This is a genomic window from Roseburia zhanii, from assembly GCF_014287635.1.
Taxonomy (GTDB): Bacteria; Bacillota; Clostridia; order Lachnospirales; family Lachnospiraceae; genus Roseburia_B; species Roseburia_B zhanii.
This window is the reverse complement of record NZ_JACOPH010000007.1, coordinates 1-115,343: the sequence shown is the minus strand read 5'-3', so window position 1 is coordinate 115,343 and position 115,343 is coordinate 1. Positions and strand designations below refer to the sequence as shown.

92 protein-coding genes, 1 pseudogene and 1 other annotated feature (1 of these 94 running past the window's edge) are annotated in these 115,343 nt (G+C 40.7%); of the genes and pseudogenes, 9 read left to right on the top strand and 84 right to left on the bottom strand.

Features of this window, described 5'->3' with window-relative positions; translation table 11 throughout:
* The 15 genes and pseudogenes from H8S17_RS09640 to tig all read right to left on the bottom strand — a co-directional run.
* A protein-coding gene (locus H8S17_RS09640) for a hypothetical protein (protein ID WP_178051769.1) crosses the window boundary here: on the bottom strand, window positions 1-107 show its 5' portion. 37 nt of this gene lie to the left of the window's left edge; 107 of the gene's 144 nt are visible here — the first part of the coding sequence; the start codon lies at window positions 105-107; the stop codon falls past the left edge of the window.
* A gap of 15 nt (window positions 108-122) precedes the next feature.
* Window positions 123-332 carry a hypothetical protein gene (locus tag H8S17_RS09635; RefSeq protein WP_186867160.1) on the bottom strand — a complete coding sequence of 70 codons (210 nt, stop codon included), beginning with the start codon at window positions 330-332 and terminating at the stop codon, window positions 123-125.
* Complete coding sequence (locus H8S17_RS09630; RefSeq protein ID WP_186867159.1) at window positions 322-693, bottom strand: hypothetical protein; 372 nt, start codon at window positions 691-693, stop codon at window positions 322-324. The genes H8S17_RS09635 and H8S17_RS09630 overlap by 11 nt, the downstream gene beginning before the upstream one ends.
* A gap of 9 nt (window positions 694-702) precedes the next feature.
* On the bottom strand, window positions 703-2,112 hold the full coding sequence (locus H8S17_RS09625; protein ID WP_186867158.1) for a hypothetical protein: 1,410 nt from the start codon (window positions 2,110-2,112) through the stop codon (window positions 703-705).
* Window positions 2,099-3,229, bottom strand: a complete 1,131-nt coding sequence (locus tag H8S17_RS09620) for an ATPase, T2SS/T4P/T4SS family (protein ID WP_186867157.1) — start codon at window positions 3,227-3,229, stop codon at window positions 2,099-2,101. The genes H8S17_RS09625 and H8S17_RS09620 overlap by 14 nt, the downstream gene beginning before the upstream one ends.
* 15 nt (window positions 3,230-3,244) lie before the next feature.
* A complete protein-coding gene (locus H8S17_RS09615; RefSeq protein ID WP_178051764.1) occupies window positions 3,245-3,433 on the bottom strand; it encodes a hypothetical protein in 189 nt (62 codons plus the stop codon).
* The gene (locus H8S17_RS09610) at window positions 3,426-3,983 is read right to left on the bottom strand and encodes a hypothetical protein (protein WP_186867156.1); all 558 of its coding nucleotides are present in this window, start codon (window positions 3,981-3,983) and stop codon (window positions 3,426-3,428) included. Before H8S17_RS09610 ends, H8S17_RS09615 begins: the two co-directional genes overlap by 8 nt.
* Before the next feature lie 412 nt (window positions 3,984-4,395).
* On the bottom strand, window positions 4,396-5,649 hold the full coding sequence (locus H8S17_RS09605; RefSeq protein ID WP_186867155.1) for an ABC transporter permease: 1,254 nt from the start codon (window positions 5,647-5,649) through the stop codon (window positions 4,396-4,398).
* 15 nt (window positions 5,650-5,664) lie between these two features.
* Window positions 5,665-7,557, bottom strand: a complete 1,893-nt coding sequence (locus H8S17_RS09600) for an efflux RND transporter periplasmic adaptor subunit (RefSeq protein WP_186867154.1) — start codon at window positions 7,555-7,557, stop codon at window positions 5,665-5,667.
* Between the two features lie 169 nt (window positions 7,558-7,726).
* Window positions 7,727-8,392 (bottom strand): annotated as a pseudogene (locus tag H8S17_RS09595) (ABC transporter ATP-binding protein); the annotation flags it as partial.
* Entirely contained in the window at window positions 8,389-9,888 is a 1,500-nt protein-coding gene (locus tag H8S17_RS09590; protein ID WP_186867152.1) for an efflux RND transporter periplasmic adaptor subunit, read from the bottom strand. The pseudogene H8S17_RS09595 and the gene H8S17_RS09590, both read right to left, overlap by 4 nt.
* 139 nt (window positions 9,889-10,027) lie before the next feature.
* Window positions 10,028-11,266 (bottom strand): serine hydroxymethyltransferase, encoded by a 1,239-nt coding sequence (gene glyA / locus H8S17_RS09585; RefSeq protein ID WP_178051758.1) that lies wholly within the window; start codon window positions 11,264-11,266, stop codon window positions 10,028-10,030.
* A 330-nt stretch (window positions 11,267-11,596) separates the two neighbouring features.
* Complete coding sequence (locus H8S17_RS09580) at window positions 11,597-11,971, bottom strand: TIGR04086 family membrane protein (RefSeq protein WP_178051757.1); 375 nt, start codon at window positions 11,969-11,971, stop codon at window positions 11,597-11,599.
* A gap of 68 nt (window positions 11,972-12,039) precedes the next feature.
* Window positions 12,040-13,431: an asparagine--tRNA ligase gene (asnS, locus tag H8S17_RS09575; RefSeq protein WP_186867151.1), complete on the bottom strand. Its 1,392-nt coding sequence runs from the start codon at window positions 13,429-13,431 to the stop codon at window positions 12,040-12,042.
* Between the two features lie 97 nt (window positions 13,432-13,528).
* Complete coding sequence (gene tig, locus H8S17_RS09570) at window positions 13,529-14,731, bottom strand: trigger factor (protein ID WP_186867150.1); 1,203 nt, start codon at window positions 14,729-14,731, stop codon at window positions 13,529-13,531.
* A gap of 174 nt (window positions 14,732-14,905) precedes the next feature.
* On the opposite strand from tig, the gene H8S17_RS09565 reads away from it, so the two are divergent.
* Window positions 14,906-15,412 carry a hypothetical protein gene (locus H8S17_RS09565; protein ID WP_178051752.1) on the top strand — a complete coding sequence of 169 codons (507 nt, stop codon included), beginning with the start codon at window positions 14,906-14,908 and terminating at the stop codon, window positions 15,410-15,412.
* A gap of 56 nt (window positions 15,413-15,468) precedes the next feature.
* Here H8S17_RS09565 and H8S17_RS09560 read toward each other — a convergent pair whose 3' ends face one another.
* The 6 genes from H8S17_RS09560 to ispE form a co-directional block, all read right to left on the bottom strand.
* Window positions 15,469-15,921 carry a DUF1934 domain-containing protein gene (locus H8S17_RS09560; protein ID WP_178051751.1) on the bottom strand — a complete coding sequence of 151 codons (453 nt, stop codon included), beginning with the start codon at window positions 15,919-15,921 and terminating at the stop codon, window positions 15,469-15,471.
* 48 nt (window positions 15,922-15,969) lie between these two features.
* Entirely contained in the window at window positions 15,970-16,578 is a 609-nt protein-coding gene (gene spoIIR / locus H8S17_RS09555) for a stage II sporulation protein R (protein WP_186867149.1), read from the bottom strand.
* 78 nt (window positions 16,579-16,656) lie between these two features.
* Complete coding sequence (locus H8S17_RS09550) at window positions 16,657-18,825, bottom strand: GerAB/ArcD/ProY family transporter (RefSeq protein ID WP_186867148.1); 2,169 nt, start codon at window positions 18,823-18,825, stop codon at window positions 16,657-16,659.
* Entirely contained in the window at window positions 18,809-20,299 is a 1,491-nt protein-coding gene (locus H8S17_RS09545) for a spore germination protein (protein WP_178051748.1), read from the bottom strand. Before H8S17_RS09545 ends, H8S17_RS09550 begins: the two co-directional genes overlap by 17 nt.
* Before the next feature lie 101 nt (window positions 20,300-20,400).
* Complete coding sequence (locus tag H8S17_RS09540) at window positions 20,401-21,072, bottom strand: GntR family transcriptional regulator (protein WP_186867147.1); 672 nt, start codon at window positions 21,070-21,072, stop codon at window positions 20,401-20,403.
* A gap of 36 nt (window positions 21,073-21,108) precedes the next feature.
* Window positions 21,109-21,984 (bottom strand): 4-(cytidine 5'-diphospho)-2-C-methyl-D-erythritol kinase, encoded by an 876-nt coding sequence (gene ispE, locus H8S17_RS09535; protein ID WP_186867146.1) that lies wholly within the window; start codon window positions 21,982-21,984, stop codon window positions 21,109-21,111.
* A 279-nt stretch (window positions 21,985-22,263) separates the two neighbouring features.
* Between ispE and H8S17_RS09530 the strand changes: the two genes are divergently transcribed.
* Window positions 22,264-22,890 carry a hypothetical protein gene (locus H8S17_RS09530; protein ID WP_186867145.1) on the top strand — a complete coding sequence of 209 codons (627 nt, stop codon included), beginning with the start codon at window positions 22,264-22,266 and terminating at the stop codon, window positions 22,888-22,890.
* 83 nt (window positions 22,891-22,973) lie between these two features.
* On the opposite strand, the gene H8S17_RS09525 is transcribed toward H8S17_RS09530, so the two are convergent.
* The 22 genes from H8S17_RS09525 to H8S17_RS09420 all read right to left on the bottom strand — a co-directional run bounded on the left by H8S17_RS09525 (window position 22,974) and on the right by H8S17_RS09420 (window position 50,688).
* Window positions 22,974-23,993: a leucine-rich repeat domain-containing protein gene (locus H8S17_RS09525; protein WP_186867144.1), complete on the bottom strand. Its 1,020-nt coding sequence runs from the start codon at window positions 23,991-23,993 to the stop codon at window positions 22,974-22,976.
* Window position 23,994: 1 nt separating this feature from the next.
* Window positions 23,995-24,783, bottom strand: coding sequence for a leucine-rich repeat domain-containing protein (locus tag H8S17_RS09520; RefSeq protein ID WP_186867143.1), 789 nt, complete (start codon window positions 24,781-24,783; stop codon window positions 23,995-23,997).
* 175 nt (window positions 24,784-24,958) lie between these two features.
* Complete coding sequence (locus H8S17_RS09515) at window positions 24,959-25,309, bottom strand: GHKL domain-containing protein (protein WP_186867142.1); 351 nt, start codon at window positions 25,307-25,309, stop codon at window positions 24,959-24,961.
* Window positions 25,310-25,326: 17 nt separating this feature from the next.
* Window positions 25,327-25,512: a response regulator gene (locus H8S17_RS09510; RefSeq protein WP_186867141.1), complete on the bottom strand. Its 186-nt coding sequence runs from the start codon at window positions 25,510-25,512 to the stop codon at window positions 25,327-25,329.
* Window positions 25,513-25,540: 28 nt separating this feature from the next.
* Entirely contained in the window at window positions 25,541-26,203 is a 663-nt protein-coding gene (locus tag H8S17_RS09505) for a GTP pyrophosphokinase (RefSeq protein ID WP_186867140.1), read from the bottom strand.
* Window positions 26,204-26,340: 137 nt separating this feature from the next.
* Entirely contained in the window at window positions 26,341-26,607 is a 267-nt protein-coding gene (locus tag H8S17_RS09500) for a hypothetical protein (RefSeq protein ID WP_186867139.1), read from the bottom strand.
* Between the two features lies 1 nt (window position 26,608).
* Complete coding sequence (locus H8S17_RS09495; RefSeq protein ID WP_186867138.1) at window positions 26,609-27,388, bottom strand: TrmH family RNA methyltransferase; 780 nt, start codon at window positions 27,386-27,388, stop codon at window positions 26,609-26,611.
* Between the two features lie 145 nt (window positions 27,389-27,533).
* The gene (locus tag H8S17_RS09490) at window positions 27,534-33,083 is read right to left on the bottom strand and encodes a beta-L-arabinofuranosidase domain-containing protein (protein ID WP_186867137.1); all 5,550 of its coding nucleotides are present in this window, start codon (window positions 33,081-33,083) and stop codon (window positions 27,534-27,536) included.
* Window positions 33,084-33,485: 402 nt separating this feature from the next.
* Complete coding sequence (locus H8S17_RS09485; protein ID WP_243238037.1) at window positions 33,486-34,211, bottom strand: response regulator transcription factor; 726 nt, start codon at window positions 34,209-34,211, stop codon at window positions 33,486-33,488.
* Window positions 34,198-35,913, bottom strand: a complete 1,716-nt coding sequence (locus tag H8S17_RS09480; RefSeq protein ID WP_186867136.1) for a cache domain-containing sensor histidine kinase — start codon at window positions 35,911-35,913, stop codon at window positions 34,198-34,200. Before H8S17_RS09480 ends, H8S17_RS09485 begins: the two co-directional genes overlap by 14 nt.
* A 15-nt stretch (window positions 35,914-35,928) precedes the next feature.
* Window positions 35,929-37,554 carry an extracellular solute-binding protein gene (locus H8S17_RS09475; RefSeq protein WP_186867135.1) on the bottom strand — a complete coding sequence of 542 codons (1,626 nt, stop codon included), beginning with the start codon at window positions 37,552-37,554 and terminating at the stop codon, window positions 35,929-35,931.
* A gap of 186 nt (window positions 37,555-37,740) precedes the next feature.
* A complete protein-coding gene (pfkA, locus tag H8S17_RS09470) occupies window positions 37,741-38,715 on the bottom strand; it encodes a 6-phosphofructokinase (RefSeq protein ID WP_186867134.1) in 975 nt (324 codons plus the stop codon).
* Between the two features lie 89 nt (window positions 38,716-38,804).
* The gene (locus H8S17_RS09465) at window positions 38,805-42,275 is read right to left on the bottom strand and encodes a DNA polymerase III subunit alpha (protein WP_186867133.1); all 3,471 of its coding nucleotides are present in this window, start codon (window positions 42,273-42,275) and stop codon (window positions 38,805-38,807) included.
* 18 nt (window positions 42,276-42,293) lie between these two features.
* Window positions 42,294-43,031: a tRNA pseudouridine(38-40) synthase TruA gene (gene truA, locus H8S17_RS09460; RefSeq protein WP_178050828.1), complete on the bottom strand. Its 738-nt coding sequence runs from the start codon at window positions 43,029-43,031 to the stop codon at window positions 42,294-42,296.
* Window positions 43,032-43,115: 84 nt separating this feature from the next.
* Window positions 43,116-43,922, bottom strand: a complete 807-nt coding sequence (locus H8S17_RS09455; protein WP_186867132.1) for an energy-coupling factor transporter transmembrane component T family protein — start codon at window positions 43,920-43,922, stop codon at window positions 43,116-43,118.
* Window positions 43,923-43,933: 11 nt separating this feature from the next.
* On the bottom strand, window positions 43,934-44,779 hold the full coding sequence (locus tag H8S17_RS09450) for an energy-coupling factor transporter ATPase (RefSeq protein ID WP_186867131.1): 846 nt from the start codon (window positions 44,777-44,779) through the stop codon (window positions 43,934-43,936).
* Window positions 44,764-45,639 carry an energy-coupling factor transporter ATPase gene (locus H8S17_RS09445; protein ID WP_186867130.1) on the bottom strand — a complete coding sequence of 292 codons (876 nt, stop codon included), beginning with the start codon at window positions 45,637-45,639 and terminating at the stop codon, window positions 44,764-44,766. The genes H8S17_RS09450 and H8S17_RS09445 overlap by 16 nt, the downstream gene beginning before the upstream one ends.
* 12 nt (window positions 45,640-45,651) lie before the next feature.
* A complete protein-coding gene (gene trmL, locus H8S17_RS09440; protein ID WP_186867129.1) occupies window positions 45,652-46,155 on the bottom strand; it encodes a tRNA (uridine(34)/cytosine(34)/5-carboxymethylaminomethyluridine(34)-2'-O)-methyltransferase TrmL in 504 nt (167 codons plus the stop codon).
* Between the two features lie 97 nt (window positions 46,156-46,252).
* Window positions 46,253-47,413 carry a pyridoxal phosphate-dependent aminotransferase gene (locus tag H8S17_RS09435; protein WP_186867128.1) on the bottom strand — a complete coding sequence of 387 codons (1,161 nt, stop codon included), beginning with the start codon at window positions 47,411-47,413 and terminating at the stop codon, window positions 46,253-46,255.
* Complete coding sequence (locus tag H8S17_RS09430; RefSeq protein WP_186867127.1) at window positions 47,410-47,892, bottom strand: Lrp/AsnC family transcriptional regulator; 483 nt, start codon at window positions 47,890-47,892, stop codon at window positions 47,410-47,412. The genes H8S17_RS09435 and H8S17_RS09430 overlap by 4 nt, the downstream gene beginning before the upstream one ends.
* A gap of 31 nt (window positions 47,893-47,923) precedes the next feature.
* Window positions 47,924-48,907 (bottom strand): AIR synthase family protein, encoded by a 984-nt coding sequence (locus H8S17_RS09425; protein WP_186867126.1) that lies wholly within the window; start codon window positions 48,905-48,907, stop codon window positions 47,924-47,926.
* Window positions 48,908-49,062: 155 nt separating this feature from the next.
* The gene (locus tag H8S17_RS09420) at window positions 49,063-50,688 is read right to left on the bottom strand and encodes a VanW family protein (RefSeq protein ID WP_186867125.1); all 1,626 of its coding nucleotides are present in this window, start codon (window positions 50,686-50,688) and stop codon (window positions 49,063-49,065) included.
* 299 nt (window positions 50,689-50,987) lie between these two features.
* On the opposite strand from H8S17_RS09420, the gene H8S17_RS09415 reads away from it, so the two are divergent.
* Entirely contained in the window at window positions 50,988-51,602 is a 615-nt protein-coding gene (locus H8S17_RS09415) for a hypothetical protein (RefSeq protein ID WP_186867124.1), read from the top strand.
* On the opposite strand, the gene H8S17_RS09410 is transcribed toward H8S17_RS09415, so the two are convergent.
* Both H8S17_RS09410 and H8S17_RS09405 read right to left on the bottom strand, forming a co-directional pair.
* Complete coding sequence (locus H8S17_RS09410; RefSeq protein ID WP_186867123.1) at window positions 51,538-52,284, bottom strand: 3'-5' exonuclease; 747 nt, start codon at window positions 52,282-52,284, stop codon at window positions 51,538-51,540. The genes H8S17_RS09415 and H8S17_RS09410 overlap by 65 nt on opposite strands.
* Window positions 52,285-52,291: 7 nt before the next feature.
* The gene (locus tag H8S17_RS09405) at window positions 52,292-53,635 is read right to left on the bottom strand and encodes an SGNH/GDSL hydrolase family protein (protein WP_186867122.1); all 1,344 of its coding nucleotides are present in this window, start codon (window positions 53,633-53,635) and stop codon (window positions 52,292-52,294) included.
* Between the two features lie 205 nt (window positions 53,636-53,840).
* Here H8S17_RS09405 and H8S17_RS09400 point away from each other — a divergent pair, with 205 nt between their 5' ends.
* Window positions 53,841-54,902, top strand: a complete 1,062-nt coding sequence (locus H8S17_RS09400; protein WP_186867121.1) for an acyltransferase family protein — start codon at window positions 53,841-53,843, stop codon at window positions 54,900-54,902.
* A gap of 408 nt (window positions 54,903-55,310) precedes the next feature.
* Here the strand turns inward: H8S17_RS09400 and H8S17_RS09395 are convergent, their stop codons facing one another.
* The 10 genes from H8S17_RS09395 to H8S17_RS09350 all read right to left on the bottom strand — a co-directional run bounded on the left by H8S17_RS09395 (window position 55,311) and on the right by H8S17_RS09350 (window position 66,807).
* Window positions 55,311-56,681 (bottom strand): hypothetical protein, encoded by a 1,371-nt coding sequence (locus H8S17_RS09395; protein WP_186867120.1) that lies wholly within the window; start codon window positions 56,679-56,681, stop codon window positions 55,311-55,313.
* A 9-nt stretch (window positions 56,682-56,690) separates the two neighbouring features.
* Entirely contained in the window at window positions 56,691-57,173 is a 483-nt protein-coding gene (locus H8S17_RS09390) for a hypothetical protein (protein ID WP_186867119.1), read from the bottom strand.
* Between the two features lie 4 nt (window positions 57,174-57,177).
* Window positions 57,178-57,807, bottom strand: coding sequence for an endonuclease III (gene nth / locus H8S17_RS09385; RefSeq protein ID WP_186867118.1), 630 nt, complete (start codon window positions 57,805-57,807; stop codon window positions 57,178-57,180).
* A complete protein-coding gene (locus H8S17_RS09380; protein ID WP_186867117.1) occupies window positions 57,780-59,549 on the bottom strand; it encodes a B12-binding domain-containing radical SAM protein in 1,770 nt (589 codons plus the stop codon). Before H8S17_RS09380 ends, nth begins: the two co-directional genes overlap by 28 nt.
* 13 nt (window positions 59,550-59,562) lie before the next feature.
* Window positions 59,563-60,093 carry a hypothetical protein gene (locus H8S17_RS09375; protein WP_178051537.1) on the bottom strand — a complete coding sequence of 177 codons (531 nt, stop codon included), beginning with the start codon at window positions 60,091-60,093 and terminating at the stop codon, window positions 59,563-59,565.
* A 75-nt stretch (window positions 60,094-60,168) separates the two neighbouring features.
* On the bottom strand, window positions 60,169-60,357 hold the full coding sequence (locus tag H8S17_RS09370) for a MerR family DNA-binding transcriptional regulator (RefSeq protein ID WP_186867116.1): 189 nt from the start codon (window positions 60,355-60,357) through the stop codon (window positions 60,169-60,171).
* Between the two features lie 516 nt (window positions 60,358-60,873).
* Window positions 60,874-63,141: a carboxypeptidase regulatory-like domain-containing protein gene (locus tag H8S17_RS09365; protein WP_186867115.1), complete on the bottom strand. Its 2,268-nt coding sequence runs from the start codon at window positions 63,139-63,141 to the stop codon at window positions 60,874-60,876.
* Between the two features lie 12 nt (window positions 63,142-63,153).
* On the bottom strand, window positions 63,154-63,372 hold the full coding sequence (locus H8S17_RS09360; RefSeq protein ID WP_186867114.1) for a zinc-ribbon domain-containing protein: 219 nt from the start codon (window positions 63,370-63,372) through the stop codon (window positions 63,154-63,156).
* 4 nt (window positions 63,373-63,376) lie between these two features.
* Window positions 63,377-64,615, bottom strand: a complete 1,239-nt coding sequence (locus H8S17_RS09355; protein ID WP_186867113.1) for a hypothetical protein — start codon at window positions 64,613-64,615, stop codon at window positions 63,377-63,379.
* A gap of 470 nt (window positions 64,616-65,085) precedes the next feature.
* A complete protein-coding gene (locus H8S17_RS09350; RefSeq protein WP_186867112.1) occupies window positions 65,086-66,807 on the bottom strand; it encodes a methyl-accepting chemotaxis protein in 1,722 nt (573 codons plus the stop codon).
* A gap of 192 nt (window positions 66,808-66,999) precedes the next feature.
* Between H8S17_RS09350 and H8S17_RS09345 the strand changes: the two genes are divergently transcribed.
* Both H8S17_RS09345 and H8S17_RS09340 read left to right on the top strand, forming a co-directional pair.
* Entirely contained in the window at window positions 67,000-68,451 is a 1,452-nt protein-coding gene (locus H8S17_RS09345) for a transposase (protein ID WP_243238036.1), read from the top strand.
* Window positions 68,452-68,878: 427 nt separating this feature from the next.
* Complete coding sequence (locus H8S17_RS09340; protein ID WP_186867111.1) at window positions 68,879-69,328, top strand: hypothetical protein; 450 nt, start codon at window positions 68,879-68,881, stop codon at window positions 69,326-69,328.
* Between the two features lie 417 nt (window positions 69,329-69,745).
* Here H8S17_RS09340 and H8S17_RS09335 read toward each other — a convergent pair whose 3' ends face one another.
* The 6 genes from H8S17_RS09335 to H8S17_RS09310 all read right to left on the bottom strand — a co-directional run bounded on the left by H8S17_RS09335 (window position 69,746) and on the right by H8S17_RS09310 (window position 76,318).
* Window positions 69,746-70,795 (bottom strand): electron transfer flavoprotein subunit alpha/FixB family protein, encoded by a 1,050-nt coding sequence (locus H8S17_RS09335; RefSeq protein WP_178051799.1) that lies wholly within the window; start codon window positions 70,793-70,795, stop codon window positions 69,746-69,748.
* Between the two features lie 28 nt (window positions 70,796-70,823).
* Complete coding sequence (locus H8S17_RS09330; protein ID WP_178051798.1) at window positions 70,824-71,606, bottom strand: electron transfer flavoprotein subunit beta/FixA family protein; 783 nt, start codon at window positions 71,604-71,606, stop codon at window positions 70,824-70,826.
* Window positions 71,607-71,644: 38 nt separating this feature from the next.
* Entirely contained in the window at window positions 71,645-72,799 is a 1,155-nt protein-coding gene (locus H8S17_RS09325) for an acyl-CoA dehydrogenase (protein WP_186867110.1), read from the bottom strand.
* A gap of 39 nt (window positions 72,800-72,838) precedes the next feature.
* Window positions 72,839-73,711 (bottom strand): 3-hydroxyacyl-CoA dehydrogenase family protein, encoded by an 873-nt coding sequence (locus tag H8S17_RS09320; protein WP_178051796.1) that lies wholly within the window; start codon window positions 73,709-73,711, stop codon window positions 72,839-72,841.
* 85 nt (window positions 73,712-73,796) lie between these two features.
* Complete coding sequence (locus tag H8S17_RS09315; protein WP_178051795.1) at window positions 73,797-74,981, bottom strand: acetyl-CoA C-acetyltransferase; 1,185 nt, start codon at window positions 74,979-74,981, stop codon at window positions 73,797-73,799.
* Window positions 74,982-75,151: 170 nt separating this feature from the next.
* Window positions 75,152-76,318 (bottom strand): cell wall hydrolase, encoded by a 1,167-nt coding sequence (locus tag H8S17_RS09310; RefSeq protein ID WP_186867109.1) that lies wholly within the window; start codon window positions 76,316-76,318, stop codon window positions 75,152-75,154.
* A gap of 151 nt (window positions 76,319-76,469) precedes the next feature.
* On the opposite strand from H8S17_RS09310, the gene H8S17_RS09305 reads away from it, so the two are divergent.
* A complete protein-coding gene (locus H8S17_RS09305; protein WP_186867108.1) occupies window positions 76,470-77,636 on the top strand; it encodes an HD-GYP domain-containing protein in 1,167 nt (388 codons plus the stop codon).
* Window positions 77,637-77,712: 76 nt separating this feature from the next.
* On the opposite strand, the gene carB is transcribed toward H8S17_RS09305, so the two are convergent.
* The 3 genes from carB to H8S17_RS09290 all read right to left on the bottom strand — a co-directional run bounded on the left by carB (window position 77,713) and on the right by H8S17_RS09290 (window position 85,091).
* Window positions 77,713-80,919 carry a carbamoyl-phosphate synthase large subunit gene (gene carB, locus H8S17_RS09300; protein WP_186867107.1) on the bottom strand — a complete coding sequence of 1,069 codons (3,207 nt, stop codon included), beginning with the start codon at window positions 80,917-80,919 and terminating at the stop codon, window positions 77,713-77,715.
* Window positions 80,919-81,989 carry a carbamoyl phosphate synthase small subunit gene (locus H8S17_RS09295; protein ID WP_186867106.1) on the bottom strand — a complete coding sequence of 357 codons (1,071 nt, stop codon included), beginning with the start codon at window positions 81,987-81,989 and terminating at the stop codon, window positions 80,919-80,921. The genes carB and H8S17_RS09295 overlap by 1 nt, the downstream gene beginning before the upstream one ends.
* A gap of 333 nt (window positions 81,990-82,322) precedes the next feature.
* The gene (locus H8S17_RS09290; RefSeq protein ID WP_186867105.1) at window positions 82,323-85,091 is read right to left on the bottom strand and encodes a response regulator; all 2,769 of its coding nucleotides are present in this window, start codon (window positions 85,089-85,091) and stop codon (window positions 82,323-82,325) included.
* A gap of 229 nt (window positions 85,092-85,320) precedes the next feature.
* On the opposite strand from H8S17_RS09290, the gene H8S17_RS09285 reads away from it, so the two are divergent.
* Window positions 85,321-86,643, top strand: coding sequence for an MATE family efflux transporter (locus H8S17_RS09285; RefSeq protein ID WP_186867104.1), 1,323 nt, complete (start codon window positions 85,321-85,323; stop codon window positions 86,641-86,643).
* Here H8S17_RS09285 and H8S17_RS09280 read toward each other — a convergent pair.
* The 7 genes from H8S17_RS09280 to panC form a co-directional block, all read right to left on the bottom strand.
* On the bottom strand, window positions 86,640-87,980 hold the full coding sequence (locus H8S17_RS09280) for an ATP-binding protein (RefSeq protein WP_186867103.1): 1,341 nt from the start codon (window positions 87,978-87,980) through the stop codon (window positions 86,640-86,642). The genes H8S17_RS09285 and H8S17_RS09280 overlap by 4 nt on opposite strands.
* A gap of 236 nt (window positions 87,981-88,216) precedes the next feature.
* Window positions 88,217-89,497, bottom strand: a complete 1,281-nt coding sequence (gene serS, locus H8S17_RS09275) for a serine--tRNA ligase (RefSeq protein WP_186867102.1) — start codon at window positions 89,495-89,497, stop codon at window positions 88,217-88,219.
* A 241-nt stretch (window positions 89,498-89,738) separates the two neighbouring features.
* A complete protein-coding gene (locus tag H8S17_RS09270) occupies window positions 89,739-89,939 on the bottom strand; it encodes a hypothetical protein (protein WP_186867101.1) in 201 nt (66 codons plus the stop codon).
* Between the two features lie 109 nt (window positions 89,940-90,048).
* Complete coding sequence (locus tag H8S17_RS09265) at window positions 90,049-90,657, bottom strand: ECF transporter S component (RefSeq protein ID WP_186867100.1); 609 nt, start codon at window positions 90,655-90,657, stop codon at window positions 90,049-90,051.
* A gap of 30 nt (window positions 90,658-90,687) precedes the next feature.
* Window positions 90,688-91,665 (bottom strand): bile acid:sodium symporter family protein, encoded by a 978-nt coding sequence (locus H8S17_RS09260; protein ID WP_186867099.1) that lies wholly within the window; start codon window positions 91,663-91,665, stop codon window positions 90,688-90,690.
* A gap of 39 nt (window positions 91,666-91,704) precedes the next feature.
* Window positions 91,705-92,100 (bottom strand): aspartate 1-decarboxylase, encoded by a 396-nt coding sequence (panD, locus tag H8S17_RS09255; RefSeq protein WP_186867098.1) that lies wholly within the window; start codon window positions 92,098-92,100, stop codon window positions 91,705-91,707.
* Between the two features lie 15 nt (window positions 92,101-92,115).
* The gene (gene panC / locus H8S17_RS09250; RefSeq protein ID WP_186867097.1) at window positions 92,116-92,955 is read right to left on the bottom strand and encodes a pantoate--beta-alanine ligase; all 840 of its coding nucleotides are present in this window, start codon (window positions 92,953-92,955) and stop codon (window positions 92,116-92,118) included.
* Window positions 92,956-93,399: 444 nt separating this feature from the next.
* On the opposite strand from panC, the gene H8S17_RS09245 reads away from it, so the two are divergent.
* Entirely contained in the window at window positions 93,400-94,851 is a 1,452-nt protein-coding gene (locus tag H8S17_RS09245) for a nicotinate phosphoribosyltransferase (protein ID WP_186867096.1), read from the top strand.
* Between the two features lie 41 nt (window positions 94,852-94,892).
* Here the strand turns inward: H8S17_RS09245 and H8S17_RS09240 are convergent, their stop codons facing one another.
* The 13 genes from H8S17_RS09240 to H8S17_RS09180 form a co-directional block, all read right to left on the bottom strand.
* Window positions 94,893-97,223, bottom strand: coding sequence for a GGDEF domain-containing protein (locus H8S17_RS09240; protein ID WP_186867095.1), 2,331 nt, complete (start codon window positions 97,221-97,223; stop codon window positions 94,893-94,895).
* A 103-nt stretch (window positions 97,224-97,326) separates the two neighbouring features.
* The gene (locus H8S17_RS09235) at window positions 97,327-98,049 is read right to left on the bottom strand and encodes a SigB/SigF/SigG family RNA polymerase sigma factor (protein ID WP_186867094.1); all 723 of its coding nucleotides are present in this window, start codon (window positions 98,047-98,049) and stop codon (window positions 97,327-97,329) included.
* Window position 98,050: 1 nt separating this feature from the next.
* On the bottom strand, window positions 98,051-98,491 hold the full coding sequence (spoIIAB, locus tag H8S17_RS09230; RefSeq protein ID WP_178052026.1) for an anti-sigma F factor: 441 nt from the start codon (window positions 98,489-98,491) through the stop codon (window positions 98,051-98,053).
* A gap of 68 nt (window positions 98,492-98,559) precedes the next feature.
* Window positions 98,560-98,865: an anti-sigma factor antagonist gene (locus H8S17_RS09225; RefSeq protein ID WP_186867093.1), complete on the bottom strand. Its 306-nt coding sequence runs from the start codon at window positions 98,863-98,865 to the stop codon at window positions 98,560-98,562.
* A 195-nt stretch (window positions 98,866-99,060) separates the two neighbouring features.
* Entirely contained in the window at window positions 99,061-100,575 is a 1,515-nt protein-coding gene (locus tag H8S17_RS09220; protein ID WP_186867092.1) for a tetratricopeptide repeat protein, read from the bottom strand.
* 20 nt (window positions 100,576-100,595) lie between these two features.
* Window positions 100,596-100,733, bottom strand: a complete 138-nt coding sequence (locus H8S17_RS09215) for a hypothetical protein (protein ID WP_178052014.1) — start codon at window positions 100,731-100,733, stop codon at window positions 100,596-100,598.
* A 189-nt stretch (window positions 100,734-100,922) separates the two neighbouring features.
* The gene (locus H8S17_RS09210) at window positions 100,923-103,571 is read right to left on the bottom strand and encodes a valine--tRNA ligase (RefSeq protein WP_186867091.1); all 2,649 of its coding nucleotides are present in this window, start codon (window positions 103,569-103,571) and stop codon (window positions 100,923-100,925) included.
* A gap of 51 nt (window positions 103,572-103,622) precedes the next feature.
* Window positions 103,623-103,861, bottom strand: a binding site (T-box leader).
* Between the two features lie 139 nt (window positions 103,862-104,000).
* A complete protein-coding gene (locus H8S17_RS09205) occupies window positions 104,001-104,138 on the bottom strand; it encodes a hypothetical protein (RefSeq protein ID WP_178052012.1) in 138 nt (45 codons plus the stop codon).
* A gap of 138 nt (window positions 104,139-104,276) precedes the next feature.
* Entirely contained in the window at window positions 104,277-104,636 is a 360-nt protein-coding gene (locus tag H8S17_RS09200; protein WP_186867090.1) for an Hpt domain-containing protein, read from the bottom strand.
* 118 nt (window positions 104,637-104,754) lie between these two features.
* Window positions 104,755-107,679, bottom strand: a complete 2,925-nt coding sequence (locus H8S17_RS09195; protein ID WP_186867089.1) for a carbohydrate-binding domain-containing protein — start codon at window positions 107,677-107,679, stop codon at window positions 104,755-104,757.
* A 203-nt stretch (window positions 107,680-107,882) separates the two neighbouring features.
* Window positions 107,883-108,053, bottom strand: a complete 171-nt coding sequence (locus tag H8S17_RS09190) for a hypothetical protein (RefSeq protein ID WP_186867088.1) — start codon at window positions 108,051-108,053, stop codon at window positions 107,883-107,885.
* A 230-nt stretch (window positions 108,054-108,283) separates the two neighbouring features.
* Window positions 108,284-111,034 carry a leucine-rich repeat protein gene (locus H8S17_RS09185; RefSeq protein WP_186867087.1) on the bottom strand — a complete coding sequence of 917 codons (2,751 nt, stop codon included), beginning with the start codon at window positions 111,032-111,034 and terminating at the stop codon, window positions 108,284-108,286.
* A gap of 304 nt (window positions 111,035-111,338) precedes the next feature.
* Window positions 111,339-115,067, bottom strand: a complete 3,729-nt coding sequence (locus H8S17_RS09180) for a M64 family metallopeptidase (protein ID WP_186867086.1) — start codon at window positions 115,065-115,067, stop codon at window positions 111,339-111,341.
* Window positions 115,068-115,343 lie beyond the last annotated feature (276 nt).

The window sequence follows — 115,343 nt, the reverse complement described above, 5'->3', positions numbered from 1 at the left end:
CCCAAAGATTCCCCTACAAAGATCAGCCTGACTGCCAATCCAATGATCAAAAGTCCAAATGGTACTCCGATCAGCATACTTCCATATTCCTCCATAATCTCATTCATATTTTTTCTCCTCTCCTAAAATGCTGATATAACTGCCAATAAATTACCTAATGCTGCAAGCAGCACAGTTCCCATCATGGCATACAAAACTGCCATACCATATTCTTCTATGATATTCTGCATATCCAGTTCTCCTTCTATTGATACATACTTCTCATTACAGCCTGCCATTGCCACTTTGCATATACGTTGCAATGTTCCATTGAAACATCCTTTATCTCGCATATCCCCGCACCTGATGCTCTGTGACTGCATTTAAAAATCCGATACGGTACGGATAGGTCAGTTTCACTTCTGCCATAACCACATCTGTTGTGTCTGATACATTGTCCGTTGTATAGACTGCCGTCTGCTTTTCGGGTGTATATGTCGTGATCTCCACTTCATATCCGCTTTCTTTTGCCTGTCTGATGCAGGCTTCCATGACTTTGGCATTATAATTGCTGTTTTCTAACTCTGCAATTATGTCTGCTTTATAATCCAGGGCATTTGCAACATCTGTCTGTGCCGATAATATCCCAATGCCCAAAAGCAGCATGGAAAGCAGGAAAAATACTCCCATAAAAGATTTTATCACCTGACTCATGCCATCCTCCTATCCATGTATTCCGCCAAAAAAGGCAAATAAGATCAATGTCATATCCACAACCATTTTCAATGCGCCTAATAATGCAGGAAGTAAAAACAAAAGATACATCTTCCCTAATTTATCCTTATTTGCCATTTCTTCCGCATCTTTTTTCCATTGTGCATTTCTTGTCAGTATTTCTTCAATCTGTACTCCTGCATCGGAACCGCCGCCGTCGGATAATGAATAGAGCATTCCCATTGCCGATGCGGTTTCCGGTATGCTAAACTCCTGCAAGAACTCCGAATATGGCAGGTTTGATTCGGGTGTAACTGCAATACGTTCCACTAAAAGTTCTAATTCACTTTTTAAGATCAACGGAGCATAAGGAATACTTTTTTGAATGGAATTAGCCACATTTTCTGTCTGCAAAAGCAGGGACACTTCCATCAGCCAGTCCGGAAATACTTTACGGATCTCACGTATCACCGATCTTTTTGCTAATGCATAATCGATACGATGCTGAAATAACAGGAATATCCCAATCGGTATCAATATCAGTGCCATCCCCCACATATCTAAGATCATACAGATACCTGAAGCTGCCAGTACCGGTGCTGCCCATAGAAAACTTTTTCTTCGTGCTTTTTTGAAATCATAATTTACGACTTTCTGGTATGTTTTCACTGCACCGATCTCCTGTCCTTTTTCATCATCTGACAGCCAGTCCCTTGTAAAATAAGTTTCTGTATATAGATAGATCCCCATGACTGCTAACAGCATCAGCATCGTAGTAATCTGGTATATCAGTTGTTCTGTTACGCTGATCTGCTGCAGGGAAGTCTGACAAAGCAGGGGAGTCATCAGACAGAGTGATGCGGACAACATGATCGCTGCCGTAATATTTCTTTTCTGCATCTGACAATGTCTGCGGTAAGATAAGGTTTCTTTTTCCCACATATCCCTGTCTTTTAACAGAATACGGATAGATGCCTCGCAACTGCCCCCTATCTGCTCTGCTTTTAACATCAGTCTGTGCGCCGAAACCATCCGTCGTGTGGGATATTCTGTTTCAATGATTGTAAGTGCTTTTTCTGTGATTTTTTCTCCATCATACGTTTCCTGGATATAACCTGCCGCTTCATGTATGGTTTCCCCCATGCTGCCTGTCGGGAACAGTTTTTCCACATCTAATAATGCCGATAGGATCTTTCCGGATTTTCGGAATGAATACAGCATCTGTTCCAAATAAATATTGACATCTGAAAACCTTTTTTCCTCTGTTTTCTGTCTTTGCTTTCCCCTAAGCCACTTTGGAAATATAAAAAGTTCTGTTAAGATCAATATGAGTGCAAACGGAAGCTGCAGCCGGTACAAATATGCCAAAAGCACGCCCAGACCCAACAGCCCCATGCCATACAGGCTATTCTGTTTCATTGCCACCCCACCTCTCCTTCTCTTTGTTCCCCAACCGGTACTCTTTCTTTTTTGAATCAGACAGTCTGCCTAAAATCTTACACTCCATCGGCTGCATGATCCCTTCCCTGTAAAAACGGTCCACGATCTCCTCGGGTAAGGCAGCCTGCTGCAGTACTCCATCCTTTGCGATCAGTGCGATCCGGTTATCCATTTTTTTCCTATAGAAAAAACAGATCTGATCGATATAACGCCGGATCGTCCCATCTTTTAAATTCTCTTTCTTCCGAAGCAGGATACCTACATCTACATACGAATAAATATCATTGACCAACCGCTCTGCATCCATCTGATGTTCCATCATATTTAAAAGGCGGTCTGGGATTTTTCGTACATCATCGGTATGAAGTGTTGTAAATCCCTTGATTCCGGTAGACCAGCATTCAATCAATGACTTTGCCTCTTTTGACCGGACTTCGGATAACATCAGCCAGTTCGGATTTAATCTCAAGCAGGTCTTGATCGCTTTGGAATAATCTAATCTGGAATTTATTTTTAATTCGACACAGTCTTTTCCGGGATTGATCTGTCTGTAATGCCATTCGGGATTATCCTCGATCGTGATTACTTTCTCATTTGCCGGTATAAACTGTGAAAAAAATTTTGCACATTCTGTTTTTCCCGCTGCCGGTTCTCCACAAAAGACAAAATTCATTTTTGCTAAAACGCAATTTACCAGCAGCCCTAACATTTCCGCTGAACAATATTCTGCCGCCACCGCTTCATCCGGTGAAAAACGGACTGCCGGAAGGGATTTCCGTATCGAAAAAGATCTTCCAGAAACTGCAACTGACTCATGTACCATTGTGATCCTTAAGTTTTCCGTTTCTGCTTCTAAGACATTTTCCATCTGGTTAAAACTTCTGCTTACTTCATTTGCAACCCTTCCGCAAAACTGTTCTAAAAAAGATGTACTGATACTCTCTTTTGCCGTATCGATCTTACGCCGCCTGTTGTCTGTGGTAACGATCCAGAGATCTGTGCCGTTATAGTCCACATCTGTGATCTCCGGATTTACAATATATGGGTACAGTGGTCCAAATGCTTCTGCACTCAGCCTGATTCCCGTCTGTTCCAATCATATCTCCCCTTTCTATGGTGTTACCGTAAATCCTGCCGTCGTATTTGCCCTGTCATAGAAGTTCGTGATCAGCTCTGTAAATTTCTGATAGACAATACTGTTGCTGTCATTTCCAATGACTAAGGTAATAATGCCGATCACTGCTATGATTGCTAATACGGTAATAATTGTTGAACCATACTGTTTAAAAATTTCATCCATAATAAATTTCTCCTTTTCTGCTTGTACAGGTACATACTGCCTGTATCATCTGTTGTAGACATGCTGTAAATTCTACAGCTTCTAAACTTGTCTGTTTACCTTGCTGTTCCCTTACATACTGTAAGATTGTTTCATTTTCATATGCTTTTTGAAATCTTGGGCTGTAAGGAATGGTACAGATCCTTTCCTCTGCAATACGGTATGTCCTTGCTAATTTTGTTTTGTCATAAAATTTGTCCTGATAATATTTTCCGATTAGAAAAATGATGTTCTTTTGAACCATGGAATGTCTGAAATAGACAGTTTCTAATTCCTGATATGGAATTAACAGATTATAGACTAACAGATCACTTTTTCCGATGATTTCTTCTGCGTGTCTATTGTTTGTGCAGTCAGTAAATACCAGTTCTTCCGAAAATACAAAATCAGATTCTTCATCTTCTGTGATTTTTACATAACGATTCTGATATTGTAAAAAACCTGCTGCAACCGCTTTCATATTTGCACTTGTACCAACTTCAGGTGCAATGCCATAGAACGCTATATGCAACCACATTCCCCCTTTTATGCTGTTATAATGTTTGTATGTCTGGAATTTGTCTGAATAAAATAATTTGATAAAAAGATTTAAAAGATATATTTATAATACACTATAAATGTTTGATTGTAAAGACTTTTTTTAATTTTTATGCATTCGGTGTAACAGTTCGTTATTGTTCAGACGCAAGCTTGACACTGCGCTGTCAAGCTATGTGCCATAGTGTTAATTATTGTGTAATTACAGCCCTGCCTCGTAGAGGCATTTTTAATGGGCTGTAATCGTTGCTGGCCACACCGTTAGGTGTGAACAGTAACAACAGTTCAGACATAACCTGTATGACATATCAATCATGCATAAATATGTCCATACAGGTGATAAGCTAAATGCCATTTTATACGTAATATAAGCTGTAAACCACTTCTTATTCTCTCCGCAATGCTTCGATTGGATCTAAATTTGCTGCTTTATAAGACGGTAACATACCAAATACGATTCCAATGATCATGGAAAAGGCAACGGCTCCGATCGCTGCCGGAATACTGATTGCTACCGGTGTTTCACTAAATTTTGAGATCAATTCCGCTAAACCGATTCCGGATGCGACGCCTAATATTCCACCCATACTCGTGAGGACGGATGCTTCTGTTAAAAACTGTCCTAAAATATTAGACTTTTTCGCTCCGATAGCTTTCTTTAAACCAATTTCCTGTGTACGTTCTGTAACAGATACCAGCATAATGTTCATAACCCCGATACCACCTACGATCAGGGAAATACCGGCGATCCAGATCAACATATTGTTCGTAGATTCTCCTAGCTGTTGTATCTGTTTTGCCTGTTCTAATAAGTCTTCTGCTTTGTATTTGATCGTTTCGTCACTAACATTCAGGTAAGTATTTAAAATATTTGCACTTTCTTTTCCGGCATTTGTCATATCATCAGTACTTGTCACCTGGATAACTAAATTCTGCGGTTCATCATACTGATATACGATCGGCCATGTAGAATCCGGTATATAGATCTTTCCGGCACTATCCTGTGCATAGGTGTAATAATCATCGATACTATTAATGACCGGCTCAAATTCCTTGGATTTTGTTACTATTCCGATCACTGTATATGGCTCTTTATGGATCTCAATCGTCTTTCCTAACGGATCTTCTCCCTGAAACAATACATCTGCGGAATCAGAATCTAACAACGCTACTTTATGGTAGTCTTTGTAATCTTTTTCTGTAAATCCACGACCTTTCCGGATCATATAATTACAGGTATTAAAATAGTTCTGATCCACACCGATCACATAGCCGCCGGATAATGCTGTATTCAGATAATAAACACCGTCATAATCCTGTCTGGACAAATATAAGGATGCATTTTCCACATGATCGATATCTTTGATCTGACTTAACACATTCTGACTGATGACAGGAACACCATCCGGTACACCTTCATAACCCATTTCATATGTCCAGTCGCCCTGATACAAAGCTATCTCAACGGTATTATCACCTGAACCGATCAGATTTTCTTTGATCTGCTCATTTGTTCCCTTAATTGTTGAAACAATTGCAATAATTGCTGCAATACCAATAATGATACCAAGCATCGTTAAAAAGGAACGCATTTTATGAGACCAGATACCCTTAAACGATAATCGAATATTCTCTAACATTATATTCCTCCGCTGTTAATTTTCATCGGAATCTACTGCTTTGACACCTTCTTTAGCAGTTTTTCCATAAGGAAATGCAATCCTGTCATCATCTTTTAGTCCTGCCTTGATCTCAACCGCAGAACCATAGATCGTTTTGCCAGTCTGTACATACTGTTTTACCAGTCTGTCATCTTCTCCTGCTTTTAACACATAGGATTTGCCATTTTCTGTTCTGACATACGCTTTTTCTATATATAACGAATTTGCACTTTCCTCAGAATCTACCGGCATGATTGAAAGATCCACATAATCTCCATTGCTAAGTCCCGTGGATTCTTCCATATATGCAGTAAATGAATAATAGGAAACATTCGGATTGCCCTCACCATAATATCCGCCGCTGTTATCAGATGGATATTCAGAAATTTCCGTGATCTTTGCCGGATAAGTCTGTCCGTCACTCCATGAATTTGCAGAGATTTCCTGTCCGACTTCAATCTGGTCTAATAAAAGTTCACTGACCGCACCTTTGATATACAACCCCTCTGCACCTGAAATTTCCATAAAAGCAGATCCATCGGTCGGTGGGTTTTCTAAATCACCGATTGTAGTGACCACACCGTTGATCGTTGCAAGGATCGTTGCCTGATCTTTGGCTTTCTGAAGTTTTTCAAGTTCTAATTCCGCTGATTTCTTATCAATCTGAAGTTCTTTTAAATCGCTTTCCTTTTCAGCAAGATCTTTTTTCAATTCATCGACAGTCTTACCATCATCATCGTCATCATCCTGACTGCTGCCCGCCCCAGAACTGTTCGAACTTGAACTGCCTGAACTTCCCGAATTATCAGAATCGTCATCGTCGTCAGTATCACTATCGTCATCTTCATCCTCGGCTGCTACTTCGGTCGTGATCTGCTGCTGTGTTGCCACTTTCCATTTAGAATCTTCTGCAACTGTACTTCTTTCAGTTCCGTTGACTGTCCAACAGCTTAACAGTGTACCTTCATCCACACTGTTTCCACTCCAGATCTCAAATGCTGCTACCTGCTCATTTTTGACAAGCTGATTCAAATAAGAACCTAACACATAACATTCCTGTGTACAAAGAAACCGGTATGGTTTTTCCGGTGTTCCTTTTCCTTCATATGGTTCTGCATTTTTATCTATATAGTTATAAGCATCTCCATCACGCTGTTCTACTTCCATGATGATCACACTAGATCCTGCTGATGTAGTTGTCGTAGATGCTCCTTTTGCATTTGCCAGATGAAAATCATCTGTGCTGCTGATTGCACTGATGCCTTTTGCGGAATTGCTGCTTAAACTGCTCCCTTTCGTACTGCTTCCACTTCCACTACTGCCATTCGTGCCACTTCCGCTTGTTCCACTCGTACCGCTTCCGTTCGTTCCATTCGTACCGCTTCCACTGCTGCCATTCGTACCGCTTCCGCTTGTTCCACTCGTACCGCTTCCGCTCGTTCCGTTTCCTTGTGACTGGTTATTAGTCGTTGTTGAACTTCCGGGAATCCTTTTTTTTAATTCTGTAATATCCTTCTCTGCGATCTTAATGTCATTTTCTACTTTTTGCAGCTCCAGATTCTTCATATCAATCTGTAACTGCTCTTCTGTCGTGTCTAATACCAGCAGAGGATCTCCGATCTTTACTTTTGTACCCTCTTCTACCTTGACTTCTACAACTGACTTATCCTCTAAATAGACAGACTGCTCATAGTCATTTGTCACGTAGCCGGCACTTGTCATGGCATCACTCGAATATCCATAACTTAAGTTAGAAACATAAAACACCTGTGTCTGCGTATTTTCTTTCTGATAGGACTGGTATGCGTATGCACCACCGGCTGCTGCACCACCGATCAGCAGGAGTACTAACAGCACAACAAAAAATTTTTTAAGTTTCTTTTTCATCTGATGCCTCCTCTATTGTATCATCCTGATCATCTGTTTTTTTCTCTGCTTCTGCCTCTCCCACAGTTTTCTTTTCTAACGTCACTTTTTCTGTCTTGATTTCTTTTTCTTTGGTCTGCTCCATATTTTCATCGGTCTGTTCCATATTTTCATCGGTCTGTTCATTTCCATCTTTTGAGATCTCACCATCGATGATATGATAAACCTGCTTTGCATGTGCCGCAATATTCTTATCGTGTGTGATCATAACAATCGTCACACCCTCATCGTTTAACTTCTGGAACAGTTCCATGATCTGGGCACCGGACTTAGAATCTAAGGCACCGGTCGGTTCATCTGCTAATAGGATCTTCGGATTATTCACCATTGCCCTTGCGATCGCAACCCTCTGTTTCTGTCCACCGGATAACTGCGTTGGCATAAATAAGGCACGCTCCTCTAAACCGACTCTTGCTAATGCCTTTAAGGCACGTTCCTTACGTTCTTTCTTTTTGATACCTGCATAACTTAGCGGCAGAGAAACATTTTCCAATGCTGACTCTCTTGGCATCAGATGGAAACTCTGAAATACAAACCCGATGCTGTTTAAACGAACATCTGAAAGTTCCCTGTCTTTTAACTTTAACACATCTGTTCCAGCTAAATAAAACTCACCAGATGTTGGTCTGTCTAAACAACCGATAATATTCATCAGTGTTGTTTTACCGGAACCGGAAGGTCCCATGATCGCTACATATTCTCCTTCTTCTACCTGAAGGCTGATATCTTTTAATACCGGCACTACCAGCTTGTCCTGATTATAGTCCTTAAAAATATTTCTTAAATCCAGTATCATTCAGACACCTCCGCACCTGATAGATCTTCTACGCCAGCTTCTCTTGTATCCGGGATCACATCACTCATCATGCCCTCATCCGTCATGCCTTCGGTATCCCACATATATTCGGTATCATCCCACATAGACTCGGAATTGTCCCACATGGCTTCTGTGTCACCATCCTGATTATATAGATCAGAAGAATAATCTACTTCATCCATATCTGTAACAGTGATAATTCCTTCGTATAATCCTTCCATCGGCCATGCGATCAGATCATCTTCTGTCAGACCGGAAAGTATCTCATATTCATCTAGATCTGCATCATATGCACCTAATGTCACTGCACGTTTCTCTAACCTGCCATTGCCATTATCCGCCCATACAAATGCATTCTGCGCCGTTCCTGTTTCTGTACCTTCGGTCAGATCTTCCATTCCATAGGTTTCTGTACTCTCGGCAAGATCCTCAAAGGTACTCTCTGTACCTTCCATTAAATCTTCCATGCCGGCCGCTGTTTCTCCATCTTCCATCACGATATAGCTGCTGTAGAGCCAGATACCCTCTTTTTCTTCCATCTGACCATTATCTAATTCGATCAGGACATGCTGTCCTAACATCAGGCCATCTGCATTTTCTAACGTTACATAAAATGGATACCTGCTTGAAACAGCAGAAGAATCCTCAGAAGAATCTCCCGTATCTCCACTGTCAGAAGAACTTGATGGCTCTCCTGTTTCTATTTTATCGATCGTACCTTTCCATGTGATATTTTCATCAACTCTTGAACGAACGATTACATCCTCGCCAGCTGAGATCATACCTATGTTCTGTTCATTGACTGTTCCCTGTATACGGTATTCTCCTGTTGATAAAATGGTCATAAATACAGAAGATGAGGAGGTATCTCCTGCTTCCTGTGACTGTCCATCGTTAATACTTTTTACTACACCTGCAGCGGTACTTGTTACCTGTGAACTATCAATCTTTTTCTGGATCTTGTCCATTTCTAACTGTTTGCTGGACTTTTCAAATTCTGCCTGTTTGATCTGTGTCTGAATAGACTGGATCTGGGTTGTATATTCAAATTTATCTGCTTCTGCGGCATCTTTTTTCTCTTTTTCTAATTCTGAGATCTGCGTCTTATAATTAGAGATCTCGATATCCTGATTCTCTAATTCTAACTTTGCCTGTGAAAGATCCATATTCAGATCATCTGTATCATAATTAAATAATGGAGTTCCTTCTTCTACAGTATCTCCTACTTTAACTAAAACTTCTTTTACAGTACGATCGGAATCTGCATTGATTTCGACCGATTTCTGTGGTTGTACCACACCGGAATAGCGGTTTTGTGCACCGGTAGCCGTTCCCATGATCACCGATACTTTTTCGACATATACACGATCCTTGCTGTCATGTCTTCCATCTCCAAAAAAATACCAGATCACTGCGGCTGCAACTGCTGCGACCACGATCGCTCCAAATATAATCGCAAATTTCTTCTTATTCATTCCATCCTCCTAATTTATATATGCACCATCTCAACTCAATAAAAGATGGTTACGAATCACTAAAATATCCGTAACCATCTTATCACTAACTTTCTATAAATACAAATCTAATTTCTTAAATTTTTCTTAAACTATCCCATTATTTCAAAGGATACTTCTCTGTCAGGCTCTGAACGATTGCCTTTGCTTCTGTGGCTTTTGCTTCGCCCTCTTTGATCATCATTGCGATCGCTTCTGCGATCTGATCCATGTCCTCTGTATTTAACCCTCTTGAAGTAACTGCCGGCGTTCCGATACGGATACCGCTTGTTACAAACGGAGATTTCGGATCATTCGGGATCGTATTCTTATTACAGGTGATATTGACAGAATCTAACAGTTTTTCCACTTCTTTACCAGTCAGGTCATATGGTGTCAGATCCACTAACATCAGATGGTTATCTGTTCCATCTGATACGATCTTGATCCCTCTGTTCTGTAGACCTTTACATAATGCCTGTGCATTGGCAATGATGTTCTTCTGGTATTCTTTGAACTCAGGCTGTAATGCTTCTTTGAAGCAGACTGCTTTTGCTGCGATCACATGCATTAAAGGTCCACCCTGAATACCCGGGAAGATTGCTTTGTTGAAATTATATTTCTCAGCAGCTTCTTTATTACATAAGATCATACCACCTCTTGGTCCTCTAAGAGTCTTATGTGTCGTTGTCGTTACCACATCTGCATATGGGATTGGGCTTGGATGAAGACCTGCTGCAACTAAACCTGCAATATGTGCCATATCTACCATTAAAACTGCTCCACATGCATCTGCAATCTCACGGAATTTCTTGAAATCGATCGTTCTTGCATATGCACTTGCTCCTGCAATGATCATCTTTGGCTTACACTCCATTGCAATTTCCATTACTTTATCGTAATCGATATATCCTTCATCATTTACTCCGTAAGGTACGATATTAAAATAAGTACCGGAGAAATTCACAGGACTTCCATGTGTTAAATGTCCGCCATGATCTAAATTCATACCCATAACAGTATCACCCGGTTTTAAAATAGCAAACTGGACTGCCATATTTGCCTGTGCACCGGAATGTGGCTGTACATTTGCATAATCACATCCAAATAATTCTTTTGCACGTTCTCTTGCTAAATCTTCTACGACATCTACACATTCACATCCGCCATAATAACGTTTGCCCGGATATCCCTCTGCATATTTATTCGTCATAACACTTCCCATTGCAGACATAACTGCCGGACTTACCCAGTTTTCTGATGCGATCAGCTCAATGTGACTGCTCTGTCTGTCAAATTCTGCGGTGATCGCATCTGCAACTTCACGATCCACTGCCTGAATATCTTCTAACGTATACATATCCTATCGTCCTCCATTTGTTCCTCTATCGTTCTTTTATGTACTGCCGAAATTTTCTATACAAAGAATTTCGAGATAGATTTTTGATATACAATGACATTTTCGCAGTGCGTACACGGTGTGTACGACGAGAAAATGGAAGCAGTATATCGGAAATCCAGCCGAAATGATCTGTTTTAAGAAGATTTCGAGAATACATCTTTGACTCTGCGTCAATGCCTTTATTATAAATGACTTGTGTTTTCTTTTCAATGGATATTGCATAATTATTTTTCCTGTAACGTTCTGAACAGTAACTCTGTCATAGCAACGTTATCTGAACTGTTACCTCTAACTCACCATACCACCTGCCGTCGCTGATGCCGTGCAAAGTACAAATGTCGTAAACATATGCATTCCATCCCCTGTGATCCCTCTATGCAGGATGACCGATACGATAAATAAAATTGCAAAATAGACCACACCCATAAAAAATCCCCACAAGAATTTTTTGTTCTTTGTCCTCTTTCCGATCAAAAATCCACCAAGCAGTCCACTGATGATATAGACTGCGATCAGCCAGACTTTACAAACAATCTCTGATGTTTCCATTTTAAACAGGACAAATGCCAATAACAGCAGTAAAATGAATGTCACAAAATACATTAAAAATAAAATTTTTACAAAATCCATGATGATCGTACGTTGTTGTTTTATATCCGGCATAAAAAATACCCCCTCTGAAATCACTATATGATTTCGAGGGGGTAGATATGAATTCATTTTGTAATCAATTACAATTCACAATTACCAACAGTTCTTGGGAACGGAACAACATCACGGATATTTGACATACCCGTCAGATACATAACGCAGCGTTCAAATCCCAGTCCAAATCCTGCATGTCTTGCAGAACCATATTTACGGAGATCTAAGTAGAACTTATAATCTTCTTCATTCAGTCCGAGTTCTTTGATACGCTCTAACAGTTTATCATAATCATCTTCACGCTGGCTGCCGCCGATGATCTCACCGATTCCCGGTACTAAACAGTCAACTGCTGCAACGGTCTTGCCGTCTTCATTTAATTTCATGTAGAATGCTTTGATCTCCTTTGGATAATCGGTAACAAATACCGGACGTTTAAAGATTTCTTCGGTCAGATAACGTTCATGCTCTGTCTGTAGATCAGCGCCCCATGAAACTTTATAATCAAATTTATCATTATGCTTCTCTAAGATCTCGATCGCTTCTGTATAAGTCACGCGTGCAAATTCTGATTCTGCAACATGTGTCAGACGATCGATCAGTCCCTTATCTACAAAATTATTAAAGAACTGCATTTCTTCCGGTGCATTCTCTAATACATAGCGGATAATATATTTCAACATGCTCTCTGCTAAGATCATATCGTCATTTAGATCTGCAAATGCGATCTCCGGCTCGATCATCCAGAACTCTGCCGCATGGCGTGTCGTGTTGGAATTTTCAGCTCTGAATGTCGGACCGAATGTATAGATATTTTTAAATGCCATGGCATATGTTTCACCATTCAACTGTCCGCTTACGGTAAGGTTTGTGGATTTTCCGAAGAAATCTTTGGAAAAATCAACCTTTCCCTCTTCCGTTCTTGGCAGGTTGTCCATATCTAAGGTTGTTACCCTAAACATTTCTCCGGCACCTTCACAGTCACTTCCTGTGATCAGTGGGGTATGCACATATACGAAATCTCTCTCCTGAAAGAATTTGTGGATTGCATAAGCGATCAGGGAACGTACGCGGAATACTGCTTCAAATGTGTTCGTTCTCGGACGTAAATGGGAGATCGTACGCAGATATTCAAATGTATGACGTTTTTTCTGCAACGGATAATCCGGTGCGGATTCTCCCTCGATCACAACTTCTTCTGCCTGGATCTCAAACGGCTGTTTTGCCTGCGGAGTTGCAACTAATTTACCGGTTACGATCACTGCTGCACCAACATTTAATTTTTCTACGGCTGCAAAATTCTCTAATGCATCGTGGTACACGATCTGCAGCGGCTCAAAAAATGTTCCGTCATTTACAACAATGAATCCAAAATTTTTAGAGCTTCTGATGCTTCTTACCCATCCCCCGATGGTAACTGTCTGCTCTAAATACTGTTCTTTGTTTCGGTATAAATCCCGAATGTTTACAAGTTCCATTTTTCTAATCTCCTTTATATATACATCTTTATAAATTATGTTCTCACATACCCAAACAGTAAATGTTCAGATATAATGTACACAGTCATATCCACTCTTATGATGCTTCTGTGTCAGCGACAGTTTCAGTTTCTGTTTCATACGTTACATCTGCCTGATCTGCGATCTTTGAGCAGGCTTCTGACTGCAGATAAATCTTCTGTAAATATGCTTTTCCTGCTTCTTTGTCCGTTCCATAGGTTTCATATAATGTATCTTCGGAATCAAAACCACCATTCTTAACGATCATGGAAATATAATCATTAAATTTGTCCTCATCAAACTGGATATTTTCTTTATTGACGATCGCTTCAAATACTAATTCCTGTTTTAAATTATCTTCCATATAAGTTCTGCACTGTTTACGGAAATCATCTTCGGTCGTATTATAATTCTGCTGTAAATAATCAGCTAATGTGATACCATTTGTGCAGTTCTGTTTTGTAAATCCATCTATATATTCTTCTAATCTTGCATCTAACAGTCCGTCCGGCAGTTCCACACTGCATTTATCCATCACTGCATCAACGACCTTAGAACGGATATCGGTTTCTTTGCCGCTTTCTGCCTGCTGGTTTAAAACGGTACGGATATCAGAATAAAAATCATCTACGCTGTCAGAATCAAAATTATCCTTTACATATGAATCATCGATCATATCTCTTGTAACTTTCCGGTCGATCGCATTGATCGTAAATGTAAATGTTACTGTCTGTCCCTTCAGATCTTCATTGGAATAGTCATCCGGAAATGTTACTTCATGGTCAACAGTATCGCCAACAGATGCACCGATCAATCCTTCTGAAAATCCTTCGATATAACCATTTCCGGAAGTTGCATCACAATTTCCGGCAACATCGATGACCTGTCCTTCAGCACTTCCACCGGCAAAAGCTTCACCATCTTTTTTACCTACATAATCGACATCTACAAAATCATCTGCTTCTACGACAGTATGGGAATCATCCGGCAGAAATGGTTTATAATATGCGATCATCTGGTCTGCATAATTATTGACATCATCATCTGTCACCTGATAATCGGCTTCATTTAAAGTAACTGCAACGTCCATATAGTCGCCTAATTTCACGTAATCATCCACATTATAAGCAATATCAGCACTTGCTGTCACAGAGCCACTCTCTGTTCCTGCTTCTACTGATTCTGTAGCATCTGTGCTGTTCTTTTTCGAATTTCCACAGCCTGCTGCTAATGCGGTTATCATACATATTGTCAAAAGTGCGGTCGTTTTTCTTTTCATAAGAATCCTCTTTCCAAAAAATTTCCTGCTGACAGTTACAGATAGCTATAGCTGACAACAAGCTCTCGTCCCTTTACAATACCACATTTTCATAGAAAATAAAAGGTTTTATTGATTTTTCCCAGAATCAATGTTACAATATTGCTACTGTTTGTGATAAGGAGGATTTTTATTGTGTCAACAGTCACTATTGTTTTACTGGTTATTGCTTTAATTTTACTTGCTGCCGTAGTCGTCTTATATTTCCTTGGAAAACGTGCACAAAAAAAGCAGGAAGAACAGCAGGCACAGATTGCCGCCGCTTCCCAGTCCGTTTCCATGCTGATTATTGATAAAAAGAAAATGAAGCTGAAAGATGCCGGGCTGCCGGCTGCTGTATTAGCACAGACGCCAAAGCTGATGCGTGGTTCCAAAGTTCCGATCGTCAAAGCCAAAGTCGGTCCTAAGGTAATGACCATGCTCTGCGATGCAAATGTCTTTGAGATCATTCCTGTCAAAAAAGAAGTCAAAGCCACTGTCAGCGGACTTTACATCACAGGTGTCAAAGGACTTCATGGTGCCATTACCCAGACAGCACCGGTCAAGAAAAGTTTCCGTGCAAAATTGCAGCAGAAATATAATGAAGCAAGCGCACAGTTAAAAAATGAAGAAGCTGCTTCAAAATCCAAAAAGAAAAAATAAGGATCAAAAAGGTGCAAAAACCTCATCATGCGGCTTTTGCACCTTTTTTATATTACTTATGAACAGATATGGAATCCGCTTCCCTCTTTGGACTGGATCGCCATTTTGACCGTACAGTCTGCAATATGCTCATAATTTAATTCCAATGCATATTCCACATTGACCGAGATATCATGTTCATCCTCTTTGATACTGATATTTTTTGCATCGATCCCAAGCATCAGATTTCCAAACGGAGTCTGATAGCAGGTGATATTTTTCTTATTCTTCTCAAATACCATATGTACATTCGTAATGCCTCTTTTGGTAATGTCTACGCAATCTTCCTGCAGCTTGATGATATTCTTCGTTGTACCGTCAAAGCCTTCCGTCACTTCATCATAGATCACATAATGTTTGTTATTTTTTTTATAATAATCTCCTGCGGTGATCACTTCTACCGGTTCAGAATCTTCTGCCATACTCATGATCTGCAATCCGCTGATCGTCACTAATACATCTTTTGTCATAATGTAAATCTCCTTCGTTTATCTTTTGCTATTCTATACGTTTTTGTGCTATTTTGCAAGCCCCTCAAAGTATTTGAACCTGACTCTTATCTTCCCTGCCGCCATGATCTCCTCATAATCTTCCTTTGTTAAAATTGTCTGCAGTTCCTCTTTGGAGTTTTCATCAATGACTTCATATACACTGTTGGCAAAACAGAGATTTGGATACATGACACACCACCAGTTCGCACCTGCACCGTCCCCGATCACAACTTTCAGTGCCCGGTAAGTTCCTTTTGGAAATGTATATGCACCATACGTTTTTACCGGAAACTCTGCATCTGTGATCTGTGCGCTGACTGTTTCTGTATGTCCTTCTTTTGCTATGACCTCTCTGGCACAGTTTTCAATCTCTGCCAGATGGTCATTTACAATCGCTTCACATGTGTCAAGATCGCCGGCTTCTTCTAATTCCCTGCTTAAATATGCTCCGATCTCATCTCTGACTTTTAATTTTAATTCCTGATCCTCTTTTGAATCACTGTTTGCGATCACATGGAACCGCAGGATCTTTCCTGCAATATCTTCCTGTATCCTATGACTGCGGTATGCATATGCTCCTGTAAAAATGATACATGCCCCTGCTGCGGCACAGAGATAACGATATATTTTTTTCATGGCAAGACTCTCCTATCCTAACTATTTTTCTGTTACTTTTTATTTTTGATAACAAGAGTCTTTCCAGTTTCCGGTAAATTATACCGTCCTGTGTTCATTTAATAAGATCACATGCACTTCAAATGTATAACCCATTTTTTTGATATACTGTGGAAGTGTCTTATACCTCTGATATTTTTCCCTGTCATACATTCCCAGTTTATAAAAACTGTTCGTCATATCAATGCCCTGTTCTTCTAACAGCTTTCTGCTGTTTTCCACTAACTGTGCCACAAAGAGCCTTCGTATCCTGTTCTCAAGCTGTATTTCTTCACTCTCGCTTAATTCTCCCTGTTCTGCGGCTGCTTCTAATGTGATCTTACTATGGTATACCGTATCTTCTCCCCGTGAAAAACTGCCATGTGTACTGATCTTTTTTACTAAAATGGCGGTATGGTCATCTAACGTAAATGACAGCTTTTTCAATTTTCCCTGCACAAGATAGGAAAGCATTGCCTCATTGATCGTCACCTCTCCTTTTAATTCTCCGCCGGAAATCGCATAATAACTGCTTATCACCGGAAGTCCGCCTTTTTCGGAAAGAACAGGGATCAGCAATAACTGTTCTTTATTTGCCCTGTCATTATAAAGATCTCCTAGTGTTACTGTATCTTTTAACTTATAATCTTCCCTGCTTTCGATCATTTCCTCTAAATAACTTCCGACTGCAGTGTCTAAATTTTCATCTAATGCAAGGATTTCTGCTGCATCATCTGCAAAAAATAAGATCGTATTTCTCGCAAGCAGTTCTTCTTTTCCACAAACTGCCAAAAATTCTTTAAAAGCATCCACATCACTGATAAATTCTTTGGATAACACCAGTACTTTCAGATGGTTATAATCTAAGATCTTATTCGTATCATTTGCATATTTTGAGATTCCCGTAAAAAAATCATTTTCTTTGATATAAAAATCCGTACTGCCGGATGCCTTTGCATTTTCATCTGCGATCGCAGATAAATTCTGGAACTTATATGTGATCAGACAGTCATCTTCCCGTTTATCCACACCCATTGCCAACGGGAAATTCCGGTTCTCAAGTTCCATCGTACTGCACCCTGAAAACAAGAAGGCACTATAGGAGATAAACAGAATAGACATCAGACACTTTCCCCCTTTTTTCCACTGCATACAGCATATTGCGAGTAATGGAACGGTAACGATAAACGGTGTTCCTACACATATGAATACCTTCTGCAGAAGTCTGCTAAATTCTGCAAAACGGTAACAGCCCACGCCAATACACCAAAAACAGAGTGCTGCCGCACCTGTCACGATCGTATCTGATTTATGATGCAGCAGATCTTTGACTGTTTCCGTCACATAGAACAGGCTGCTTCCCAGCAGTGCAAATACCGTAAAAAACCAGATTGCAACCATCAATGCGTCCTGCCTTTCAAAAAATCCTCCGGGGATCTGTATCATGCTCATCAATGTGACTGCCGGATATTTTAAGGCTGCTGTTTCTTTTACCCCGAATATCCCCTGTAAAATGGCATATAAGACAAGTAATACCCCTCCACTAAAAAGAACTGCTTTGATACCGGCCTTTTTGATTGCTTTCTGTTCGGCTGCAAAAGGCACTAAAAATAAAGCAAGTCCGCCTAATGAAAATATCCCAAAGCTGTCATATCCGCTTAAAAGCCAGTGATGTACTTCTCTTTTGTTCACAGGATATAGCGGAAACAGGCGGAATACTTCGATATCCCTTGCCGCTAAGACCAGCATGATAAACAATGGGATCATCAGAAACCAGAACAGAATCTCATAAACTCTCGCCCTGCCTTCAATGCCCTGTGCGATTGCATAGACACACAAACCTAAAATTCCTGCGACGATCCAGTAAAAGGACTCCTCTTTTAACAGATCGGTGATCATCAGATCCCCGAAAATATAAGCCGTATAGCCGCCTAAACACAGATAATACAGCACATAGCATATTAAAATGACTGTTCCAGACACGTTTCCGAAGCAGCGTTTTAAAAATTTCTGGTAACTTTCTTCCTGATCCAGATAACGGATCACGACTCCCATCAGACAGAAAAATAAGATTCCGCCTATGATCCCTAGCAGAAGTGCTGCCATGCCGTTTTTTGCCGTTTTTCCTGCGAGCAGTGATGGGAGCAGCAAGGTTCCGACTCCTAAAATATCATATGTCAATAATCTGAATATCTGCCTTGTTGAAATTTTGTTATTTTTTGAATACATGGTCATCCTTCCTTTTTAATCGTATTCGCTGGCTGCGTTTCGCATAGATCGGACGGCGTTTCATGCAAAAGAGCGGCTGACGCAAAAGAGAATCCCTCTCATCCTCATAATCATTGAGATCTGCCCCGACAAAAGGTGTAAGGTACGGAATCCCGAAACTCTTTAAATGGGATAAATGGATCAGCACAAATAACATTCCATATAAAAATCCATAAAATCCCAGCCATGAACATAAGAACAGGAATAAAAATTTGAACAGCCGGAATGCCGTTGCAAATTCCTCATTTGGAATGGCAAACGAACAGAGTGCCGTAAATGCCACTACAATGACAACGATCGGACTGACAATATTTGCCTCAACTGCCGCCTGTCCGATGATCAGACCGCCGACAATGCCGATCGTATTGCCCATTGCACCGGGCAGCCGTACTCCAGCCTCCCGCAGCAGTTCAAAGGCAATCTCCATCAAAAGCACTTCGATCACTGCCGGAAATGGCACGCCCTGTCTGGCTGCTGCAAACGATAATAGAAGTGTCGTCGGCAAGATCTGTGTATGGAAATTTGTCACCGCTAAATACAGTCCCGGCATCGTCATTGCAAAAAAAGCTGCAAGATACCGGATCAGCCTTGCAAAAGATGCAATCTCCCACCTGCTGTAATAATCATCACTTGTCTTGATAAACGAATTGTAATCGGTCGGCAGGATCAGTCCTGAAGGAGAATTATCGGACAGCACCACAATACGTCCCTCTAAGATTGCCATTGCCGCACGGTCAGGTCTTTGTGTCGTCTGAAACTGTGGAAATGGGGAATACCATTTTTCCTCTGACAACTGTTCTACCATGCCACTGTCTAAGATCCCATCAATCTCATAACGGTTTAATCTTCTCTCCACTTCTTCTAACAGTGACGGATAGACCAGGTCTTCCATATAAACGATATCTACATTGGTATGGCTCCTTGTTCCCATCTTGACTTCTTTCACCTTTAGTTTTGGTGTCCTAAGCCGCTTACGGATCAATGCCGTATTGACCTTGATGGAGTCTGCAAATCCTTCCCTCGATCCGCGGATCACTTTTTCCGAATCCGGCTCTGTGACAGACATTGCCGGATATCCTTTGTCTGGAATTTTAACTGCTTTATCAAACCCATCGACAAATAAGATCACATCTCCGGTAAACAAGGCATCTGCTGCTTCCTCTACCGTTTCAAATAATGTCATATCGGAAATACCAAGTGCATTTTTTTCTAAACTTTCACAGATCTCACCTTTTGACATATTGCAGAACTGGTTTAATATTTTTCCAACAACTGAATTTTCAAACAGAAAATTTCCTCCTGTTATTTCTACATATGCTAAAAAACATCCTACGTCCTTTTTTAATCCGAGGTACATCGTTTTCTTCTTTATATCTGCTGATTCCCCTAACAGGGCTAAAAAGGTTTCTCTGTTATGATAAAGTTCCTTTTCCATATTCTAACTTCCTATCAACTCAAAAAAAGTAGGAACAGCATGATCTGTTCCTACTCTAGTATTTTCATTCTATTTTATTTTTATACGTAACGATTTATTTCCTACTCCTGCTGGCGGATGATATTCCGCACTGCAACTGCCTGATTGTCCATATGCTTTTTCGTCATTTCCACAACATACTGTTCATTGCGTTCTTTTAGTCCCTGCATGATCTGTCTGTGTTCTTCGATCAGACGCGGATAATTTTTTTCATCTTTTAAATATTCCACCCGATAACGGTAGATCTGCTCCCGCAGGTTATTCAGCAACACCACTAATCTTGGATTCTCCGCTGCCGTATAGATCAGATCATGAAAATCAATGTCAGACTGGGCGATCTGTTTGACTTCTGCTGTTTCAACCGCCTGTTCAAATGCTTTTAATCTTTCTTCTAATTCTGCAATCTGTTCTTTTGTGATCTTTTCACTGGCAAGCTGTACTGCTAAGATCTCTAATGCCTCACGGACTTGCAAGACATCCTCCATGTCCTTTTCCGTCATGGCTGCCACTTCTGCGCCTCTCCTTGGGATCGTCACTGCAAGCCCTTCCTGCTGCAGCATCCGTATCGCCTCACGGATCGGTGTACGGCTCACCCCTAGTTTTGCTGCTAACTGCAATTCCATCAACCGCTCTCCGGGTTTTAGATCTCCTCTTAAAATAGCCTCCCGCAAGGTTTTAAAAACCACATCCCTCAATGGCAGATACTCATTGGCATCCAATTTTAAATTCTCCATAGTTCCTCCATTCTTCCTCCATGTACATCTTAAGCATTATGCCCTGCGATTATTATAGATACTTGTCAGATACACCTGTTTTGCAAGACCGGTTTCCCGCATGGTCTCTAATGCCTTTTTTGCGATACCTTCATCTTCAAATAACCCAAATACCGTTGGCCCGCTGCCACTCATCATTGCATTGATGGCTCCGTTCTCTAACATACACCGTTTGATCTCATCGATCACCGGATATGCCGGAATCGTCACGGTTTCTAACAGATTTCCCATATGGGCGGCAACACCCTTTAAATCCCCTTTACTTAATGCCGCAAGCTGTGCATCAATATCGGGATGAACCGTATTTTCATCTAATTTCAGATGTTCATACACAAATTTTGTAGATACGCTGACTGCCGGTTTTGCGATCAGCACCGGACATTTCGGCATCGGAGGAAGACTCTTTAGCTGTTCTCCGATTCCTTCTGCCAATGCTGTTCCACGCATCAGACAATACGGTACATCTGCCCCAATGGAAACACCTAGTTCCATCAATTTTTTTCTTTTTAGTTTCAGAGCAAACAATTCATTCATTCCGTATAAAACTGCTGCCGCATCCGTACTGCCGCCTGCCATTCCGGCTGCTACCGGAATATGCTTCTGCAGATTGACATCTACGCCCTGTTCTAAACGATAAGTATCCTGCATCAGTTTTGCAGCTTTATAGATAAGATTATTTTCATCTGTAGGGAGAAAATCCAGATTCGCAGTAATATGGATTCCCGGTTCATTTGTCTTTTTTATCTCCAGCTGGTCATATAAATGGATCGTCTGCATGATCATCCGTACATCATGGTAACCATCTTCTCTTTTTCTTAAGATATCCAGACCCAAATTCACTTTTGCCAGTGCTTTTACTTTGATTTCATTCATTCCAATCCTCCACAGGTTATCGTTCACAGCTTATCTGAAAACAGTAACCTTCATAGCCTCTCATCTGGCTGTATTGGTGTATTTTGTATACAAACAGATTCTAACATCAATTAAAAAAAAGGTCAATTCCACTTTATTTTTTCTTTCTCAATACCGATATATTTATTGAGAAAATGAAAAATTTCCTATTCTCAAATCGATATAACCTGTCAATATAAAATGTATGGAAACGTATAACTGAAAAAGTTACCATTTATTATGCCAAGGAGGGTACGAATTATGAGTATTAGCGCACTTAACAATGTAACTGCTGCTGCAGCAGTAAACACATATGATAAGACAACAGATAAAACCACAAAAGAATCCACAAAGGCAGCAGAAGCAAAAGATAACAAACAGGATTCTTCAAAAATATCAAGTGGTGTTGTATATGAAAGAGCTTCATCCACTGTCAATACCGACTATGTAAAGAAAAATTCGGCACTGATCCAGCAGTTAAAAACTGATTCCGATGCAAGAATTTCACAGTTAAAAGGCATTGTAGAACAGATGATGAAAAAACAGGGTGCCACGATTGGAAAAGCTGATGATATGTGGCATTTCCTTGCAAGCGGAGATTTTACTGTTTCTGCTGATGTGAAGGCACAGGCACAGGCTGATATCGCTGATGACGGTTACTGGGGTGTAGAACAGACCTCTGACCGTATCGTAGATTTTGCAAAAGCCTTAAGCGGCGGTGATCCTGCTAAAGCTGATACAATGTTAGAAGCTTTTAAAAAGGGATTTAAAGCAGCTACAAAATCATGGGGAAAAGAACTTCCTGATATTTCCCAGAGGACTTACGATGCTGTTCTTAAAAAGATGGATGCATGGAAAAATGGCACAGAAGATGCAACGGAAGAATAGAATGTTTTAATATGATGATTAAAAGCCGGCTGGTTCAGATGAACGTGCCGGCTTTTATTTATTAAAGAATTATCATTTTTTCTTTATCTTATGATCATCGTAGCCTTGTACCATAGCTGTTTTTTTAATTTCTTTTCATAAGAAGTCTTATACTTTTTCGGTGTATAAAATACCGTTTCTTTATGTATTTCACTGAATGCGCTTTTCTTAATTTTAGGAACTTTCCCCTGAAATGTAACCTTCCTTAAGTTATGATCCAAATAGAACGCAAGCCCGCCTATCTTTTTTACTTTCTTTGGAATCGTAATCTCAGTCAGTGTTTCACAGCCAGAAAAAGCACTTGCCTTAATTTCTTCTAACTGGGAATTTTTTGCAAATTCTACTTTTTCTAAATTCTTACACCAAAAAAAAGACATACTCCCAAGTTTTCTCACACTAGACGGAATTTTTATTTCCGTCAGTCCCCAACAAGCTGCAAAAGCTCTTTCACCAATCATTTCCAATCTGCAATTTTTCGCAAAGATAACGCGTTTCAATCCGGTACAATTATCGAATGCACTCTCACCTATAACAATTACATTTTTCGGTATTTTAATTTTCGCTAGACTTTTGCAGTATGAAAATGCACCATTTGAAATTATACGCAGACTTTTTGGCAATGTTATCTCCCTCAAATTATCACAGCCAAAAAATGCATCTGTTTCTAACTCCAATACACTTTCTGATAGTTCTACCTTTTTGAGTCTGTCACACTGATAAAATGCACCTTCCTTTATCACTTTTACAGTTCTAGGAACTTTGATCTCTTTTAAACTTGCATTACCGGAAAATGCAAATTCCACATCTTCTTCATTTACAAATGACTGGCTGCCAAGTACTGTTACCGGTAATCCCTCTATGGTTTCCGGTATCGTCACTTTCTTACCTGACCCATGGTATTTGACAATCTCAATTCCATTGTACTCTTCGTTGTATTGGTATTCATAGTCCCCACAGACTTTTACTTCTGCCAAAACCGGCTGTGGATGCAGGAAAATGATACTTGATAAAAACAGTGCAATAAATCCCGTTTCTAAAATCCTTTTTTTAATACACCCTTTCATTTTATTTTCTCCCCTTTCCTGCCCGTACGCTCATCGTTGACTGATACCATGCTTTCGTCTTAAGTTTTTTCTGATAGCTTGATTTATACTTCTTTGGCACCTGAAATACAGCCTTATCATAAATTTTTTGAAAAACAGCTTTTTCTATTCTGGGGATGTCACCCTGAAAGGTAATCTTCTTTAACTTACTGCATTCATAAAATGCGTAGGATTGTATCGTAACTACCTTTTTTGGAATTATGATACCGGATAATGACTGACACCCCGAAAAACAATAGGAACCAATTCCTCTTAAATTAGAATTATTTGCAAATTCTACTTTTTTTAATTTTGAACAATATTCAAACGCACAGGATTCTAAAACTTTCAAGCTGGCTGGAAACTTTACTTCAGTAAGATTACTACAGCCTTGAAATGCATTTTTTCCTATTTTTATAATCTGCGCATTTTTTTGAAATGTAATCTTTTTTAGTTTTGGGCAATATTCAAAAGCACCCTCACCTATCTCCTGCAATCCCTCTGGAAGTACTATCGTTTTCATTTTTCTACAATAGCTAAAAGCATTTTCTTTGATCACTGTTACCGGAAACCCTTCAATGGATTCCGGTATAGTTACTTTCTTATCTTCTCCACTATATTTGACAATCTCAATTCCATTGTACTCTTCGTTGTATTGGTATTCATAGTCCCCACAGATTTTTGTTTCTGCAAAAGTACATTGTGGAAACCAAAATACAATACCCAATAAAAACATCAGTATGATACCTGTTTTACAGATTCTCTTTCTCATACACTCCCTCAACTCCTTATTTTTTAATGGGGGACAATTATGCGGTTTAAATGCTTCTGTTACTAGATAAGTTCTTTATGTGCAGAACTTCACCCACCTTTCAACATTACATTAGCACAGCATACTATGAATTTCTACATTAACATGACAAACGGTCATTTTCCTTGACGAATGGTCAACTATATGGCAACAAAAGTATCGCCGTTACTTCTGTTCCATCCCCAGTCAATTCAAAACTTCCTCCATTCTTTTCTGCTGTTTCTATGATATTTCCTATTCCAATCCCATGATTCTTTTTATCTTTTTTCACAGTCGTTAGATCTTTTTCCTTTTTATCCCAGAGCAATTTTGAACTATTTTTTACGGTAATGGAAAGATATTGATTTCCCTGTTTTATCTTTACCTTAATATATTTCTTTTTCTCCTGCTGCCGCTTAACTTCTTCCACTGCATTCTGTATCATATTAGAAAAAACTGTACAAAATTCCACTTCACTAAGCACAGGCTTTTTCGTACACTGTCCCATAACAGATATCTCCCCTCTTATGCCATCCCCGGCATTTCCACATCTAATAACAAAACATCTGATGAAGAATCCCGCAGTAATTCTTCACCAGATGCATATTCTGCCACCTGACAATCTATTTGAAATTCCGCTGCAAATCTGCCGCAGCATGTCTTTAATACCTCTCTTGCACTTTTATCATCATCACAAATTGCAATCTTCATAACCTCTCCCCTAAGTTTTCGGCAAATATCAAGTGTGCTTCTCTTTCTCCTGCTCCTCTTTTGCCTTGATGATCGCCTCGTTTAAACTCAACATCTTATCATCTAACATCGATACGATCCCTGAACACTCCCGCAGATCCCTGCTGATATACTCCGGTGCATTTCCTTCAAATTTATAATAGATCTTATGCTCTAAACTTGCCCAGAAATCCATTGCCATTGTACGGATCTGAATCTCCACTTTTGTATCAACAACACGATCGGATAAAAAGATCGGAACTGTTACTAACATATGATAACTCTTATAACCGCTTTCCTTCGGATGCTTTATGTAATCCTTGACAGATACTACCGTTAAGTCATTCTGTCTGCCGATCATCTCTGCCATCCGGTAAATATCTGATGTAAAAGAACATACAATACGGATACCTGCGATATCATTGATATGCTCGACCATATTCTGGATCGTACTCTCGTACCCGTTTCGTTTTAACTTCTGTACAATACTCTCCGGTGTCTTGATTCTCGATTTGATATATTCGATCGGATTGTACTGATGTACATGTAAAAATTCATCATTTAATATATCAAGTTTCGTGCCCACTTCCTTAAGTGCACTGTTGTAAATAAACATCATCGTTTTCCAACTATCGACATCTTCCCCAAGAAGTGAATTATTATTCTGTGCCATATGCAAAACCTCCATTGCCTTCATTCCCAGATCTGCGGTATTTCCGCATTCCATAATTTCATTATAGCATACTCCACATCTGTTTTGTTAATATTTTAACAAATTTCATAAAAAGTTAATAGCCTTTTCATAATCATCTAATCTTCTTCGATCACCTGAATTTCTAAATAATCGAATGCGATCTGCTCTACAAAATTATCTTGTGTAAACCTTGTCTTGGCATGACGTTTAAACTCTCTGATATTGGCATCTAGCCAGATCGGTTTTCCTAGGTCAAATGCATAGCATACATCATCTAATGCTTGAAATATCTTATGTGTTCTCGTATCTTCTTTTTCATTTTCCACTGTCATATCACACAGCATCCGGTTATCTGAAAATTCTTTTGCCCATAATCGAAACATATCATCGTCCTCTTCTCTGTCTGTTTACTTCATACATCAATATCGTCGCAGCGATCGCAGCATTTAAAGATTCCACATTGCCTTCCATTGGAATTTTGATATAGGCATCTGCCGCATCTGCTGTTTTCTCTGTTAAACCGTTGCCTTCATTTCCGATCAGAAACGCACATGCTCCCTGATAATCAAATGCATCATACATCTGACTTTCTTTTAAATGGGCGGCATAAAATTTTACACCTTTTTTCTGCATATCTGTGATCTTCCCATAAAAGTCCTCTGCTACGATAAATGGCACCCGGTAGATGCTGCCCATCGTCGAACGGACTGTTTTCGGATTGTACAGATCTACTGTCGTCTGATTGGCAATGACTGCTGTGATCCCTGCACCCTCTCCGGTTCGTAACATGGTGCCCAAATTACCGGGGTCTTGTATGCTCTCTAAAAATAAATAGCATCCATTTTCCTTTACAAGTACTTCTGTTTCGTTCCATTCCGGCATGGAAACTACTGTTAAGATTCCCTGCGGTGTCTGTGTATCACTGACTACTTTAAATACACTATCGGAAAGCACTTCGTATTCTATTCCGTCTAGCAGATGTTTATGCATTTCCTCCTGCAGAAAAGATTCTGCCACATATACTTTTTGTATCCATGCTCTCGGTGCTTCTTCAAACATTTTTCTGCCTTCAACGATAAAAACTCCTTCTTCTTTTCTCGCCTTGGCTTTTTTCATCAATAAAACCAGATGCTTGATCTGGGAATTTGCTGTGCTTGTGATCATAATGCCTCCATAACATTTCATATAACTGATTCTATTTATTATAACAAGTACGATATTTTTTTCAATAAAAAGCGGTCACTGCCAACCAAAAATCCGGTTCGCGATGACCACTCTCTAAATAAACTTCCGTATCAATACGATCGTATTACTTTTTCACTGTTACTTTTATTCTCTTATATACACCATTCTGTGCATATGCGTAAATATAACAGCTTCCTTTCTTCTTTGCTTTGATCACACCTTTACGGTTTACTGTTGCGATCTTCGTATTGCTTGATTCAAATAATACTTTACGATAGCTGTATGGCTTTTTGCCTTTCTTTACGATCGTTGCTGTTAATTTCACAGACTTGCCTTTCTTAAGGCTTACTTTTTTCTTATTTAATTTTATAGAACCTGCATTACCATATTTGCCGCCTGTTGTTGCAGAATACATGGTCTTTGATGTTGCAAGGATTTCTGCCTTGCCATCTACCATCTTGTATGCCTGAACAATGTATTTGTAATAAGTTCCCTTCTTTAAGTTCTTATGTGTATAAGAGGTTGTTGTATTCTTTTCAATGATCTCTAATACCTGATAGCTGTATTTCCTGCTCTTGGTATTGCACAGTGCGCCAAATACAACATAGCCATCGGCATTTTTCATCTTACTCCATTTGATCTTATTAGACTTCTTGCCTGCTGCTACTGCACTTGCTTTTAAGATGCTGTATTTCGCATTCTTAGCTTCTTCTGATTTCTTAGAAGGAATTGCAGAATTATCTGCCATGATACTTTCTGCTGTCGGTGCTGTTGCTGCCAGTGTTACAGTCGTATCGGAAGTACTGCCGCCTGTTCCGGTTCCTGTTCCTGTGCTGCCTCCACCTGTACCCGGGTTAGATGGCTGATCTGTCGTTCCACCATTTCCACCGTTTCCATTATTTCCGCCATTGCCTCCGTTACCTGTGCCGGCTGCTTTCTTGATCGTCAAGGTATATGCTGCACTTGTGGTATGGTCTTCTGCATAAACTAAAAGATCTACAACGGTTTCATCGGAGCTGATACTGATTGCTTTTGCTTTTGTATCATCGGTTAATATTTTATTGATATATAACAGACCAAATTTATCTGCAAGTGTTGTCTTTAACTGTACCTGTCTTGTATCTGCCGGTACTTCTAATGTATATGCATTTTCAGAAGCCTTTGTAATGGTTCCGATATCTGATGTGATCGCTGTAATACCTGCATTATCATCATAATTTGTGCTGGTATAAACAGATACATTTAATGCCGGAGATGCTGCATCATCACTTCCACTAAAGGAAATACGGATTACTTTTTTGGTTCCTGCTTCTCCTGTGGTTTCATCGGTATATGCATAATCTTCTGCGGTTGCGATGGCTTCTTTCGGGATCTCATACTGTACGGTATAGATCTTGTCATCCCCGCTGTAATCTAAAGTATCTTTTGCCACAACGGTATCACCAACTTTGATCACCATGGTCTTGCCATTATCTGCTTTTGCATACTGGCAGTTGATATAGTTCGTCTTATCCGGATCGATCTTAAAGAGATAAGAGAAACTGCCGCCTGCTTTTGCATAACGTGTCAGAATACTCATATCACCAACAGAACCTTCGCCTGTTTCTTGCATATGTGGATAATATTTTTCATTTCCTTCTGTCTGTGTTCCGTAACCAACACCAACGCCTTCTAAGTAAACATTTGCATCTCTTCCGGCTTTCTTTGCCTCTAAGATACGTGCCTGTACTTCTGCAGGATCTGATCCTGCGAACAGCCAGTAAATACCATAACGCTGATCGTTAATACGGTAATATGGAACAAATACCAAATCTTCATCTCCGCCCCAGTCGGTACCTGTCAATGTAAATTTCAGTTCTTTTTCATCTTTGACTAAGTAGTTTTCAATATTTTCAAGAAATTCTGCTACAGAAATATCATCTGTCATATTCAGTGTTTCCGAGCTTAAGGTTCCCTGATTGGAAGTAGAACCGTAGCCATTCGTAGCTGTTCTTTCCTGACCGTTTACAATCTTTGTCTTGCAGACATCACACTGTACACCGATCTGGTAAGTGCCCATCTTATCATCTCTGCCAAGTTCTGCTGCTAAAACAATCGGTCCATACTTAAATCCATATACTTTTCCTGCATTATCAGGAAGTGTGTATGCTTTAATCTCCATAGGAAGTGTGACATCTACAGTATCCCCGTCTTTCCATGTTCTGTTAATGGAGAGATATCCGTTGCTTGCTGTCACATTTACGGCTGTTCCATTTACTTTGACAGTAGGTGCCGCTGCTGCCCAGTCAGGAACTCTTAAGCGAAGATCCATGTCTGCACTGCCTGCTCCATTTAACAGTTTTACCGTAAATTTTGTCTGTTCACTGTCTGGAATATCACTATCTTGTACTAACATGATATTCTTCGCATTCCATGTTACTTTTGAGCTTGTATACTGGTTTACGATCAGTTTATCTCTTGAATAGAAGTAGAAACTGTCACCAAGTTTTGTAAAGTTCTCAAGACCTGTTCCGGTACAGCACCAGAAATAGTTTTTCTCAAGGTCTGCATTACAGTATACTTTAAAGAATCCAGTTGCCATCGGCTGGAAATACGTAGTCATACCGGTATCTTCATTGACAGATGCCATGATCGCATTGATAAATGTAGTTTCATAGTAGTCTGCATATTTCTTATCACCGGTAATACGGTATAACTCTCTGGTCAGTTTTAACATATTATGTGTATTACAGGTTTCACAGTTACAGTGGGAACGCTCTGCATCTAAGACATTATCTGCACCGAAAAATTCACATTCGCTGTTTCCACCAGTAATATAGGTATGTTTGCTGATCAATAAATTCCAGAAGCTCTCTGCATACGCAAGATATTTATCTACATCTTCTTCTCCGTTTAATGCACGGTATCTGTTTAAAGCTCCGATAAATTTCGGAATCGTACAGTTTGCATGGCGTCCGTTTAATACATTGCTCTTGCCGGATAACACCAGTTCAAAGAGTCTATCTTCATCAAACCAGTGTGCTGCTGCTGCAAAATGATCTGTATTTGCATAACCTGTATTCTTTGCACATTTGTAAAGTTCATATAAGCAGTCATTCATACCGCCATACTCGACACCTAATACTCTTGACTGGATCGTACTGTTCCATTTCGAAGTCCGGTTATATATCCATTCTCCAAGCTTCTCTGCAACTTCTAAAGCTGTTTGATTATCGGTATATTTATAGGTTTCTACCAAACCATTCATGATCTTATGCATTGTATACCATGGTACCCATGTATCTCTGGTATCGCCTGCTTCTAAGAGATTAAACTGACGTTCCGGATCACTCTGGCTTGCTAAGGTTGCACCAAAGATAAATCCGCTGCCTAATTTATCCTGACAATCCTGTAATTCATCGATCAGATAATTCAATCTTTCATCGATCGTCTTGCCATCTTCACCTTCTACATCACCATATCCATTTGCAGATGCCTGTGCAACTGCTGCTAAATAATGTCCTAACGTATGTCCACCTATACGGCTGTTCTCCCATCCGTTATAGGATGCTTTTGCATAAACACCATCTTTATTGAAATCAAATCTTCCATCTGCGATCTGTGCTGCCGTATAACCTGCTGTCAGACGGAAATTGTAAAGCAGACGGTCTGGATCGAATTTATTTAAAAATTCTACATCCTTCTCTGTTACCTGAACATAATAATCATCTGTTAATTCAATATCAGAAAGTGCAAACTCATTTAATTCTGTAATATCACTTTCTGCAAGAACAGTTACTTCAAATTTCTTTGACTGTGAATATCCACCATAAGATACAGTTGCTGTCAAAGTTACGTTTGTATCTTTTTCTCCGGCTTTCGGTCTTGTTACTTTTCCTGTATGGGATAATAATGTTTCATTTGATGACTCCCATGTGATCGTTGTTTCATTGGCTCCCTCTGTTGCCAATTCCAGATCAGAAGTGACATCTGTATTTTCTAATGTCAGTGCTGCATAATCATTTGCAACACGTTTTTTTGCATCTGCTTCTGCTTCTTCCGGTGTCAGTTCTTTGTACTGACGGATTAAGATATAAGCTAAGTTGATTGCTTTGTTATCATCTCCTGTTGCACGTACATCAACTGTCAGTTCTCCATTTTTCACTTCATATACAGTCTTTGCAATTTCTGTTGCAGATGCATTTAAGGCTTCTTTTACAGTTACCTGTTTATCAGTTCCATAATTTAAGTATACATTTGGTGTTTTTGAACAGCCCCATGGATCTGTACAACATACATACACTTCATATTTACCATCTTCTAATTGGAATTTGTACTGTAAGAAACGCTCATTAATTCCTTTTTCCCAGAAGTTTTTCGTATAACGGTTTGAAGTCGTTTTTTCATAATCGGTATTTGCTGTATTCTGCTCATATGCCCATGTATTGGCAGTAAATACACCCTTACCGGATGGAGCAGTTCCATTTTTTCTTGATCCATTTCCAACTAATTCTTCACCATCTACGATACCCCATTTATAACCGGTCACTTCATCTTCTCCGTAAACCTGATCGGTCACACTGTTATGGGTTCCAAACTGATCGCCTTTGCTGACAGTACTTACTATATAGTCACCGCAGTCAACAAAATATACGATACGGTTGTCATCTCTGTCTACCGGTGCTGGGACTTTTTCGGCAATGACTTCTACCTCAAATTCTGCTGTATCACTAACTTCTCCTGAAGTGATCGTTGCTGTCAGGGTAACTTTTACGTTTTTGCCATCTGTCGGTCTTGTTACTTTTCCTGCAGATGAGATCACTGCATCATTAGAACTTCTCCATGTAATACTGCTGCCATTCTCACCGGTCGTTGGTAATGTGATATCTTCCTTGACAGATTCTGCTAAAGTTAATGCTTCTTTATCTTTTCTGACCTTCTTTTCATCTTCTGTTTCACCTGTTTTTACGGATTTGATCAGAATAGAAGATACACAGGCACACAGGTTATCAGCTCCTGTTCCACGTACATCTAATGTAAGTTCTGCATCTTCTGTTAATGTCACAGTTCCTGTGGCACTTGCTGTTCCACCATCCGGTACACTAAAGCCCTCCCGTAAAACTGTCTTTGTTCCGGAAACTTCGGTTGTGATCACCGGAGAATCTGCACACCTCCAGACATTGCTACATCCGACTGTAATCTCATAGCTGCCTGCTTCTAATTCGAATGCATAATCTACATAACGTTCTTCAATTCCTTTTTCCGAAAAATTCTTAGAATAACGGAAGGTGTTTTCTGCAGGATAATCTTTATTAGCATCGCCTAACTGTTCCATTGCCCATGTATTTGCTGTTGCAATACCCTTTCCTTCCGGAGCAGTTCCATTTTTTCTTGATCCATTTCCAACTAATTCTTCCTCAACATCGACAATCCCCCACTGATAACCGGTAGTCGGATCTTCTCCGTACACCTGATCGGTCACACTGTTATGGGTTCCCAACTGCTCCCCATCATTGACGGTACCTACTACATAATCTCCGCAATCCACGAAATATACGATGGATGCATCTTCACGTTCTGCTGCCACACCTTTTGCCCATACTGCTTCAAGACCTGCACTTGGCAGGGAAGTGATGCACATGGCTGCTGTAAGGCTTGCTGCAAACGCTCTTTGTAATACTTTTTTTCGCTGCATTTTTGCTTATCTCCCTTTCTCCTTTTTGATCCTGTGGTATAGCTGCTTTTGCTGTACAGATATACGGAAAAATGCATAGTAAAAACCTCTATCACACAGTTATTTGTCATATAGCATATATTATAGAGGTTGTTTTTGTAAAAACATATGTATTATTTTTCTTTTTTTGGTACTATTTTTTGCCAGGCTTACGCTTCACAGCTAATTTGAAGCATTGTGTCTGCCTCGTCGTGCTTGCACGTAAGAGTCAGATACAATGCTTTAAATTGTACTGCGAAGCAGTAACTTCCCACTAATGAGCAATCCGCTTGCGTAGCAAGCTTTGAAGCACGAAGTGCGGGATTGCGAATGTATGGGAAGTTAGCTGTGAAGTACAACGTATAGAAAGTCAACTTTAAATCATCACATCTTCCTATATTTGCTCGGCGAAACACCCGCCACTTTTTTAAACACCTTCGTAAAATAAAAATAATCTTTGTACCCGACCATTCCGGCAATCTGTTCAATAGAAAGCGTATCATCTCCTAACAATTCCTTTGCCCTCTGGATGCGTCTGGCTGCGATATATTCTGAAAATGACAACTTTAACTCCCGCTTGATCAGGTTACTTAAATGTCCTGTACTGATCTTATAGGTTTCTGCTAATTCAGTCAGTGTGATATTTTCCGTATAACGTTCCTGTATCTCGCTGATGATCTGCTGCATGACTGTTAAACTTACTTCTTCTTCCTCATCTCTTTCGATATCTCCACCCAATTCTTCATGGATTCTGCTTAATACCTGATTGAGTTTTTCCTGTTTGACCGGTTTTAAGAGATAATCATAGGCATGTAATTCAACGGCTTTCTGTGCATATTCAAATTCTGCATAGCCGCTGATAAATACGACTTTTGCCAAAATCCCTCTTTTCTGCATCTCCTCAAGCAGTCCAAGACCGTTATAACCAGGCATACGGATATCGGAAAAAAGGACATCCGGCTTTTTCTTTTCCATTTCTTCTAATGCTGTTACACCATTACAGGCTTCGCCGACTACTTTAAATGGCAGTTCAGATTTTTCGATCAGTTTCTTCATTCCAACAATGATCCATGCTTCATCATCTGCAATAAATACCTTATGCATGCTCATGTCCTACCTCCTTCACATTATCCGGTATAATGATCGTGATCCTTGTACCTTCTCCGACTTTACTCTCGATCTCAAACTTGACATCTTCTTCATAAAACAGCTTTAACCGCTGGTAGATATTTGAAATACCAATCCCCTTACGGTTTAAATTTGTGCCTAAGGTATTTCTAAGCCAGACAACTTTTGCCGGTTCAATCCCACAGCCATTATCCTCGATCACAAATAACATATGGGATACACCTGTCCTCCGGATCGATACGTCGACTTCGCCTTCTTCGATCTTTTGCTCTAACCCATGGAAAACTGCATTTTCCACTAAAGGCTGTAACATCAGTTTGATCACCGGTTTTTTTAAAACTTCTTCCTCTGCATCGATATGGACTTCAATCTTTCCCATAAAACGGTAATCTATGATCTTTGCATACTCTCTCATATAGTTGATCTCGTCTTCAACGGTAACGATATTTTCTGCTTTTACTGCAAACCGGAACACATTAGATAATGCCATCGTGATCTCTGCAATATCCTCTACATCATAATATAATGCCATCGAGCGGATACATTCAAATGTATTATACAAAAAATGCGGATTGATCTGATTCTGGTGCGCCATGATCTGTACCTGACGTTTGGAGATCTCCATCTCGTACATTTTTGTCTGCGAAGTTAAGATCTCCTGATTCATCTTCTCACGTTCATCTAACATCCGGTTTAAGTTATGGACAACTTTTCCGATTTCATCGTTTCCTTCTTCCTGCATCCTTAATTCCGGTTCTTCTGCGATCTGGCTGATAAACCGGTCTACCTTATGTATCCTGTTAAGAATATGAAAATAACAAAAACCGATCAGAAACGCTAACAACAGTATTGCTAAGATATATGCATAGTTCGTCACTTTCATATTATCTTTTAATTCCTGCTTCATCTCATCTTCCGGTATCCTGCTGACCACCCGCCAGCCCGTCATTTTTACGTCAGATGTTCTAACCTGATAGGTATTGCTGTTACGCATCATATCTGCCGGAAGTTCTGTCAATTCCTGTTCACTGATATTTCCTAAGATCTGGTTCTTTGCATCGATCAGATAGACTTCTGTATGCGGTGTTGCCTGTGTATCTTCTAGCAATTTTTGTAGTCCATCTGTTTTCATCAAAAATAAACATGTGCCGATCTGTTTTCCATACTCCGTATATTCAATATCATATACCGGAAAACTGATGAGATAATATGGAATCCCAAGCTGATTTAAGTAAAATGCATTTCCATACCGGATATCTTCACTGATGCCGGCATTGATTCCTTCATCTCCAATATCCTTACCGACTTCTGCGATTTTTTCCATGGACATATCATAAAGGTAAATACCGGAAATACTTTCCTCTAACAACAGTGCATTAGAAAATACGGCTGCTACTTCTTCACGTTCCATGATCCTGCCTTTTTCGTCCTGCCGGTAATAATCTTTTACCGTCGGCGAATACGTTACTGTCATAGCGATCGACCGCATGGAATTATAATATTCTTCAAGATTACTTTCCATCTGAAGCATCAATTTATCGTTCAGGTTTAAAGTATTACTGCGTAATGTATCTTTGATATATAAACCTGTGACTAACAGTCCGATACATAAGATCAATATCAGTCCTGCCGCTAATCCGATCAGTTGCAGGAACAGACTGCTTTTGACCTTTTCTCCTATCATCTTTTTTCCTTTCTGCTAATTTACCTTTTGTATGGAAGTCTGATAATCTTCACAATTTTTCTGATATGCTTCATTCTTTAATGCATCAATATCCTCTATTCCACGCTCATATAAGCCGTCGATCAGTTTTTTATATTCCATTTCAAACTGCTCATCGGTTTCTGCTAAGACCGTGACTAAGATCTGCTTTTCTTTAAATGTCTTGATCTCCTGCTCGATCTTCCCTTCTTCACTGTCTGCTGCGATCAGGTCAGCCGGAAACATGAGTAATGACAGATCATAGCGGATGGTTCTAGGATCACTTCCGTATGCCAGCTGGATATTTCCATATTCTTCATCTGCCGGTGAAACGCTTCTTCTCCATGCAAGATTTTCAAACAGCCACCATGCCCCGATTCCGGTACTGCTGTAATTTGCTTCTGCATCTTTGCGTTTTTCTGTCCGGTGGATCATGCCTTTTTCATCGATCGTATAATCTTCTCCTTCATGTCCGAAAAAACACAACTGCATTCCTTCTTCACTTGTCATATAATCGATCCAGTCTGCTATTTTCCTCGGACTCTTACAGTCTTTTGATATCAAGATCTGCATCCAGCCTGTAGAAGCCTCCATCTCGATTCCAAGTACCGGTGTCTTATTTTCCGAAGATATGATCGCACCGGTCGAAAACCAGTCCTCTTCACTTGCTGATGTATTTGCAGCATTACCGATAAAACACAGCAGCCTTCCACTCGCGATCAGTTCTTTGACCTGCATATTTTCCAAGGTCAGGCTGTCGGCAGTCAGATACCCCTTCTGCAGTGCGGTATGGATAAATTTTAGGGCTTCTTTCGTTTCCGGTTGTAAGATGATGTCTTTATAATTGCCATTTTCATCTACCCATTCTGCGCCAAATGTCCCCTCTAAATATTTTAAGGAAGGATCCTGATAGGCTTTTCCATCTAAGATCAGCGGTATGATGTCTTTTCCATCGACTGTGATCCCGCTGTTTTTTGCTTTCTCAAAAGCAGCTAATACACCTTCTTCGGTATCTAATTCTTCTTCTCTGATCCCTAACTGTCCTAACAGATGTTTATTCCAGATGATCGTATTGTTATCACTGTATTCTGCCACATCATTCCAGTAGTCGATGCATGGTTTCCAGATATTCCTCGCATCTTTGGAATTGATATGGCTCGGCAGTACATACCATGCCCCATCCCTTTTTATCAGTTCCTTTTTCACATCTTCCGGAAACTGCTTTAGAATATGTGAATCTGGTTTATAAGTTTCAAAAAATTCATCCATGCGAAAGACTTTACCGGAAGTGATCAGCTGGTTGATCGTTGTTTCATCGGTAACCGCCATGACATCCGGCAGTTCATCATCAATGATCTTTAGTTTTAAACGGGTATCTGCCTCCTGTGTCGGCACTTCCACATCTACTGTCACACCTGTTTTTGCTGAAATATCTCCGGTGACCGTTCCTTCTGTTGTATCCCAGAGTGGCGGTTCCCAGAAACTGACATCTGAATATAAGGTAATCTTTGTATAATCTGCCTTTGCATAGCCCGAATAGCTTTCTGATGTTTTCCCACAGGCACTGCATAGTACTGCTGCAAGCAGACAGATGAATATCAGGCTGCATTTCTTTTTTCCCATATCTTCTCCCTTGGTCATTGCCATGATTTACAAAAATAGAGCTGCCAGTGACAGCTCTATGAACATCTCTATATATTCTATCTGGTTAATATTATTCGCAGTATCATGTAAAACATTACTTCTGCCTCTTACGTGCAAGCACGACGAGTCAGACGCAATGCTTTACATTAGCTGTAAATAATAATATTAGATAGAAAGATTCTTACAAACCTCAAACTGATATTCAGAAATATCCTTTTTCATTGCAAGTGCTTCATCAATATCAAAATCTACAAATTCCCCGCCACGGTATGCCACAACGCGGTTTGTAGCTCCTTTGCAAAGAAGGTCAACTGCATAGGCACCCATGATAGATGCATAAACACGGTCTTTACAGGTCGGGCTTCCACCACGCTGCATATGTCCTAAGATCGTTGCTCTTGTTTCGATTCCGGTTGCAGCTTCAATTCTTTTTGCCATACTAGAAGAATGTCCGATACCTTCTGCGTTGATGATGATATGGTGCTGTTTACCGCGTTTTCTGTTCTCGATGATATGGTTGACTAATTTCTGCTCGTCATAATCATATCTCTCTGGAAGAAGGATATCTTCCGCTCCGTTTGCAATGCCTGTCCACAGAGCAATATAACCTGCTCCACGTCCCATGACTTCGATGATACTGCATCTCTCATGTGATGTAGAAGTATCACGTACTTTATCAATCGCCTCCATGGCTGTATTAACGGCTGTATCAAATCCGATCGTGTAATCTGTACATGCAATATCAAGATCGATCGTTCCCGGAAGTCCGATCGTATTGATGCCAAGTCCTGCTAACTTCTGTGCACCCCGGAAAGAACCGTCCCCACCAATAACGATCACACCATCAATGCCATGTTTTCTACAGATCTCTGCACCTTTCTGCTGGCCTTCTGCTGTTGTAAATTCTTTACAGCGTGCTGTCTGTAAGATCGTACCACCCCGCTGGATCGTATCGGATACGCTTCTTACTTCCATATCAACGATCTCTTCCTGTAAAAGACCCGCATATCCTCTCTTGATTCCTTTTACTTTTAAACCCTTTCCCAATGCTTCACGAACAACTGCACGGATCGCAGCGTTCATACCTGGTGCATCACCACCACTGGTTAATACACCGATCGTTTTGATTTCCTTTGCCATTTCAAAATTCCTCCTCTATTTATCCCGAATTGTAACTATTCAGTAACTCAAACCACTTTTTCCTAATCTATTTTATTTTAATATCTTTATTATCTGTTTTCAATAGCCTTTTCTACAACTTTTACGTTTTTTTCACCAAAATTCTTCGTCAAAGTGTTTAACAGACCTTCCTCAATACATACTGTTTTGCTCGGTGGCAGGCGTTTCATTGCTTTTTCGGCAGAAAGATAGATCACGACCTGGTCTCCTCCGTCCGAATCTGCGATCAGATGATACAATTCGTCCTCTTTTTCCTCAAATGCCTGCTTGTCTGAAAACTGTATCCACAGTTCTCTTTTTGCCGCATCAAATGCATAGACTCTTTCACAGATCAGTTTGCCGTTTTTTTCTTCCTCGACATTTGCCCTGCCCCGGATAAATACTTTTGCATCTTCCTGCAGCAGTGCCTGATTTTTTTCAAAGTCACGCGGGAATATGATAACTTCTACCGTACCAAGCAGATCTTCGACCGTGATAAATGCCATTGCCTGATTTGTCTTGGTATATTTGATCGTTTTTTCAGTGATCATACCGCCGATCATTACGGTTGCACCGTCTTTGATCTTTGCCGCTTTGGTTTCTTCATCTAACAGGAAATCTGCAGTCGTTGCTGTGATGTTCTTTCTCCACTTTTCTTCATATTTTTCTAATGGATGTCCACTGACATAGATCCCTAAAACTTCTTTTTCATAGCCAAGCAATGTTTCTTTATCATATTCTTCGATATCCGGCATGGTGATCTCAAATTCTTTTTTATCTTCTTCTGCCGCAATATCAAATAATGTCATCTGACCTGCCATGGAATTTTTCTTTTCCTGATGGATACTGTCTAAAATCGAAGCATATACCATCATCTTCTGTCTGCGGTTACCATCTAAACCGTCAAGTGCCCCTGCCTTGATAAAATTTTCAACTGTACGCTTATTGACTTCACCGCCACTCATTCTCGTCAGGAAATCTTTCAGGGACGTAAAAGCTCCCCTCTGCTTTCTTTCTTCTAAGATTGCATCGATCACTGGTTTTCCGACGCTCTTGATCGCAGAAAGTCCATAACGGATCTGTTTATCGGTTGCTAAAAATCCTCCTTCACCTTCGTTGATATCCGGTGGAAGGATCGTAATTCCCATTCTCCGGCAGGTTAAGATATACTCGGAAACTTTTGTCGTATTATCCTGTACAGAAGTCATCAGTGCAGCCATATATTCTACCGGATAATAATATTTCAGATATGCAGTCTGGTAAGATACGACTGCATAGGCTGCCGCATGGGACTTGTTAAATGCATATTTTGCAAAATCGATCATTTCGTCATAGATCTTATTTGCAACTGCCTCATCGATCCCGTTTGCAACACAGCCCGGTACGCCTTCCGCTTCATTTCCATAGACGAAATTCTTACGCTCCTGCTCCATGACTGCCTGTTTTTTCTTAGACATCGCACGACGTACAAGGTCACTCCGTCCCCATGTATAGCCTGCAAGATCACGAACGATCTGCATAACCTGTTCCTGATAGACGATACAGCCATATGTCGGTGCTAAGATCGGCTCTAACTGCGGGCAGTCATATACGATCTGACCTGTGCTGTTCTTGCCGCGGATATAAGCCGGGATAAAATCCATAGGTCCCGGACGGTATAAAGAGATCCCCGCGATCACATCTTCTAAATTCTGCGGTTTTAACTCTTTCATAAAGTTTTTCATACCGGCACTTTCTAACTGGAACACGCCTTCTGTCTTTCCGGTTCCTAAAGAAGCAAGGACAGCTTTATCATCAAAATCAATCTGGTCAATGTCGATCGTAACGCCATAATTCCGCTCTGCCATTTTTACCGCATTCTGGATCACAGTCAGCGTCCTAAGACCTAAAAAGTCCATTTTTAACAGTCCTAATTCTTCGATCGTCGTCATCGTAAACTGCGTCGTGATCATTCCGTCAGAACCGCGCGATAGCGGTACATATTCGTCCATCGGCTTCTGTGAGATCACGACTCCGGCAGCGTGCATCGATGTATGTCTTGGCAGACCTTCTAATCGTTTCGACATATCGATCAGACGCTTGACACTTTCATCTGTTTCATACAATTTCCGCAGTTCGGGATTCATTTTTAATGCTTTTTCAATCGTGATACCGAGTTCATTCGGAATATTCTTTGCGATCATATCGACAAAAGAATAGGGAAGATCCATCACACGGCCGACATCACGGATCACACCTTTTGCGGCTAACGTACCAAACGTTACGATCTGTGTCACACAGTCTTTTCCGTATTTCTGAATAACATAATCAATCACTTCCTGCCTGCGTTCAAAGCAGAAATCCACGTCGATATCGGGCATGGATACTCGTTCCGGATTTAAAAAACGCTCAAAGATCAGATGATAACGGATCGGATCGATATTTGTGATACCTGTTGTATAGGAAACTAAACTTCCGGCAGCACTTCCTCGTCCGGGACCTACCATAATGCCCTGTTCCCTTGCAAAATGGATATAATCCCATACGATCAGGAAATATTCCACATATCCCATATCCTTGATGACTTTTAACTCATATTCTAATCGTTCCCTTAAAGTATCCGCTTTATCCCCATAACGTTCATTTAATCCGTCATAGCAGAGTTTTTCTAAATAACCGTAGGTCGTATAGCCTTCCGGCACCGCAAAATCCGGCAGTTTTGTCTTACCAAATTCAATCTCAACATGACAGCGGTCAGCGATCTTCTGCGTATTTTCTAATGCTTCCAGCGCATAGGGAAATAACTGCTTCATTTCTTCTTCTGATTTGACATAATACTGCCCGCCCTCATAACGCATACGGTTCTCGTCACTTAACTTCTTACCGGTCTGTAAACAGAGTAAGATATCATGCGGTTCTGCATCTTCTTCATAGGTATAGTGCACGTCGTTTGTTGCAACTAACTCAATGCCGGTTTCTTTTGACATACGCAAAAGCTGCTGGTTTACGACCTGCTGTTTATCAATTCCATGATCCTGCAGTTCTAAGAAAAAATTGCCTTTTCCGAAACAGTTCTGGTATTTATAAGCCGTCTGCTTTGCTTCTTCATAGAGTCCGCGCACCAGATACCGCTGGACTTCTCCGGCAAGGCAGGCACTTAATGCTATGATGCCCTCATGGTACGTTTCTAATACTTCCATATCTACACGCGGCTTATAATAATATCCATCCACAAATCCTTTTGACACGATCTTGATCAGATTGCTGTAGCCGGTATTATTTTCTGCTAAGAGTACAAGATGGTAATACCGGTCTTCCCCATGCGTCGTTTCCCGGTCAAAACGCGAATTTGGTGCAACATACACTTCACAGCCTAAGATCGGGTTGATACCGGCTGCTCTTGCTGCTTTATAAAAATCGATCACACCATACATTACCCCATGATCGGTGATTGCTGCCGAATCCATACCTAATTCTTTTACTCTTGCAACGTATTCTGTTATTTTATTCGAGCCGTCTAACAGACTGTACTCTGTATGCACATGTAAATGGGTAAACGCCATAATAAAAACTCCATTCGTCTAATCTAAAAACGTGATCCCGATCATCGTAAGACCACATGCCGGTGCTGTCGGTCCTGCCATGCTCCTATCTTTTGCTTCTAAAATTTCTTTTACATCTTCCGGTTCTATCATGCCACATCCTGCCTGTATCAGTGTTCCGGCTATGATCCGTACCATATTATACAAAAATCCGTTTCCGGTGATCCGGATACCGATCACATCATGTTCTCTTTCCACGTCGATCGCATAAATCGTCCGTACCGTTGTTTCCACAACTGCATGTATCGAACAGAAACTCTTAAAATCATGTTCTCCGACAAGATACTGTGCCGCCTTTTTCATACGGTCGATATCTATGTTATGATGATAAAAATAAGTATCTAACCGCTTTGTCGGATCACGGAAGGTACGGTTTAAGATCCGGTACTCATATGTTTTTCTGCTGTTACAATGTCTTGGGTGAAAAGAAGAAGGTACTTCTTTTGACTCCTGCACGACAATATCCTCCGGCAGCCGCTGGTTTAAGGCATAAGAGATCTTTTCTGCCGGAATCTTAGTATCTGTATCAAAAACTGCCACATTTCCTAAAGAATGTACCCCGGCATCTGTCCGGCTTGCACCGGTAACGGTGATTTCTTCCTTTAATAAATCAGAAAGAGCCTGATTTAACACAGACTCTATCGTAATCGCATTTGGCTGCACCTGCCAGCCATGATAATTTGTCCCATCATAAGCAACGGTAAGGCATACCCGCATAGCTGCATCCTCCTTCTTTTTGCACTCCATCTGATCCTGATCTGCCACTAAGATCCCTATGCACAGACAGCTGGTATCTGCCGGCTAAGCTAAAAATATCCGCAGTAAAATGATCCCTGCAAAATATACGATCAGAAACAGGTATGCAAGATAATCCCTGCTCTGGTAGTGTAACGGTTTCATCTTCGTTCTGCCTTCTCCGCCAATGTAACATCTTGCTTCCATTGCCATGGCAAGATCATCTGCCCGCCGGAATGCACTGACAAATAATGGCACTAATAACGGCACCATATTTTTGGCACGTTTTATGATATTTCCATTTTCAAAATCAGCACCTCTTGCCATCTGTGCTTTCATAATAATATCTGTTTCTTCTATTAAAATAGGTATAAAACGCAGTGCGATCGACATCATCATTGCGATCGCATGTACCGGCACTTTTAATTTAGACAATGGCATCAATGCTTTTTCTAACCCGTCTGTCAGCTGGTTCGGTGTCGTAGTCAGCGTCATGACGGAAGTTCCTACGATCAGATAGATCAGACGTACTAACATAAATACAGCATTTTTCAGACCTTCCATAGTGATCGTTAATTTCCAGAAGTGTACTAATACTTCTTCGCCCGGTGTTAAAAACAGATTGAATACAGCCGTGATCGCCATTAAGATAATGACTGTCTTTAAACCCTTTACCATATAGGAAAATGGCACTTTTGATAAGCGTATCACAACGATCATAAATACCGTTGCTAACATAAATCCGGCTGCCCCGCGAAAAGTAAATAATGACATGATATAGACAAGTGTCGCCATCAGTTTCACCCGCGGATCTAATTTATGGATAACGGAATCTGCCGGATAATACTGACCTAATGTAATATCTCTTAACATAGTTCTTCCTTCTACTTAAATGCCTTAAGAATACTATTCTTTGCTTCTTCTACTGTAGTTGCATTCAGATCGACCGGTATGCCCTTCTCACTTAGTCCATGCATCAGATATGTTACCTGTGGAGCTGCAAGTCCGACCTGCTCTAATTCTTTGTAATGTAAAAAGACTTCGCCCGGTGTCCCATCAAACATCACAGAGCCATCATTCATTACAATAATACGCTCCACATATTTTGCTACGTCTTCCATGCTGTGGGATACTAAGATCACTGTGATCTTCCGTTCCTTATGCATCTTTGCGATCAGATCTAAGATCTCATCCCTGCCTTTTGGATCTAAGCCCGCTGTCGGCTCATCTAAGATCAGCACTTCCGGCTTCATTGCAAGCACTCCTGCGATCGCCACACGGCGTTTCTGTCCACCGGAGAGATCAAATGGTGACTGATAATACAGGTCTTCCGGCATTCCGACACTTCTTAATGCTTCAAATGCCCGAAGTCCTGCTTTATTTTTGTCTAACCCCTGATTCATCGGTCCAAAGCAGACATCATCAAAGATTGTTGTTTCAAAAAGCTGATGTTCCGGATACTGAAAAACCAGTCCGACTTTGGTACGGAGTTCTTTCATATCATAATCGTTTTCATAGATATCCCTGCCATTAAAATAAATCGCACCGGAAGTTGCCTTCATCAGTCCATTCAAATGCTGGATCAATGTAGACTTACCGGAACCCGTATGACCGATGATCCCGATAAACTGTCCATCTTCGATCTTTAAGCTGATATCATTTAGTGCCTTGATCTCATAAGCTGTATTTGGACTATAGATGTAATTGACCTTATCTAAAATGATTGACATGCTTTTCTCCTATATAACTCTACTAACTCGGCATCTAATTCTTCTCTTGTTAAAATTCCCTTCGGAAGCGGAAGTCCTGCTTTTCGTAATTCGTCTGCTAACAGCGTGATCTGCGGTACATCTAACCGGTGTTCCTTCAGGGTATCTACCTGTGAAAAGATCTCTCTTGGTGTTCCCTGCATGACCACACTTCCTTTATCCATGACATAGACATAATCTGCGTCTACCACTTCTTCCATATAGTGTGTGATCAAAACGATCGTAACACCTTTCTTTTTATTTAAGGTATGGACTGCCTGCAATACTTCTTTTCGTCCTACCGGATCGAGCATGGCAGTCGGTTCATCTAAAATGATGCATTTTGGCTCCATCGCCATCACGCCTGCGATCGCTACACGCTGTTTCTGTCCACCGGAAAGCTTGTTCGGGGAATGATTCCGGTATTTTAACATTCCTACGGATTTTAAGCTTTCTTCTACCCGCTGCCAGATCTCTTTTGTAGGAACACCCATATTTTCAGGACCAAATCCTACATCTTCCTCTACGACGCTTGCAATGATCTGATTATCGGGATTCTGGAAAACCATGCCTGCGGCACGTCTGATATCATACAGATACTTTAAATCCTTTGTATCTTTTCCATCTACGAACAATGTCCCTTCACTTGGTTCAAGCAGCGCATTGATATGTTTTGCAAGTGTAGACTTTCCAGAGCCGTTATGACCTAAAACAGCTACAAAATCTCCTGCCTTGATATCAAGATCAACTGCATTTAATGCGGTCTGGATCGATTCTACATTTCCTTCTTCATCCCGACGGATATATTCATGTACTAATTTACAGGCTTTAATGATTCCCATGTTTTTTGTCCTCTATTCCTTCCAGTGCAGATGGTGCAGTTCTCCTTCAAGTTTCATATGGTCAAACTGGTTCTGACGCAATGCTTCATATAAGACAATAGCTACGGAATTCGAAAGATTTAAGGAACGTGTTTCCCCGATCATCGGGATACGGATACACTCTTCTGGGTGTTCGATCAAAATCTCCTCCGGTATTCCTGCACTCTCTTTTCCAAACATGATATAACAGTCCGGTTCATAAGACACTTCTGTATACACATGCTTTCCTTTTGTAGTTGCCATATAGATCTTCGCATCCGGATTTTTTTCTAAGAAATCTTCCCAGTTGATATATCTTGTCACATCAAGATCCTGCCAGTAGTCCATGCCTGCACGACGAATCTCTTTTTCATTTAAACGGAAACCTAACGGTTCGATCAGATGCAGCCTTGTTCCGGTTGCCACACAGGTTCTTCCGATATTTCCCGTATTTGCCGGAATTTCCGGCTCAAATAATACAATGTTCAGCTTAGCCATATGATATCTCTTTCTTACGGTCAGAAACTTACAGATCATAAAAACTGCTTACATACATGAAGTAACCATTTTTATAATTCCAAGGGCTTCTGGATAATTACAAAGTTACAATAAATTTCTCGATTCTTTCTAATGCTTTCTTTAGATCATCTAAAGAATATGCATAAGAAATACGGACAAAGCCTTCTCCGCTTGCTCCAAATGCAGTTCCCGGTACAACGGCAACTTTTTCTGCTTCTAAGAGCTTTGTTGCAAATTCTTCTGATGTCATGCCGAATTTTCGGATCGATGGAAACATATAAAATGCACCATACGGTTCAAAACATTCCAATCCCATCTCTTTAAAACGGTGTAACAGATATCTTCTTCTGCCATCGTATTCTTCCTTCATCTGTGCCACATCTTCGTCCCCGTTCCGCAATGCCTCAACTGCTGCATACTGGCTTGTTGTCGGAGCACACATGATCGCAAACTGATGGATCTTTAACATCTGTTCAATAATGACTCTGGGACCGCAGGCATAACCTAAACGCCAGCCTGTCATTGCATAGGATTTTGAAAATCCGTTGATCGTGATCGTTCTCTCCCACATCCCCGGTAAAGAAGCGATCGATACATGTTCTTCCTCTCCATAAGTCAGTTCGGAATAAATCTCATCACTCAATACAAACAGGTCATGCTCAAGAATGACTTTAGCGATCGCTTCAAGGTCACTTCTTCGCATAATGGAACCTGTTGGGTTATTCGGGAATGGCAGTACTAATAATTTCGTCTTTGGTGTGATCGCAGCTTCTAATTCTTCTGCTGTCAGCCGGAACTCATTTTCTGCCTTCAGCTCTATGATCGAAGGGATTCCATTTGCAAGAACGGCACAAGGTACATAGGAAACATAACTCGGCTGTGGGATCAGCACTTCATCTCCCGGATCTAACATGGCGCGCATTGCAATGTCGATTGCTTCACTTCCACCGACTGTGACCATGATCTCATGCTCATAATCATACGTAAGGTCAAATCTGCGGTTCATGTATTTTGCGATCTCAACCTTTAATTCTTTTAATCCTGCATTGGAAGTATAAAATGTTCTTCCTTTTTCTAAGGAATAAATACCCTCATCCCTGATATGCCATGGGGTATCAAAATCCGGTTCTCCGACACCGAGGGAAATTGCATCCTCCATTTCATTGACAACATCAAAGAATTTACGGATACCGGACGGTTCTATCTCTACAATTCTTTTTGACAACGGATTTCTCATGGTGCGATCTTCATCCTTTCATCTTTAGTCGGTTCTGCCATGATCGTGCCATGATCTTTATATTTCTTTAAAATAAAGTTTGTTTTCGTGGATAATACAGAATCTAATGTAGATAATTTATCAGATACGAACTGGGAAACTTCCCGTAATGTTTTTCCTTCTAAAGTTACTAAGAAATCAAATCCACCGGAGATCAGATAAACAGATTCTACTTCCGGATAGTTATAAATACGTTCTGCCACTTTATCAAATCCCATGCCACGCTGCGGTGTTACACGTACTTCGATCATTGCAGTTACTTTTTCAATTCCTGTCTTTTCCCAGTTGATCAGTGTATGATATCCACAGATGATATGTTCATTTTCCATTTCTTCTAACTCATTCATGACTGCTGCTTCATCTACTCCTAAGACGATCGCTAATTCTTTTACATCGATCCTGCTGTTTTTTTCTATAAAAGTCAATATTTTTTCTCGCATTTTCCCTGCTCCTTTATGTCATAATTCATTTTCAGATCACTTTATACAATTCATCTGATTTCGGTGGTTCTAAAAATCTGCGTTCCCCATCATTCAGCAGAACCCTGTCATTTCCTTCTGTGGCTTTTCCGATCACACATGCCGATATATTCTCTTTTGCAAGTTCCATCACCAGACGGTTGCCGTCTTTTGCTGCCATTAACATGACACCGCTTGAGATCAGTTCATATGGATTGATGCCGAAAAATTCACAGATTTCCACAGTTTCCTGTTTTAACGGGATCTTCTTTAATTCAATTTCCAGTCCGACGCCAGATGCTTCTGCCAACTCCCAGAGTGCCCCAAAAATACCGCCCTCTGTGACATCATGCATTGCACCAACGCCAGACTTAACGGCGGTGGCAGCCTCCGGTATTACGGATAGCATCTGGTCAAACTTCTGTGCCCGAAAAATAAAATTCTCTGAAAACCGGTTTAAAAGTTCTTCCCGCTTTTCTTTTGCCAAAATGGCGGTTCCTTCTAAACCAGCCCATTTACTCATCACGATATCCATGCCCGGTTTCGCACCTGATGTACGTACCATCGCATCTTTTTTGACCTTTCCGACTCCGGTCACTGTGATCACCGGTACATTGACTGCCTTTGTCACTTCCGTGTGACCGCCAATGATCTCTACATTTGACCTCTCACAGGCATTTTCCGCCTGCTGCATCATCTGCCGTATCTGCTGTTCTGTGATATCTTCCGGAAGCAGGGCGGTAAGCATCACACCAACCGGCTCCGCTCCTGCACTTGCAAGATCATTCAACGTTACCGCAATAGAAAGACTTCCGATATCGATCGCAGTTCCGGTGATCGGATCTGTGGATAATACCAGCATTTCATCTTCCGCTAAGCAAATGGCGGCACAGTCTTCTCCGACTGCTGCCCCCTGACAGACTTCCGGTCGTTTTGTATGAATTTGTTTTAAAACGGAACGCTTTAATACGTTTTCCGGTAATTTTCCAACTTTCATCGAAACCTCTTTTATCGTCTTTGGATTCTGCAACACAAGGCTGTCTGTAACAGACAGCCTTTTTCCATTTTATTCCATAACTGCGCAGTTTCGTTACTGCCACACTGCTTTGTAGCTTGCACCTGCATAGTTATATGTTTGTTCTATTTTTACGCTTACTGGTTAGCCGCATCCTGTGCTGCCTGTGCCGCCGCTGCATCTGCTGCCGCCTGCGCTTCTGCTGCTGCCTGCGCCTCTGCAGCTGCCTTTGCCTCGGCTGCTGCCTGTGCTTCGGCTGCCGCCTGTGCAGCCGCTGCTGCCTGTGCTTCTAACTGTGCCTGTGCAGCTGCCGCTGCCGCCGCATCACCGGAATACTGGGCTGCTACAGCACGTACGGTCGCTTCATCACCACTTGCGATCGCTGCATTGATCTGTGCTGCTGCATCCGGATTGTCTGTTGCCACGCCAACTGCAAGGATCTTGCTTGATGCATTATAACGGCTGCTGTTGAACTCTGTCCGGCTTTCTTCCACACCATTTACGGTTACAACTTTCCATAATTTCGCTGTATATCCGGTATGTGCACTCTGTACCTGTGCCACATAACCTACCGGATGGGAACCGTCTGCCCTTAAGGATACTCCCGGATTTGTCTGGCTGATCGTTTCACTGACATAACTTACCTTGCGGTCCGATGGTCTTGTTTCCTCACCAAAGATATTAAAGTAAAGCATTCCACCGCTTGTATATCCTTCAATATAGACCGGTGCATCTGTATTATTTGTAAATTTAAGATCTTTTGAAGTTCCTGCGATTGCAGCATCCATAGATGGTTTTACATAATTCACGATCATGGAATGATTGAACCGCTCATCGATCTGTAATTCTGCTAAAATAACAGCATTGTATAACGTGGTAGATACCTGACAGATACCGCCGCCATAGGTCTGTACGGTTGTACCGTTTTCATAAGAACCGGCTAATTCATAACCGTTTTCTGCATCAAACGGGCTGACTGCTTTATATACGGAGAACTGCTCGCCCGGATATAAAACCGTTCCATTGATCTTCTCACATCCATTCTGTACATTTTTGTAACGTCCGGATGCAGAAGAACTGAAATCCGTCTTAAAAGATCCTAACAAGTCTTTTACCTTTGCTAATTCTTCCGGTGTACCCTGTGGCTTTGTCACATCTGTTTCAAGTGCGATCGTTGCATTTGCACCGTCCCACTCATCACTGATATATGCCTCAATGCTTTTTACAGACTCTTCCACATTAACAGCGACCCCATCAGAACCTTCGATAATACTAAACGAACCATTTTCACGTTTCAATCCGCTGTTGACAGCTTCCTGATCCAGATTATCGGCATTGACACCTAATAGCGTTTCTACTTTATCCTCATCCACACCATAAAGGATATCAAACTGTTTCGGCTCTTTTTCAAGATCCTTCTTATCCTTATAACGTGTAATCAGATTGCCTGTTTTACCAAGATTTAATGCTTCTTCCACGACTTCTGTATTTGCAACGCAGACACCTAAATCTTCTGCGGATACCTGTATATTCTTTGTTCCGGCAGATAATGTAAATGTTGTATTCTGCAATGTGTTCACATAAGCATCTAAGGCATCTTCTGCTTCTTCCTTTGTCATACCACTTACATCAATATCACCGATATATACGGTATCCGGAATTGTACCATTTTCACCTGCATCTACAGTTGTAAATGAATATCCGATAAATCCGGCTGTAAATACAAAGATCAATATGGGCAGCAGTTTGATATATTTCTTCATTCTATCTTCCTCTCTGTTCTATTTATAAATATCCTCATACATATTTGTCATTTTAAATCATTTACCATCTTTTTTTCAAGATGCATATCCACGAATATATTTGACATAAATCCGGCATTTCTGTATATTTGTAACAGAAGCACTAGCTAAGTACGGATACAAGACCTGTTACTAACATAGATACGACTAACAGTCCTGCGATCACACCTGCTATGATGCGTTTTCTTTTTGGATTGAAAAAGTTATACATATGATCACCTCATTTTTATATTATAATTTTTAAGAAAGGACACACTACAATGAGAGTTCCTATTTTTTTAATTGCTTTTATTCTATTCACAGCACTGCTTGCCGTCAAGCGGAAAAAAAGTACTGAGGCACAGGAGAATGCCAATGAAGCATTTCTCGAGCGGGAACGTATGGCAAATGCTACCCGTAAAAAAGATATCTCTGCCCTGCCTTATCTGTCATTTTCCACAGATACACTTCCGGTTGGAGAGTTTGCGGACGATGAACTTTATTCCTGTGAGACTGTTCTACAAAACCTTACGGATCAAAAGATCATCAATCTGTCCATGTATACAAATACGGACTTAAAGCTGATGTATGGTCCTGCGAACTTAGCCGATCTTAGTTCCTATGATGAGAACTATCATCTGCTCACTACCACACTGTTGGCTTATGCAAGACGTGAAGTAGAACTTGACCGTATTGATGCTGCGGTCACCATCTTAGAATATGCGATGTCACTTGCACTGGATGTCAGTCAGATCTATCTGCTGCTTGCAGAGTTATATCAAAAACAGAACACACCGGAAAAGATCCGGGACATTACCGATGCACTTTTTGTCATGGACGAATCGTTTTCTTCCCTGGTACTGCCGAAACTTCCGGTTTCCCATACTGTGCAATGATCTTATCTGTCAGTCTTGAAGCTTCACTGCGGCTTAATCGTTCCACCGGAACATCAAGTACTATTCTATGATATTCTGTCAGATCCTTCAAGTAATTTTTTTGCCGGGCAGTTGCCGGTGTCTGTCTTTTCAGACGGCACTGCAATTCCCTTGACCGGAACAGTCCGGGTTCTTTCTTCGAAAACTCCCTCTCTAAGATCTCATATAAAACCTGCGTTGCAGCCGCATCTTCATATGCCCTGTGTATGGCTGTCTGTTCGATCCCATAATATTGACGCAAGACTTCCAGAGATTTTTTCATTTCTTTTGGAAGGCATTTCCTTGCGATCTTTAATGTATCGACTGCATAACAGTTTCTCTTGATCCGGTGATTCACTTCCCACTGTTTGATGAAGCTGTAATCAAAAATGATATTGTGTCCCACCCATGGAAGATCCTCTGCAAATTCTAAAAACGCACTGACTGCTCTATCGGCATCCTGTCCGTCTGCTGTCATTTCATCTGTGATCCCTGTCAGTTCCACGACTTGCTCCGGGATTGGTGTATCCTGTCTAAGCAGTACTGAAAATGTATCTACGATCTGTTTTTCCCTTACTTTGACCGCCCCGATCTCTAATATATGATCTGTCTTTGGGTGCAGACCTGTCATTTCTAAATCTACCACAACATAATCATCTAACATGACTGTTTTATGAAGCCTTTCTCTTTGCAGCTACTGTTTTCGCCAGATTCTTTCCTGCTGTCTTTGCACCGGAAGTATTCGGATGCAGACCATCGGTATAAGATAACCGCCACGAAGACGTTTCGATCACAGTACACCATTTCTTATATGGAGCCGCCGCTTTCCGGATCTCGTCTGCATGGATCTGTGTAAATGGTATGATCACCATGACTTTTGCCTTCGGATGTGCTTTATGTGCCATCTGCAAAGCTTTTTTGTATTCATTGATAAATATATCTCCATAAGTATGTACATCATTCGTACCATGTTCAAATACGATCACATCTGCATCATAAGATGAAGCTTTCCTGCCCATGGAAAACGAGGATATCGCATTATGTAAACTGTTAAAACATCCTGCTTCTGCGATTCCCGAGCCGCCATAACCTGCAAAATACGGCACCATATTCAGTTTATCCGCACAATACCATGCATAACTGTGGGTAGCACTTGTACCGGATGGTGCCAATGCCATATTCAAGGCACGGACGCCCTGTGTGATACTGTCACCATAAAAAGCGATCGTATCGTTCTGCGGTGTAATCGCCGTTACAGCTCCTGATGATGTCACCGGTTTGATACTCTTGATTCCGACACCCGCTTCTCCCCAGCGGTTTTCATTTTCCGATATTGCATCAATGACCAGGCGGACATAATGTGTCTTAGTATTGCCAACACTGATCTTTTTGTTGCTGATCAGCTGACGTTTCATGTTGCCACCATCTACAGAATAGGCAAAATACGGTGTCTGTGCTGAAATCTTTGAAACGAAATTGACATTCACATATTTACTGCCTGTCACTTTAAAATATACTGCACTTCCGTCTGTATTCGTAAAATAATACTTTCCACCGGAAATACTTTTTTTAAACCATCGTCCGGTATGTCCGAAACTGCCCTCTGTATCTTTATATTTCATTCCATCGGAAGTCTTATGCGTTCCATAGGTAACATTGGCGGTACAGGTATATTCTTTACTCTTATATGTGGCTGTGATCGTTGCTGTTCCCCGTGCTTTCGCAGTTACTTTACCGGAACTTTTTACCGTTGCAGTCTTCTTGCTGCTGCTTGACCACTTGATCTTCGACTTTGAAGAAGCTCCATGCAGTTTTAACGTCTTTGTCGTTGCCGGATACATCGTCACTTCCGTCTGTTCCATGTACACTTTCGGTTTCTTCTGCGTAACTGCCGCATCTGCTGCGTTGGCCGCTAAAACCCTCTGTCCCCCTGCAATGACTGCAACAGCCATAAGCAGCAGACTCATCACATACCGCCATGATTTCTGTTTTCCTTTTACCTGCATCTGCTCCATAACCCATCTCCTGTGCTTTGTATTTTTATAACTGTGATCATCCCGATATCTTTCTATACGAAGTTTCTGTAATCGCCATAATTATTTCCATTATAGCATAAAAAGTCTGTTTGTCGAAAGTTTTTCAATATTTTAAAGAAAAATTAAAAAAAATGTGCTACAATGAAACCCTATTAAATGATCTATTCAAAGGAGTCTTGTTTTTATGAGAAAAGAAAGAATTGACAGTTTCGATTTTATGCGAAGTGTAACTGCATGGATCATTGTCATATATCACTTCGCATGTATCTGCAATACGACACCACAGTATGCAGACCTTCCGTTTCTTTACCAGCATGCAAATGGTGTCTGGGGGGAAAATACCAGCGTGAACATCTTTTTTATGCTCTCCGGTGCATCTTTATTTTACAATCACCCTGACATTGATATCCATTCCCTCAAACGTTATTATTTTGACCGTTTCAAAGGCATCTTCCCGATGTTTTATATGCTCTGGCTGTTTTTATATTACCAGAAAGCAACCACACTCGGTCATCTGTTCTATAACGGCAGTCCGAAAACGATGCTTTTAAGCCTTGCCGGAATGGATGGGTACTTATCTTACCGTTATCCGCAGAACTACTATTTCATCGGTGAATGGTTTCTCGGTGCACTGGTCTGCCTGTACCTGATCTATCCACTACTTACTTTATGCATGAAATACTGTAAGATACTTACAACTTTACTACTAGGTGCCGGCACATTGGCTTTCCACTGGAATCTTCCATTTTTCCAGATCCAGAGAGAACGTAACCTGATCGTCTGTCTGTTTGCCTTCTGGCTTGGAATGCTCTTTATCCGGTATCGGGAAAAATTAAGTGCCCTTTGGATCACTGTTATTTTCGGTGGTATCGCACTGTTTTTACTCTTTGTAAAAGTGCCGGTGGACGGTTTCTTATGTACGCAGGTGATTCCGGTCGGACTTTTCCTGCTGTTTTACCAAATTGGAAATTATGTGATGAAGGTCGGTTTCTTAAAGCCATTTTTCAGCTATACCGGAAAGATTTCTTATGCGATCTTTTTATTACAGCACGTTGTCATGGGACAGGTGCTCGGATTATTCGGACGTTACAATCCAAACCTGCCGCAGATCCTTTTGATCCTTGTACTGACTTTCATTATAATCTATATCTTTGCTGATGTACTGACAAGGTTAAATAAATTGCTGGTAAAAAGTGGGTGGTTTATGACATTGCAGAGTTTTGTATACGGTTCTGATAAATCCTAATACCGTTTAATTTATGAAGCTTTGAGCGTCAAAAGATGGCTTCAAGTTTTCTGATTGGCAGATTGCACAAAGCCGAGTCTGTTTTTGTTCCGTTGTACGAAAATAAGAAAATCTAAATCTGCCTGAAATAGGTTACGACAAAGTGACGTGTACGTCTTAAACGCCCCGTCCATGGGGCGTTAAGACTTTTGCTGCCGTCCATGGCAGCAAAACACTGTACATGAACAGGCAGACTAAGATTTACTAATTTTCTCCCAAAGTCACAAAAATAGACTCGACTTTGTGCAATTTGCCAGTCGCTAAGCTATGAACCATCTTTTGACACCCGAATCTTTATCAAAAAATCCGCCAGATGAGAGTTTCCTCTAAAAACTCCATCTGACGGATTTTTTTGTGTAACTTTTCTTTTTACACATTTCCGACCTCTGCAAAATTGACAAGTACTCCGAGTACCACGATAAATGCTCCCGATATTTTCAATCCCTCAAAGGCTTTCTTTTTCGACTGTAACAGATCAAGATTCTGTATCAGCAGATAGACTCCACTGATTCCGAGCAGCATATATAAATAGAAAAATGTCCGTTCCTGTGACACATAGATCGTCGGTGTAAATCCCATGATCACTCTTGTTGCAAGGGCAAGTCCTAGCAGGATTCCCTGTCCGAACAGTTCAAAATAGCTCCCGCAGACAACGGTCATTGATAACAGCATACAGCCGATCAAAACCAGATAAATGATCGTTGGTATATAATTTGCTGCAAAATGATAGTTTCTTCCATCAATAAATGCATTCTTCTCAAGCAGGTTTGCCAAAGAAGGATATTTATCTTCGATCACATCAAAAAATACGGTAAACCATACCGTGATTCCCACCGGAAGGATCGATGCGATCCGGTACATCAATTTTTCTGTCTTGAAAAAGACTAAGACTGCAAGAAGGATCACATAGCACAGATACAATACATTCCCCGATGTGATCAGATGATGCATCGTATCGACAAATCCCATACTGATCTTATCTATCAGATTATATGTGCCAAAATTCGGCATCCAGTTGATTGTTTCCTGTGCCTTTCTGGCTGCATTTCCAGGACATGTCATAATGAAGATGAATTCGCCCGCCGCGATCAGCGCCCCAATGATGGCACTTCCATACAGCCTCACCGGATTTTTTTCTATGATAAAATAAATGACTGCACATACATTGACTGCTAAAAGTACTGCTGACATCTGCTCCATGTTTGCACCATATAATGCTGCAAGTGCATAGAATATCCACATCCATACCGGGGATTTTTCCCCATAAAAGGCTTTTGCTGTCCCATGTAAGGAAAATACTCCCAATGCCAAAGGCCATGAATAATTTGCACTCGTTGCGATCCAGCCAGCCGTTCTAAGATCCCACATCGGATAAACCAGCAAAAATCCTACAACAATATATGCCGCAATGCCTCTTTTTTCCTTCGGGAACAATGCCGTAAGTGCCCATGCCAAAAATACCCAGAAGATCCAGTCGATCACTTTCCAGAGCATAACATGTCTTGATATGTATACCAACACCGCTTCAATAAAAATACGGGACGCCCATGTCTGATAGCGGATCGTCAGATAATCTTTTAAACTGTAAGTGTCTAACTGTTTACAGAAAAACCACATCGCATCTGAATTTTCCGGTTCCTGCATCAACATGTGATAAATCAGCTGGATCAGTGCAAACAGCAGAAGCGGTAAGAATTCTTTTTTTAATATTTTTTTTGCAAAACACTGTAACTTTTCCATCATCTTCTCCTAATAATATAAAACTTCCTCTGTCGGTATCAGCACATTCTCTCCATTTCCCCGATACCAGATGCACGCCCTGCAGCCGCCCGGGATCTTCTTGCTGCGCACCACAGACTGAAATTCTGCATAATCATAATTAAATCCATCATCTGCATTTTTAGAGAGCTTGGTTTTTTTCACATTTTCCGTCGGCAGTTCATAGTAACTATCCGTTGTCGGATCATGTGCTAACAATACAGTATCCGCTGTATCTACGCTGATTCCTTGCCGATATGCATAGCCGGAGATCTTAATGTAATTTCGTTTGTATTCGATCTTTTCAATCTTATACTGCATCGTTGTTTCATCTGCAATTTCACAGTCTGATACATCTACAATTTTCACTCTCTGGTTCAGTCCATATAAAACGGTCAGATAGGAAACCGCACACACCAGAAATATCCCCAAAACAATTTTACTTACTTTTCCTTTATCATATTGATCTTTCACACCGCTACCTCTTATCCTTCGACTTGCAGATATCCTCTAAAAAACACTCCGAACATTTCGGATTTCTTGCAAAACAGATACTCCGCCCAAATGTAATGATCTGTATATTATATAAAATCCAGTGGTCTTTTGGAAGTACTTTCATCAGATCTGATTCCACTTTATATGGATCATCATTTTTCGTAAATCCTAACCGTTTTGAGATCCGCTTTACATGCGTGTCTACCACAATACTTGGTTCATTGTAAATATTTCCGCGGATCACATTTGCCGTTTTCCGTCCCACGCCTGCGAGTGATGTTAATTCTTCTAACGTTCTCGGTACTTCTCCATGATATTCTTCCACTAATGTTTTTGCACATGCAATGATATTCTTGGCTTTATTATGATAAAATCCTATTGAACGGATATCCTGTTCTAATTCGCTAAGATTGGCATTTGCAAACTTTTCTAAAGTGTCATACTTTTGAAACAGATCTTTTGTCACAATATTTACCCTTGCATCTGTACACTGGGCACTTAAAATGACTGCGATCAAAAGCTGCCATGGTGTTTCATGGTTTAAATAACAGATATATTCCTTGCCATAAGCTTCATCAAACCGTCTTAAAATCTCCTCTGTGCGTTTTCCCATGCTGCTTCTGCCTCCTGTTTTGTAATCTCAGTCGTTTTTGCCTGATGGTCTAATGCATCACGCTTTTCATATTCAAACAGTACATAGATCCCTTCTTCTAATCGCTCTGGCAGTTTGCCGACCGTTTTCTGCGATTTATCCGGAAAATGATAGGAAAAAGGTTCAATATGTGACAGTTTTCCATTTTTGCAGTACGTCTTTGTGATCTTTGAAAACTCTGAAATATTTCCTGCCCAGTACGGACGGCTTTTCATATTTTCCCTGTAATACAGATCATAGAGCAATGCTTCTTCCATAAGTTCTATGGATACCTGTTTTTCCTGCTTTAAAAATTCCAATAAGATCTCGCATCTGCGGATCCTCGAATGGTTCATTCCAAGATACCCCATATCTTCATAGAACTGCCCTAACCGCAGAAAGAATCCAAAACTGTCAGGATAGACAACATCAATTAACTTCATCGTAACCTCAAACTGTCCACTGTTATAATAGACTTCTAACATTTCCTCGACCAGTTTGATCAAAAGTACTTCATCATAACTAAGCCATTTCGTCTGCATGATCTCATATGGCGGCTTGCTGCGGTAGATCATGCCATATTCGTCTTTGTGTTCAAAAATATAAGAACCTTTTAATACCTTTAAAAATCCAAGCTGTAACTGGTTTGGTTTTAATGCATAAATATCCCGGAATGACTGCCCAAACCGCTCATAATTTTCATATGGGAGTCCGGCGATCAGATCTAAATGCTCATGGATATTACCTGCTGTTTGTATAAAACGTACCGAAGATTCCACGTCCGACAACTGCATCTTCCGGTGGATCTCCTCGATCGTCTGCAGATTCGTAGACTGCACACCGATCTCAAGCTGTACGAGCCCCGGACGAAATGTCGATAGCAATTTCGTTTCTTCTTCTGTCAGAAGATCCGCTGCAATCTCAAAATGAAAATTCGTTATGCCGATATCTTTTTCCTGAATAAATTTCCAGATCTCCATTGCATGAGTGTGGTTGCAGTTAAACGTACGGTCTACAAATTTTACCTGTGGCACTTTTTTGTCAATAAAAAACTGTAATTCTTTTTTGACCAGTTCTGTATTCCGGAAACGCAGTTTCTTATCAATCGAAGAAAGACAATAACTGCAGGAAAATGGGCAGCCTCTGCTCGATTCATAATAGATGATCCTGTTTTCAAAATCTGTCATATCCTCATAGCAGAATGGAATGGAACTCAAGTCGATCGGTGCCCTTGGTTTGGTACGAGTGATCGCTGGTGATCCCTCTTTTCGCTCATCGTACTTTTCCACGTCACGGTATGCGATCCCTGCAATATCCGAAAGCGATCCCTTTTTCCCATTGCAGTAATACGCACACAATTCGGAAAATGTAGCTTCTCCTTCTCCGATCACAACTCCATAGAATGACGGATTCTCTACAAACATCCGCTCAATCTCATAAGATACTTCCGGACCGCCTACCCAGATCGGTACTTCCGGTCTTAATTTGTGAAATTCCGATGCAACTTCCTTCACATATTCATAATTCCAGATATAGCAGGAAAAGCAGAGCACATCCGGCTTTCTCTTATAGATCTCCTGCAAAATATATTCACTTCTATGATTGATCGTATACTCTGCTAATTCCACAGAATCCCGATATTCTTTTGCATATGCCCGCAAATCATAAACTGCAAGATTTGAATGGATATATTTTGCATTGATCGCAGTCAGAAGTATCTTCATCTATTTGTTCTCCTCAGGCTTTTTTGTTAAAAATGGAATAGTCATCCATATTTTTCATTTCAAATGTCCGGTCTTTATCATTGTGTGGAAACAATAATTCCATATACAAAGTTCCAAGCAGTTGTTTGACACAGTCTACATTTAAGTCCTGCATATCTAACTCTTTCCGCTCCATGCTCTTTAAGCGGTCTAATATAAGGTCGATATCAACAGACTTATCCTGCTTTTTATCTTTGCTATGTTTTTCTTTCTCATGCTTTGCTTTAATAGATGTCTGTGCCCTTTTCGCATCCGTATCTGATTTAAGCGGCATACTGCTTGAGGCTTTTTCTGCCGGCATTTGTTTCTGCTGTGATTCTGACTTTTCTTCCGGCTTCTCATGGATCAGCGCCTTTGCCTCCGGTACATTGTATGCCAGATTGTGACAGGTTTTCTCAAAACACTCCGGATCATATTTTGCCAAAAATGCCAGATCATCCATTGTCAGTGGACATTTATTATAGATTTTAATATAGATATTTGCAAGCCGTACATTTTTCCCCATATGATCTCCCCCTCGTATTGGTTACCGTTCACAAGTTCCTTGTAAACGGTAACTTTTGCAGGCTCATTGAAATGTCTATGTGTTACTTGTATTGATGGTTCTAGTATAACGGATTTTGGGGGAAATTACAAATGCTGCTTCATCATACAGCCGGTATCCCGCTTTGCTTTTCTCAGTCGGACAAAATAGTCCTATTTCATCATAATATCTAAGTGTTCGTGCACTAACACCTGTCAATTCTGACATTTGTTTAATCGTCATCATTTCTATTTGCCTCCTGTTTCCTGATGCCAATACCATAAGGCTTTACGTCGCGTTAAGGTCAATAGGTATTTTTAATTTTTTTATGATTGCTTTTATGTTATGACAAAACGGTGGCTTTCGCAAATATATAATTCTGTAGATTTCTGTTTTTACTGACATTCCCAATAAAAGAAACGGCAGAAAGCTTTTGTACTTTCTACCGCATCCCTGTTACCTTAGAACATATTTATCTTTTTTCAGCCCTATAAAATTCCTCATAAGTCAACCGCTTTTTTCTAAACTAATAATCAAGCATTTCCTTTATGCTTAAAAGCAGTTTTAACGATATCTGCTTTTATCGCAGTAATACTTTCTGGAAATTCTCCACACTGACATCATACAATTGATTCAATCGGACTACTTTTTTAATTGCAACATTTTGTCAAACTACTCTCCGCTCTTTTCACATTCATATTAACGCAAAGTGTATAGTCTATATTTTTGTATTTTCCTAGATTGTTTTGAAATTTAACATTCCTATGATTTACAATATTGTTTATCTAGCCAAGTTATCATATCTTTCTTATTCTTGTAATCTACGTGCCAAAAAGATATTGCCCTTGAAAAATCAAATACCTTATTTATTTCCTCATTATACTCGCTTTCCGACACTTCCACTTGATCTAGAGACCAGGTATATTTATCGTATTCACCCTCAATAAGTTCTCCCGCACCTTCTTTAATCTTTTTCACTTCCGTATTATCCAATGTATAAATAATATCATATCGATAAAAACAATTCTGATTAGAAACGCATATCAAGTTTTCTTTCTCAATATAAAACTCTTCAACAGAACCACCGCCACCTCCTAGCATACATTCTTCATAAGTAACTTTATTATTATAAGTCTGCGATTCTACAGCCATTTCAGCCATACCAGTACTATCGTTAAATACTACCAATTTTATACTCATAAGATAAGCATCATATATTACAAGTTCTGGTATTTCATCATTATTAAGATATACCAATGCAAAATTATCGTCTGCGCCTTCATCATACTTTTCTAGATATTCTCTATATCCCACATATACCTCTGATAATTTTTTCTTTACACTCTTATCCTCACTCCACCAGTTATTTCCATCCAGATTGGCATAACTGTTCTGCAACGTCACTACCTTTCCATTCTTGATCTCAAATACTTCCCAGATCACTCCCCGAAGATTACGTGGAATGGTATAGACAGCTACAATGCCATTTTTATCATAGACCGTAACCCGGATATCATATGTCAGCATATCTGTTGCCGTATAGTTTCCATTTAAGCAGTTATTGTAATCGGAAACATAGTATTTATAGGTACCATTGATTCTGTTTGCTATGGTAATGACTTCTGCTGTCTGTCCATCCTTACTGTCGGCTGTAAGGATATTTCCATAGTCATCTGTACTGTTTACTGCATTGATCCGTGCCATGTCCCCGCTCTCTGCTTTGTGCGGCGTAAACAGACATGAATCCAGATCTGCATCTCCATTCCAGGACAATACAACCTTTATCTGGTCACCAGTTATCTCCTGTACGAGTGGAATGTCTACTGTTTTATCACCATCTACGATCAGTGTCTCATAGTTCCTGCTATAACCATCGATACTGATTTCTAACGTATACACACCAGCTGACAGTTCTAAGTTTACACTTCCGGCATCATCACTGGTGGATTCTGCCATACTATCCCCACTGGTATTACGGATTCCTTCCCTCACAATCACTGATGCACCTGCAATTCCATTTCTTATGACAGCTGCATTATCATCATAAGAGACTGTATCTCCATCATAAATATTCAGCCAGACGGAATGTTCTGTAGTTTCTTCTGCTACTAAACATACATTTTCCAGCCATGTGGTTACATTTTTCGCATTTACTGACACATCATAAATAGTAACGGCTTTATACCCTTCACAGGAAACCTCCACTCTGTATCCACCTTCATATAAAGAGATTCCTGTTTCGTAATACCCGTTTTCATCAGTTGTAATACTTCCCACAGGCTCTGTTCCTGCAAAAAATGTGATATTGGCATTCTGCAGCGGCACATGGTCTGCATCGGACACATATCCTTTCACGTTTCCATAGTCAGCACTCTTTTCCACGGCAGCATATGTATTATAAGCTGCATTTAACATCTGTATTTCTTTCGCATCATATTCATTTTGCTTATCCTGCCCTGCATCATTATACACATACTTTGCCTGTGCACTGCTCTGCTCATCTATCACTAAGGAAAGTTCTTCTACCTGCAGTGGAACATTGATCCATCTCCATTTCACCAGTGTATCATTATTAAAATAGAACCTTTCCCCTGTTTTATCTGGCGTTGCATAGGTTGGTGTATAGATACTGTCCGTCCTCTGATAGATAAAGTTCGGTTGTCCGTTATCAAGATAATAATAATCCGTAAGCAGCAGGCTGTCTCCCTGATGCTCAATGGAAACGATCTTATTCATTTTTCCTGTTTCCGGGTTCGTGTAGATTTCATATTCGATCTGATTTCCATTGACTCCGTTTAATAACTCTTTTTTAAAAACATCATATTTTTCGATCTGTCCATCTGTATCTTCAGCAGTAACGTCCTCTAATGTATAAAATAAGCTCTTATCCCATACAAGGGAAAAATCCCTGGCATTAGGCTGGCGGTTTTCTGCATAAACATCAATCGTATCCTGCGTCACATCATACAGCTGTGGACCTGCCTCTTCACTCGTCTCTGTTTCTATTCCTGTGCTCATCACTGCATCCATGATCTTACCGTCCTATCTGTCAGACCATGAGATGATAAAGATCAGTATTATGCATAGGATAACTGCCACTCCCACTACAGCACCAATGATGATCTTATTTTTGTGATCTTTCCATATGTTGTTATTTTCATTTGTAATCTCTGCCTGTCGTTCATTGCCTGTTTTATTTCCACACTTCGAACAAAACATGGCATTATCTGGTAATTCGTTTCCACATTTTTTACAAAACATCTCTCTACCCCACTAATGAATGTGCAAAATACTCATCGTTCGTCATTGAATCATGATGCAGGTATAACCACTCTGCTGCCTCATAAAGTTCCATTGGATCTCTTTTGGTTCCAGACTCTACAACCTGCCCCTGAAAGAAATACGCATACTCACCATTTACTTCTACATAAATAGGTTCTCCATCTATTGTATAAATCATTTTTGATTCTCCTCTAGTAGCGACGTTATTTTCCTGTATATACACAATCGTCCTGCCATTTTCCATGTCCTTATAGTAATAATGAACTCTTGCGCCACCTCCGGATCTCGCATAATTCTCAAATCCCTGATTTGCAATTGGGATAGATGTAAGTACAGCATTTTTGGTACGAATATTTTCAATTACATCTTTCAGTTCCACTAACTGTGGTTTGATCAACGGATTACATTCTTCCATATGAAGTTCTAATGTCTGTCCATATTTTTTGAACAAATTATCAATACTTACAAGATTTGATTCAAGATCTGACACATATTCCCGATTGCTTGTGCTATCTGTCAGAACAAATTCATACATATCGCATACAGACTTCAATGTATAGTAATAATTATCCAATTTCTTAAACAACTCCTGCCGATTTTCATCTAACAGTGAATTGTCAATCGGTTTCTTGGCTGTGATTTCCTGCAACACCTGTAGATTAGAAAACTGCTCAGTGAGATCCTGTGTATCCCAGAAGGAAGTATACATATCCACCTGTGCATTCATAGCATCTACAATATGATTAATATCTGACACCGCATACAGCATTTGTAATTCTGCTGCTTTATTTACCGAAACCATAATATCTACATTTGCTTCATTCTGTTCCTGCGAACTGACATCAAATACCCAGGTAAATACATTTGGAAGAATTGATGATAATGATTTCGATATTGCAGACTGTTTTGCATCTTTATCTGTTAATTCTTTATCAAAATTATATGTCAGCGGCTTCACAGAAAAATCCAACAGATCCTCATTATCCTTACGCACCTGCTCCACCTGTTTCCGATATACATCCAGTTCCGACAAAATATCTTCATAACGCTGTGCTTCAGATTCTTTTTCCTTTTGTGCGGTTTCATCCACCTGTTCTAAATCTGTCATCGCCTGTTTATAACTCTTATACTTGACATATCCCCGGAAAATACTTCCACCTGCAACACTTGTAAATATCCCCACGTATAAAATACATACTATAATAACAACATACAATATCATAATTATTTTGCTTATATATCTCGGTCGCAAAATACTTCCTGAAAGAATGGGAGCCGATAGGCTCCTCATATCCGAGATAATCCACGACTTTCTTGAGATATTTCTGTACCTGGCGCTCACCCACAGAAAACATCTTCTGATCAGGAGCAATGTTTCGGTCATCACAGTATAATTGCTGATTTAGTTTTTTTAGATAAAACAAGTTACATGTATGTCTGCACTTTATTACTCGCTTAATATAGTACTATTATAACATACGAACATCACCAAAATCGCCATAAATCGAGGGATTTTCATTACTTTTCAGATTTTCCACGTATTGCACAAAAGCACTATGTTCACATAGTACATGTTTACTAGATTTAAAAAGTAACCCTCTAACGCACCACAACAAAAAGCCTCACAGCATATCAATAATGCTTGTGGGGCTTTTTTTAAAAAGTTTTTCTAAACTCGTATGTACAATTTTTCTATTTCTTTTCCAATATAAATTTGCTAATCAGCGTGTTCATTGTCTCCGCCTGTGCTGAAAGCTCCTCACTTGTTGCTGATGTTTCCTCTGCACTTGCTGAGTTTGACTGTACAACATCTGATATCTGATTAATGCCAGCCTCTGCCTGCTCCATAGCCTTTGCCTGCTCCTCTGCAATCTCGCTGAGTTTTTGAGAAGAATCTGCAACTTCCTTCATACCATTGATAACCTTTTCAATAGAAGTACTTACGCGCTCTGCAGCTTCATTACCCTCGTTAGATACCGCAATGGCACTCTCTATAAGCTGACGTGTGTCAACTGCAGCCTTGGCACTCTGCTCTGAAAGACTTCTGATTTGTCCCGCAACAACTGCGAATCCTTTACCTGACTCACCTGCACGCGCTGCCTCGATAGCTGCATTGAGTGAAAGAAGGTTTGTCTGACTGGCAATATCCTCAATCTCAGAAATGATATTCTCAATCTGCTTAGATGTATCATTGATGCGTCCGATAACATCAATCATGCCCTGCATCTCTATATGGCTGTGATCTGCTTCCTCAGCATACTCCTGTGCAATCCTGTATGTATCATTGAGCTTCTCAGATGATTTCTCAACACCGTCTGTGATATCTGCAAATGTAGCCTGAAGCTCCTCAATGGCTGCTGCCTGGTTCGTAGCACCTTCTGCAATTTCCTGTGATGCCTGAGCAAGATTGTTAGAACCTGCTGTAACAAGTGATGATATCTCATTGATATGTGACATAACATCATTCATCTGTGTCTTCATCTGACGCATTGCCATGAGAAGTCCAATAAAATCTCCGGTATATTTATCTTCCATGTCTGATGAAACTGTATAATCTCCTTCTGCCATCTTTCCAAGAAGCTTGTCAGAGTCAGATATGATAGTCTTAAGGTCTGCTGCCATGTTTTTCGCAACCCCTACCATATCAGCAATTTCATCTTGTGAATCAACTGCCGGGAATGGAGCCTCAAGATCACCCTGTGCAAATGTACGTAATCTCTGTTTTAACTCATCGAGTGGTTTAGAAATACCAACTGCAACTTCGTCCCCGATTTTCATCGAGATAAAATATGAACCGACAATGATAACAATAACAATACCAAATACGACATATGATACTAATGATAATGTCTTGCTTAAATTATCTCCATCTGTTACCTTTATTTTCATAAGGGCAACAAGCTGCTGATATATCTCATCATATGCAGGTGCAAGCTCTGCTACTGCTCTCTCCTCGGCCTCCTTCTGTGTCTCAGGATCTGTAGCATTCTCACCTAACTGTCCAATCTCATCATCGAGACTCCAGTATGAGTCGAGCTTACTGTTTATATCATCATATATAGCCTGCTCCTCACCTGTCTTTATAGAGCTTTGCAGCTCTCCCCAGGATTTTTGAAATGATTCCTTTTTAGAATCATGTGTATCAGACATCTTACTTAATGTGTCAGAAGCTGTATAACCGATAAGAGCTCGTGTAGCACTTCGTGTCTCTGAGAAGGTTACCATAACCTTTCCTATATCTCCCTGTGAAAATCCGTAAAAGGTTAGTGCGCTGGAATATCTCATTGATACAATAATCATAAGAATACCCGCGATAACCCCCGATGCCGATGCTACAAACGTAGTCAGTTTGAATCCTTTCTTTAAACGACTTTTGATGCTAAGTGTTTTCAACTTTGACTTGTCTAATTTCATAATGTTTCCTCCCTATGAATAATATAATCTCTCGTAATCTCTAAGCCAGTAAATATAAGGCTTTCCGATTCCATTTTTATTAAAATCCCCCACTTTTTTCACTAAAAACACTTGACATATGTCTCCAAAAATGTGGCGCTTCGCGCCTATTTAATCAAGAAGCATATTGTTCCGGCACAGCCGGTAAGTTTTTTGATTGGAGGCGATTTTTTGTTACCTGTTAACTGCGGCAGTCATTCCGACTACCAAAACTTTGTTGTTGAAAATCTTCGCAAATATTATCCGAATCCTGATGCCATTTCCCGTGACACTTGGGATATTATCGATCGTTTTTGGAATCTCGATCTTTCCTACACAGATGAAATGATGATGAGCAAATATTCCAAGTATGGACCTGCTCCCAGAAATCCTTCCTGTATGCAGCGTTCCTACCTGCTTTCCATTGATTTTAAAGTTACTTCTGTAACTGAATGGGCTGCACAGCTTAAAATTAATCCTTTGTATGCTATTGTCAGCGGCTTTGAAGTTGGTGATACACCTGGTGTTGGCACCTTTTACGATTTCTTTTCCAGGCTTTGGGATTCTGAAAATAAGAATCTTAATCCCCATCTTCACAAACTTAAAATTCCCGTGAAAAAGCCTAAGAAAAAAGGTTATAAAGCACAGCCTACTGGAAAAGTAACGGTTGACCAATTATTTAAAAACCTTGAAAAACAATCTTTTTCCATTGATGAGCAACCCTACGCTTCACTGTTTGACCTCTATACAAAAGAGTTCCTTCGTAAATCTCTTGAAAAAGGGCTTATTAATAATACTCATCTTTCCATTGCCGGTGACGGGACACCTGTTGTTACTTCTGCCAGAGAAAGAAAGCACCGCATTTGTGACTGTGCCTCAAAAGGCATCCATGACTGCGACTGTGAACGCTATTTTTCACAGCCGGACTGTGATGTAGGATGGGATTCCTCCAGAGGATATTTTTATCATGGATATGATCTTTACATGCTGGTTGCCTCTGATTCAGAAAGTGACCTTCCTGTTTTTCCACTGCTTCATCCTGCTTCCATGCATGATTCACATGGATTCCTTAATGCCTTTTTTCGTATGAGGAGCTTTCTTCCAGATTTTCATGTAGAAAAACTTCTTCTTGATTCTGCTCATGATGCAATGCCTTATTACCAGTATTGCAGACGGAATGGAATCACTCCATTTATTGATTTAAATGAAAAGCGGGGCATCAAAGAAAAATACAAAGATGACTTTACCATCGATGAAGATGGCATTCCTGTCTGTAAAGCGGGAAGGAAAATGAATCATGATGGCGTTGAAATTTTAAAAGCACGGATAAAATTCCGGTGTCCTCTTGCCAGCAGAAAACACGGGTGCTCCTGTGAATCCCCATGCTCTGATTCAAAATATGGAAGAACTGTCCATCTTGCAATGAAAGACAATCCGCATCTTATAAATATCCCTCCGCGTGACAGCGAGCAGTGGAAAAGTGAGTACAATGCAAGAACGTCTGCTGAACGCTCAAACAAGCGTGAGAAAATAGACTTCAAATTAGGAAGTGGCAGACACCGCTCTACTAAGATGTGGTACTGCCGCCTCTATCACATCCTGATGTTACAGCATCTGGATGCATAGGATTTGCCATCTGAATCAACCCTGAAAAAAATGATTTTGGATGTAGCATAATCCTGTAGATTATTATATCTCTAGCGACAGTTATGTTTATTTCTTGCGTTCATTTTACGTTCAAGAATAATATTTACTTTTCAAAGTTCAATGCCAGAGTTTTGCTGGCATGATCACTCAAGATTCCGAGAGATCATTCTTTTGTATTTTTTTCTATAATATTTTTTTATATTATCACATTCAGTATTTGTTTTCAACTTTTAGTGCTGTCATAGAATACCGTATGTGTCCTATCTCAAATTACAATAATATCATTAGGAGCTTCCTGTATACTTTAAAGAGTAAAAGGAATTGACCAAAAAGAATACCTCAAGTAAATTTAGATTATTACTGACCTGCCAGTTGGTAAAATCTAAAAACACAAGAGGTATTCAAGATGAATGTTAAAGCAACAAGAACAAAAAAGCAAGTAAATGTAGAAAATCAGGCAATAAAGCTTCTGTCAAAAGAAGAATTGGGCATAAAAATAGAGGTGATTAAAAAAGAACTGAGATCCTATACCTGGCGAGACTTGGAAACAAATGGTAAGTTTGCTAAGAACGATAAACTCTCCTTCATTACGGATGACATGCTTATAGCAGGATGCGATATAGGCAGTGAGACTCATTATATTAGGGCAATCGATGTCAGAGGAAGAGAGCTAAGCAGCGGGGCATTCGAGTTTAGCAATACTTCAGAAGGCTTTGCGAATGCCAAGGCATGGGTGCTGGCACTTGCAGCAAAAAATGATAAGAAACAGAAAACAATAGCCAGCTCAAACTTCTTTAAAAAAATAACTTCGTCGTTGTTCGCAGTATACCATAATTTATTTTTACACCTCTCGTAACTTTTCGGAATTTTACATTTTTTATTATTTTTTTCAACAACTGAAATCTCCTGTGTCGTTCACGTATTAAATAAATTGTCCGAATATCCGCATACAAACTGCCATTTTTATCAACCAGCTTTCGTGTGCTTCTTAGCAGGTGCTGGCAAATGTGTAAAAGTTGTCTCACTGTCTGAGCAGTGTAATGTAACACTACCTCTGTTGATATAGCGAGTTTGAGACAACTTTTGAAATAAACACATCTGTCAGTACCTGCTTAGAAACACTAGAAAGCCGGGTACGAAAATGGCAGTTTGTATGCGGATATTCGGACAATTTAACACAACTGTATACCGACACAGGTTCATAACACAGATAACAAAAAGCGGTCAGATTTCTCTAACCGCTTTTCATTCCAATATATGATCCTATATTGATTTATTTAGCCTGCATCTCAGCCTTTAAAGCTGCTGTTAAAGCAGGAACAATCTTATTCAAATCTCCAACTAAACCGTAATCAGCAACATCGAAGATAGGAGCATCTTCATCTTTGTTGATTGCTACGATAAGGTCAGAGTCTTCCATACCAGCTACGTGCTGGATTGCTCCGGAAATACCGATTGCGAAGTAGATCTGAGGACGAACTGTTTTACCTGTCTGTCCTACCTGTAAATCAACTGGTAACCAGCCATTTTCTACTACGGCACGAGAACAGCTTACTGTTCCACCAAGTACTTCTGCTAAATCCTCTAATAACTTGAAGTTCTCTTTAGAACCTACTCCACGTCCACCGGATACAAGGATCTTAGCATCCATGATATTTGCTGTGTTCTTAACAGCTTTTACGATATTTAAGATCTCAACATATCTGTTGTTTGGTGTGAATCCCGGATTGAACTCTACGATGTTTGCTTTTGCACCAGCGATCGGAGCAATTTTCTGCATAACACCAGGACGAACTGTTGCCATCTGTGGACGGTTATCCGGGCAAGCGATTGTTGCGATCGTGTTACCACCGAATGCAGGACGAGTCATCAGTAACTGTTTGTGTTTCTGATCTGCTTCTTTTCCCGGAACTGCTACTAATGGGAAATCACCGATCTCAAGAACTGTACAGTCTGCTGTCAGACCTGTTTTTACTCTTGCAGATACAGTTGGTCCAAGGTCACGTCCGATGGCTGTAGCACCAACTAACATGATCTCTGGTTTGTATTCATTGATAACAGATGCTAATGCATGTGCATATGGTTCTGTTCTGTAATCTTTTAATTCAGGATCGTCTACAACGATAACTCTGTCAGCACCATACTCAGCTAACTGATCTGCAAGACCTTTGATACCAGATCCGATCAATACTGCTGTTACGTCTGTGTCTAAATCTTTTGCTAAGTCTTTACCTTTTCCAAGTAATTCAAAAGCAACGCCATCTAATACGTTATCTACCTGCTGTGCAAAGACAAATACTCCTTTATATTCTTCTAAAGCCATTCTTATTCACCACTTTTCCTTATTTTTGTTAGATAATATGTTTCTCTTTGAATTTTCCGATCAGATATTCAACGGATTCTGCCGGATCAAGATTTACTTTTTCGCCGGCTCCCTTTGGTACTTTATCAGATGCTTTTGCGATCTTTGTCGGTGAACCCTTTAATCCAAGATCTGAATCATCTACATCTTTAAGGTCAGCTCTGCCCCATACAGTAACTTCTTTGTCACAAGCATCGAAGATTCCGCCCGGTGTCATGTAACGCGGCTCGTTTAATTCAGATAATGCTGTGATCAGACAAGGCATTTTTGCTTTTACTTCATGGTATCTGTCTTCGTACTGACGTTTTACGATAACAGAATCTCCTTCTACTTTGATATCCTCTGCATAAGAGATTACCGGAAGAGAAAGATGCTCTGCGATCTGTGGTCCAACCTGAGCTGTATCACCATCGATAGCCTGACGGCCTGTGATGATCAGGTCATAATCTAAGTTACGAAGTGCTCCGGCGATTGTTGTAGATGTTGCCCATGTATCAGCTCCACCTAATACTCTGTCTGTTACAAGTACTGCTTCGTCTGCACCCATAGCCATTGCTTCACGAAGAACTGCATCTGCCTTTGGAAGTCCCATGGTAAGTACTGTAACTTTTGCGCCTGTTGCATCTTTAATTCTAAGTGCTGCTTCAAGACCAGCTTTATCATCTGGATTCATGATTGCAAGCATTGCTGCTCTATCAAGAGTTCCGTCCGGGTTAAATTTTACGCCGCCCTTTGTATCAGGAACCTGTTTAATACATACTACGATATTCATGTATTTTTCACTCCTTATGATTATTGTTTGTTTGATTATTACCGAAGTAATGCGCCAGAGATTACCATTCTCTGTACTTCAGATGTTCCTTCGTAGATCTCAGTGATCTTAGCATCACGCATCATACGCTCTACGTCATATTCTCTGATATATCCGTATCCACCGAATAACTGGACTACTTCTGTTGTAACTGCCATAGCTGTTTCTGCTGCAAATAATTTTGCTTTTGCTGCTTCTACAGAATATACTTTCTGTGTAGCTTTTGCCATAGCTGCTTTGTAAACTAACATCTGAGCTGCTTCTACTCTTGTAGCCATATCTGCAAGCTTAAACTGTGTATTCTGCTGCTGTGCGATAGAACGACCGAACTGTTTTCTCTCTTTTGTATAAGCAATTGCACGGTCAAGAGCACCTTCTGCGATACCAAGTGCCTGTGCTGCAATACCGATACGTCCACCGTCTAATGTATGCATAGCGATCGGGAATCCTTTTCCAAGAGGTCCTAAAAGGTTCTCTTTCGGGATTCTGCAGTCTTCAAAGATAAGTTCATATGTAGATGAACCACGGATACCCATTTTCTTTTCTTTTGTTCCGAAGGAGAATCCAGGAGCTCCCTTATCTACGATAAATGCAGAGAAGTTCTTTTTCTTTCTTCCTCTCTTATCTTCTGTTACGCTTGTGATTGCGATCACGATATAAACGTCTGCAACTTTACCATTTGTGATAAAGCATTTAGAACCATTTAATACCCATTCGTCACCATCTAAAACAGCTTTTGTCTGTGCTCCCTGTGCGTCTGTACCTGCACCCGGTTCTGTTAATGCGAAAGCACCAAGTTTCTCGCCTGTAGCAAGAGCTTTTACATATTTCTGTTTCTGATCTTCTGTTCCGTATGTCATGATCGGATCGATGCAGAGAGATGTATGTGCAGAAACAACAACACCTGTAGTAGCACAAACTTTAGAAAGTTCTTCTACACACATAACATATGTAAGAGGATCACATCCCTGTCCGCCGTACTCCTTTGGTACCGGAATACCCATAAATCCTAATTTCTGCATTTTCTTAACTGTTTCCATTGGAAACTCTTCTGTCTCGTCTACTTCCTGAGCCAGAGGTTTTACTTCATTTTCAGCGAAATCTCTAAATAATGATCTCGCCATTTCATGTTTCTTATCTAAACCGAAATCCATGTTTTTTATTCCTCCATGTCTTATATTTTATAAAGCCGATTACTGTGCATCTACCGGTGTTTTTGTACGGTCTGCATTGTATACATAGAATCCTTTTCCGGTCTTAGCTCCAAGGTTACCGCCACGAACCATTTTACGGATCAATGGGCAGGCACGATATTTGCTGTCACCAGTTTCATTATAAAGAACATCCATGATTGCAAGGCAGATATCAAGACCAATGAAATCTCCTAACTCAAGTGGTCCCATTGGATGGTTTGCACCAAGTTTCATAGCTGCATCAATACCAGCGATATCGGAAACACCTTCCATTTTGATGAATGCTGCTTCGTTGATCATTGGGATCAAGATACGGTTTACAACAAATCCTGCTGCTTCGTTTACCTGTACAGGTGTCTTACCGATCTCTTCAGAAATCTTCTTGATCGCATCAACTGTTTCAGCCGGAGTATTTACACCAGCGATCACTTCTACTAATTTCATACGGTCTGCCGGATTAAAGAAATGCATACCGATCATTGGACGTGTTAAGCCATTTCCGATTTCTGTAATAGAAAGGCTGGATGTATTAGAAGCGAAGATACACTCTGGTTTTGCGATCTTGTCTAATTCTGCAAAAGTTGTTTTCTTAACTTCCATATTTTCAAATGCTGCTTCTACGATCAGATCGCAGTCTGCACAAAGATCTTCTTTTAAGCCCGGTGTGATCTTAGCAAGGATAGCATCTACAGCTTCTTTTGTCATTTTTCCTTTTTCTACTAATCTGCCATATCCTTTTTCGATCTTAGCTTTTCCATTGTCAGCCCACTCCTGTTTGATATCACAGAGTGCTACTTCATATCCGTCAACCTGGGCAAATGCTTTTGCAATACCCTGTCCCATTGTTCCTGCGCCAATAACTCCTACTTTCATTGTAGTTCCTCCTTAAATTGATTATAAGTTAAATAGCCAATAGCCGGAAAGGATCCTGCTTTCCGGCTATTAAATTATGTATTGACTAATCTCTTTCAACGATGGTTGAACAACCCATTCCACCACCGATACACAGTGTAGCAAGACCTTTCTTAGCATCTCTCTTCTGCATCTCGTGTAATAATGTAACTAAGATACGGCATCCTGATGCTCCAACCGGATGTCCGAGTGCGATCGCACCACCGTTTACATTTACTTTAGACATATCGAATTTCAGATCTCTTGCAACTGCGATAGACTGTGCTGCAAATGCTTCGTTTGCTTCGATCAGATCCATATCATCGATTGTTAAGCCTGTTCTCTCAAAAACTTTTCTTGTAGAAGCAACCGGTCCAACACCCATGATCTCCGGCTCTACTCCGCCAAGTGCTCCGGCAACCCATGTAGCCATTGGTTTTACACCAAGCTCTTTTGCTTTTTCTTCACTCATAACTACGATTGCTGCTGCACCGTCGTTGATACCGGAAGCGTTACCTGCTGTCACAAGTCCGCCTTCTTTTCCTGAACAGCATCTTAATTTGCTTAAGGATTCAGCAGTTGTTCCAGGACGTGGTCCTTCGTCTTTTACGAAATCAACGATCTCTTTCTTAACTTTAACAGGTACTGGTACGATCTCATCATCGAACTTACCTTCTGCGATTGCTTTTTCACATTTCTGCTGGCTGTTTGCTGAGAACTCGTCTAATTCTTCTCTTGTAATGCCATATTTATCACATACGTTCTCTGCTGTGATCATCATGTGGTAGTGATTAAATGCATCTGTTAATGCATCATTTACCATGGTATCGATGATCGTTGCATTGTTCATACGATATCCAAAACGAGCTTTTGTCATAGCGTATGGAGCCATGGACATATTTTCCATACCACCGGCAACAACGATGTCTGCCTGACCTGACATGATTAAGCTGGCAGCTTCGTTTACACATTTCAGACCTGATCCACATACTACGTTTAATGTAAATGCCGGAACTTCGATCGGTAAACCTGCTTTGATGGATGCCTGACGTGCAACGTTCTGTCCCTGTGCAGCCTGGATAACACATCCCATCATTACTTCGTCAACCTGTTCTGGTTTTACGCCTGCTCTGTTTAATGCTTCTTTGATTACGATAGCACCTAAATCAGCGGCTGGGGTGTTGCTTAATGCTCCGCCCATTTTTCCGATTGCTGTACGGCATGCGCCAGCTAAAACTACTTTCTTTGCCATTTTCTCGTCTCCTTATCCATTTTTGGTATTGAAAAGCTGTTAATTTTTTAACAATCTTTTTCAAAAAAATAATAGTTAGCCCTATCGTATTTCCCAACTAACTTTCACTCGTTCATCATAGCATATTCTTAACTCTAATGCAACAATTAAATTGTTAAAAAATTGTCAAATCAGTAGAATACATGATTTCCGATCACAGTGCCTGAAACACCGGAAGATGCCTGACAGAAATACAGGCTGCTCACATTTGTATTTCCTGATAATGCGGCATTTGCTGCCTGTGTACAGCTTCCTGCTGCCCCTTTTGCCAAAACCATCGCAAATCGTCCGCTTGCCACCGGTGAAAACTGTCCGCCCTGATAAATGACACCGGAAACTGTATTTGGAAATGCCCCGCTTTTGACACGGTTTACAACAACGCTTGCGACCGCTAACTGCCCGTCATAGCTTTCGCCGCCGGCTTCGCACTCAACTAAGGCTGCAAGCATGGCAAGATCACCGGCATTTGCTGTGACGGTTCCGCCTCCGCCTTTTGCTGCGGCTTCTTTTTTCTTCTGCTCTGCTGCTGACTTTTTGGCTTCTTCGGCTTTTTTCCGCTCTAATTCTGCTTCATATGCTTTCATCTTTTCAATCTGTGCTCCATACTCATCTACTGTACTCTGGGCATCGGAAATCTCCTGCTGTTTGCTCGTAAGACTGCTCTGTGTCTTTGCAATCAGTGAATTGACTTCCTGTTCTTTATCTTCCATTTCTCCCTGCATGGCGGTCAGTTCTGCCTGCTCTGTTTCGATCGCTTTTTCTTTTTCCGTGATCTGCACACAGGTATTTTCATATTCAGAAAGCATCTTCCTGTCGTATTTATTGACCTCCTCCACATATTCTGCCCGGCTTAAAAAGTCTGACATGGAACTGCTGCCAAGCAGCACTTCTATCATATTTGCATTCCCATTTTCATACACGAACCGGATACGCAGTTTCATGCTCTCATACTGCTGCTGTTTTGTCCGCTCAGCTGCCTGTAAGTCTTCCTTGGTCTGCACAAGTTCTGCCTGTTTATCTGCGATCTTTACTTCTAATTCATTGATCTTTGCAGATACATCGGATAACTGTGTATTTAAGCCGGCAAGCTCCCCTTTCAAACCGCTTTCCTGCTCTTTTAGATTGCCGACGTTTTCTTCTGCCGCAGCCTTTTTCTGTTCTAATTCGTCAATCTCTTTTCCTGCTTTTTTTAATTTATTTCCGGTCTGTGATGCATAGGTTGTCAAAGATGCCATCAAAAGCATACTGACCACTGCCGCACATGCCATTTTCCATAAATACTGATATCTGTGTTTCATATCTGTTATTTTCCTCATTTTTACCATTTTTCTACAGTATACCCGATTGTTTTCCACGCTTCAATATGTTATATTTATAATAATTGGAAATTTCATTATAGAATTATGAAACAATCTGCCAAACAACAACTGGGTAAAAGGAGAATAAATTATGCAATTCGTAGAGAGTAATGATCTAAAACCCGGAATGCGTCTTGCGAAGCCTGTATACAATAAAATGGGTGTATTGTTATACGACCGCAACAGCTATCTGACTGCTTCCGGTATTAAAAGTATTGAGAATTTCGGTCTGATCGGGCTTTTTATATTAGAGCCGGCAGAACCGCTACCGCCAATTTCACAGGAAGATATTCAATTTGAACAGTTCCAGACGATCTATATGTTCCGTATCAAAGAGATCATGGATCATCTGCAGAACGATCAGGCACCGGATACTTTATCTGACCTTACAAATAATATCTTAAGCCATTATGGTTCTCTTGACCATAAGATGAACTTCACGCAGGTCCTTAGAAGTTCGGCTGATTTTGTATACAAACATGCGATCAGTACTGCGATCTTATCTGCCATGATCGCAAACACGATGAATTTTACGAATACGGAGAAAACCCATCTGATCACTACCGCCCTGTTATACGATCTGGGTTATCTGTATGTTCCCCGTGACCTGTTAGACAAACGGGAACCATTAACGCCTGATGATCTGCGTGTGATTCAGGAATGCAGGAAAAAAGGTTTCCAGCTATTATATCCGGAAACCAATAAATACCTTCTTAGTTCCGAAGTGTTAAGGATTATCCAGCAGACGCATACACTTTTAGCTGCACAGTCAAAAGAGGATCTAAAGGGCATACTGTTCTCCCCTTTGGCATATGTCGTTGCCGTTGCAGACATGTTTGATCATCTGACTGCCATGAACCTGCACCATGCACCGATCTCTGAGATCGCAGCGATCCGCCAGTTACGGAAATCGCCGGATCTCTACGATACTAAGACCGTTTCTGCATTAGCAAGATCTATCCGTATCCTGCCTTCAGGATGTAGTATCGATCTTTCTACCGGTGATAAGGGTATTGTACTGATGGAAAATCCTGATAATTTCATGGCGCCTGTCATCTTAAACTTCCGTGACAACCAGATCTACGATCTGAATGATCCGAAGATTGCTAAGAAGATGCAGATCGCTGACATTATGAAAACCATGGATAACCGTATTGTCATTGATGAAGAGACCTTAAAACAGTTTACATCAGATGACAGATTAAAAGATACACTCGACCGCTATCATAAGGCGATGCAGAAAAAGAAGGGCAAATAACATTTACCGGTCTGCATAATGATCTTGAACGTAAAGATCCCCACAAGATGTTTTCGTACATCCTGTGGGGATCCTTTTAGATATTTTTCACTGTTGCGATATCAACCGGTGTCAATGTCTTATTTGTTGTTTCTAAGCTTCGTGCCAATGCATTTGCCGTATCCATTGCTGTGATACAGTACACACCTGTTTCGATCGCATTTCGACGGATCAAAAATCCATCTCTGCTCTTATCTCCATTTCCCTGTGTCGGTGTATCGATGACAAGGTCGATCTTATGTCCTAAGATCAGATCCATGACATTCGGGGATTCCTGTGTGATCTTATTAACACGTAAGGCATCTACACCATGCTCCTGTAAATATTTTGCGGTACTTCTTGTCGCATAGATCTTATAACCTAATGCAGCAAAACGTTTTGCAACACCAACTGCTTCCGGCTTATCTGCATCTTTTACCGTCATGATCATCTGCTTGTACTTCGGTAATGTCACTCCTGCTCCAAGGAATGCTTTGTATAATGCTTCGTCAAAGTTCTTTGCGATTCCTAAACACTCTCCGGTTGATTTCATTTCCGGTCCAAGGCTGATCTCTGCTCCACGCAGTTTTTCAAAGGAGAATACCGGCATCTTGATCGCAATATAATCTGCCTCAGGTGCAAGTCCGGTCGGATAACCCATTCCTTTTAAGGTATTTCCGATGATCACTTTTGTTGCAAGATCTACGATCGGAATACCGGTTACTTTACTGATATATGGTACGGTTCTCGAAGAACGCGGATTTACTTCGATTACATAAACTTCGCCATCCATCACGATAAACTGGATATTGATCAGTCCGATGACATGAAGTGCCTGCGCTAACCGTTTTGTGTATTCAACTAATGTTTCCTTTACTTCTTTGCTGATCGTCGGTGCCGGATATACGGAAATACTGTCACCGGAATGTACACCGGTACGTTCAATATGTTCCATGATACCCGGAATCAAAATATCGGTACCATCACATACGGCATCGACTTCAATCTCTTTACCCTGTAAATATTTATCTACAAGGATCGGATGATCCTGTGCGATCCGGTTGATGATATCAATAAATTCTTCGATCTCATCATCATTATAGGCGATCTTCATACCCTGACCACCTAATACATAAGATGGACGTACAAGTACCGGATAACCCAAACGGTTTGCAACTTCTTTTGCCTCTTCTGCGGTAAATACCGTTCCTCCGGCTGCTCTTGGTATCTTAGTCTGCTCTAAGATCTGGTCGAACAATTCCCTGTCTTCTGCTGCATCTACATCTTCTGCTTTTGTACCGTAGATCTTGACACCCATTTTCATTAAGCTCTCTGTCAGCTTGATCGCTGTCTGTCCACCAAACTGTACAACAGCTCCGTCTGGTTTTTCAATATTGACGATGCTTTCCACATCTTCCGGTGTCAATGGTTCAAAATAAAGTTTATCTGCGATATCAAAATCGGTAGATACGGTTTCCGGATTGTTATTGATGATGATCGTTTCAAATCCTTCTTTTTTGAATGCCCATGTACTGTGTACGGAACAGTAATCAAATTCGATACCCTGGCCGATACGGATAGGACCGGAACCTAATACTAATACTTTCTTCTGCGGATTGGTTTCTGCTGCTTCATTTTCTCCACCGAATACAGAATAGTAATATGGTGTTGCTGCTTTAAATTCTGCTGCACAGGTATCTACCATCTTATAAACTGCAGTGATTCCATTTGCGTAACGCATCTGTTTGATCTCGTCTTCTGTTTTGCCTGTCAGTTCTGCGATCACTTTATCCGGGAACTCGATCCGTTTTGCCTCTTTTAATAAGTCTACGGTAAGTTCCTGTGTCTTTAATGCCTGCTCCATCTCGACGATGATCGCAAGTTTATCGATAAACCAGAGATCGATCTGGGTAATCTCATGGATATGTTCATAGCTGATACCACGACGTAATGCTTCTGCGATACAAAAAATCCTTCTGTCATCAACGATCTTTAATTCGTCTTCTAATTCCTTGTCTGTCAGTTTATCAAAATCATACGCCATCAGACTGTCTACATGCTGTTCAAGAGAACGGATTGCTTTCATCAGGGCACCCTCAAAGTTATTGCAGATACTCATAACTTCTCCGGTTGCTTTCATCTGTGTCGTTAAAGTTCTCTTTGCTGTAATAAACTTATCAAATGGAAGTCTTGGGATCTTGACTACACAGTAATCTAACATCGGTTCAAAACTTGCATAAGTCTTTCCGGTAATTGCATTTTTAATCTCATCTAAGGTATATCCTAATGCGATCTTCGCTGCTACTTTTGCGATCGGATATCCGGTGGCTTTCGATGCTAATGCAGAAGAACGGGATACACGCGGATTTACCTCGATCACACAGTATTCAAAGCTGTCCGGCTTTAATGCATACTGTACGTTACATCCACCTGTGATATTTAATTCAGAAATAATATTTAATGCAGATGTACGAAGCATCTGATATTCTTTATCACCTAATGTCTGGGACGGTGCTACTACGATACTGTCACCGGTATGCACACCGACCGGATCGATATTTTCCATGTTACAAACTGTAATACAGTTACCGTTTGCATCACGCATCACTTCGTATTCGATCTCTTTCCAACCTGCGATACAACGCTCTACTAAAACTTCTCCGACACGGCTTAAACGAAGTCCGTTTGTTAAAATGTCAATGAGTTCCTGTTCATTATGAGCGATTCCACCGCCGCTTCCACCTAATGTATAAGCCGGACGCAGTACAACCGGATAACCGATCGTATTGGTAAATTTGATACCGTCTTCTACATTATGTACAACCTGTGAAGCTGCACATGGCTCTCCGATCTTCTCCATGGTATCTTTAAATGCCTGACGGTCTTCTGCTTTGAAAATAGTTTCCGCAGTCGTTCCGATCAGCTTTACATTATGTTTCTCTAAAAATCCTGATTCGGCTAACTCCATACCAAGGTTTAAGCCTGCCTGTCCACCTAAGGTCGGAAGGACACTGTCCGGTTTTTCTTTTAAAATGATCTGCTCTAATACAGACGCTGTCAATGGCTCGATATAAACTTCATCTGCAATTTCTTTATCTGTCATGATCGTTGCCGGATTGGAGTTTACTAAAACTACTTCTACGCCTTCTTCTTTCAAAGAGCGGCATGCCTGCGTTCCGGCATAATCAAATTCTGCTGCCTGACCGATGACGATAGGACCGGAACCAATTACTAATACTTTTTTGATATCTTTATTCTTTGGCATTATTTTATTCCTCCCATCATTTCGATAAATCTGTCAAACAAATATGCACTGTCCTGTGGTCCCGGACACGCTTCCGGATGGAACTGTACGGTGAAGATATTTTTTCCGACATATTCAAGTCCTTCATTTGTACCGTCATTGACATTGACAAATGCCGGTTTTGCGATCTTCTCATCTAAAGTATCGGTATCTACCACATATCCATGATTCTGCGAAGAAATATAGACGCGGCCGGTCTTTAGATCTTTCACCGGGTGGTTTCCTCCACGATGTCCGTATTTCATCTTATGGGTATCTGCACCATTTGCAAGTGCCATTAACTGATGTCCTAAGCAGATTGCAAAGATCGGTGTATCAGAAGCATACAGCTTTTTGATCTCCTCGATGATCGCTGTACATTCTTTTGGATCTCCCGGTCCGTTGCTTAACATGATCCCATCTGGTTTTGCTGCTAAAATTTCTTCTGCCGGAGTATGTGCCGGATAAATCGTCACCTGACATCCCCGTTTATTTAATGACTGGGCAATATTGTTCTTTGCACCTAAATCTAATAATGCAACTTTTTTTCCTTTGCCTTCTAATACTCTGACTGTATCACAGGTCACTTTATCTACAACATTTCCTGTGGTATATGCTTGTAATCTGGGAATGATTTCTTCTATATTATAATTTTCATCCGTCGTGATCATACCATTCATGGTACCCTTCTCACGAAGAATCTTCGTCAATGCTCTTGTATCAATTCCTGCGATTCCCGGAATATCATACTTTTTCAAAAAGTCCTGAATACTTCCCTCACAACGGAAATTACTCGGCATTCTGGATAATTCACGAACGATATATCCATCCGGCCATGGACGTTTTGACTCCATATCCGGCGTGATACCATAATTTCCAATGAGTGGATATGTCATAACAACTGCCTGTCCCGCATAAGACGGATCTGTCAGTACCTCTAAATATCCTGTCATGGATGTATTAAATACGATCTCGCTGATGACTTCTCTTTCTGCACCAATGCTGCTTCCCTCAAATACATTCCCATCTTCGAGTATTAAAAATGCTTTCATGGTTTTGCCCTGTCCTTTCGTGGTTTTCTTAACTGCCCAAAAGAAGTGGTTTGCCGTAAAAAAATTCGAATATTTGTTCTGTGTTGGCAAAAAAAAAAGACTTCGCTTTTTTCCTTCTTCGGTTTCTTATATTCTGTTCTGCTGTACTTAAATCTAAAAAATTCTACCATACTATAAGAAGTTTTTCAACCGAAAATGTAAACAAAATAAATGTAAATTTATTCCTTAAGGTAGAAAATATATACATGGATCAGAGCAGCCGCCTGATCTCTGCTAATAATTTATCTTTCACAGGCGGCTTCATAAGATACCCTGCCGGATGCAGATTTTTGATTACCTCCCTGTCCTTTCTTCCTCTTTTAATATCACAAAATTCTTTAATTTATTTTTGTAACTTCTCCATTCTTCTAAAAATGCAGGCGTTAGTGTGCGAATTTTCTCAACATTATGTTCTTTTGCTGCAAATTCCAAAATTTTTGCCATTCCGGCTAATGGGACTGCACCGATCAGTGCCGCCGAACTTTTCATGCCATGTGCTTTCACACGATATGCCGCAAGTCCGTCATCTTCATCGATCTTCTGATATAAATTTTCTAATTCTTCTGCCGATTCTTCGATCATCAGATAAAATTCCCCGACCGTATATTCTAACAATTCCATATCTGACAAATGCAGCCATGTATAATTCCAGTCAATGCCATCTACAACCGGAAGATCCTCTAGCTCTGAACGCCCTAATTCTTCTTCCCATGATATATCTTCTTCCGGCAACGTATCCTGCAGCAATTCCTCTGGCAGCCATGTAAAGATCATATTTTCCAGCTTGCCCGGTATGACCGGTTTTGAAAGGAAATCATCAAATCCTTCTTTCAGATAATTTTCTTTTGCTCCTGCAACTGCATTTGCAGTCAGTACGATCACCGGTGTATATTTACATGGATAGTCGTCTGTATTCCTCATACGGTGTAATGTTTCGACTCCGTCCATTTCCGGCATCATATGATCTAAAAAGATCAGGTCGAAAGACTGTTGTCTGACCATATCCAGACATTCCTGACCGCTTTCTGCCTCAAATACTTGTACCCGATTTTGTTTGAGCAGATTATGGATCACTTTCCTATTGATTTCATTATCATCTACGATCAGAACCTTTGCATCCGGTGCATAAAATCCGGCTTCATGCACATGATCACGGATCTGTTCGACACGCTCCTTGAAATTACCGACAACGTTCTCGTTTACCACCTGCTGACGCAGGTCAAAGGAAAACTTTGAGCCTTTTGCATAAACGCTCTCCACGCAAAGCCGGCTGCCCATCATATGTAAAAGCTGCGTCGTGATATTCATTCCAAGCCCTGTACCCTCAATGCTCCGGTTCCTTTTTTCCTCAATCCGTTCAAATTCTTCAAACAGCTTCGGAATATCTTCTTTCTTAATTCCGATTCCGGTATCTACTACTTCAAAATGCAGGATCACATCTTCTGCGTCCCGCACACCACTTACGGATAAATGCACACTTCCTTCATTGGTATATTTCACTGCATTTGTCAAAAGATTCGACAAAATCTGACGCAGACGTACATCATCCCCTCTCAATCCCGATGGGAGATCTGCCTCCACAGATACGCTAAACTCCAAGCCTTTTTCCTGTGCCCGCATAAAGATCATATTGACAAGGTCATGGATCACACTACAGAGATCATAATCTGCCATGACAAGTTCCATCTTCCCTGACTCGATCTTAGAGAAATCTAAGATATCATTCACAAGTGACAACAGTGTCTGTCCTGCACTGTAAATATCGGCTGCATATTCCCGTATAAAAGGTTCACCGCTTTCCCGTAAGATCATCTCATCCATGCCGAGTACCGCATGGATCGGTGTACGGATCTCATGTGACATATGTGCTAAAAATCTGCCTTTTGCGGCTGCCCGTTCTTCCACACTGGACGCATAATTTTTAGAAAGTGCAACGATATGGACGATCACCATAGTGATCGAGAAAATGGCTGTTGCCATCCTTCCGTACTTACCCATATCCCCGACTTTAAACAGATAACTCCGTATAATATCCATGATACTGCCTGCGATCATGCAGAATAACGCAAATATCTCTAAACGCAGCCTGACTCCATTCGTCTTCTTCGATGCCTCTAAAAAGCTGGCAACGATAAAAACGCTTGTCAGAAATACCAGCACATGTGAAACGGACACCATTTCCATAAAATCAAAGATATCAAATGCCTGTAAGATAAGCTGTATAAAAATATTTGCACAGATGACCATCAGCAAAAGCTGGTAACGGCGGTTATATTCTCCCATGCGGCTCCGTTCATAATACAGCATCAGAAATAATGGCATTAACATCAGACACATGAATACCAGCATGGAATACAAGGTCTGGTTGCCATAAAAAATACTTAAGATCTTTGTTTCTATAAAATAATAAAATGCCGCATCCAGACAGTACAGACTTAAATAGACCAGCCCCTGCGTACCCTGTCCGGAAATTTTTTCAACGACTGCAAGCAGGATCAAGATGATCGCTGATATCAGTATCAGCACGCAGAATACAATATTCAGCAGATTACTTTTAAGAAGTCCCATGATCGCAATATCTCTGTCTGCGATCGTCATTTTTGTGACCACAGCTGCATAATCTGCATATGGCGATACCATTTCGATCCTGATATTCCCCTGTTTCATATCTGTCGGAATGTCGATAAAATTGACAATACTTCCCGGTGTATGTCCGAACAGCCGCTTGTCTGTCATCCCAAATTCATATACTTCCCTGTCATCGATCCATACCCGCAGCTGTTTATCTGCTGATAAAAAATAAAGTGTCTGGCCTTTATACTCTTGCGGAATCGTATTTTCTAATACGACAGTTTCTCCCGCTTTGCTCTTTCCTATATATGGTAAGGTATGCAGATCCTCTCTCGTGCCATCTTCACGCATCATCACCCAGCCATCATCAAATGCATCCTGTGTTCCCTTTGACAGCGTCATATCTTCAATTTGAAATGCCCATAATTCGAGTACCAGCATAATGATCTGTATCGCTAAGATCAGCCATGCTGCCCGTTGAAAATATTTCATCCTGTTAATAGAATACACCTCTTTCGTACCCTCATCTAGATAGTGCTATATTACCATTTTTCCCGGATATACGTCAATATGTGGTATTGCCATATTCGCTTAATGAGTATATGATGTTACTGTTCACGCAGTTCCCGGCACTTGCTGCTTGGAGTATGCCAGAACGTGATCTTAGGATTTTCAGGATTATTTTACCCCCCTGATACCAAACGAAATGAGGTTAGATTTTATGTATCGTGACTTAACAAAGGGAAACATTTCATGTTCCCTTCTTTTATTTGCCCTCCCGATGATCGCAGGAAATCTGCTGCAGCAGTGCTACAATCTTGCAGATACTTTGATCGTTGGAAGGATATTAGGAAAAGATGCCCTTGCCGCTGTCGGCTCCGCATATACATTGATGACGTTTCTCTGTTCCATTTTTCTTGGTCTTTGCATGGGAGCAGGGGCAGTCATTTCTATTTATCATGGAAAAAAAGATGACACAGCTAAAAAGTTTGCCATCTGTCATGCATTTCTTCTGATCTTTGCTGTCACATTGATCTTAAATATCCTTGTATACATCGGCATCGATCTGATCCTTGCATTTCTGAGGGTGCCTTCTGCGATCTTACAGCCTATGAAAGAGTATTTATTGATCATTTTTGCCGGGATCATTGCAACTTCGCTCTACAACTTTTTTTCCTGTCTGCTGCGTGCACTTGGAAATTCCGTTGTTCCTCTGGTCTTTCTTGCTGTTTCTACTGTATTAAATATCAGCTTAGACCTGCTGTTTATTGCAGTTTTTCCATGGGGGATCAAAGGTGCCGCTGTTGCTACCGTTTTGGCACAATATGTATCTGCTATCGGTATTTTGTTATATACCATTTTCCGCTGTAAAAACCTTCTGCCGTCTAAAAAAGAACTGCATTACGACAAACAGATACTAAAAGAGATCCTCAACCTGTCCTCGCTGACCTGTATCCAGCAGTCAGTGATGAACTTTGGTATTTTAATGGTGCAGGGACTTGTCAACAGCTTTGGACCTGCCATCATGGCTGCCTTTGCTGCCGCAGTCAAGATCGATACGATTGCCTATCTTCCGGCACAGGATTTTGGCAACGCCTATTCTACTTTCATTGCCCAGAATTATGGTGCAAAGCAGTATGACCGGATCAAAAAGGGAACCCGTCAGGCATTTGCTATCAGTATTTCGTTCTGCATCTGTATTTCGATCGTTGTCTTTTTCTTTGCAAAAAATCTGATGCATATTTTTGTTTTACCGGAAGAAACCGAAGTGATTGCTGCCGGCATTTCTTATCTGCGTATCGAAGGTGCTTTTTACTGTGGTATCGGCTGTCTGTTTTTGCTGTATGGTTATTATCGTGCGGTCTGCATGGCAGAAATGTCTGTGATCTTAACAGTCATTTCTCTCGGCATCCGGGTACTGCTTGCCTATCTGTTGGCTGCTTTGATGCATTCTGAGATCGGGATCTGGATGTCTATTCCGATCGGGTGGGTGCTTGCGGATATTACAGGGCTGGTTTATATGAAAAAATCCATGGCAGGTTAGCCTTGTAAATTTTCTAATGCCAGTCCGATCAACCTGTCTGTCTGATCTGCCATAAATAATGGAATATTTAGCAGATCGTTGTCTAACTTTAGATTGTCTAACGAAAATCTCACACGAAGTTTGACTTTATCTGGAAAAAGTTCCTTGAATTTCTTAAGACTTTTACTTGATGTATTTGCTTCCGATTTCACCTCAATAGGAAAAATATCATTTTCCCGCTGGATCAGGAAATCCACCTCATATGGAGGATTGCTCTTAGACCAGTATCTCGGAACTACTTCAAACTGTGTGATCAATGTCTGTAACACAAAATTCTCAGTCAGTGCACCTTTAAACTCCGTAAACAAACGATTCCCTTCTCCAAAAGCTGTAGGTGCTAATTGTGCCAAACGACGCAAAATCCCGACATCAACAAGATAAATCTTAAATGCCAGAAGATCATCATAAGCTGCGATTGGCAGATTAGGAGCTGAACTTCGATAGATTTTATGCACAAGACGGGCATCGACTAACCACTGTAGCGCATCTTCATATTCACGTGCCCTTGCCCCCTCCTTAACAACCTTGTATATAAATTTCTTATTTTCTTTTGCTAACTGGGACGGAATTGACTTCCAGATCATTGAGATCTTCGAAAATTCACTAATATTCGGATGTTTTGCGAAGTCACGCTCATAGGCATCAATAATACCGGACAATGCTTCCTGCATGGCAGGGACATCTCGTGCTTCTGTCCACATCAGCACAGGTTCCGGCATGCCGCCGGTAACATAATACATTTTCAGTTTTTCGTATAGCGGATTAAAAAAAGCATCCGGAATCGGTTCGATAACATTTACGCTCTCTAAATACTGGGCTAAGTTCTGATCTCCGTTCGCAATTAAAAATTCCGAAAAAGTCATCGGATCGATCTGCATAAAATTCACCTTGCCCACCGGAAAAGAGGACGGCTTTGCTAATGTTATTCCAAGCAGGGAGCCGGCACAGGCAATATGATACTGGGGTGCATTTTCACAAAAATACTTCATAGAATTGATAACATTTGGGCAATCCTGCACCTCATCAAAGATAATGAGTGTCTTTTCCGGTACGATCTTCTGTCCGCTCGCAAGCATCAGATTTTGCAGGATACGATCTACATCTTTTGTTGTTTCAAAAAACTGTTTATATTCTTCATTTTCATCAAAGTTAAAATAAGCGGTATTTTCATAGTAACGTGTACCAAATTCTTTTAAAATCCATGTCTTTCCTACCTGCCGCACACCCTTTAGTATCAATGGTTTGCGGTATGATGAATTTTTCCAGTCCAACAATTTTTTCAGAATAAATCGTTCCATAAAATCAGTCCTCACATTTTTATAGTAATTTTAGCATAAAGAAATCACATTATTATTTGTAAATGTGTGTTTAATAATCACATTTTTATTATATTCTAAAATAAAAAAAATACAATCCTAATCTTAAAATCACAGCGATTTTCCTATGGCATATGACAATTTCACAAACAGGGCTTTGTACCATCTCTGCACAAAGCCCTGTCCTTATCTCTAATTATAACTTATTTACTTCTTCTTTACTCAATCTTGGTCTTTCCACCCATATATGGCTGTAATGCCTTTGGAATGTTAACACTTCCATCTGCATTTAAATTGTTCTCTAAAAATGCGATCAGCATACGTGGCGGTGCAACTACTGTATTATTTAATGTATGCGCAAAATACTTATTGCCGTCTTTATCTTTTACGCGGATCTTCAGACGTCTTGCCTGTGCATCTCCTAAATTAGAACAGCTTCCAACCTCGAAATACTTCTTCTGTCTTGGTGACCATGCTTCTACATCACAGGATTTTACTTTCAGATCTGCAAGATCTCCGGAACAGCACTCTAATGTACGAACCGGAATATCTAAGCTGCGGAACAGATCAACGGTATTCTTCCATAAAACATCATACCATTTTTTAGATTCCTCCGGCTTACATACAACGATCATTTCCTGTTTTTCAAACTGATGGATACGGTAAACACCACGTTCTTCAATACCATGGGCACCTTTTTCTTTTCTGAAACATGGAGAATAACTTGTGAGTGTATATGGCAGTTTTTCTTCTTCATGGATCGTATCGATAAATTTACCGATCATGGAATGTTCGGAAGTTCCGATCAGATAAAGATCTTCTCCCTCGATCTTATACATCATGGCATCCATTTCATCAAAACTCATAACACCGGTTACTACGTTGCTTCGGATCATATAAGGCGGAATACAGTAAGTAAAGCCCCTGTCGATCATAAAATCTCTGGCATAGGAAATAACGGCTGAATGTAATCTTGCAATATCTCCCATCAGGTAATAGAAACCATTACCTGCTACTTTTCCGGCTGCATCAAGGTCGATACCGTTAAAACGTTCCATGATCTCTGTATGATATGGGATTTCAAAATCCGGTACCACAGGTTCACCAAATTTCTCGATTTCCACATTACAGCTGTCATCTTTACCAATCGGTACAGATGGGTCGATGATATTTGGAATGGTCATCATGATCTTTGTCACTTTTTCCTGTAACTCTTTTTCCTGTGCTTCTAATTCAGCTAAACGTGTGGCATCTTTCTGTACCTGCTCTTTTAATGCCATGGCTTCGTCTTTTTTGCCCTGTCCCATTAAGGCTCCGATCTGTTTGGAAACGACATTTCTGTTTGCACGAAGCGCATCTGCTTCCTGTTTTGCCTTTCTCGACTGTTCGTCTAACTCGATCACTTCGTCTACTAATGGCAGTTTCTGTTCCTGAAATTTATTTTTGATATTCTGTCTTACGATTTCAGGATTCTCTCTTAAAAATTTCAAATCGATCATTTGTATGTCCCTCATCTTTCTTAAAAATCTGTTTTGTAAATAAAAAAATCCTTTCATCCCACACTTTTTGTGCATGGGACGAAAGGTTATTTCCGCGTTGCCACCCATATTGCCGGTTACACCAGCCTCTTCATTTGGTACGGTAAAGAGTACCAGTCTGTGACTTTCATCACTGGCTCAAAAAGTGGAAAGATTCTTAAACAGTCCGGTTCTCACCATCCACCGGCTCTCTGGTCTGTCGCTAAATCGCAGCTTTTATCATCGCCAATCTGTTGCTATTATACAATGAAACATATCCAGATTCAATCTTTTTATACAAAAAAATATTTCTGATTTCTAAAATATCCAAAACAGCGGTCGTTAAAGAATTTCGTTCTCCCTCCGTTTTCCCTTCTGCTCTGCCTGCCTCAAACTCCTCCTGCATCAATTCTTCGATCATCATAAAGCGTTCCTCCATTTGGTGGGCAGGCTCACCATTTCCTAAAACAATCCCAAACTTTCACTCATCAAAGCCCAGCAATCCATCAGCCTGCCACTAAGCCCCATCTCTCTTACCGGTTCTTAAGTGCCACCTGTAATGCCTTAGAAACTGCACTTCCTAAGATAAAGCATACGATTGCTTCAACAAGTCCGTTCACTCCTACAAATGCTATCACAAATGCAAATGCATTTTTTGCACCCAAAGAAGTTACGATTCCCTGAATGTACTCTGTATTGTAGAAAAAGAGCACTAATGTAGTCATAAAGAAAAATGTATTTAAAAATGGTCCGATCAGACTTGCAAGAAATACAGAAATCTTACGGATTGGCTGTACTTTCTTAAGCCCCTGATAGATCAGTCCTGTCAGAAAACCCATCAAAATACGTGCTGCTACACAGACAACAAATGTTCCAGCCGGATTGATGCTTAAAAGCATTGCACCAAATGCACTCATTCCAAAACACTGGATAAAGCTGGTGATTCCAAATACTGCCCCTAAAACCGCTCCTGCTGCCGGTCCTAATGTGATCGCGCCAACAGTCACCGGAACAACGATCAGAGTGATCTCTAATCCAAATGTCTTGATGTAACCGATCGGTGTAAATGCCATCAATAAGATGATCGCTACTAACAGTGCCATTTCTACAAATTTTGTGGTCGAAAACTTTTTCTTTTCCATGCTCTTTTCCTCTTTCCTTTTCTTTATATTTTATACAGCTTCTGTTGCTGTTTCTGCACCTGTCTGTTCTGCTTTTACTGTCTGTTTCCGATTCCGCAGTCCTGCATAAAGGGTACCGGAAATATTATGCCAGACAGAAAAAATTGCTCCCGGCAGTGTTGCAAGCGGATTTGCTGCAAAATTTGCCGCCGCTAAAGAGATTGCAAGTCCGCTGTTCTGCATGCCAACTTCGATCCCGATAGCCGTCACTTTTGGTTCTTCTAATTTTAACAGTTTTGCCGCAAATGTACCTAGTGCAAGCCCAATGCCATTGTGGATCGCAACAACGATCATCACCAATGCCCCACAGGTGATGATTTTTTCTGCATTACTTCCTACGATTCCGGATATGATCATCACAATCGAGATCACTGATACCATCGGCAGGAAATCGCGGATCGCATCTACCTGTTTCGGGAAAATATGGTATAACAGGATGCCGCCTAAAACCGGCACCAATACTACTTTTACCACAGACAGCATCATGGCTGCAAGTGATACTTCCACCCATGAGCCGCCTAACAGGTACACCAAAAATGGGGTGCATATCGGTGCTAAGATCGTAGATACCATAGTCATTCCAACGGATAACGGTACATCTCCGCCTGCGATATAAGTGATCACATTACTCGCTGTACCTCCCGGACAACAGCCTACTAAGATCACGCCTAATGCCAGATCCGTTGGCAGATGAAAGATTTTTGCCAGTGCAAATGCTGCAAGCGGCATGATCGTATACTGTAACAGACATCCGATGAACAAATCTTTCGGACGCATAAAAACAATCTTAAAGTCTTCTGCTTTGATCGTCAAGCCCATTCCAAACATGGCAACGCCTAAAAAGATCGTCGTATAATTCGTTGCCCATGAAAATCCCTTTGGATAAAAGAATGCGATCACAGAAAAGATAATAATAAATACTGCGATATTAGAGGATAAAAAACTACATAGTTTTTTAATCTGATTCATCTTTATTTTCCTTTTCCTTTCAAAATTTCACGCAGATGATCACGCCTCCATCTGCATCAATACACCATGTTTTTCATAGCGTGTAACCGATGTGATCTGATTATTTTCATCTACAAATACAACTTTTGGCGGATTTTCTTTCACTTCCTGCGGCTGCATCTGTGCATAACTCATAATGATCACTTTATCTCCTGTGGATACCATACGTGCGGCTGCTCCGTTTAAACAGATAATACCGCTTCCTGCTTCTCCTGCGATCACATATGTTTCAAAACGTGCTCCGTTATCCACATCTGCAATCTGTACTTTTTCATATTCTATGATTCCGGCAGCCTCCATCAGGCTTTCATCTATCGTGATACTTCCGACATAATTTAATTCTGCCTGTGTTACGGTTGCACGGTGGATCTTGCTTTTTAACATTTCTAACGTCATATCTATTTTTACCTCTTATACTATAAAGTTATCGATCAATCGTGTCTTTCCGATATAAACAGCCATGGCTACAAGTACCCGTCCTTTGACTTCTTCGACCGTTTCGATACTGTCAGCATCTACCATTTCTACATAATCGATCTTTGCTAACGGTTCTGCTTCAATGATCTGCTTCATCTCCGTCAAGATCACATCTGACTTCTTCTCTCCGTTTTTAACCATTTCTTCTCCATGGAAAATTGCCTTTGAAAGTACTAAGGCTGCCTTTCTTTCCTCTGGACTTAGATAAGTATTTCTGGAACTTTTCGCCAAGCCATCTGCTTCTCTTATAATCGGACAGCCGATGATCTCAATATCCATGTTCAGATCGCGTACCATACGACGGATGACCGCTAACTGCTGCGCATCTTTTTGTCCAAAATATGCCTTATCCGGTGCTACAATGTTGAATAATTTGCTGACTACAGTACAGACACCTCTAAAATGTGTTGGTCTTGTTTTTCCACAAAGTCCTGCGCTGACATGCTCTGTTTCCACATAAGTAGAAAAATCCGGTGCATACATTTCTTCCGGCTCCGGATGAAAGATCAGAGCTGCACCTGCTGCCTCACACAGCTTTTTATCTGCTTCAATATCTCTTGGATAAGTAGAAAGATCTTCATTGACTCCAAACTGGATCGGATTGACAAAATCACTGACAACGACTTTATCATTTTCCAAAACGGCTCTGTCGATCAGACTCTTATGTCCTTCATGCAGATATCCCATCGTTGGCACAAGACCAACGGTAAGTCCCTGTTTTCTCCATTCTTTTACCTGTGCTCTTACTTCTTTGATTGAACCTGTAATTTCCATTTTCGTTTCCTTTCTGGTAAATTCATTTTCCTGATAGACGCAAAGGAACTGATACAAGAGAAAATTGCAACGAATTTTCCAATAAAAAACCCAGACAGGCTGTCTGGGTATATAAAAAACACTGTCATAAAATTGCAGTACAATCGTATGACAATCCATGTTTTGGTACATGATAAGTAAAAATCCCTGCCTTGTATGTGCCGCCCATCCGGTGAGGCCATTGTACATGGATCTTTATTCATTTACTTGTATGTAATACACCAGTACAGTTCCTTTGGATACTGTCCGTCGTTATACTACCATAGGCATTTTAGAATTGCAAGTGATTTGTTGTCTTGACGATTCCGCATCTTGTTTGTATCATAAGGATAAAAATCATCACCGTTCATACACTATCTATGAACCCTGACAAAAAAACAGTCATAGTAAACGAAAGGAGTCCCTATGAGTACATTAAACCTGACTCTGCTGACAGATCTGTATGAACTGACCATGATGCAGGGTTATTATAAAAGCAACTGCAAAGAAGTCGTTGTTTTTGATGCTTTTTACCGGAACAACCCATGTAATGGCGGATATGCCATCTGTGCCGGTTTAGAGCAGATCATCGACTATATCAAAAATCTGCATTTTTCCGAAGATGATATCGAATACTTAAGAAGTCTTCAGATCTTTGAAGAAGATTTTCTCGATCATCTGCGTGATTTTCATTTTACCGGTGACATCTATGCCATTCCGGAAGGCAGTATCATCTTCCCAAGAGAACCTCTTTTAAAGGTGATCGCACCGATCATGGAGGCACAGCTTATCGAAACGGCTGTCTTAAATATCTTAAACCACCAGAGTCTGATCGCAACAAAAGCTGCCCGTGTCTGTTATGCCGCAAATGGAGACGGTGTGATGGAATTCGGACTCCGTCGTGCACAGGGTCCGGATTCCGGTGTTTACGGTGCAAGAGCCGCAGTTATCGGCGGCTGTAAGGGAACTTCAAATGTACTGACCGGTAAATTATTTGATGTTCCTGTCCTTGGCACCCATGCCCACAGCTGGATCATGAGTTTTCCGGATGAATATACTGCATTTAAAACCTATGCTTCTCTCTATCCGTCTGCCTGTATCCTGTTAGTTGACACCTATGATACGTTAAAATCCGGTATTTTGAATGCCATCCGGGTATTTACAGAGATGCGTAATGCCGGTATTCCGCTGACTTACTATGGTATCCGCATGGACAGCGGTGATCTTGCTTATTTGTCTAAGATTGCAAGAAAAATGTTAGATGATGCAGGATTTTCTGATGCTGTGATCTCTGCTTCAAACGATCTCGATGAATATCTGATCGAAAATTTAAAATCGCAGGGTGCAAAGATCAATTCATGGGGTGTCGGTACAAACCTGATCACTGCAAAAGACAATCCTGCTTTTGGCGGTGTATACAAACTTGCTGCCATAAAAAGTGAAGACGGTACATTTCTGCCGAAGATCAAGCTCTCCGAAAATACTGAGAAAGTTACGAATCCGGGGAATAAAACCGTCTACCGTATCTATGATAAGGCAACCGGAAAAATCCGTGCTGATTATATCTGCCTTGCCACAGAAACATTTGATACCGGCAAAGACCTTGTACTTTTCGATCCGAACGAGCCGTGGAAGAAAACACGCTTAACGGGTGGCAGTTATACCATGCGTGAAATGCTCGTTCCGGTATTTAAAAACGGAACGTGTATCTATCCTTCTTATACTGTGATGGAATTACAGGAAATCTGTACAAAAGAAAAAAATACGATCTGGGACGAGAATAAGCGTTTTGTAAATCCGTCTAAGATCTATGTCGACCTTTCAGACAAACTATACCAGATGAAACAGGATCTGCTTCGTGAAATGAGTGTTGTATAATCATCGTTATAAAATATAAAAAACGGCCGCAGAAGCATCTGTTATTTACAGATTGTCCTGCGGCGGTTCTTTTTCGCTTCATATAATAATTCATCTGATTTGTTCATCAGTTCATTGATATCTGTCTGCGGTTCGCAGTAAAATTCCCAGATCCCGGTAGAGATCTCCACATAATATGGAATCTGTCCGTTACTGTTAAATCTCTCTGCCGCCTGTTCAAGCTGTAGTAAAAGTGCATCTTTAAACCCCGGCAGATCAGACAATACCAGTGACACAAATTCATCTCCGCCGATACGTGCAGTGATTGCATCTTTTGGAAGTACCTGTTTTAAACGCTTTGCTGCGCTCTCAATTGCAAAATCACCTGCGGTATGCCCGAAGCTGTCATTGATCTCTTTTAAGTGGTCTAAGTCACAGAAGATCAGATAGGCTTTCCTTCCGTCATTCTGTTCTAAGCATGTCAGTATCCGTTCCATAAATCCCCTGCGGTTTAACAGTCCACTCAGTTCATCATATTCAGAGATAAAACTTAAGATATTATTTTTCTCACTAATCACTTTTAATGATTTCTGTAATTCCTGATAGGACTCCTGTTCCACCCAGTTCAGATCAAGATACCGGAATAACGCACCTAACTGCATACCACAGATCTGCAAAAAGGACATATCTTCCTGTTCCACATCACATAGAAGAATCCCATACTGTTTATCTCCTGAAAACAGGATAAAAGATGTCAGTATCGCCGGATCTGCTGCCTCCGGCAGAAAAGAAGTAAAACCGTTTTTTGCTGTGATATACGGACTTACCTCACTGCTGTAGCAGGCCATCTTCTCCGGCGTGTAATAAGCTGCTAAATACATTTTTTCCGGCAGACGGAATAATGCCTGTTCATCATGCACGACCGGCTTTGCAAACAGATACACATAACAGCTTTTGACTTTCATCATACGGAAACGTTCTAATACCGGACGCATCACTTCCCTTAGATCCCCTCTGCTGCCTTTGCGGTTTAGATCTCTGGTAAAACTCGGCACAAACCATGCTTTCCGGTTCAGCTCTAACATTTCTTTTTCCATTGTCTTATTGATGGAATTATAGATAAACTGCTGGGTTGCACTGATAATATATAAAAGCAGTTCTTTTGCCTTACTATCCGTGACATTCGCTGCTAATACCTGCACAACTTCTGTCACATGCATCAGCAGTCCCTGTCTTGAAATATGCGGATATCCAACAAATTCCTGCAGAACCCCAAGCAGGTCATCCATCACGAAATCTTCCGAAGTTTCTTTTAATACATGTTTTGAAATATAAGCAAAATACCTCTCTAACAAAGCGCAAAAGTGCTCTTTATCTTTCTTATACGGAAGCCCCGAAAATAAAATGGATTCCAAATTTTTGACAGATTTTTCTATGTATGCATCTAAATCTGTTTGTGCTGACAACCCGCCATTCTGAAGGTCTCCGATATGGCATCCACAAGAACCGCGTTTTACGAGCAGTGTCTTTGCTTTTTCCGATCCTACCTGTTCACCTTTATATAAAGCGATTGCCTTTCGCAATGCGGTATAACTAAAATGAAAGCTCCGCTGAGACACACTTGTCAACGGTGGCTGCATCTTTTTTGCCAGATCCACATCATCATAACCGGTTATCGCAATATCCCTTCCTACAACCATGTGACGCTCTTTGCAGACTTTATAACAGCCTTTTGCCATATTATCATTCGCACAGGCGATCGCTTCTAAATCCGGGTTCTCATCTAAGAGTCTGCGGACATGTGTTTCAACTAATTCTGTAAAATTGCCATAGGCGATCATCTTCTCATCTACCATATAGCCGTTTTCCTGCATGACATCTAAATATGCCCGCAGACGCTCCTGTGCCTCAATATTCACTTTCGGTCCGCTTAAGAATGCGATTTTCTTATAACCATGATCTTTGACTAAATGTTCCATACAGGAACGCATTCCGACATAATTATCTGAGATCAGATACGGTACTTTTTCTGTATCGGAAGTATCCTGTATCAGAATATATGGAACTTTGGCATGGCTCTCTAAAAAGGCTTTTTTATCATAATTATGATAATAATAAGAAAGCGACCCTGTTGCGATGATCAGTACATCAAACTGCATATAATGTACATAATCATAGATCGTATCAAACTGATAGTTATAATCTCCATCTAAATTATATGCAAGGATATCTGCGCAATACTGCGGAATCTGAGGTCCAAGCAAAAAAACAATATTCACATTTTCTTCCCGTGCACAGGAATAGAATCCCCTTACTAATTCTACGGTATAATCAGATTCCACATCACCCAGCATGATCCCTATGGTCGGACGGTTTCCTCTTCCTTTTTTCATTGCAAAAATCCCCTTTAAAGACTTTTTCCTATGTTTTCATTATACACACCTGTCCTCTTAATTACAAGAAATGTTTCGAAAGTGATCATATTGTACTACATACTTATTTTTCGCTTGCCTGCCGCATACGAAGCAGGATTTTCCGCTCCATTCTCGATACCTGTACCTGACTGATCCCGAGCCGCCCTGCAATCTGCGTCTGCGTCATATCCTGAAAATACCGCAGTTCGATCAGCTCTTTTTCGGTTTCATCTAATTCCCCTAAAAGCTGTTCGATCAGAAGATGATCCACAAGTTCCTCTGTTTTCTGCACTCCGCTGTCTGATACCTGATCAACTAAATAGAGTTCACTGTCATCAGACTGATATACCGGCTGATAGATGGAAGTTACTTCCCCATTCGCCTCGATCGCTTCAACAATATCTTCCACACTCAGTCCGACTTCCGCAGAGATTTCCTGTAAGGTCGCATCCCTCCCATATTTTTGTGAAAGCATATCCGATGCTTTCTGTATCTTCCATCCATTTTCTTTTAAGGATCTTGACACCTTCATCATACTGCCATCACGCAGGAAACGTTTGATCTCGCCCATGATCATTGGGACTGCATATGTCGAAAACTTCACCTCATAGGCAGTCTCAAACTTATCGATCGCTTTTATCAGACCTATACAGCCAATCTGAAACAGCTCTTCCCTTTCGTGTCCCCGATGCTCAAATCTTCTGACAATGCTCCACACAAGTCCCATGTTGTCGGAGATCAGCTTTTCCCTTGCATCTTTATCCCCCGCGTGTGCCTGCTTAATGAGAGCTGTCACCGCATCCATTCTAATCTACATCTTCCTTTGCTCCAATTTTCTTTTTCATGGTCACTTTTGTCCCGCTGCCAAGGACAGATTCCACTTCCATGTCATCCATAAATGCCTCCATAAAGGCAAATCCCATACCGGAACGTTCTAAATCCGGCTTTGTTGTATAAAAAGGCTGCAATGCCTGCTTGACATCACGCATACCAACGCCCTTATCTTCTACTATGATCGTTGCCGTATCTCCACTGATCTCACAGCTTAGGTATACTTGTCCTTCCCGGTCTTCATATCCATGGATAATGGCATTTGTAACTGCCTCCGATACTGCTGTTTTCACATCTGCGATCTCATCTAAGGTAGGATTTAACTGTGTCAGAAAGGCGGCTACCGCCACCCTTGCAAACCCTTCATTGACTGACTTTGCATCAAATTCTACCTGCATCCTGTTGCTCATGCTTATCTTCCTCCGCCTCTTTCCTATTTTGTTGCTTTGTAACCGTTTTCATTACAGGTCAAATATCGCTGATCTTACGTCACTTTAATGATCTTATGCAGACCGGATACGACAAAAATCTTTTGTATCCGTTCATTTAAGTGTTCTGCAGATACTTCACCCCCACTGTACCCCATATGTTTGCATCTTCCGATCACTACACCGATACCGGAACTGTCCATAAATTCTGTCCCTGCAAAATCAAAAATCAACTTTTGTATATGGTATGCCCCGATCAGAAGATCGGCTTCTTTTTTTAACTGTTCTGCGTTGTGATGATCGACCTCCTTTGGCATTGAGATCCGCATACATCCATCCTTTAACTGATATTTACAATCCATGTGATTCCCTCTCTTTCCATTGAATGTTATATATGATACACGAATTGCTCCGTTGCTTTGCAGCTCCCGCAATTCTGACCTGTTGACCCTTGTATCGAAATACAAAAAAGACGCTAACGCCCATTTTCTTTATGGGTTTAACGTCTTTTGTATAAGCATAACTGCTCTATCGTATTCTATTGATCTGTAACACGCCTACTGTCCCTGTGCCTCCGGCTGCTGATCTGCCGGCTGGTCTGCTGGCTGTTGGTCTGCCCCATCCGGCTGTGCGGCTGCATCCTGTGTATTTGTATTCTCCTGCCGATCCTGTGTTGTCTGTCCTGTTGTCTGTGAAGCGGAAGTATTTTTCTGCTGTGCATTGACATAGGTCTGTGCTACACGCGCACGCTCTGTTCCCGGATACTGCTCTAATACTTTCTGGTAATAGATGACTGCCTGTTCCATATCATCTGCTCTCCGGTAAGCCTGGGCAAGATAATATATTGCATTACCATTCTGGTAGGATTCATCCATTTCCACTACTTTCTTTAACTTCTCAATGGCTGTTGTCTGATCTCCCTTGTTATAGGCACTGTAACCTTCCTGATACATCGAGGCAAGATATTTTTCATTCACCTTTGCATTGACATCATCATAGATTGTCTTTGCCTTATCGCTCAAATCATCCGCAGATACCTTCTCTAATGCGGTTCCTGCTGCATCAATATCATCTGCCACAAATGCCGCATAAGCTGTCAATAACTGCTCATAAGAAGAAAGTTTTGTTTCTACGGTATCAGAAGCCTCTTTGGTATCTTCCATTTCTTTTGTCAGATCATCTACCTTGTTCTGTAAAGAAGATATTGTCTGTTCCTTTGTGGCAATGGTGTCATTTGCTGCTTTCAATGCGGTATTCGCATCACTTTTTGCCTGCTGCTTAATATTCGGAAGGAGTAAAAACATAGAGATTGCTCCACCTAATACGATACCGATCACAATATTGATGATCGTCTGCACTGCAGAATTATCTTTAAAATGTGCCGGCATGATGATCGTTTCATTTCCACTCTGGTAAGAGATCAGATCGTCCTTCTTCTGTTTCTTCGGGTTGGACTCTCTGAGTTCACGATTCGCTTCTTTGAGATAACGCTGCGTCATCGTATTGTTCTCATCGATCTTCGCCGCATTTCTAAGCGACTTCTTTGCCTGCTCATATTTACCGTCCTGCATATAAAGAAGTGCTAATAACTGATGTCCTTTGACTAATTTGGGATTTAAGGACAATACTTTTTTTAGCTGGATAATGGCTAGATCCCTGCTGCCCTGTCTGCAGTATAAAAGTGCCTGATTATACTTCTTGATCGTCTGGTTGATCGTATCTAAACGGGATGGGTTATTCTGTATCTCGCCTAAATACTGCCCTGCAATATTGTTGTGGCTGTGATAATTCTTGCTAATCACCCATTCGCTGAGTGCTGCCACGGTTTCTCCCATCTCAAAATAGACCAGACCTAACAGGTTTCTGGCATCCATATTCATCTTATTCAATTCCAGACTCTTTTTCAGGCTTTCGATCGCTCCTGAAAGATTCCGCACATTTGCACGTTCTAATCCTTCATTATAAAAGCTGTTTGAAGCCATCAGAATCTTCTTATAGATCTTTACATCTGCACCACACTTGCTGCAATAATTTTCTCTGCCAAGTTGTGCCCCACAATTATAACATTCCATATTCTACCTCGCCTGCCTTATCAGTTATGTTTTTCTTTCATCATTTCAAGCAGTATATCTGTCATATCACTTAAGTCGCGGCTGTATATAGCATCCTCTGCTTCTTCTACTTCAAGGCTTGGCTGAAATTTCTTTAATTCTTCTTCAAAATCTATCATCTGAATACCTCCTGTATCTATCCATAACAAAACCACTATACTATATGGTTATTTTTCTTTTACCATTATAATATAGTGGTTCTATTATGCAAGCGAAAAAATATTAAGTTTTTATTATCTCATCGCAACATTTTACACAAATCTGCAATATTTCCATGCAATTTCCGGCAGATACTTTCTTTTGTCAATTTATTTCATTGATGCAAGCTGTGCTTTTACCTGCTCCATCATCTGCTCATATTTTGCAAGCTTATCTTTTTCTTCCTGCACTTTTGCTTCCGGTGCTTTGCTTAAGAAACGTTCATTGCTCAACATGCCCTTAGAACGTGCAAGCTCTTTCTCTAAACGTGCCTGCTCTTTCTCTAAACGCTCTTTTTCTTTTGCCATATCCACTAAATCTTCTAACGGGATATACACAACGGCATCCGGGATCACGATCGATACGGCATCTTCTGCAATACCGGTCTTATCAGACTGTATACGAACTTCTGATGCTCCCATCAGTCCTGCATACATATCTTTTTCTGCTTCAAAGATATCACGTACCTCTTCATTTTCAGATACGATGTGTACGGCTGCTTTTCTTGATGGTGGTACATCCATTTCACTGCGGCGGTTTCTGACACTCTTAACAAGTTCCTTGCACCGTTCTACCATGGATTCCTCTTTGGCAAAATTACGTGCTTCTTCATATACCGGCCAGTCAGCAAGCATGATCGTATCTTCTTCTGGATGTAAGGTACAGAAAATTTCTTCTGTGATAAATGGCATAAAAGGATGTAACATCTTAAGTGCCTGTGTCAGTACTTCTTTTAATGTATAAAGTGCTGCATTGGCTGATTTTGGATCTTTTTCGCGGTTGTATGTCCGGCGTTTTGTCATTTCAATGTACCAGTCACAGAACTCATCCCAGATGAAATCATATACTTTCTGTACGGCAATACCCATCTCGAACTTATCCATATTCTCTGTCATTTCTTTGGCCAGTGTATTGACTTTTGATAAGATCCATTTATCTTCTGCCAGCAGATCCTCAGCTGCCGGAACGGTAAGTTCGGTATCTCCGATATTCATCATAATGAAACGGGAAGCATTCCATACTTTATTTGCAAAGTTACGGGAGGCTTCTACTCTCTCCCAGTAGAAACGCATATCATTTCCCGGTGCATTTCCTGTGATCAGTGTCAGGCGGAGTGCATCTGCACCGTATTTATCAATGACCTCTAACGGATCAATTCCATTTCCTAAGGATTTACTCATTTTCCGTCCCTGTGAATCACGCACAAGTCCATGGAATAGTACCGTATGGAATGGTTCTTCACCCATCTGTGCAAAACCGGAGAAGATCATTCGGATTACCCAGAAGAAGATGATATCATATCCGGTAACTAAGACATCATTCGGATAGAAATAATCTAAATCTTCTGTTTTTTCCGGCCAGCCTAACGTAGAGAACGGCCATAATGCGGAGGAGAACCATGTATCTAAGGTGTCCTCATCCTGTTTCATATGCACGCATCCGCATTTCGGGCATTTTTCCGGTGCCTTTTTTGCTACGACCATCTCACCGCAGTCTTCACAGTAATATGCCGGTATTCTGTGTCCCCACCATAACTGTCTGGAAATACACCAGTCACGGATATTATCTGTCCAGTTAAAATATGTCTTTTCCATACGTTTTGGAAGAAGATTGATCTTGCCTGTCTTAACTGCCTCAACAGCAGGTTTGATCAGTTCATCCATCTTGACAAACCACTGCTGTTTGATCATCGGTTCAACAGTTGTACCACAACGGTCATGTGTTCCTACATTATGGGAATGTGGTACGACTTTTACGAGCAGTCCCATTTCTTCTAATTCTTTTACCAATGCTTTTCTACATTCGTAACGATCCATACCGGCAAATTTTCCGGCATTTTTATTCATCGTTGCATCATCGTTAATGACAACGATCTCCTCTAAATTATGACGTTTACCTACTTCAAAATCGTTCGGGTCATGTGCCGGTGTGATCTTCACACATCCTGTTCCAAATTCCTTATCTACATATGCATCTGCAATGACAGGGATCTCTCGGTTTACAAATGGCAGCATCAGTGTTTTTCCGATGATATCTTTGTATCTTTCATCTTCCGGATTGACTGCAACAGCTGTATCACCAAACATGGTTTCCGGTCTTGTCGTTGCGATCTCAACAAATCTTCCTTCTTCGCCTACTACCGGATAATTGATATGCCAGAAAAATCCGTCCTGTTCCTCATGTTCTACCTCTGCATCGGAAATAGAAGTCTGGCATACCGGACACCAGTTGACGATACGGGAACCTTTGTAAATATAACCCTGCTCATATAACTTGATAAATACTTCCAGAACAGCATCAGAGCAGCCTTCGTCCATGGTAAAACGTTCTCTCTCCCAATCTGCGGAAGAACCTAATTTCTTAAGCTGCTTAATGATACGTCCACCATATTCTTTCCGCCACTCCCAGCATTTTTCAAGGAAACCATCTCTGCCTAAGTCTTCTTTATCGATTCCCTGTTTTTTCAGGGACTCAATGACCTTAACTTCAGTTGCGATCGCTGCATGGTCTGTTCCCGGCTGCCACAATGCATTATATCCCTGCATTCTCTTATAACGGATCAGAATATCCTGCATTGTATTATCTAATGCATGTCCCATATGAAGCTGGCCTGTGATATTTGGCGGCGGCATTACGATCGTAAATGGTTTCTTACTTCTATCTGCCGTTGCATGAAAATAACCGTTGTCTTCCCATTTTTTGTAAAGACGGTCTTCGATCCCTTTTGGATCGTATGTTTTTGCTAATTCTTTACTCATTTTGATTCTCCTTATCATGTTCATAAAAAATGCCCCTGAAAGACTGTGTCTTTCAAGGGCGAATCATCTGCGCGGTACCACCTTGCTTATATAGCAGGAATCATTCTGTCTATATATCTCTCTATCTTTAACGGGATAATCCGTGAAAACCTACTCTTGATCTTATCATCATTTCAGTTCTCAGGTTCAAAAGCTACCTTCCACAAATCGTTTTCAAAACCACCTTGCACCCGATGAGCAGTTCTCTCTAATGAGCGTATCTGTGTACTCCTCTTTCTCATTACCTTTTTCTATTTAACTTTTATAATAGTACGCAGAAAATGCGATTTTGTCAAGCGTCTTTCAAATGCCTTCCATTACTTTTTCATGTTCAGACAGTCTGCAGCATCCGGTACATCGTCATTCATATGATAGCTGTATGATACTTATCTACTCTTCTTCCTCGATATCCTTATGTGCAACTGCAGCCACTGCTCCTGATACTGCTGACACTACTGCAATAACAGCAACGATCACAACTAGCAGGATCAAGATTCCTAAAAAAATAATCAAACTACTGTCTGTCATATGTTTTCCTTCTTTCTATTATCTTCATACATATCATGATGTGGTCTCCAGAGTATAAATTGGACTAATAAACAATTGTTACTTATGGACACGCCATTTCTCAGTTCACACTACACTGATATTATAGCATACAACTTGCTATGATGGAACACCAACTTCACTTCTGATCGCACTTAGCGCATACATATATTCTTTTTGCACTTTTTCCATATTTTTTTCTGCTTCATCGATATTTTCAACCCGAAGCGGTGTTACTACCTCTTCTAATGCTGTAAACAGACGGCTGATGCTCAGTGTACCTGTCACACCTTTTAATGCATGTGCCTGTTTAAATGCTTCTTTGGCATCGCGTTTTATTATTGCTGTTTTTAATTTTTCGAACTTATCGTCAGCTAAAAACTGTATCAGATATTTTTGATACAGATCTTCTCTCCCGACAAAACGTTTCAATGCTGCATCATAATCAATGCCTGCTTCGATCAGTTTCTCACGATCCATCTTATCACTACTCCTAAATTACTGTTATCGTTTCCGAATCTGCTTCTATTATACGTCATCTGCAAAGAAAGGTCAAAAAAAGAAAGCCGCTTTCGCAGCTTTCTTTTCGACACTTTATTTATTTTTTGATGGCTGCTTTTTTATTCATGCCTTTTGTAACAAGGATCTTCTGATAAGATTTTAATTTGCTCTTTGGCACTTTTACAGTGGCTTTAGCTGCTGTTCCTTTAAATGCTTTAGCACCAATATTCTTTGCTGTCAGTTTTGTTGTCCTGATTACAATGTTCTTTAATTTCTTTGCATTTGTAAATGCCTGTTTTCCAATCTTTGCTACGTTAGACGGGATCACAATTTTTGTAAGTGCCACGCAGTTATAAAATGTTCTGTTTCCGATCTGGGTAAGGCTTTCCGGTAATGTCACTGATTTCAATTTTTTGCATCCTTCAAATGCACTCTTTCCGATCACTGTTACGTTCTTACCGATCGTTACTGTCTTGATCTTTGTATTCTTATAGAGTGCTTTCTGTGCAACTGCAGTTACTGTATAAGTTACCTGATCGATCTCTACTGTTGCCGGTATCGTGATCTTTGCAGCTGTCTTATCTGTTGTTCCTGCATAAGATACCGTTGCTGCATCTGCATCAAGTACAACATAGAGTGCTTTTCCCTGTGTGTCTGTCAGCTTAGTTCCTGCTGCTGCGGCAGATGGTGTCTGTGTACTGTCTGTACTGCCATTGCCGTTAGTTGTTCCAGTTGTAGTTCCACTGGTATTTCCATCGGTTGTCCCTGTGGTACTTCCACTTGTTGTTCCATCTGTTGTTCCTGTAGTACTTCCGCCGGTCGTTCCTCCAGTTGTTCCACCGGTATTGCCACCTGTGTTTCCGCTGTCACTTCCTCCGGTGCTTCCACCTGTTGTTCCGCTATCATTTCCTCCCGTGCTTCCACCTGTGTTTCCACTGTCATTTCCTCCCGTGCTTCCACCTGTGTTTCCACTGTCACTTCCACTGATCTTACCGGTTTTTATACTGCAGCTTCCAGATGTGCCCATATCTGCACTGCTGAATAAGATATAATTTGCTTTCTTTAATAACGTTTCTGTATATAATACGTTAGAACTGCTGTCTACGATATTGACGATCGTTCCTGCATTATAAGTTGTATTTGTAGAAAGATAATATTTCTGTGTTGATGCATTTGACGGATATTCTACCATCTGGGAAGAACCTGCTCCAAAGATCGTTCCTCCGTTGATCAGGATTGTTCCATCTGCATCTATTGGACAGTTGTCACTTCCTGTACCACCTGCTGCCGCACCGTAAACGCAGATCGTTCCACCATTGATCGTCAGTGGACCGTTAGAATCTAAACCGTCACCGCCAGCATTGATAAATACATCTCCACCGTTCATATAAATTGCATAATTACTGCTTGTGCTTGTATTTCCCATATTACCTGCAGACTGGTTAAATCCACCATTGCCTCCCGGTCCACCGGCACCGCCCGGTCTGCCGCCGCCCGGATTGAATCCGTCACCACCGGTTCCCGGTGCTCCCGGATCAGTTCCGTTAGAAGAACCGCCTGCTGCGTTGATTCCGTCATCACTTGATACAACATCAATATCTCCACCGTATACATAAACGGTTCCTGCTTCTAATCCTTCATAAGACTGTTCAATATTGATCGTTGGCTGCACATCACCGCTTTCCTGCCCTACGATCAGTGATGTGTCTGCGTGCATACCATCATCACCTGTCTTAATGTTAAATGTTCCTGCATTAACGGTGATATATTCATTGCTGTGTACAGCATCATCAGCTGTATTGATCGTATACTTGCCACCATTTATCGTAATGTCACTGCCTGCTTTTAAACCTTTACAACTATCTGCATCAGATGCAAGTGTGGTAGATGCCCCACCATTTGCTGTCAGATCAAATATGCCATCTGCAATGGTCAGGCTGACTTCTGCCTGAATGTCATCACCTGCTGCATTGATCGTGATATCACCACCATTGATCGTAATATCACCTGTCGTGGTTGTTGTAGCTGCATCATCTGTCGTAGAATCATCAGTTGTTGTACTGCTGTCTGTCGTTGTATCGGTTGTGGCATCACTTGTTGCATTGGATGCTTTGATCCCGTCACCACCTGCTGTCAGGTCAAGTGTACCTCCATCTACCTGTACAGACAGATCGGATTTGATCGCATTATCAGAACATACCACTTCATAAGAACCATCTGTGATCGTGATCGCATTTGCTGCCTGGATACCATCTACTGCCTGCTCAACTGTGACTGTTCCACCGTTTAATGTGATCGTTCCGGCAGAATCTGTATCTCCATCATCCGGTGTAGATTTGATTCCGTCGCCTTCTGTAGATTTGATATGGATATTACCACTGTCGATCGTCACAGAACCATCCGATGCTAATGCATTATCTACAGATGTGATATTTAAGTTCTGTTCTTTTACGGTTAAAGCAGTTGTTGCACCGCCTTTGATACCATTCTTTCCATTTGCTGACACATTGACTGTTCCGCTGCCGGAAAGTGTCAGTGTAGAACCATCTTTTGCTTTGATAACAGCTTTCTCTGCATCTGTGTTATCGGAAGATGCATTTGCTGCTGTATCTGCTAATGTATTCTCTGTTCCTGCTGCCGCTATGATCTCAGCTTCTGCTGTCTTATTTACACAGATTGGCGCTGTTGTCTGTGATGTCAGCGTTAAGCCGTCTAATACGATCACAACATTCTTTGTTTCCTTTTTCACTTTGACGGAACCATCTGTACAGCTTCCTTTTAATACATAAGTTCCTTCTGCTTTAATCGTAAGTGCAGTCCCTTTTACAGTGTAAGTTTCATCTGCAGCACCTTCGCTTGTAATCCCTTCATCTGAAAATGTAAATGTTGCTGCATTTTCCCATGACGCATCTGTAGTATCTGCGGCATCCGCATATACTGCACTGCCTGGAATGGCAATCTGACTTACAACCATTGCAGCTACAAGCAGTTTTGCAAAGTTTCTTCTGAATTGACTTTTCATAGTATGCCCCCTGTCCTTTCATCTGACAAAATGTCCATCTATACTTTTTTCTAATGGTATTGTATAACAGTAATGTGATGGTTAGGTGATGATTTGACACCATATTTTTTCTATCCGCTTCTTCTCAAATTTTAAAATTTTTTTCTTTATTGTTATTATTCAATAGTGGCAGCCATTTTTCACTGAAATGGCTGCCATTATTTTTACTGTTCTTTTTGATCCTGTACTGCCAGCCGTAAGTTCTCATGTATCATATGTATGATTCTACAATACATTTCATCCATACCCTGTGCTTCAAAATCATTTTCCAGTAAGATTACCAGACTTAGTGCGTCCTGCAGTTTTTCTCTCTGCCTGTCCTTTTCATTCTCCATCTTTTTTCCTCCTTTTCTCCCTGATGTACTCCCAAAATCTTCTAACCAGCGAATTCCGAGCGTACATTCTGATGGGAATCTGAATCATACCGTCCGTTATCTCACTTTGCAAGCTCTTATTTTCTTATTTTTAAATCTGCCAGTAGACAGTATATATATAGACAAAAACAGAGCCATCCGAAGATGACTCTGTTCTTGTCGTTTTCATGCTCACCAATATTTCTGCAATCTTACTGCACCGTCACTTTACATTTTGCCGTCTTGCCATTCGCTGTCTTAACAGTGATCGTTGCCATTCCTGCCTTCTTTGCTTTCAATTTTCCATTCTTATCCACAGATACGACCTTTTTATTGCTGGATTTAAACGTTACGATCGTGTAGGTTTTCTTTGTGATCGTATATTTTAATTTCACTGTCTGTCCTTTCTTCATGGACAGTTTCTTCGGTTTTACTGTGATCTTTTTCGGTGCTTTTTTCACCGTTACTTTACAGACTGCTGTTTTTCCATCAGCAGTTTTTACAGTAATGACGGCTGTTCCTGCTTTTTTCGCTGTGACAACACCTTTTTTAGTAACTGCTGCAACCTTTTTCTTAGAACTGTTCCAGCTTGCCACTGTTGTTCCTATGACTTTCGCTTTTAACGTGATCTTCTGACCAACGACCATGGAAATACGATTCTGTGGCAATGTTACCGTCGTCTGTGCATCGGTCTGTGACGCTGGATTTCCTGTATCAGACGGTGTCTGAACCGGATTTACAGATGTTCCTTCTAATTTCGGCAGGATCACGCCCCGCTTATCCGTAATCTCCTCTCTGCCTTCTGCATCATCAAAATATTTATGGCATACACTACATTCATAATATTCTTTATGCCCAGTTTCTGTCACAGTTGCCGCCTTTTTCTCTACTTTGACAAGACTGTGACCGTCTATCGGCTCCGGCACTTCTTTCATATCTGTATAGATTGTTTTCTCACTGTCACGATCCTGATAAACTGCTGTATAGGTTCTGACTCCTTCTGTAATACAATCTGGTTTCTTCGTGACTTCAGAAGTAACTTCTGCATCATCTGTTACCTCTTTATTACAAACTGTACAACAAAATACCACTTCTGCTGTATGATCTTCCTTCCATGTAAATTCCGGCTTCTTTTCTGCCTTATGCGGCTCTATGACTGCCCCAAACCCGTTTTCTTTAGCATAGGTAACTGCCTGTGTATCTGCATGACAGTTGATCGAAAAATCTTCTATTTTATCTTCTACAAAGTTATTAACACTCTCATCATAATGCCCATTGTATCCAAATGCATATGCTCCGATCTCTGTGGTCTGTGCCGGAATGGTAATACTGTTCAGATTTTTACACATGAAAAACGCATGATCTTTTATCTTTGTCACACTCTCCGGTATCTGAACCTCTGTTAAATAATAACAATTACGGAATGCATAGCTGCCGATCTCTTTGACACTGTCTGGTATGTCAATTTCACTGATCTGCTTATCGCTGATGACTCCATTAAATGTATTCTGATCGATCTTAACTACCGGTTTTCCATCAATCGGATCAAATTTCATCTTTAAAGCAATCTTTGTGTTAGAATCAAAATTTCCGGCTGTCACTCCATCTTCACTATCCACATAGTCGAAAGAATAGCAGGTATCACAATTCTTACAGGTATATGTGACCTTTTTTCCATTTTCTGTGTCTGATAATACTCCATCAGAAAAGACATGGTCTGCAGCACAAAACACTCGATAAGTTCCTATATCTGCCCCACTCATTTTTGATACGATCTTCTGATACTGGCACGCAGAACCCGCATATCTGATCACACAATCATCCCCATTGTTCGTAAATGCACCATATCCGATTTCTACAATACTGATCGGGAGTTTTATTTCTTCGAGTGAAGCACCGTAAAATGCTCTCTGCCCGATCTGTAACAGTCCCTCTGGTAACTCTGCCTGTTTTAAATCTTCACAAAACTGAAAAGCACCATCGGAAATCTCTGTCACTCCTGCCGGTATCTGTATCTTAGTAAGCCCCTTGCAGCCAATAAATGCACTTCCACCTATCTTTGTCACATCTTCTGGTATCTTCGTATTCTTACAGCCTAGATACAGTTCATTATCTGCCGTCTTGATCAGGGCATTGCAGTCATTTCTACTGTCATAGACCGGATTGCCTTCTTCTACAGAAATGCTCTCAATACTGCCAGTTGCATCAAAAAATGAATTATTCCCCATCTTAGTAACTGATGCCGGAATTTTTAAATGTCTTGGTGCTGCACCATAAAAAAATGCGTACTCTGCTATCTCTGTAATATCATCTGGAATCTTCGTATTGACACATCCAAGAAACAATTTATTCTCTGCCGTCTGGATGATCGCATTACAATCCTCCCTGCTGTCATAGACGGTATTTCCCTCTTTTACAGAAATACTCTCTAATGCACTGCAACCACCAAATGCTGAACCAGCGATATCCTTTACACTTGCAGGGATTTCAATGGCGTCAAGACTGTCACAGTTCCAAAACGCACTATTTCCTATCAGCTCCATTCCTTCTGGAAAATCCACCGTTTTCAGGCTATGGCAATATGCAAAAGCATCATAATCTATCATCTTCAATTCCGAAGGCAAAGACACTGTTGTCAGTTTTTTACAGTTGGCAAACGCTGCAGAACCAATAGCTGTGACTGTCGATGGTATCGTAACTGCTGTCAGATACTGATTTCCAAAAAAAGCTATACTCCCTAATTTTACAACCTTTTTCCCATCAATTTCTTCCGGGATCACAACATTACTGTCAGTTCCTGTATACCCTGTGATGGTTATGGTCTCTTCTTCTGTATCCTCATTTACCACATATTTGAAATCACCAGATAACAAATCTTCTGCCTTTCCTTCTTCTGCCTGCCATATGATACTGATCATCATAAACAGCAGGACGAATAATCCTTTTTTCAGATATTTTTTCATCTTACACCTCTCTCTGTAAAAGTATATACACTAAATTGTAATGATTATATGGTATTTTCTGGAGTTTGACAGTTGAATATTCAAAAAAGTTATCGCAGGTCGCATAAAACCTGCATTTTTTATGTCAATTTTTTCGTTTTGGTATGTACTTATTTGATTTCTCCTTGTTCGATTTCTTTCCGAAAATCGGCAAAGCGCTTTTTTTGCCGCCTTTCGGAAAGGGACTTCCGAAGAAATCCTTTTCGTAAGGAAAAGGCGGCAGCGGAAGCTCCGCTACCGCCATCCTTAAATGGTTAGCTATCTGTTATTTCTTTGTTGTAACAGTCTTAGTTTTTGACCAGCCTGAATAAATCCTTATGGATTTGCCGTTAATCTTAACTGTCTTATAGGTGCAAACTCTTACATAATATTTTTTCTTTGCCTTAAGCTTTTTAACGGTAGTCTTTGTAGTCTTCTGCTTCTTGATTGTTACGGTTTTCTTGTTCTTCTTGAATTTCTTATTGGTTGCGACTTGAACTTGATAGCCTGTTGTCTGTGTAGCCTGCTTCTTCCACTTTACTGTAAACTTCTTTGAACCTGCTTTAAGTGAGGAAATACTTGTTGCCTTTGGCTTGATTGTGAAATAAAGCGTCTTTGTTCCGCTGTATTTACCCTTAAAGGTAATCTTTACTGCGTACTTGCCAACATACTTTCTGCCTTTTGCATAAGACACAGTATAGTCAGTATTCTTAACAAGTGTCTTTCCTGTTCTGTCCTTAACAATAACCTTAGGTGTTCTAACCTTTCCGTTATATGTTAATGATGTTGCTTTAAGCTTTATGCTTGATGCCTTTGGAATTACTGTCGTTGAAAGAGTTTTCTTACATACCGAACAGTAATTTACTATCTTGCCGTTTGCTGTTGGGGTTGCCTTTGTTACGGTTTGCTTTGTGGTGTGGGCAATCTTAGCAATATTGCCCCAAGATGCAAGGTCGGTTATTTCCTTTGTACCGAGTACATCTTCATAGAACTTGCCACAACCTTCGCACTTGTAGTATGCTTCCTTACCGCCCTCTGTGCAGGTGGCAGCTTTCGCAGCAACCAAAGTCAGATTGTGAGTGTGCGGTACAGTTTTGTAATATCCGCAGGTGTCGCAAACATTGTCAGAACCGTAATCGTGAGCCGCTTCGTCCTTTTTGTCGTGGCAACGAGAACATTCATGCCAGTGGTTAGTATCATCAGACTTCCATTCTGTGCCTGCGGTATGTCCGGGAGCCGGAATCTTCACACTGGTTTTATCGGTAATTTCTACCGATCCTGTTGCATCTGCGAACCACTTGTCACAGCCATCGCAGGTGTAGTATGCGGAATTGCCCGCAGTAGTGCAGGTGGCAGCTTTCGCAGCAACCAAAGTCAGATTGTGAGTGTGTTCTTCGTTTTTATTTTTGTAATAATATGTAACAACCGTTCCGTCCGAAACAATAGGCTTATTCAAGCCGTCAACCTTTATAAATTCATAATCATAAAGTGTTTTTGCCGGTGTTAAATCAAGCTTTGTGCCGTATGGCACGGTAAATGTTCCGCCGGCAGTGTTTGGAATTTCAGAGCCGTCCTCAAATTTATACTGAATTGAAACGGTTGTGTAGCGCTGTGTTTCCGTATTGTCGTCTGCAAGCACATTTCCGTTTTCATCGAGCACCTGAAATGCCACGGTATCGCCGCTCTTAAGCTGTGCATCAGACGGAATTTGATAAATAAGCGAGCAACTCTTTAAGCCTGAATTAAAGTCGCTTTTGATGTGATCCAAAGCACCGAGCGGCCAGAAATTTGCCTTATCATTCCAAACAGGAATGTCAAAGGTTTGTACTGTTTGAAGCGGATTCCCCGATGAATCGGTCGCAACGCTTCCGTCGGAGTGCTTAATCCACATTTTGAATTTTAATTGTCGTGCATTTTTATCTGAAATGTTTTGAATAACAGTTCTAAGCTCGATTTTTTTACCGTTCATATTAGTATTAAATCTGCTTTTGCTGTTGCCGCTCAAAAGTCGGTCATTGCGATTATATGTGTAATTATAATATGAACTTGTTTCAAGGTCGGTAAAATCAGACGGCTTTGAATAAGCGTCCGTATATTCCTTAACCTCGGGAGTTGCAACATAAAGGTCTACATCCTTAACAAGCTGAGACATTCGCTTGAAGCCCTGCAAACGGCAAACCTCACAGAATTGATAGTTTGTGTCTCTCATTATGCACTCATAACTTGAAACAAGCATTTTTGAGCCGTAAGCATTGCGGCAGGTATATGTGTTTCTAAAACCTAAAAGCTGTCGCCATTTTATCTTTTCCGGGTCTTCAACCGAGGAAAGATTGAGTGATTTAAGTTCCTTATCGTCAAGCAAATATCCGTTACTGTATTCATCACCGAGACCGAGCAAACCGTGTCCAAACTCGTGTGCAAAAGTTTTTGACGCACGATAACTGTCTGATGGCGAAATGAAATAATGGAAGCCGTATTCACGGTTATTATAAGCACCGCCGAAATCTGATTTTGTGTTTACAACCATAGCGAACTGAGCAATATAATCGTGAACATAATAATAAGGCTCATATTCCGAACCGGACGGAATTGTGTTTGGATCACACTTTTTTTTGATATGAGCATCGTGAATTTTCTCGATAAATTCAGGACCGATACATCTCTCAAAAATATGATTTTTCCACTGACTTCCGTGGAGATTATTAGAAATAACAGGCGAATTATATTTGTCGACTATAACATCAAAGAAGGTGCTTCCACCATTGTCAAAAGTCGATTCGGAAGCTGTGCAAAGAGCGTAAACATTGAATCTGTCGGCATAACTGCGATACGGTTCATATTTCATAGCGTCCTGCCAAAGTCGTTTGACATCATTGATGAATTTGCCCTGCTGACTTTTTGTGTATCCCTCGCCGCAAACGACAACAACCATATTTTCCGTGTCGCTGCGTGTTTTTTGGATGGTATAAACAGGGATGGTAGGATTAGAATATTTTCCGTCATTTGAATACCACGGGCCGAGGGTGAGCTGAATGCTTTGCTCGGTGCTGACATTCCAATCGGGATTTGCGTCCTCGGCAGGTTCCGAAATTGTATAATCATCCTCTTGCTTATTTGGAGCAGAGCCGATATAAGGACTGCTTTGTGAGCCGCTGCCGGAAGTTGTAACAAAATATTCGGAATCGAGATAAAATGCAGGTCTTACGCCCAAATCGGAATACCACGGAGCATAACGACCGACCTGACCCGATGAACTGATATAACGCATATCGTGATTGCAATCGGTAACAGGAGTGCGAAGCCAATAAGGCCAAGCCATACCGTCATTATTATACGCAACATAATAACCTTTGAGATTTTTCCACACGGCATTAGCCTGCTTTACATCAAGAAGAAAAACCTTTTCGGTTGTAGTTTCAAAATATGAACTGTCGTAGTTTGCCACCGCTTCCGAAATATCGGTGTAGTATAACAAATCCGAATTTGCGTCTCCATCAACTATGCCCTTGTTGTATTCGGGATGAGAAACGAGAGAACGCTGGGTAACGGTTTTCATTGCCGCAATTTCAGATTTTGAAAAAGCGTTGAGAAAACCCGCTTTTTCGTTGTACGCTCCCACACCGCTTACATATCCGTCTTTCGGAGGGTTGCCGCAAAGCCAATCGACTTTGCCTTCAGCTGCGGTCGAATTTAACCAAGAACGCATATTGCTGTCTTTCCAATAGTTAGAACCGTAATCATCACGCTTATAGCTTCTGCTGTGTGATTTTGAATTGCTGTTGTCATTTGTTTTGGCATCATATGCAAGGGTGTCAACAATTTTGTCTGCAAGCATAAGCGGTCCGTTATTGTCAATGCTTACACATCGCCAAAGAATTGAGGCATTGTTATACGCGCCCATTTTAACATAGTCGCCAACTTTAATATCGGGCTTTGATGCCGCCTGAATGGTCATCGGCAAAACGGAAATTGCCATGCACAATGCCAAGAATATTGCGGTTATTTTTTTCGTCATTAAGAAACTTCCTTTATAAGCTATATATTTGCTTTTATTATATTGTAAGGTGTTATATGTGTCAATGAAAATCCTGGAGTTTGACAGTTGAATATTCAAAAAAGTTATCGCAGGTCGCATAAAACCTGCATTTTTTATGTCAATTTTTTGTTTTAGCATGTACTTGTTTGTAATAGTGTGTTATACTTAAAAGAAAAAGGGGGTTATATTATGTATATTGCAGTTACAGGTAGTAAAAATAATAAAGACGTTTACATTTATCAATCATTCCGAAAA

Excerpts from the sequence above, each read along its gene's own strand:
- H8S17_RS09635 (WP_186867160.1), bottom strand. The coding sequence starts at position 332 with ATGCGAGATAAAGGATGTTTCAATGGAACATTGCAACGTATATGCAAA.
- H8S17_RS09630 (WP_186867159.1), bottom strand. The coding sequence starts at position 693 with ATGAGTCAGGTGATAAAATCTTTTATGGGAGTATTTTTCCTGCTTTCC.
- H8S17_RS09625 (WP_186867158.1), bottom strand. The coding sequence starts at position 2,112 with ATGAAACAGAATAGCCTGTATGGCATGGGGCTGTTGGGTCTGGGCGTG.
- H8S17_RS09615 (WP_178051764.1), bottom strand. The coding sequence starts at position 3,433 with ATGGATGAAATTTTTAAACAGTATGGTTCAACAATTATTACCGTATTA.
- H8S17_RS09605 (WP_186867155.1), bottom strand. The coding sequence starts at position 5,649 with ATGTTAGAGAATATTCGATTATCGTTTAAGGGTATCTGGTCTCATAAA.
- H8S17_RS09600 (WP_186867154.1), bottom strand. The coding sequence starts at position 7,557 with ATGAAAAAGAAACTTAAAAAATTTTTTGTTGTGCTGTTAGTACTCCTG.
- H8S17_RS09590 (WP_186867152.1), bottom strand. The coding sequence starts at position 9,888 with ATGAATAAGAAGAAATTTGCGATTATATTTGGAGCGATCGTGGTCGCA.
- glyA (WP_178051758.1), bottom strand. The coding sequence starts at position 11,266 with ATGTATACGTTAGAAGATATTCAGGCAGTGGATCGTGAAGTTGCAGAT.
- H8S17_RS09580 (WP_178051757.1), bottom strand. The coding sequence starts at position 11,971 with ATGCCGGATATAAAACAACAACGTACGATCATCATGGATTTTGTAAAA.
- asnS (WP_186867151.1), bottom strand. The coding sequence starts at position 13,431 with ATGGAACTTGTAAACATTCGGGATTTATACCGAAACAAAGAACAGTAT.
- tig (WP_186867150.1), bottom strand. The coding sequence starts at position 14,731 with ATGAAAAGAAAAACGACCGCACTTTTGACAATATGTATGATAACCGCA.
- H8S17_RS09560 (WP_178051751.1), bottom strand. The coding sequence starts at position 15,921 with ATGACAAAAGATGTATTAGTGACGATCAGCGGATTGCAGATCATGAGT.
- spoIIR (WP_186867149.1), bottom strand. The coding sequence starts at position 16,578 with ATGAAAAAAATATATCGTTATCTCTGTGCCGCAGCAGGGGCATGTATC.
- H8S17_RS09550 (WP_186867148.1), bottom strand. The coding sequence starts at position 18,825 with ATGTATTCAAAAAATAACAAAATTTCAACAAGGCAGATATTCAGATTA.
- H8S17_RS09545 (WP_178051748.1), bottom strand. The coding sequence starts at position 20,299 with ATGGAAAAGGAACTTTATCATAACAGAGAAACCTTTTTAGCCCTGTTA.
- H8S17_RS09540 (WP_186867147.1), bottom strand. The coding sequence starts at position 21,072 with ATGGAGAATTTAAAATTGGATGCCAATGAGTATCTGCCATTGAGGGAT.
- ispE (WP_186867146.1), bottom strand. The coding sequence starts at position 21,984 with ATGAATGAAATCAAAGTAAAAGCACTGGCAAAAGTGAATTTGGGTCTG.
- H8S17_RS09530 (WP_186867145.1), top strand. The coding sequence starts at position 22,264 with ATGAGTATTAGCGCACTTAACAATGTAACTGCTGCTGCAGCAGTAAAC.
- H8S17_RS09525 (WP_186867144.1), bottom strand. The coding sequence starts at position 23,993 with ATGAAAGGGTGTATTAAAAAAAGGATTTTAGAAACGGGATTTATTGCA.
- H8S17_RS09520 (WP_186867143.1), bottom strand. The coding sequence starts at position 24,783 with ATGAGAAAGAGAATCTGTAAAACAGGTATCATACTGATGTTTTTATTG.
- H8S17_RS09515 (WP_186867142.1), bottom strand. The coding sequence starts at position 25,309 with ATGGGACAGTGTACGAAAAAGCCTGTGCTTAGTGAAGTGGAATTTTGT.
- H8S17_RS09510 (WP_186867141.1), bottom strand. The coding sequence starts at position 25,512 with ATGAAGATTGCAATTTGTGATGATGATAAAAGTGCAAGAGAGGTATTA.
- H8S17_RS09505 (WP_186867140.1), bottom strand. The coding sequence starts at position 26,203 with ATGGCACAGAATAATAATTCACTTCTTGGGGAAGATGTCGATAGTTGG.
- H8S17_RS09500 (WP_186867139.1), bottom strand. The coding sequence starts at position 26,607 with ATGTTTCGATTATGGGCAAAAGAATTTTCAGATAACCGGATGCTGTGT.
- H8S17_RS09495 (WP_186867138.1), bottom strand. The coding sequence starts at position 27,388 with ATGATCACAAGCACAGCAAATTCCCAGATCAAGCATCTGGTTTTATTG.
- H8S17_RS09490 (WP_186867137.1), bottom strand. The coding sequence starts at position 33,083 with ATGCAGCGAAAAAAAGTATTACAAAGAGCGTTTGCAGCAAGCCTTACA.
- H8S17_RS09485 (WP_243238037.1), bottom strand. The coding sequence starts at position 34,211 with ATGAGCATGCATAAGGTATTTATTGCAGATGATGAAGCATGGATCATT.
- H8S17_RS09480 (WP_186867136.1), bottom strand. The coding sequence starts at position 35,913 with ATGATAGGAGAAAAGGTCAAAAGCAGTCTGTTCCTGCAACTGATCGGA.
- H8S17_RS09475 (WP_186867135.1), bottom strand. The coding sequence starts at position 37,554 with ATGGGAAAAAAGAAATGCAGCCTGATATTCATCTGTCTGCTTGCAGCA.
- pfkA (WP_186867134.1), bottom strand. The coding sequence starts at position 38,715 with ATGGCAAAGGAAATCAAAACGATCGGTGTATTAACCAGTGGTGGTGAT.
- H8S17_RS09465 (WP_186867133.1), bottom strand. The coding sequence starts at position 42,275 with ATGGCGTTTACCCATTTACATGTGCATACAGAGTACAGTCTGTTAGAC.
- truA (WP_178050828.1), bottom strand. The coding sequence starts at position 43,031 with ATGCGGGTATGCCTTACCGTTGCTTATGATGGGACAAATTATCATGGC.
- H8S17_RS09455 (WP_186867132.1), bottom strand. The coding sequence starts at position 43,922 with ATGTTAAGAGATATTACATTAGGTCAGTATTATCCGGCAGATTCCGTT.
- H8S17_RS09450 (WP_186867131.1), bottom strand. The coding sequence starts at position 44,779 with ATGTCAATCATTTTAGATAAGGTCAATTACATCTATAGTCCAAATACA.
- H8S17_RS09445 (WP_186867130.1), bottom strand. The coding sequence starts at position 45,639 with ATGGGAATCATTAAAGCCTGTAAATTAGTACATGAATATATCCGTCGG.
- trmL (WP_186867129.1), bottom strand. The coding sequence starts at position 46,155 with ATGGCTAAGCTGAACATTGTATTATTTGAGCCGGAAATTCCGGCAAAT.
- H8S17_RS09435 (WP_186867128.1), bottom strand. The coding sequence starts at position 47,413 with ATGAGAAATCCGTTGTCAAAAAGAATTGTAGAGATAGAACCGTCCGGT.
- H8S17_RS09430 (WP_186867127.1), bottom strand. The coding sequence starts at position 47,892 with ATGCGAGAAAAAATATTGACTTTTATAGAAAAAAACAGCAGGATCGAT.
- H8S17_RS09425 (WP_186867126.1), bottom strand. The coding sequence starts at position 48,907 with ATGAAAGTTGGAAAATTACCGGAAAACGTATTAAAGCGTTCCGTTTTA.
- H8S17_RS09420 (WP_186867125.1), bottom strand. The coding sequence starts at position 50,688 with ATGAAGAAATATATCAAACTGCTGCCCATATTGATCTTTGTATTTACA.
- H8S17_RS09415 (WP_186867124.1), top strand. The coding sequence starts at position 50,988 with ATGAGAGTTCCTATTTTTTTAATTGCTTTTATTCTATTCACAGCACTG.
- H8S17_RS09410 (WP_186867123.1), bottom strand. The coding sequence starts at position 52,284 with ATGTTAGATGATTATGTTGTGGTAGATTTAGAAATGACAGGTCTGCAC.
- H8S17_RS09405 (WP_186867122.1), bottom strand. The coding sequence starts at position 53,635 with ATGGAGCAGATGCAGGTAAAAGGAAAACAGAAATCATGGCGGTATGTG.
- H8S17_RS09400 (WP_186867121.1), top strand. The coding sequence starts at position 53,841 with ATGAGAAAAGAAAGAATTGACAGTTTCGATTTTATGCGAAGTGTAACT.
- H8S17_RS09395 (WP_186867120.1), bottom strand. The coding sequence starts at position 56,681 with ATGGAAAAGTTACAGTGTTTTGCAAAAAAAATATTAAAAAAAGAATTC.
- nth (WP_186867118.1), bottom strand. The coding sequence starts at position 57,807 with ATGGGAAAACGCACAGAGGAGATTTTAAGACGGTTTGATGAAGCTTAT.
- H8S17_RS09380 (WP_186867117.1), bottom strand. The coding sequence starts at position 59,549 with ATGAAGATACTTCTGACTGCGATCAATGCAAAATATATCCATTCAAAT.
- H8S17_RS09375 (WP_178051537.1), bottom strand. The coding sequence starts at position 60,093 with ATGGGGAAAAATGTACGGCTTGCAAATATCTATATTAAAATCTATAAT.
- H8S17_RS09370 (WP_186867116.1), bottom strand. The coding sequence starts at position 60,357 with ATGATGACGATTAAACAAATGTCAGAATTGACAGGTGTTAGTGCACGA.
- H8S17_RS09365 (WP_186867115.1), bottom strand. The coding sequence starts at position 63,141 with ATGGATGCAGTGATGAGCACAGGAATAGAAACAGAGACGAGTGAAGAG.
- H8S17_RS09360 (WP_186867114.1), bottom strand. The coding sequence starts at position 63,372 with ATGTTTTGTAAAAAATGTGGAAACGAATTACCAGATAATGCCATGTTT.
- H8S17_RS09355 (WP_186867113.1), bottom strand. The coding sequence starts at position 64,615 with ATGATATTGTATGTTGTTATTATAGTATGTATTTTATACGTGGGGATA.
- H8S17_RS09350 (WP_186867112.1), bottom strand. The coding sequence starts at position 66,807 with ATGAAATTAGACAAGTCAAAGTTGAAAACACTTAGCATCAAAAGTCGT.
- H8S17_RS09340 (WP_186867111.1), top strand. The coding sequence starts at position 68,879 with ATGAATGTTAAAGCAACAAGAACAAAAAAGCAAGTAAATGTAGAAAAT.
- H8S17_RS09335 (WP_178051799.1), bottom strand. The coding sequence starts at position 70,795 with ATGGCTTTAGAAGAATATAAAGGAGTATTTGTCTTTGCACAGCAGGTA.
- H8S17_RS09330 (WP_178051798.1), bottom strand. The coding sequence starts at position 71,606 with ATGAATATCGTAGTATGTATTAAACAGGTTCCTGATACAAAGGGCGGC.
- H8S17_RS09325 (WP_186867110.1), bottom strand. The coding sequence starts at position 72,799 with ATGGATTTCGGTTTAGATAAGAAACATGAAATGGCGAGATCATTATTT.
- H8S17_RS09320 (WP_178051796.1), bottom strand. The coding sequence starts at position 73,711 with ATGAAAGTAGGAGTTATTGGCGCAGGAACAATGGGACAGGGTATTGCA.
- H8S17_RS09315 (WP_178051795.1), bottom strand. The coding sequence starts at position 74,981 with ATGGCAAAGAAAGTAGTTTTAGCTGGCGCATGCCGTACAGCAATCGGA.
- H8S17_RS09310 (WP_186867109.1), bottom strand. The coding sequence starts at position 76,318 with ATGAAACACAGATATCAGTATTTATGGAAAATGGCATGTGCGGCAGTG.
- H8S17_RS09305 (WP_186867108.1), top strand. The coding sequence starts at position 76,470 with ATGCAATTCGTAGAGAGTAATGATCTAAAACCCGGAATGCGTCTTGCG.
- carB (WP_186867107.1), bottom strand. The coding sequence starts at position 80,919 with ATGCCAAAGAATAAAGATATCAAAAAAGTATTAGTAATTGGTTCCGGT.
- H8S17_RS09295 (WP_186867106.1), bottom strand. The coding sequence starts at position 81,989 with ATGAAAGCATTTTTAATACTCGAAGATGGGAATGTATTTGAGGGAAGC.
- H8S17_RS09290 (WP_186867105.1), bottom strand. The coding sequence starts at position 85,091 with ATGAAATATTTTCAACGGGCAGCATGGCTGATCTTAGCGATACAGATC.
- H8S17_RS09285 (WP_186867104.1), top strand. The coding sequence starts at position 85,321 with ATGTATCGTGACTTAACAAAGGGAAACATTTCATGTTCCCTTCTTTTA.
- H8S17_RS09280 (WP_186867103.1), bottom strand. The coding sequence starts at position 87,980 with ATGGAACGATTTATTCTGAAAAAATTGTTGGACTGGAAAAATTCATCA.
- serS (WP_186867102.1), bottom strand. The coding sequence starts at position 89,497 with ATGATCGATTTGAAATTTTTAAGAGAGAATCCTGAAATCGTAAGACAG.
- H8S17_RS09270 (WP_186867101.1), bottom strand. The coding sequence starts at position 89,939 with ATGATGATCGAAGAATTGATGCAGGAGGAGTTTGAGGCAGGCAGAGCA.
- H8S17_RS09265 (WP_186867100.1), bottom strand. The coding sequence starts at position 90,657 with ATGGAAAAGAAAAAGTTTTCGACCACAAAATTTGTAGAAATGGCACTG.
- H8S17_RS09260 (WP_186867099.1), bottom strand. The coding sequence starts at position 91,665 with ATGAATCAGATTAAAAAACTATGTAGTTTTTTATCCTCTAATATCGCA.
- panD (WP_186867098.1), bottom strand. The coding sequence starts at position 92,100 with ATGACGTTAGAAATGTTAAAAAGCAAGATCCACCGTGCAACCGTAACA.
- panC (WP_186867097.1), bottom strand. The coding sequence starts at position 92,955 with ATGGAAATTACAGGTTCAATCAAAGAAGTAAGAGCACAGGTAAAAGAA.
- H8S17_RS09245 (WP_186867096.1), top strand. The coding sequence starts at position 93,400 with ATGAGTACATTAAACCTGACTCTGCTGACAGATCTGTATGAACTGACC.
- H8S17_RS09240 (WP_186867095.1), bottom strand. The coding sequence starts at position 97,223 with ATGAAAAAAGGAAGAGGAAACCGTCCGACCATAGGGATCATGCTGGGT.
- H8S17_RS09235 (WP_186867094.1), bottom strand. The coding sequence starts at position 98,049 with ATGGATGCGGTGACAGCTCTCATTAAGCAGGCACACGCGGGGGATAAA.
- H8S17_RS09225 (WP_186867093.1), bottom strand. The coding sequence starts at position 98,865 with ATGGATTGTAAATATCAGTTAAAGGATGGATGTATGCGGATCTCAATG.
- H8S17_RS09220 (WP_186867092.1), bottom strand. The coding sequence starts at position 100,575 with ATGGAATGTTATAATTGTGGGGCACAACTTGGCAGAGAAAATTATTGC.
- H8S17_RS09215 (WP_178052014.1), bottom strand. The coding sequence starts at position 100,733 with ATGATAGATTTTGAAGAAGAATTAAAGAAATTTCAGCCAAGCCTTGAA.
- H8S17_RS09210 (WP_186867091.1), bottom strand. The coding sequence starts at position 103,571 with ATGAGTAAAGAATTAGCAAAAACATACGATCCAAAAGGGATCGAAGAC.
- H8S17_RS09205 (WP_178052012.1), bottom strand. The coding sequence starts at position 104,138 with ATGACAGACAGTAGTTTGATTATTTTTTTAGGAATCTTGATCCTGCTA.
- H8S17_RS09200 (WP_186867090.1), bottom strand. The coding sequence starts at position 104,636 with ATGGATCGTGAGAAACTGATCGAAGCAGGCATTGATTATGATGCAGCA.
- H8S17_RS09195 (WP_186867089.1), bottom strand. The coding sequence starts at position 107,679 with ATGAAAAGTCAATTCAGAAGAAACTTTGCAAAACTGCTTGTAGCTGCA.
- H8S17_RS09190 (WP_186867088.1), bottom strand. The coding sequence starts at position 108,053 with ATGGAGAATGAAAAGGACAGGCAGAGAGAAAAACTGCAGGACGCACTA.
- H8S17_RS09185 (WP_186867087.1), bottom strand. The coding sequence starts at position 111,034 with ATGAAAAAATATCTGAAAAAAGGATTATTCGTCCTGCTGTTTATGATG.
- H8S17_RS09180 (WP_186867086.1), bottom strand. The coding sequence starts at position 115,067 with ATGACGAAAAAAATAACCGCAATATTCTTGGCATTGTGCATGGCAATT.